Source organism: Ruminiclostridium herbifermentans (assembly GCF_005473905.2).
GTDB classification, from domain to species: Bacteria; Bacillota; Clostridia; order Acetivibrionales; family DSM-1351; genus Ruminiclostridium; species Ruminiclostridium herbifermentans.
The window spans coordinates 1830858-1946200 of sequence record NZ_CP061336.1 but is presented as its reverse complement, the minus strand read 5'-3'; the positions used below and the strand labels follow the sequence as shown (position 1 = coordinate 1946200).

Here is a 115343-nt window from a genome sequence, read left to right as displayed (position 1 = left end):
AGTTCAAATCTAAGAGCCAATCAGAATTATCAACCATAATTGCCTTATCATCTGAAAAATCAATGAATTTTGAAATTTGAGTTTTAAAGCAGTTGGAATTATGCTCGATAATTTCCTTTGTCATCATTTTTCTCATATCATTTTTACCTGTTGGGTCTCCAACCATTGCAGTTCCGCCGCCTATAAGCGCGATTGGTCTGTGACCATGCTGCTGCATATGAGCCATAACCATTAATTGCAGAAAATGCCCAACATGTAAACTATCAGCAGTAGGATCAAACCCAATATAAAAAGTAACCTTCTTTTCCCCTAATAACTTTTTAATTTCTTCTTCATGAGTTGTCTGAGCAATAAAACCTCTCTCCTGTAAAACATCAAAAACATTTTTCATTACATACCACTCCTCTTAATCTAATAATAATAAATCTGAACTCCTATTTTCGTTAACTTGATTCTCATTATTGCGTATAAAATCCAAGTTGGATTGAAATATTTTCTGCAAAAATAAAAGCCCTTTGTCCTTATATAAGGACGAAGAGCTCGTGGTACCACCTTAATTCACACCTATTATTGTCATAAAGCAAATGCTGCTAATATAATTAAAAAGATGTCTCAAAAAGCTATAACGGGCATACCCGGCAAAAGCCGCTCATAATTTGTAATTCACCATTTCTGCGTATTTCAATCTTTTCACCAACCAGATTGCTCTCTAAAAATAACTGCAGACAGCTACTAAGAATTAATCATCGCTTTAAATATTCTTTGAACAATTCTACCACAAAAAATAATGTCATTGCAACTATAATTATTTTTGTTTAACTTTATTATCCAATAAAGAATTCTTTTAATTCCTGTTGGTCAGCTAGTGATGATGCTGTAATAATGAAATCCCCATCTAATAAAACAGTATCGCCCTTAGGAATAAGTACAGATTCTCCCCTAATTACGGAAATCAATACACAGTCCTTTGGAATTGATATCTCCTTTAAGGATTTATTTACGACTGGCGATGATTCAGTAATATTTATTTCACTTAGTGCCACCTTACCACCCTTAAGTTTCATAAGAGTCTTCATTCCCATGAAATCAACCTCTTGCTCAATTAAATCCGCAATAACTGAAGTACTACTTAAAGCAATATCTACACCTAGCTTTTCAAAAATTTCTATATTCTTTGGATTATTAACCCTTGCTATTGTCCTTCTTACTCCAAAATTTCTTTTTGCAAGCTGGCAGGCAATAAGATTGTCTTCATCTTTTCCTGTAACAGCAATAAAAGTATCTGATTCATTAACTAGACCCTCAGTCAAATGCTCAATATTTGTGCCATCACCATTGACAACAGCTATCCTCAGTTCATTTGCAATTTTTTCACACAAATCTCTTTTTCTTTCAATTAAAGCTATTTTATGTTTATAATGTTGAAGAGTCTTAGCTAAATAGTAACCTACCTTTCCACCACCAACAATTACAATATTCATATTAACCTCCCACACTTACATTAGACAACAAAAAATAAATAACTATAAAAAATGCACCATGTTTGCACAACCAACACTTTCAAAAACACGCTTGCGGGTTTTTGCTGCTCGAAAATGCACCATGTTTGCACAAACTTTATTTTCGAGCTAATATCTTTTAGCATTATCTGCCATAACAATAACATCATCCTCTAAAATTTTCCCTGCTTTATTTGCAAATATAAATTCTCCCCCTCTATACACACCAAAAATCATGCCTTCCTTGACTTTTATGTGCTGAATCTTTCTTCCAATATAACTATTTTCCGGCTTAACATGTCTAAAAACAATAGACGTATTACCAATTACATGTGAACTTATATCGTTTCCTGATTCCATTGATGCTCTCATAACATTAACAGTTATATCGGTAGGGCAAATTGTTTCAAGTCCAAATTCATGAAAAATATGCTCACGAGCTGGATTGTATATTCTTGCTATTACCTTCGGAACTTTGAATATCTCCTTAGCCACCTGACAAACCATTATGTTAATATTGTCATCCTCAGTTACCGCAACAAGCACATCTGCTGTTTCAATACCTGCCATTTTTAATATATCCTGATCAATTGGAACTCCCGTTACTTTAATCCCGTCAAAATCAGGGCTAAGATTCTTAAATGATTCTGAATCATTAGAAACTATTGCCACATCATTTCCTTCTTCTGATAACATATGTGCAAATTTTGATCCAACTTTACCACACCCAATTACAACTACCTGCATAATAACCTCCAAAATAACTATTGTACCTCTTACAACTCAATTATTGAAGCAATATAATTTTCTATCTAATTGATATTTATAATCTAATACCTTCTAATTATACCACCATACTAATAAATAAGTTTTAGAATGCATTTATTCTATTAATCTTTTGAAATTATTATATAAATACTAAAATAGTGCTACTTTTTTCAAGTATTATTTTATTCATAATACTAAATAATATCAGATATATAATTTTTTCGAAAGAGGTAGATATATTGCTGGTAGTTTTTATTAGAACAATAATACTTTATACAATTGTTATTGTTGCCATGAGAATTATGGGAAAAAGGCAAATAGGTGAGTTACAGCCCTTTGAACTAGCTGTAGCAATTATGATTTCTGACCTGGCATCTGTTCCAATGCAAAACACAGGCATTCCTTTATTGCATGGAATAATACCCATTTTAACAATGCTGGCAATTCAAATTTCTATATCTTTTATAACATTGAAGAGCAAAAAAGTAAGAGACATCATATGCGGTAAGCCAAGTGTACTAATTTCTGCCGGAAAAATAAATGAAGATGTATTTCAAAAAGAATTGTATACGTTAAATGATTTGTTAGAACAGCTTAGAACTAAAGATATTTACAATATTGCTGACGTTGAGTTTGCAATATTAGAATCCAACGGACAGCTAAGTGTAGTCCCAAAAGCTTCCAAGAGAAGTGTTACACCAGAAGACTTAAATATAAACGCAAAATATGAGGCTCCTGCAACTGAATTAATAATAGATGGAGAACTGATAAAAGAAAACCTGAAGCGTTTAGATTATGATAGGTCTACGCTAGAATATGAACTTAAGAAAATGGGCATTAATTCAATTAAAGATGTACTATTTGCAAGTATTGACTGCCAAGGAAAATTATTTTGCCAAGCTAAAGAAAGAAAGTAGGTAAAATACAAATGAATAAAACAGTATATTATAATGTTAAAGTAATAATTATTATAGTTTGTTTACTGTTAAGTGTTATACTTTCAGGTGTGTTCTTGCAATACTATCTAGAATGTTCATCTATTAAACTAGATACCAGCTTAAATGACACCTACAACTCTGTAACAAAAGAAAAATGGGATAGTGCAAAAAAGCAGCTTGCCGACTTTGAAGTAAGCTGGAAAAAAACCAGATATTTCTGGGCCATGCTTTTAGATCACTACGAAATAGATAATATTGATAATTCTTTTATAAAAACAATGGAATATATTAAGAGTGAAGATTTTTCATCAGCAGTTGCTGAACTAAAGGCACTTAGGCAATATGTTCTTCATATACCAAAAAGAGAAAGGTTTTCTTTAGAAAATATTTTATAATACTTTTTGCAGACTTTGCTCTGACACCGCATTAACGTTCATCAAAGTTTGAATCATATTTAAATATATTAAATAACATTCGCATATAATTCTATGGTATGGGGAGAATTATCAATAAAAAATTGCTAAGTTAATTATATTACTCAAACATCCCACTTAAATAATTTGTTGGTGCAGCAGCATTATCAATGGCTTGTTGCCAAAATAACTTAAAAGTATAGTTGGTGCTTAAATGGTGCACTTTCTAGCCTCAAAAAGTTCAAGCACTTTTGCGGTCTATAACTCGCACCCAAAATTGACGCAGAAATAATTGCGCTAAAGAACAAGTACTTCCACCAACCGTATAACCAATTCATCCTGTCTTGGGTCAATACTCACAGCTGCTTACTTCAGCTGTGCCGGCTACAATACTTGTTCTTCACCTTTATTTCTAGCATCAATTCTACCCCTGCTTCACAGTTATATATTGCTACTTAGTACTATTTCTTGCAATAAGAAATGTGTATACAGAAAATGCTATTTTTCAGCAGCCCCTTCAGCAATAAATTTAGTGTCTGCTGACCATCTTTAATTATACATGAATACTGATTATGCTGTTTCATTAATACAAAAATTATGTTCAGTTTTAATTCCTTTTCATACAATTAATTATCTGCACTATCATTGTTTAATACATTGTATGACAGTTTTATCTAAACTATTTAAATCCTCTTATAATCAAAAAGCAAATGAAAAAAGCATAAAATATACCGCCCGACATCAATGGAATCCAATTTAAATACTTCAGTTTTTTTATCCAAATATAGGTTACCAATGCAGAGGCTATTGCTAAAAAAGCACTAAGTAAAGTTATTGTGTCCAAAATCCAATTAGTAGTGAGAATACCTATAGCAACTGGGATGCAGCTCTGAAAAACCATAGCACCAGTAATATTTCCCAAAGCAAGAGTGTCTTTACCCTTACTAATCCAAATAATACTATTGAATTTTTCAGGAAGTTCTGTTGCTATTGGAGTAATTATTATTGATAATACTAGTGTAGATATGTCCAATGCCTTTGCAACTATCTCAATATTGCTTATGAACAGTTCTGCACCAAATATTATTGCACCTAATGCAAATAAGGTCTGTATAATAATCATCATTGTACTGGTTCTAGTATTAAAAACCTTAGAAATTACTAATTCTTCAATTTCTTCATTACTAGCTTCATCATTATTAACAGTTTTTACTACATAACTTATGTAACTGGCTACTAAAATAATTGATATAATACTCTTTACAAAACCTAATGTAATTACTGATGCTAAAATTGCACTTGTATATACAATTATGAAAAATGAAATATCCCTGCTCAATACATTTAGATTTACATTTAACTCATATTTTGTTTTTCGTCTTTTTGAAAATATTATTGTGCTAAGACCTGTTAATAAGAATGCCAGAGTAGCTAGCATAAAAGGAGCACCTGCAATTGCTCCAATTCCTATACTAACTGAATTCATATCACTATTAGAAAAAAGCAAGGCTATTGTAGGAATCAATGTCTCAGGCAGGCATGTTCCCACTGCTGAAAAAATACTTCCAACAACGCCATCCCCCAGCTTTAGTTGTTTGCCTAGCCATTCTATTCCATTTGTAAATAACTCACAGCCAAGAAGTATAATACCCAAACTCAATATCAGTGTTATAACATTTTGCAGCATTTACAAAATCTCTTTTCATATATTTTAAAGAATACTTTGAGCAGTGTAACTTAGATATAAAATAGCTAATTTGATGTCTTGTGTTAGTTTTAAGCCAAAAACCAATATTAATACTGGGTTGAACTTAATTGGCGCCATATTTTGCCTCTTCTTATAAATTAGCACAATACAACAATTCCTATATAATCTTAACTGCCAACAAAAATCTTTATCTTTAATAATAATATGATGCAAAAAGAGAATTTAGTTACGAAATTAATTTTTTCAAATAATTAATTTATAAAAAAATACATTTTAAAATTGTCAATTATCTATAAATATAATTTCTTGACCAACATCAAGTATGTAACTACATTTCTAACCTTGTAATCTATTAACCTAATATCTATTATTTGTCTTTTCATTTATGTAAATATCAAGTGCTTTAATACCTCTATTAGCAAGTTTTACAAATAAAATGAATCCATAAATCCCAACGCCTATTAATCCCAGAAGTAATATAATATTGAATAAACCAAATAAACAAATGCCATACTTTCTACCGCCTTCTAAATCATAATTAATTGTACTCATTTCAGTATACAGCATATTACGCTTTACAACAAATATATAATTTACAATCACATATAAATTTAAAAAACTCAGTTAAACTGTAATAAATCAACTAGTTATGCTAGTTTATTTTATACTAGTTTCAGGTAAATTACTTATTGCTAATAATGGTACACCAGTACAGCTTAGATAAATGGGATAATGGATACAGATTTTGTTTGATTATAATATAAATAAAAAAACTGCCTTAAGCAGTTTTTTATTGGTGGTCGTTACTGGGCTCGAACCAGTGACCCCTACCATGTCAAGGTAGTACTCTGACCAACTGAGCTAAACGACCTTTTGTTTTATAAGCAATATTTAATTCATACTTATAATTTGTAGACAAAATATCTAACTCTAACCAACTGTGCTAAACAGCCATTACATTATTTCATTAAAAGCAACTCACTTTTTAATAATATACAGGAAACCTATATATTGTCAATACCGTTCAAAACTATTGATATAATTATATTTGCGAAAATTTATTATTCTTTCGTTCTTCCTTATACTCCAAGTCCATGTAAAGTTGAACTATTAGTCTTTGTAAAATCAAACTTACAATAGTGCTGAAAAAAGAAGCTAAGCAAGCAGTTCCGAAAGAAGTTCCTGAGAATATCAATATCATTGGTAACTCAAAAACTAGAAAAAATCCAGCAAATACACTCAGTATCTGAGGCTTCTTACCTTTAGTTATCTCAGAACACGCTGTAATGGCATCTGGAACAGTTAATTTAATATCAAGAATATAACAATATCCAAAAACAAATATTATGTATGCAATTATACCTGGTATAAAGAAAAACATTGTTCCTATAGCTACCATTAAACCAAATATTATATTATAGGCAATAAGACGACCAATATGTTTAAATGCTCCTTTAAGGCTATCAATTGCTTTTAATGTCCTTCCTTTGATTTCACATATATATGAATACATGTACACAGAAAGAAGTAAATTTGAAATCAATTTTACTAATAATAATGTTATTAATATAGCAACAAATATATAAATAGCCTGCTCAGAAGGATATAATTCTTCTATGTCTGCATTAACCAAACCTGTAGTCAAAAATGAAGATAACAATTCTATATCATCCAAGGATATCAAATCCAAAAGCTTATACTGTATAAAGTTGCCAGCAATTTGAAAAATAAGAATCATTAAAAATATAGCCTTTACTAGACCCTCATTTTTCAATTTATAAAACTTAATACACTCTGGAAGATATTCAAAAAAATTTTTAATTTTTGAAGTATCGTTCATTATATAGAACCTCCCTCATATATGCCCACTAATTATACCAAATATTAGTTGTATATTCTTGCCATATATTGCCACATAAAATTATATATTAGCCATTATCTCCAAAGAGGCTAAACTCCATCAACATTTTAAAAAACTATTGGTCAAAATTCCATTTAAATTATATTTGGCAACATGCAACTGTAATTATATTAGTTTAAAACCATTTATTACGTTTAAAAACCATCAGTAAACCAATTATAGTCATTGGTACAAATATCATTCCAAAAACTATCCAGAATGCAAAGTTTATTTTTGCTAATGGAATTCCTTCAACATTCATTGAAAATAATCCGCTTACTAATGTCATTGGAAAAACTATAACCTGTAGAGTTGTAAATGTTCGCATTAAGTTATTCATTCTATGTGAAGTTAATGACTCATAGGTTGCATCAATGGCTTCCACTACTTCTTTATAGTTTTCTAGCATATCCCAAATCTTTTCAGCTTTATCTGTAATATCGTCAAAATACATTTCCATATCTTCAGGAAGATATCTCCTAATTGCCTTTTCCAATATCAATATAACAGGTCTAAGAGGCTTAAGTATTCTTCTGTAGTTAATTATTTGCATTTTTGCTATTGATATTTCTTCAAGCATAACTCTTTTTTGCTCTCTGAATATCTTTTTGTTTAAACCATCTAGCATATTACCTATCTTGTCCAGCATTGGAAAACAATAATCAAAAAGTCTCTTTATTATCTCATATAACAATAGCGCAGAGCCCTCAGCCATAAAATTCTCTCTTGCCTCTTGCTTTAAATTACACATATTTGAGAATGCAACTAAAGGCTTTAACTCTCCTTCATGCAATGTTATTAAATAATTGTGACCTAGAAAAATATCTATCTCTTCAGAGTCAAGTCTCATAGTATCCTTACGATATCTTGGAAAGTGCATTACTATAAAACAATAATCATCATATTCATCAACCTTTGAACGCTGATGCTCTGTTAAGCAATCCTCTAATGGCAACTCATGGAACTCATATTTTTTTTCAAGCATATCAATTTCTTTTTTAGTAGGTTTAGTAATGTCAATCCATGTAAGTCCATTGAAAGTAATTTGCTTTATTTCTGTTACAGCTTTTTCTATTTGCGGCGTTTGCTTTTTATCTTGAAAAAAAGATAGCGATAACATTAAAAGTCCTCCATTCATTGGGAGGACATACTTCTAGCCTTGTAGCAGTATTGAAGCCAAGCTGCACATAGCCCTCCCATAAATTATATAATTATGATAATAACTACTATGATACGGGTCCGCGCCCACTTGAATTCACCACCTTAATTATTAATTAATATTAGCACTAGCTTAGTATACTACTTATCATGTCTGAAATACAAGATATTTATTACTGAAATTTTCCTATGTATATTTTTATGCCTCGTTATATTAAAAACCCACCATTAGGACTAATTACCTGTCCAGTTATAAAATTTGCTTTTTCATGAGCTAAAAAGGCAATTGTCTCTGCAACATCAATGCATTTCCCTATTGTTCCAAGAGGTGTTTGATCTTTTAATTCCTCAATTGAATCCATATCTAAATCTGAATTCATATCAGTATCAATAACACCAGGCGCTACACAATTTACTTGTATACCAGAGGGGCCAAGTTCCTTAGCTAATGCCTTTGTTAGTCCAATAACAGCTGCTTTTGTTGCAGAATATAGAACTTCACAGGATGCTCCTGTTATTCCCCATATAGATGAGATATTTATTATTTTGCCTGATTTATTTCTTATCATAGCAGGCAACACACCTTGGCAGCATAAAAACATACCTTTAACATTTATATCAAACATATTATCCCATTCTTGTGTTGAGATATCTGTAAAAAGTCTCTGTTTTGCAATACCTGCATTATTAACTAATATATCAATATCTCCAAATTGCTTATTTACTGAATTTATCATGCTATCAACCTGCTCTTTGCAGCTCACATCGGCTTGTACAGCCATTACACTACATTTTTTCTCAAGCAATTCATTCATCAAACTAATTGCTGCTTCTTTGCTCTTATTATAGTTTATAACTACATTATAACCACTTTGGGCAAATAATTTCGCAGTTTCATAGCCAATTCCTTTTGATGCTCCAGTAATCAATACTGTTTTACACATTAAAATTTTCCTCCAAGTACTACATTAAATCGAGACAAGCATTTATATTCTCATACTTCGCAGCAGAACATATCTATTAAAACCTAGTAATACCAAGTATGTCATCGATATCAAATGAAAAATCAAACCAATTTACAATAGGAATTTTTATAAAATAAATAAGTTATATTAAAAGAATCCACTGGTAAACTTAAACATGTTCCAACTTTTTGATCTAAATCTAGTTTATTAACATTTATGTGTGAAGCTAGAATTATTCAAATTATTTTGATAGTTCTTCTCAAACTATTTATTATAGCAAGTTATAGTTTTAAAGAACTCCTGCTTATCAGAGTCGTCTTTAAACATACCAAAATAATCCGCGATTTCAATTGCAAAATCCACAAACGAAATTCCCTTAGAAGTAATTACATTTTTGTCCCGAACTACCCTTGTGTTAACAAAATTTTCTCTAGGAAAAGGATCATCTTCATTTCCAAAAGCTTCTCTTCTTGCTTGAGTCCATTCCACAATTGAAGTGGTATACTTAACATTTTTTAGTATACCTGCCTTTGCAAAATATCTAGGACCTGCACAAATAGCAGCAAGCAGCTTTCCACTATTATAGAAATCATTTATAAGGGTAAGAATTTCTTCTTTTACAACTGGATTCCATCCTCCTGGAATAATAAATCCAGCATAATCATCCGAAACAGCCTCTGCCACAGTAATATCAGGCATAAAAACCATTCCGCCCTTACTTTTTACAGGTCTTTTGTCATATGCACAAGTTACGATTTTCTTTGACAGTTCATGTCCAAGCAAATGAGTGGCATAAACCACTTCAAAATCTGCCATATCATCATACATAAATACTAAAATTTTATCCATTATAACCTCCTGAATAACTTAAAGTAGAAACAATTTAATAAAACTATATGTTGCTTGCTTTTATATCAATATTCAAATCTAATATCTCACTACTCAAAACAAATGTTTATGCAAATTCTTTCAAGTTACAAGTTATACGTTACAAGACAGCCAAAATCAACTAATTATTTTTTAATTAGTTCACCATCATAAAACATCTGTTATATTAACTAAAAAACAACTAATTATTTATTAATCAAAACACTATACAAAGCACTATGTCATATTCACTGAATATGTATAAAATACACAAGTAGCTTTTTAAACTAAAAAGAATTATATTTAATCAACTATCTTTTATGACTAGTTTGTTCTTCTAGCATGTTCAAATAAGCAATGGCTTCACTTTGAGAATGACCACACATTTCTTCCGATGGCATTAAAGCTGCACAGACTTTTGGCCTTTCAGTCTTACCAAATAGCTTACATCTATTTTGATCAGTAAGCTGAATACATCTCACTCCAGCAGGCTTACCATTTGGCATTCCGGGAATAGCTGATGATATTGAAGGTGAAATACAACAGGCACCACAGTTATCTCTACAGTCCATTCTTTTCCTCCCGCGTTGAGAAATATTACTACCAGCTTTTAAAAGGATTTTCTACAAGATTTGAATTGAAATATCTTATGTCAAATGTTATCTCATTTCCCACCCAATCTGGTTTTGCAAATGTCTGATGCTCGTTTTCTAACTCTATCTCAGCAGTAACAAGACCTTCATTTACACCTAAAAATTCATCAACAACCCACTTACAACCTTCATATGTCAAGAAGTATCTAAACTTTTCAATAATAGGTTGAATGCATAAATTATCAAGCATTCTTTCAGCATCCTGCATAGGAATTTTGTACTCATACTCTTCTCTGCTGCAAGACTTAGTCTTCCCTTTTACTGTCAAAAAACCTTGTCCATTAAAGCTCCTAACCCTAACTGTTCTTTCATAATCAACACTTAAATATCCTTGTTTAAATAAAGTTTTAGTGCCTGAACTTTTGTATTTATCATTTATAACAAGAAATTTTTTCTCTATTTCTGTAGCCATATATTGTCTCCTATAATTACTAATATAATTATATCTCATAAAGTTATATATATACAATAACCTAACTAATAAAGCAAGTTGGTAAGCAGAAAACTCAAACTTTTTAACAAGGAGGCAAATTCAATTCATGTTACAGTTTGCATTTCTGCTAACCCTGTTGTTTAGACTAATCCCTAATCCTACCGCTCAGTACATTTTATTACTGCAACACACCCAGTTTGCCTCACGTACTCGTACAGAAAAAGCCCGGTTATATAACCGAGCTCTTTCTTATCCTAATAATTTTTTAACTATTTGATTTACTAGTTTACCATCAGCTTTACCTTTAGTCTCAGGCAAAACCACCTGCATAACTTTTCCGATATCTTTTGCAGAAAGAGCACCAGTCGAAGAAATAGCGTTCTTTACAATAACTTCAATCTCTTCTTCACTCAACTGCTTCGGTAAATACTTTTTCAATACTTCAATTTCAGCTTTTAGATTATCTATAAGATCCTGTCTACCACTTTTTTCAAAGTCAGGTAAAGTTTCAACTCTCTTTTTAACCTCTTTAGCAATAATCTCAATTATAGCATCATCGTCTAGGGTAACCTTCGTGTCTTTTTCAACCTGAAGCACTGCCGACCTCGCCACTTGAATAGCTGTTTTTGAAGCTGTATTGCCATCCTTCATGGCTTCTTTTAAATCCTGAACTAACAAAGCTTTTAATGACATAACAAATATCTCCTGTAAACTACCATTGTCACAGTTTTATTTGAATTTTCTTTTTCTTGCAGCTTCAGATTTCTTTTTTCTCTTAACACTAGGCTTTTCGTAATGCTCTCTCTTTCTAACCTCAGCTAAAACACCTGACTTAGCACAAGATCTTTTAAACCTTTTAAGAGCACTATCTAAAGACTCATTCTCTTTAACTCTTACTTCAGACACAAAATTTCCCTCCCTCCGATAATAGCAATTGTGCCGGGAAAATAGCCGTAGTATGTTAACAACATACTATAGGGAATTATGCTAATTACAGCACACAGTATATTATATATTAATTTTCAAAATTGTGTCAACCATTATTTATAAAACACTTAAATAATAGTTAATCTAAAGTATTTTAGTGCTTAATTCTCTGCCGCCAATAATATGATAATGAAGATGCAAAACTGTCTGACCAGCATTTGGACCACAGTTATTAATAAGTCTATAGCCACTTTCAGCTACGCCAAGCTTTTTTGCTATTTCATTTACAGCTAAATGGATATCCTTCATAATATCAACATTCTCAGCGGTTAATTCATTATGAGAAGCAATATGCTGTTTTGGTACAATCAAAACATGTACTGGTGCTTCAGGTTCAATATCTAAAAATGCATAAACCTTGTCAGTTTCATAAACAGGTGTTGAAGGTACTTCCCTGTTTACTATTTTGCAAAATAAACAATCACTCATTACTTTTCCTCCTTAATTTATTTATATAAAAATAAAAAATTCAAAGTTTAAAATTCCAATAACTATGTACCAAATTGCTCCGATAAAGCCTACTAATTTAATTATGTATATTATAACCAAAAACACTGTTAAATTATAATCAAATTAATAATACCATCAATTAATTTTCTTTTCAATTTTATTTAGCATAACCTTTAATATTTTAACCTTTTGATGCTGTACTTATGGCAACCTGATTAATTATTGATGAACAATAATTACAAGAATCACAAACTTTTTTACATTTAAATTTCTTTAATGCCCAATATAGCCACAAAGATTGGCATTATTACTAATAATGACACTATTTAAATAAGTCTGATTGGCATTCTCCTATCTATTTATTTTCATTTCAAAAACAAATATTTTTCTTATGTTTTAATATATTTTACATATAATAACTATTTGATATTTTTAATCAATCATTATTACCTTTATATATAATATATTGATTTATTTTACAAATCAATAACTAACCATATGTATTATTTTTTTCATTACTGATGAAAGGACTATATATACACTATAAGCCAGATACTGTTATTCTAAGTCATTAAAACAATTTCTTCTAGGTAATTTTGTATAAATTGCATAATTATACATACATATATATAAAATATAATTGATTCATCATGCAAATTTATGTATAATTATACACATATATGTATCAAATATAATTGATTCATTAAGTAAATTTATGTATAATCTACATACAAATATTGTTTATAATAACAATATAACAAATTAATAAGGTTAATTTTATAGCCTATGGAGGTTAATTATGAATATTATAGAAGGTGGAGTTACTGCTCCTAAAGGTTTCAAAGCAACTGGTGTTGCTTGTGGCATTAAGAAAAACAATAAAAAAGATTTGGCAATTGTTTGCTCAGATGATACAGCAGTTGCCTCTGGTGTATTCACTACAAATGTTGTAAAAGGACATTCCCTTCAGGTTTCGATGGAACATATAAAAAACGGTTTTGCAAGAGCTATAGTAATTAACAGCGGCAATGCCAATGCCTGTGTAGGAGAAAGCGGCTATAATGATGCCAAGGATATGACTAAATTAGCTGCTGAACTGCTAAATTGTGAACCCGAAGATATTCTTGTAAATTCAACCGGAGTTATTGGTACAAAATTAAATATGCCAAATATTCGCTCAGGAATAAGATCTGCTGTCAATTCACTTAGTGCTGATGGAGGCTCCGATGCTGAAGAAGCAATTATGACAACAGATTTAGTACCAAAAGAAATTGCAGTTGAAATAGAACTTCAGGGTGAAAAGGTTCGTATTGGCGGTATGGCAAAAGGCTCTGGAATGATACATCCCAACATGGCTACAATGATTGGTATTATTACTACTGATGCTAATATTTCAAGAAGTCTGCTTGATAAGGCCCTTAAACATTGCGTAAGATCAACATTTAACAGAATATCTGTGGATGGTGACACCAGTGTCTGTGATTCAGTTTTTGTTTTGGCAAATGGATATGCCGATAATGATGCTATTGTAAAAGAGGATTATGAATATTCAGTGTTTGTAGATGCACTAATGTATGTTTGTACTTATTTGGCAAAATTAATAGCAAAGGATGGCGAAGGTGCTACTAAGCTTATTGAAGTTATAGTTGATGGAGCATTAGACGAAGATGATGCATATAAAGCAGTATCTGCAGTTGCTAAGTCCCCACTTGTAAAAACTGCAATATTCGGAGAAGATGCAAACTGGGGCAGAATTATTACTGCTGTAGGTTATTCTGGAGCCACCTTTGACCCAAATCTTACTGATATTCATTTAGGAAATCTTTTGGTTTGCAGAAATGGTTGTGCAGTTAATTTTGATGAAAATGCAGCTAAGGAAATATTAAAGAAAAAAGAAATCTTAATTAGAATTAATTTGAAAAGGGGCAATGTTTCTGATAGAATTTGGACCTGTGACTTTACTTATGATTATGTAAAAATTAACGGAAGCTACAGAAGTTAATTATGCTTTAAATTACAGACACAGTTCTATATTAATCAAAGACGAAAGACCAATCTTTATATTATTATTTACTGAAGTAAACCAATCGGCTTAGAGATGTATTTATAGCTGATTGGTTTATTTTATAATTATACAAAATTTCATATTACTATTTTTTACTTAAATATCCCAGTTAAAATAAGCTTGTAATAACTCCTTGAATTTTGACGCTATTTATAGATTATATAATTCAACATTCCCAGTTGAAAAGTCGTGGTGTTAAACTTATCATTGGAAAGTTGGATTATATATTAATTGACAAAATTCTTTTTTATCTGCCAATTTCATGAATATAAAAAAATAAATTGCCGATTTTTTCTTATGCTGATATAATAAAGTTTAAGGGTATGTTTTATCTATAGTTACTACTTAGGGGGTTTGCTTATGGCTACACAATTAGTTCTATTTAAAGTTAACAACGAAGTATTTGCCATTAATATTAATAGTGTAAATATTATTGAGAAAATTACTGATATTTACAAGGTGCCTGATACTCCGGTATATATTGAAGGACTAATTAATCTTAGAGGCAAGGTTCATACGGTTTTTAACGTGAGGAAAAAATTTGGTTATCCTCCAATTGAGTTTGATGAAAGTACTCGTATTATTATATTGAATCACCAATCGGTGGTTGGATTATTAGTTGATGAAGTATGTGAAATAATTAGTTATGAAGATTCAGATATAAAACCAGCACCAGAGCTTATTGCTGGTTTATCAGGTAAATTCTTTAGCGGAGTCGCTGAGAAAGATGGCAAAATTGTGCTTATTTTGGATTTAGAAAAGTTACTTGAAAAATAATATTATTTTGTGCTACTGAAAACTTATAAGTCTGCAAAATTTTAAGCTTCACACTCCTTTTATATAGCAGACAAAACAGTTCAGTAGCACTTTTTGTATTATAATTCAATCTTCGCACAAAAAGAAGTTTACTGGTGCAGTATATTTATTAATATATCATAATGTACTTAAACCGACATCGTATGGTTTTTCTGCAAAAAACTAAATAGCTTGCCGTTTTATACATCAGCCTGTCAATGGCAGTGAATAAACTGTAAATGTATCAAACTTTTATTTGCCTTTAAGGGACTGTTTAAACTATGTCTTAATGAAATGAATATCACTTGTTTCAATTGCAAAAAATTATTCTATAAGCAAGCTTATCATACAACTAATTTATTAATTATTTCCAATTATTATACTTTTTAAAGCTTCATTAGTATCTGTAATTTTGTAAACCCATTTAGTCAATTACTTATCACCTATTATTATGAAAATCTAACCTTCCGACAACATTAATCAGAAAAATAATACTATAAATTACTTATATTGTACTCATATATAAATTTTATCTATGCAAAAATTTTATTATGTTAATAATAACCCTATGAATATTGATACTATTAACACTAAGTTAACATAGAATTAAACCCACATTAAAACTGTACTGATATTATTGATTTAATTGGATAACAGAAATATTTTTGTGACATACTATTATTAAGTAATAGCGAAAGATTTAAACTCATCTTTGGAAATATCAAAGCCTTAAGAGATATTTTACAGTAAACAAGTATCTGACTTTATTAAACCATTGTTTACAGAGAATTAGCATTTATATTTATATAGTACTTAATATAATTAATGGTCTTTTTACTAACATAAAAAAGTTATGTTTTTGATGATTTGAATGTCTATAAGGAATATGATATATTTAAAACATATTGATGACCATACCACAAATTTTGTTGCATTGGTCATTTATAATAGAGTGAATGTGCGAATGATGAGCGGAAAATATTCGTTTAAGAGTTTTCCAGCTTCATACAATCTAGTGTCCGCCATCTAATATAATATATAGTGGCCGACAAAGACTATAATAGGTCACACAAGCATTTAGCACTAACTAAGGATTATAATCATTTTGATTTGGGGGAAATAATGTCTAAACATACTATCTTTGTTGTTGAAGATGAAATGCATATACAGCAGTTGATTAAATACAATCTTGAGTCAAACGGATTCAAGGTTAGTGTTTTTGATAACGGTGAAGATTTATTATCTAATTGCTTTGATAACACTCCAGACTTATTTATTCTGGATATTATGCTGCCAGGTATTGATGGTTTAGAGGTTTGCAAACGATTAAGACAAAATAATTCAACAAATGCTGTTCCAATAATTATGTTAACAGCTAAAAGTGAAGAATTTGATAAAGTATTAGGTTTAGAATTAGGCGCTGATGACTATATTACAAAACCCTTTAGTGTTAGAGAGTTATTAGCTAGAATAAAAGCTTTATTTAGAAGGGTAAATACTTCTAATGAGCAAAAGGTTGATACTATTATTTCCCATGCAGATATTACAATTAATTGTACAAGAAGAGAAGTTTACAAGGGAGACAAAATTATAGAAATGCCCCTAAAGGAATTTGAACTTTTAAAAATACTAATGAAAAATAAAGGTAAAGTTTTGTCTAGAGAGTATCTTCTTGATAAGGTATGGGGATTTGATTACTATGGGGAAACTAGAACTGTTGATGTACATATTCGCTATTTGAGACAAAAGATTGAAGAAAATGACGAAAATCCAACGCTTATTGAAACAGTTAGGGGCATAGGATATAGATTTAATGATAAGCAAAGTCCATAATGAAGTTAGTTATTATGGACTGAAAAAATAATTTTATCACAATAGTTACTATATATCAGTTACTTAGTTGATTTAACTCAATTTTTTATATAAATTTTATTAAATGTTCATTCTTATAATTGGAGTGTTGCTGAAACAACTGACTGAATCAGCAGTAGCTAATAGTCCATAAAAAATAAATTAATACAATTATTACTGACCCAATGTTCATTAATAAATTTGACTAACAAAATATATAATTGTAAATTGATGAATAATAATCGGAAGTTTAGGTTTGATACTAACCTCCATCAGCAGTTATATAATCACTTTGTAGGTTGTTGCTTAAAAAGAACTTGCATACTAAAAATATAAAGGGGGTTCATGGTTCATACAAGTAATTTATTATGACATTTCTATAACTTGATATGGACGTATTAATGAAGAATAAAATTGTAAAATACACAATTTTACTTGTAATAATAGCAATTACTATAGCAGGTATTTTTACCACTGCATTATCCAGATATTTTTATATATATGAAGTCAAAAACAATTGTGAAAACATAGCTATTTTATTAGCCTATCAAATAGAACAAAAATTAAATACAACCTCGGAAATCGAGTATAATAAGCTAGCTAATGATTATGCAAAGCTGCTATGCGAAAAAGATTCCAATACATCAAACTTTTCTCTTGCTACAAGAATAACTATAATAGACCATAATGGTAAAGTATTAGGTGATTCTGATTCAAGTGCTTTGGATATGGAAAATCATATGACTAGAAAAGAAATAAAAGACGCGCTTGAAGATAAATTAGGATTCGATGAGCGATTAAGCGAAACACTAAATCTTGACTATATATATGTTGCTTATTTTATTGAGAGCAAGAATATATTTGTAAGAGTTGCTGTTCCTGTCAATCAAATAAATTCAATAAATAACTCATTTTACCTATATACCATTATAGGTGTATTAGTAGGATTATTGCTTACATTGTTTATTTCTCTCAAGGTATCAAATATTCTTATATCTCCCTTAAATAAGCTTATAAATGTTACAAGAGAAATTGCCAGTGGTTACTACAAAAAAAGAGTGGAAATCTACTCTAATGATGAAATTGAAGAATTAGCATATATTTTTAATGAAATGGCAGATAAGCTTGACAATACACTATGTGGAATATTAGATAAAAATATAAGAATAGACACAATAATTAATAGTATGCGAGATGGAATAATTGCAATTGATACAAATTATAAAATATTGATTATTAATACTAGTGCTTGTGATATTTTTGGGGTTAGTTATGGTCCTGGAATTATTGGGAAAAACCTATTTGACATTACAAAAAATGCTAAAATCAATTCATTCTTAGAGGACACTATTCAAAATAATGTGGCTCTCACTGATGAAATTACTATATTTTCACCTAGAATGGTTAGTAATTTTATTTATAAAGTTTATACTAATCCAATAAAAAGCGCGGAGATTAATCATAAAAATGCTGGTGGTGTAATTACCCTGCATAATGTAACCTCTGTAAAAAAACTAGAACAAATTCGTACAGAGTTTGTTTCTAATGTTACCCATGAACTAAAAACTCCATTAACATCAATCAGAGGTTTTGTTGAAACCCTTAAAGATGGAGCAATCGATGATACTGCAGTTGCTTCAAAGTTTTTAGACATAATTGATATTGAGGCCGAGCGGCTTTACCACTTGATAAATGACATACTTCAATTATCTGAAATTGAAAGTATGAGAAATGACGAACAAGTTTCACAGAATAGGTTAAAGCTTATTGTTGATGAAGTTATACAATTATTAGAACCTTCAATATTAAAAAAGAAGATAAAGCTTCATGTCAATGTTAATCCCAACATAGTTATCTTAGTTAATAAGTACAGAATCAAACAGATGCTAATAAACTTAATTGATAATGCTATTAAGTACAATCATGAAAATGGCTCTATCTTTATAAATGCAAATAAATTGCATGGTACTACTACAATTTCAGTTAGAGATACTGGAATTGGTATTCCATCTATACATCAACCCAGAATATTTGAAAGGTTTTACAGGGTGGATAAAGGCCGTTCAAGAAATATGGGTGGAACTGGCTTAGGGCTTTCAATTGTAAAGCACATTGTTCACCTATATAACGGTGATATCAGCATTATTAGTGAACCTGACAAAGGTACAGAATTTATTGTAAAACTTCCCTTGTAATATATAAAAGCCAGAGGATTTGCCCTCTGGCTTTTATATTGAAGTTTTGTCAAACATATACATTGTATATTTTGTGCTTATATATCATGATTCCTATAAAATTAACCCATTACCACTTCAACATTGTGTACCTTTCCATCATCAAGAACAGGAATAATGTTACCTTCAATTTCTTTTCCGTCAAGAACAAGCTTTTTAACGCCCTTGCAAACATGGTTTGGATTAGTTACAGAAATTTCAAATGTAGCATTTCTAAACTTTCTACTTACTTTATAGCTATCCCAATCACTTGGAATACAAGGATCTATCATAAGTCCATTATAATCTGGCTTGATACCTAATATGTATTGTGATATAACAACGAAATTCCAAGCAGCAGTACCAGTGAGCCATGAGTTCTTTGCTTCACCTGGCTTAGCAGCATCCTTACCTGCTATCATTTGTGAGTAAACGTAAGGCTCTGTCTTATGGATATCACTTATATCTTCAATATAAGCAGGAGCTATTTTCTTATAATATTCAAAAGCTCTGTCTCCTCTTCCAATAACAGTTTCAGCAGCCATAATCCATGGATTATTATGACAGAAAATACCTGCATTTTCTTTATATCCTGCTGGATATGTTGATATTTCACCCATATTTATATAGTATTTAGTGAATGCAGGATTATTTAGTACTAAACCATATGGAGTATCTAGATATTTCTTTGCTGAGTCAAGAGCCTTTTCTACATAGCCTTCTTCAACACCTATTCCTGCCATTGAGCAGAAGCCTTGTGACTCAATAAATATCTTTCCTTCTTCATTTTCGTGACTTCCTATCTTTTGTCCAAAATCATCATATGCACGAATAAACCATTCGCCATCCCAACCATATTTGAGAACAGCTTCTTTCATCTTTTCAACTTCTTCTTGAGCTTTTTTAGCTTCATCAACGTTTCCTTTTAATTCACACAACTTAACATACTCTGGACCATATAACACAAACATACCAGCTATAAATACAGACTCTGCAACCTTTCCATCCTTACTGGTTGTTGTCTGGAAGGACTCACCTGGAGCGGTTGAGAAGCAATTTAAGTTGAGACAGTCATTCCAGTCAGCTCTACCAATTAAAGGTAAGCCATGAGGTCCTAAATTATTTACAACATGATAGAATGAACGCTTTAAGTGCTCAAGTAATGTTGCCTTATTATTTTCATCATTGTCAAAAGGAACCATCTCATCTAGTATGCCCATATCGCCAGTTTCTTTAATATAAGCAACTACACCTGCAATTAACCATAATGGATCATCATTAAAGTTTCCGCCAATTTCATCATTTCCTTTTTTAGTCAATGGCTGATATTGGTGATATGCTCCACCTGTCTCAAACTGTGTTGCAGCAATATCAAGTATTCTTTCTCTTGCTCTATCAGGAATCTGATGAACAAAGCCTAAGAGGTCCTGATTTGAATCTCTGAAGCCCATTCCTCTACCTATACCTGTTTCAAAATAAGAAGCACTTCGTGACATATTGAAAGTAACCATACATTGATACTGGTTCCATACATTAACCATTCTGCAAAGTTTTTCATCTTTATGTTCAAGCTTATATTGAGTTAAGAGATTATTCCAAGATTCCTTCAGTTCATCAAAAGCAGCCTGTACTGCAGCAGGATTACCTTTTTCCTCAATCATTGCATATGCTTTCTTTTTGTTAATTATACCCTTGCTTTCCCACTTATCATCTTCGTCATTTTCTACATATCCAAGTATGAAATCGTATTCCTTTTCCTCGCCTGGCTTTAAGTCAATAGTAATGCAATGAGATGCCATTGGTCCCCATCCATGAGCAATAGAATTTGTAGGCTCTCCGCTTATTGGTACTTGAGGATCATTAAATCCATTATAAAGACCAACAAAAGTATCTCTATCTGTATCAAATCCTGTAATATCAGCATTTACTGAATAGAAAGCAAAGTGATTTCTTCTCTCTTTATATTCAGTTTTATGATAAATTACTGACTTTTCAACTTCAACCTCACCAGTGCTTAAATTTCTTTGATAGTTTGTTTGGTCATCCTGAGCATTCCATAAGCAGAACTCAATGCATGAGAATAACTTCAAGCTCTTATCTTCACCTGTAGTATTCTTAATTCTCACTCTATGAATTTCACCATTAAAATTCAAAGGAACAAAGAATAATACTTCTGCGCTTATACCATTCTTGCTTCCAGTTATTTTAGTATAACCCATACCATGTCTGCACTCATAGCTATCTAACTCTGCTTTAACTGGTGACCAGCCTGGTGACCATAAAGTCCCATTATCATTAATATAGAAGTATCTTCCTCCCATATCTATTGGAACATTGTTATACCTATATCTTGTTATTCTGCGTAAACGCGCGTCCTTATAAAAACAATAGCCTCCAGCAGTGTTTGAAATCAATGAGAAAAACTCCTGAGTACCTAAATAATTTATCCAAGGATAAGGCGTTTTGGGAGTAGTGATAACATATTCTTTGTTTTGATCATCAAAAAATCCGTATTTCATGTTTTTATCTCCTCTTTATTATTTTATTAATTTATAATGTCAACAAAGAATTTAACTTCTTTGTACATGTCTCTCTAATAACCATTTTAGTATTATAACTATAGCTTCTAAAACCTTTTCTAGTCTTACTAATATTATGTATAAGTTCCTCAACTGTTTTTTCAACAATACTATAAATAGGTGTTTCTATTGTTGTTAGTGCTGGCTTAATTAACGATGCAAGAGTTATATTATCGAAACCTATTATTGATATATCTTCTGGTACTCTTATATTATTATATTTGAATAACTCAATTGCCTCAATTGCCATATCATCATTAGATGAAAATATTGCTGATGGTAACTTTCCTTTGTTAATTAACGCTTGTACCGCACTATTTGTTTTAGACTTAATAAAGTCTCCCTGCAAAATAAATTCTTCTCTAATTTCTAAATTGTGCTTTTTCATTGTATCAACAAAAGCCTTATATCTCTGCCTGCCTGAAAATGTAGATAATCTTCCTGATAATAAGCCTATTTCTTTATGTCCCAATGAAATAAGATATTCAACAGCTTCTACAGCTCCTTCATAATCTTTAGAACCTACTACAATTAAGTTTTCGTATTCTGATTCATTCTTTTTAATTTCTTCAGCATCATAATCTATTAATGCTATTGGACAACCCTTTTTTGATACATTTATGAGGGCTGCTGCCTCTTTTTCAGTACCTAATACTATACCGCCATCAATTCTCTTTTGTAAAAATATCTCATTAACACGTCTATAATCATTTTCACAGTAAATAATGTTTATTAAAACATAATAACCTCTTGAATTTGCACAATCAACTACTGCATTAGTAAATTGATTAAAATAATCATTTTTGTATAGCCTATTTGGATTTTCAGCATCAGCTATACTCACTATAAACAAACCTATGGTATCACTTTTTTTACCTGCCAAAACTCTTGCGCAAGTATTAGGTTGATAGTTATACTTTTCTATTACCTCTAATACCTTTTTCTTTGTCTCATCTGGTACATTGGGATAATTATTTATCACTCTTGAAACAGTACTTCTTGAAACACCTGCTATTTTAGCTATCTCTTCACTTTTCATTTTTATATTACCCTTTTGGCCTCCATGAGATATTAGCAGAAAACTTTACTAAACCTTTATATTTATTTAAAATGGGGCTAACGCTATACTAGCGCTAGCCCCTTTTTCATTCAGCTACCATCTAGTCAACTAATGACTTGATAAAAAGCTGTTCAATTTAAATTTATATTATTTCTTTGCTACGAATTCGTCAACTTGCTTCTGCATTTCAGCAAGAGCTGCATCTAAACCAGCTGCTTTTAGTTTTTCAGTAAACTTAGGAACAACTGTTGCAGGATCAACTTTACCAGTTTCTAGACCAGGCATGAACTGCTTCTTAACAGCTGTTAAAGCAGCGATCTGAGTCTTAACGTTCTCAGTATTAAATGTGAAACCAAGAATTGGTGATGGAGCTGAACTTGCATTGTACTCTCTGAACTTATTCCACTTATCAGGATCTTCTGTTGAGAATAAGTATGTGTTGAACTGGTTAGCAAATAACCATTGTAAGCTGTTGTTGTAGTTGTCTTTACCAGCTTGAGTTTGTTCAATAGTTGTTTCGTTAAGTTTAGTATAGTGAACTCCTTCTATACCGTAGTTAACTAAGTTACAGAGGTAAGGATCTGTGTTCATTAACTCTAAGAACATAAGAGCTCTTTCTGGGTTTGGTGATGTCTTTGAAATAGCCTGCATTGAACCAGTCATTTCACGAGTAGTAGCTCTTGGTGGAGTGATATCAATTTGCTTCCAGTTTACACCGTCAGAAATTGATTGCTCAGCATCTTTACCTGGTTTTAATGAAGCAGTAGTAGCAAATACTTTACCTGCTTTTCTAGCTGGAGCATAGTCTGTGATAGTATCAGCATCTTTTCTGATATATCCAGCTTTGTACCATTTGTTAAGAGTTGTGAATAATGACATAGCTTCAGGTGTAGCGAAGTCATTAACAACTGTTGTGTCTCTTCCGTCACCATATAATGCACCTGGAACGTTATCATCAACTAACTTTTCAAAGTCAAGGATTCTGTAAGCTGATTCACCAGTAAGAGTCTGGAATGCTTCAACTCCATTTGCTCCTTCTTTTTCTTTGATTATTGCTAGAGCTGGCTCTAAATCTTCAAACTTCTTAATTGTTGATAAATCAATACCATACTTGTCTGCCATATCCTTGTTAACTAAGAAACCCCAGTTATGAGCCATTTCTTTGTTAGTAGGAATAGCATATAATTTACCATCGATTGAAGCACCCTTTATAACGTTTTCACCGAGTAACTTCTTTGTTTCTGGAGCATATTGATCCATAAGTGGAGTAAGATCTACAAATGCGCCTTTAGGAGCATTCTGCTGATAGTTACAAGCCCAGTTTGCTGTAAATGTGATATCAAACTTTTCACCTGATTGAATCTTTGCACTCATCTTGTTCTCGAAGTCATCACCCCAAGTAAAGATGTTTAGTTTTAGAGTAGCGTTAATTTTTGGTTGTAAGTACTTATTAACTTCTTCTAAAACTTTGTCCATGTCATTTGGTTGACCATTACCTACAACATACCATTGCAATTCTACTGGATCAAGTGCTGCTGATGACTCAGCTGCTACAGATGATTCAGCTGCTGCATTAGTTGAATTTGATGGTTCTGTTGTTTCTTTGTCCCCACATCCAGCTACCATTGAGATAGCCATACAAGTAACCAAAGCTAAACCTATTAGTTTCTTTGCCTTTTGCATTGTGAACCTCCTTAAAATTATAAATATATTTATTGCTATCCATACTTTCGTATGGTATTAGCCTTTAACAGCACCTACAGTTAAACCTTTTACAAAATATTTCTGGAAGAACGGATATGCCACTATAATAGGACCTATTGCCAAAGTACACATTGCCATACGGGCTGTCTCAGATGGCAGATTTGCAAGTGCCTGAGAACCTTGTGGTAAGTTTGCAGCCTGTGATAAGTACTGTATAGCAGCAAGAGTCTTATATAATAGATATTGCAAATTGAACAATTTAGAATCATCTATAAACATAAGTGGTAAATACCAGTCATTCCAATATGTTAAACATTGGAACAAACCTACTGTTGCAAGTCCTGCTTTTGCCAAAGGTAAAACAATTTGTACAAATGTTCTAAATTCTCCTGCACCATCAATCTTTGCTGATTCAATAAGTGAATCAGGAACATTTGTCTGGTAGAATGTTCTCATAATCATTACATACCATGCATTTGCAAGAGGTGGTATAATTAATGCAAATATTGTATTGTTCATATGTAATACATTAACGTATACCATATACCATGGTACCAAACCACCATTAAATATCATTGTAAAAAATACTATAAAAGCAAACTTATTTCTGTGTCTAAAGTCTTTTCTTGATATTACATATGAGAACATAGAAATTATTGCTAAACTTAACAATGTACCAACTACTGTTACAAAAATTGATATTCCATATGCTCTAAATATTGCTTCTCCTGTTTTTACTACCCATTTATAAGCTTCTAAACTGAAAACTCTTGGTATAAAATTATATCCATGTATAGTAATAGTCTTTTCATCTGTAAAGGATATACCAATTATCAGAATAAGCGGAACTATACAACATAATGAATATATTACAAATATCAAATGAAGTACCCCATTCCAAAAGGGTTTAATTTCATTTAACTTATTAACTGTACCATATTGTACATCATCTTTATGCTTCATGAATCTTCCCCCCTTAGAATAAAGCTTGATCTGGATCTATCTTTCTAACTACCAAGTTAGAAACCATTACTAGTACAAATCCACATACAGACTGATATAAACCTGATGCTGATGCCATTCCCACATCGTTCAAATTACGCAACGCATTGTATACGTATGTATCGATAGTCTGTGTTGTATCATATAACGCACCTGTATTTCTTGGTACTTGGAAGAACAATCCGAAATCTGAATAGAAAACCTTTCCTACTGCTAAAAGAGTAAGAATTATCATTAATGTCTTTAATAACGGAATAGTTATAGCTTTAATTTGCTGGAATTTTGATGCTCCATCAACAATAGCTGCTTCATAAAACTCTTGATCTATACCAGCTATTGCAGCTATATATATAACTGTGTTGTATCCAGTCAATTTCCATATATTAACGATAGTTAATATAAACGGCCATTTTCCAGGTTCTGCATACCATCCAATTTCCTCCATACCCAACATAGGAAGCAATGATTTGTTTACATAACCTTTCTCTTCACCTAATAAACCAAAAACGATATAACTTACTACTATCCAAGACATGAAGTATGGTAACAACATGCTTGCTTGATAGAACTTTGATAAGAACTTGTTCTTAATCTCGTTAAGAAGAATTGCAAAAAGTACAGATATTACTAAACCAAGAAAAATAAATACAAAATTATATCCTAAAGTATTTCTTGTAATAGTAAATGCATCTGGTGTTGCTGTAAAAAATTCAAAATTTTTAAAGCCTACCCAATCACTAAGGATAAAGTTCTCAAAAAAGTTATTCCCGTGATACTGGTAGTTTTTAAATGCAATTAACACGCCCGCCATCGGTAAATAGTTATTAAAAAATAAAACAACCAACAGAGGGAGCATCATTATGTATAGTACTTTGTTCTTTACTATATCTCTCAAAAAGCCAGTCTTTTTGGCTTTTAAGGGAACAGCTACATCTTTTGTTCCAGTTTGAGTTACTCCCATAGCTACTATGCCACCCTTCATTATATGTAATATGTGATACCAAAAACAGGCGTTCATAATGAATACAACGACTATGCCCGCTTTGCTATATATATATATTAATAAATTGAAGACAATCACAAAATAGACCAACTTGCTTTAATGTGCAATATCTTGTCAACAACACTGCACAAATTTGAACAACAAAATATTACACTCTCATTACATTTAGTTCACAATTACTTTGCATAAGCTTTAAAAATCCTTTTCAGCTAATAAACAAAGTCTCTTTATACTCTGAAGGAGTCATGCCTGAATATTTTTTAAATATTTTTGAAAAGTAATGAGGATCAGGAATACCAACTAACTCAGCAACCTCATATGTCTTGTATTTAACATCCTTTAATAATTCTTTTGCTTTTTCGATACGGACATCGTTAAGATAATCTACAAAACTTATACCAAGTTCTTTCTTGAACATTCTGCTAATATAGAATGTACTAACGTATATGTTCTCAGCAACTTCATTAAGGGTAACCTGTTCATTATAATGCTCATGTATATAATCAATGGCTTTTCTTAGAATTAACTTTAAACTCTTATTATTAAAGCTATTTACCCTTGATGCTATTCTCATTGATACTTCTTCAAGCAAAGAATTCAATTCGTCAACACTATCACATTTATCAATTAACTTTAACAAGCTTGCTATATCTCTTCCCTCTTCATGCTTTTTATCAGCATCAATAGCTAAAACAGATATTCTGATATTATTAATTGATGAAAGTGTACTATAGTAAAAATTCTTTAAATAGCTAATATTTATATTATTACTATTTACATACTTAGATATATTTTGTGTTGTAACCTTTACTAACTCACTATTTCCAGACTTTATATTTTCAAGCAATTGCTTTTGATAATTTTCCAAAGCAGAGTAATCATCATATCTAAAGAAAGAATTTAAATCACTATATTGAATTATAGAATTATTTCCAATATAAGTCTTATATTCAAGGGAACCCATGCACTCTTTTAGTTTGTCGGTTAACTCCAAAGCAGAAGTTCCATTTGAACTAACAGCAATAGTAACTGTAAATCCAAAGCCATTATTTATGACCTCTTGAAGATCGCCACACTTTTCACTTACTTCAGAAATATCTATGGTAGATTTATCAAATTTTTGAATAATAAATGCCACTCTGCTGGTGTTAAGCATTATGCTGGTCACTTCATACTTCTCAGCAAATACTTCCTCAAAGGAATTTACTATTCCAATTTGACATAATTGCTTGTCATATTGAGAACTTGTTGTTTTTTCATCAAAATCATTTTCCATTAAAACAAGTACAAAATTACTTATATTGATGTTAAAAAGTTCCATCTTTTCTTTTATCTCATCTTCATTTGTAATAATGCCATAAATAACATCATATAATAATTTTTCCCTTAGAACAGGAATACTCTGCTCATATAAACGCTTGAACTTGTCCACTTCTAAATGTTTAAGCTTTTGCTCGTTAAACTCCTTAACTGCCTTAGTTAGAACATTGGTAAGTTCTTCTATTTTGGTAGGCTTCAATAAGAAATCAAACGCTCCACACTTTATAGCTTCATGTACATAGTCGAAATCTCGAAAACCTGTTAAAATAATTATTTTAGCATTTGGAACTAATATTTTAACTTGCTTTATCATACTTATTCCATCTAGCCCAGGCATACGAATGTCAGTGATAATAATGTCAGGTCGATGCAACTTTATGAGTTCAAGTCCTTCAACTCCATCACATGCATCGGCACACACCTCACATTCAAGATGTCTCCAATTAATTATATTTTTAATTCCTTTTCTTATAATCGACTCATCATCAATTATTAGAACCTTGTACATAATAGCCCTCCTTGGTATTGTGAATTTGAACAGGTAAGGTTACAGATACTTTTGTATAAATATTAACTTTACTTTCAATTTTCAAGCCATATTTTTCTCCATAAAATAGTTTAATTCTTCTGTTAACATTTTCAATACCTATACTTTTATCCTTTTTATTACTTAGAGAATTAAAGTATGTATTATTATCCATACTTAGTCCATTATTCAATTTAATCAGTTCTTCTGATGGAATTCCATTTCCATTATCTATTACCTCTATAATAATCATATCATTTACGATATCTGCAACAAGTGATATAATTCCTTTGCCTCTATTATTCTCTACACCATGATAAACTGCATTCTCAATTAACGGCTGAATAAGCAATCTTGGAATCTTCAAATATAAAACCTGTGGATTAACTTCTTTATTCAATGTAATTTTATCTTCGAATCTTCTTTTTAATAGCGAAATATATTTATCTATATAAATAAACTCTTCTTCAATAGTTATAAGTCTGTCATCTCTTCCAATACTAATATCTAATAGCGTTGATAAATCAGATACTGTTTCACTTATTTCAGGAATATTATTTAATTGAGCCATCCAATTTATTGATTCTAATGTATTAAACAAAAAATGAGGATTAATTTGAGACTGTAATGCTTTAATTTCAGCCTCTTTACGTGTAATTTGTTCTCTATAAATCCAATTGACTAAATGATCCATCTCCTTTGTCATAGTATTAAAGGTTTTCTGCAAGAAGCCAAGTTCATCATTTCTGTCAATTTCTATATAGCTGCTAGAAATCTTATGAATATTCATTCCCTTCATAGCTGTTACCAATTGATTTATAGGTTTAATCATATCAAATGATACAAAGAAGCTTACAAAGGTTAATAGCAAAATAGCTGCCAAACAAATTAAAATCATATTTGTTCTAAGTCCCTCAACATCCGCATGTAATTGTTTTAAGGGAATATATGTTACTATTGTCCATCTTAACTCACCTAATGTTCTTGATGCAACAAAAATTTTTGCCTTATTATCAACTCCATTAAATGTATCTTGAATTGTTTTTCTATATTTATTAAAAGTTGCTTTGTCTCTGCAATAAATAATGCTATTATCAGGAGATAGTATTGTTAAGTTTTTCATTAACTCTGATTCTGAGCCCCCCAAAGTGCCCTTGAAAGACTGCTTGTCTATCTGAACCACCAATAGACCTATTTCCTGATAGTTATCCCTATTATAAATCATTTTTATCAAATATGCATTATCATTAGAATCAAAATACCATACAGATCCACCTCCAGCAGCTCTTGCGTATTTTTGCATATCAGTATAGTTTTGTAATACTACTGACTTAATATCAGATTCTACACTGTTTCTGTCATATTCAATAATCTTTACAGTCTTTGTTACAATACACAATGCTAAAATATTATTTTGATTAGGAACTATTTTTTGAAACGCATTAATAATATCTGCCCTAACTTCATAATTTTGCAGCCTATTTATACTGCTGTCATCATTAAGTAATGCTGAATATATTCCTTCATCATTACCTATATTCTGAGTTAACATATTTAAGTTATTTATTGTATCTTGAAGTCTAAGTTCTATAATGCTTAATAATTCATTTGAATATGTTTTAGACTTTTCAACTATAATATTCTCAGATGTTTTAAAGCTAAAATACCCAATAAAAATTAATGGGATAAGTATTTGAATATATAGTATTAGAAAAATTTTCTTTTTGATGGATATATTTCTGTAAAATCTAATAAGCCTCATTATTTGCCAGTATATACCAGATGTCACTTTGTTTATCATATCTACCTCAGTTTTTTTAATTAGAGATTTTATCTACAACTTGATCCCATATTTCCTCAGCAGTTTTTTCTCCTAGTAGAAATTTTGGAAACTGCTTTATTACTATATCTTCCCATGCCGATCTTTCGATAATATGATCAGGGATAGGTGTTTTATTCTTAGAAAGAATTCTTTTATAAACTCCTGTACTCTGTTCTGCTAATAAACTATTAGCTGATTGAAAATCCATTTCCATATTTAAATAAGTTAGCATTCCAGCAGTATTATAAAAATATGAAGCTGATTCTTTTGACGTTAAATATTTTAAAAACACAATAGCATCATCTCTTTTGATGAATGAATTCCAAGCATTTTTACTAATAAAGAATGTACCTCCGCCTAAGCCTGTAGGCATCTTTGAATCCTCATCAGTCATTGATGGAAATGGAATCATTTTTACGCTTGTATCATCCTTTTCGAAGTATGGTATGAACCATGAACCTTGAACTATCATGGCTGCCTTCTTTGTAAAAAACAGATCATTTCTTTCGTCACTATAAATCATCATTGAATCTTCTGAAAATGCACCTATGTCATATAATTCCTTCATGTATTTCATTGCATCGATATAGCAATTATTAATTTTACCATCGACTAGGTACTCTTCAACGCCTTGAGAACCACCTAAACTTGCTATTATATTTTGATAAATATATGAACCTTCTGCAGTAGAATTATATGCTATGGGTATAATTCCATTTTTCTTGAATATAGCTACTGCGTCCTTTAATTCTTTATAATTTGCAGGTTCCTTTACACCGTATTCATCAAATAAGTCTTTATTAATGAAAAGTCCTTCAAATACAAGTTCATATGGAATTCCATATATACGATTGTTATAGGTTGTTGCCATAAAGCTTGCTTGATCGAAAGAGTCCATCCATGTCCTGTCTTGCTTTAAGGTGTCGGTAATATCTGCAATTTTATCAGCTTTAATTAGATATTTTATATCAGAACCCGGCCATAAACCAAAAACATCCGGTTCGCTTCCAGATGCAAATTTTGTCTTAAGCGTAGGCAAATAATCATCTCCAAATATGGATTGATTTGAAATTTTAATATTTGGATTTTCTTCTTCAAATTTGGCAATAATTTCCTTCAACACTCCTGCCTTACTATCAGCACCTCCCCAAGTAGTCATTAAATTTATGGTATGAGTCTTGGGCGGTTTATTACTTTTTTGAACATCATCATAACTCTGCGAATTATTACTAGAACATGAAACAATCATAATATTTAGTAAGGTAATCGAAATCATTGTCAATATCTTTTTTGAACACCCCATAACTAACTCCAATCGATACTAACTAATTTAGGTTTGAAAACTAAATAATAATCAATTATTAAAGATAATGCTATAGCAGATTTAAAGAGTTGGACATATGCTGCGATTTCAAATATAGTTAATTATATGCATTCTTAACATCCTCAAGCAGATAACATTATATAACATAACATCGAAAAATGCCAAGAAAACACACTTTTTAAAAAGACAAGCTATAATAATTTTATTTATTATAGCTTTATAAATCTTATTATATAATATTATTTAAATAATTGATAGTTTAATTTCTTGGTTCTCATCTAAATCTATTCCAACTAAAGATCCTTCTTTCACATTTCCCTTTAAATATTCCTCTGATAGAACATCTTCTATATAGGTTTGAATTGCACGTCTTAATGGTCTTGCACCAAATTTTACGTCATAACCCTTTTGAAGAATAAACTCTTTTACACTATCAGAAACATTTACCTTTATATTCTTCTCTTTTGCTTCCTGTAAAACTTCATCCAGCATCAAGTCAATAATCTTTCTAAGTTCTTCTTTATTAAGTTCAGTAAATACTATTACTTCATCAATTCTATTAAGGAACTCTGGTCTAAAGGTCTCCTTAATTACATCCTTAACTCTGCTTTCCAAAGCAGAATATGAATTATTTGAAAATCCTATACCATTTGATTTCAGATTAGTACCAGCATTTGATGTCATAATAATTACTGTATTTTCAAAGCTAACAGTCCTTCCATGACTATCTGTTAATCTTCCATCTTCAAGTATCTGCAACAACATATTAAATACGTCTGGGTGTGCTTTCTCTATTTCATCCATTAAAATAACTGAATATGGCTTTCTTCTAACTTTTTCAGTTAATTGTCCTGCATCATCATAGCCAACATATCCTGGAGGTGAGCCTATCAATTTGGAAACAGTATGCTTTTCCATGTATTCAGACATATCTAACCTAATCAATGACTCTTCGCTTGCAAATAATTCTATTGCCAAAGCTCTGACTAACTCTGTTTTACCAACACCTGTAGGCCCTACAAATATAAATGAAGCTGGTTTTTTCTTCTTCTTAAAGCCTGACCTACTTCTACGTATAGCTTTAGCTACACCTTCCACTGCTTTGTTTTGTCCTATAACACGTTTGTGTATTCTATCTTCAAGACTCATCAGCTTTTGTGATTCTTCTTCACTTAGTCGTTGAATTGGAATTTTTGTCCACGCCTCTATTACACTGGCAATATCTTCTGTTGTTAAGGAAACATCATTATTTGTATCTTCTATTTCCTTTATCATTTCTATAAGTTTACATTCATGAACTTTTAAATCAGCAGCCTTTTGGTAATCCTCAATGGAATCAGCAGATATAGCATTATCCTTAGCTTCTTGAACCTTTACCAACTCATCCTTATATTTCTGTAATTCAGCTAGCTTTACATTTCTTAAATTAGCTCTTGAACCTGCTTCATCTATTACGTCAATAGCTTTATCAGGCAAAAATCTATCAGTTATATATCTTTCTGAATAATTAACCGCTGCTCTTACAACCTCTTCGCTTATCTTTACTCGATGATATTCTTCATAATAGTGCTTGATACCCATAAGGATTTCTACTGATTCTTCCATTGACGGTTCATCAACAATAATTGGTTGGAATCTTCTTTCTAATGCCGAATCCTTTTCTATATTTTTTCTATATTCAGTCAATGTAGTAGCACCAATTACCTGAATTTCACCTCTGGATAAAGCTGGTTTGAGTATATTAGCAGCATTCATTGCCCCCTCAGCTTCTCCTGCACCCATTATATTATGAAGTTCATCTATAACGAGAATGATGTTACCAAATGACTTAGCCTCATCAATAATTCCTTTCATTCTGCTTTCAAACTGCCCTCTGAACTGAGTACCAGCAACCACACTTGTCATGTCAAGCAAATATACCTCAGCATCATACAATTTGACTGGTACTTCCTTTAGTGCTATTCTCATAGCTAAGCCCTCAGCTATAGCTGTTTTTCCAACACCCGGTTCACCAATAAGTACTGGATTATTCTTTGTTCTTCTATTTAATATTTGTACAACTCTATCAATTTCTTTGTTTCTTCCTACAACCTTATCAATTGCACCATTTCTGGCCTTATCAATAAGGTTAGTCCCATACATATCTAGGTACTTTTTCTTTTTATTGCCTTTCTTATCTTGTACCTTTGTTTTTGATGAATTCTTATTATCTTTGTCGTCTCCACCATTTGTATCCTGACTATTTGTCGATGCTTCACTATCAATATTACTATTTGAAATATTGTTTACCTTAGGAAATGCTTTATTTAACATTCCGAAAAAAGGATTAGACTCATTCAGGTTTCCAACTTCATCTTGTAATGCTTCAATTATCTCATTTCCATCTATGCCTTCGAGCATATCACCAACCTGTTTACTTATATTATCCAATTCTTCTTCAGTCATTCCTGTCTGTGAAAGCAACTGATCTATTGGTTGAAGGTTTTGCTTTCTGGCGCAGCTTACACAAAGACCTTCTTGAATTTGTTTACCATCAACAAGCTTTGTTACAAATACCACTGCAATATTTTTATTACAGATTGAACACTTTATCATATATTAACCTCCTACGCCCCATTTAGGCACATAAATATTCTGAAACTAATAGTGGAAAGCCTCTGTGCAGATAAGTTTGCAGCATTATATATAACTTAATTAGCCCCATATAACTAAAAAATTCACTTCGTTAATGCAAACTTTTCACAAAAGCAAAACCACTAGTGGTCTATGAAACTCGAAAAAATAAGTATATTAGCACAAAATTATTATTCGAGTTTATAAACCTTCTACGCCTAATTTAGGCAGAAAATAATTTTTTGTTAAAAGACATTTAAGCAACTTGTTCTCTATATAAAATAAAGCTTTTTGGATAAGTACCCTCTACTTATAGCAAAAATATTCAAGCTTATACAACAAACTTTTTGAGAATTAACATAAAAAATATATCTTTAACAATATATTATATTATTTCCAACAATGACAAAAACTAAAATATTACTATACATTATAAATATTATTGATTTTTTATTAGTATAACACAAGAAAAATATTAGGTCTAACAGATTTATATCAATTTTTACTGTTAAGCACCTATTTTAGTGATTTAAGGCAAATAAAATAAAAAAAACTGGGCTATAGTCTATATAGCTAAGCTATACAAATGTAATCCAGCTTTTTATTATAACGCCTAGATTTAAATGAAATTCTTCGAAAGAAATTCTTCCTTAAAATTCTTTGATAAAAATTACTCGATAAAAATTCTCCGATTATGGAATAATTTATTTAATCAACAGGCGTTTCAACGAGGCTGGGTGAAATTCTCACGCATGAAAACCAAGCGATACTCGCCACTTATAGTAATTAAGAACATTTTCTTGCCTCGATATAATTAATTTCTTATTAATATACATTCCATATAAAACACCATATAAAACAACAAATAACCATAAAACACCAACTATTTTTATATAATATTTTAAAAAAACATTTTAAAAATTGTGGTAATAAATGCACCAAGAAGTGCTGTCACCGGAATTGTAAATATCCATGCAAAGACAATATTTCTTGCCAATGCCCATCTAACAGCTGATAACCTCTTCGATGCACCAACACCCATTATAGATGTCGAAATAACTTGAGTAGTACTAACAGGAGCTCCAATTGCAGACATTGTCTGAATAACAAGTGCCGCACCAGTTTCTGCTGCAAAGCCTCCAATAGGTTGAAGTCTTATCATATTTACACCCATTGTTTTTATTATTTTCCACCCACCAACAGAAGTTCCCAACGCCATAGCAAAAGCACATGCAAAAACTACCCACATAGGAACTCCGCTTCCAGGAGCCACATATCTAGCACCAACTAAAGCTAATGTAATAATACCCATCGATATTTGAGCATCATTCTTACCGTGAGAGAAAGCCATAAAAGCAGCTGATACAATTTGGAATTTAGAAAACCATCTATTTACAAATCTCTGTGAAAAGCGACGGAGTAATTTGTACAATAGTGTCATAAACAGGTATCCCATAACAAAACCAATAACTGGGGATGAAAATAGTGGTATTATGACTTTATTTAGTACACCATCCCATCTTACAATACTAAGACCACCGGAATATGCAATTGACGAACCAATAAGAGCCCCAATAAGTGCATGTGAGGAACTACTTGGAATGGCAATATACCAAGTTACTAAGTCCCAAGTAATTGCAGCAATTAAGGTAGCTATTACTACATACTCCACTGTAATCATTTCACTATCAACCAAGCCCTCTGAAATTGTCTCTGCTACCTTACTGCTCATAAGTGCACCAAGTAAATTTAATGAAGCCGACATAAAAATAGCTTGTCTTGGTGATAATACTCTTGTAGAAACAGATGTGGCAATAGAATTCGCTGTATCGTGAAATCCATTTATTAGTCCAAATGAAAGGGCTAATAGAATTACAACTATTAAAGAAACACTAAGCATGCTTCATAACAACTCCTTCTATTATATTTGCTACATCTTCACATGCATCAATGGTATTTTCAAAGAAATCAATGATTTCTTTCCATTTTATTACTTCGACAGCGTCCTTCTCAGTTAAGAACAAGTTTGTCATAGCATCTCTAAATGCAGTATCTGCTTCATCTTCAATATTATTTACTTCAATTATTTTTTGTTGTAGACTCTTGCTCTTCTTCATGTTCTTCATTTCTAAAATTACATTTTTTAGTTCTTTTGTTGCATTAACTATTAATTTTGAAAGAACAACAGCCTCAGGTCTGACTTTCTGTACATTGTACATGCCAAATCTCTGGGCTGCTGCTTCAATATCATCTGTAATATTATCTAGCTCCCTTGCAATTAAGTAAATATCTTCTCTGTCAATTGGAGTTATAAATGCTTTATTTAGTTCGTTTAATATCTTGTGTACAATAGTATCGCAAGCATGTTCTGCATCTTCAATGCTCTTAATTTTTTCATTTACATTAACATAATTGTTAGTTAAGTCATCTAGAAGACCAGCTGCCTTGCAAATAATCTCACTTGTTTCAATAAAATAGTCAAAAAAACGCTCTTCCTTAGATGTTGGTCTAAACATTAACAATACCTTCTTTCTATAATATAAAACAAAAAATTTACTTACTCATAATAAATCAATGATATTTTTTTTACAACAAAGTTAACATAGAATTAACAATTAAATATCAACATAATTTCAGTTTAGCTACAAATAATTACTTGTATTTATTAAATTCTCCCATGCCTGCAATTTTTAAGCCACAATTCTTAAGTCAAAACTAAATAAAAAACATGAATATATTTTATATCAAAGATAGATAAATATATTCATGTTTATATTAAACTCTTTAAAATATTAAATTTCATCTACACTAAAATTTTAAATAACATAGTAATAAAAGCACCAAGAAGTGCAGTAACTGGGATAGTGAATATCCATGCATAAACAATATTTCTGCAAAGTGTCCATCTAACAGCCGAAAGCCTTTTAGATGCTCCAACACCCATTATAGAAGTTGAAATAACCTGAGTAGTACTAACAGGTGCACCAATTGCAGACATTGTTTCAATAACTATAGCAGCTCCAGTTTCTGCTGCAAAACCACCAATTGGCTGAAGTCTTATCATATTAACACCCATTGTTTTTATAATCTTCCAACCGCCAAGAGAAGTTCCTAATGCCATGGCAAGGGCACAAGACATCATAACCCAAAATGGGACACCACTCTCTGGGTCAACCATATTTGCCCCAACTAAAGCAAGCGTTATTATACCCATTGACTTTTGAGCATCATTTTTACCATGAGAGTATGCCATAAATGCTGCTGAAAATATTTGCAGTTTAGAAAAATATCTATTTACAAATCTTTGAGAATAAGAACTAAGAATTTTAAATAAAAACTTCATAAATAGAAAGCCCATAGCAAATCCAAGTACTGGAGACGAAAATAGCGGAATTATTACTTTTTGGAATACACCATCCCATTTTACTATACTAAGTCCACCCGCATATGCAATTGATGAACCGATAAGGGCTCCAATAAGGGCATGTGAGGAACTGCTTGGAATGGCAATATACCAAGTTATCAAATCCCAAATAATAGCGGCAACTAACGTAGCAATAATAACATATTGAACCTTAATCATTGAGTTATCAACTAACCCGTTTGTTATAGTATACGCTACTTTACTGCTCATTAGTGCTCCTAATAAATTCAGTGAGGCAGACATAAAAATAGCTTGTCTTGGTGATAATACTCTTGTAGAAACTGATGTGGCAATAGAATTAGCAGTATCATGGAAGCCATTTATGAAGTCAAATGCCAGCGCTAATACAATGACACATATCAAAGATACGCTAAGCATGCTTCATAACAACCCCTTCTATAATATTTGCCACATCTTCACAGGCATCAATTGTATTTTCGAAAAAGTCAATTATTTCTTTCCACTTTATTACTTCAATTGCATTTTTCTCGGTTAAGAACAAGTTTGTCATAGCATCTCTAAAAGCAGTATCTGCTTCGTCTTCAATATTATTAACTTCAATAATCTTCTTATCTAGATTCTTGCTCTTCTTCATGTTTTTCATTTCTAATATTACATTTTTTAGTTCATTTGTTGCATTAACTATCAATTTAGAAAGAACAATAGCCTCAGGTCTAACTTCTTGTACATTATACATGCTAAATCTCTGGGCTGCTGCTTGAATATCGTCAGTAATGTTATCTAACTCTCTTGCTATTAAGTAAATATCTTCTCTGTCAATAGGTGTAATAAACGATTTGTTTAGTTCATTGAAAATTTTGTGTACCACTTTATCGCAAGCGTGCTCTGCGTCTTCAATTCTTTTGATTTTCTCATTAACATCTACATAGTTGTTTGTTAGATCGTCTAGTAGGTTAGCTGCTTTGCAGATAATCTCACTTGTTTCAATAAAATAATCAAAAAAACGCTCTTCTTTAGATGTTGGTCTAAACATTAACAATACCTTCTTTCTATAATATTGGACAATTACTTAACCATGATAATGTATTGTTAGTTCTATTACAACATACTTTACACATAATTAAATTTACTTAACACAAAATTAACAGAGCTTATTATAACAAGAAAAAGCATACATAAATCAATCACTGTCTAATAGCTTTCTCAGATATTGACCAGTATAGGATTCTTCTACCTGCGCTACTTGTTCTGGAGTACCTTCAGCTACAATAGTTCCACCTTTATCTCCTCCCTCAGGTCCTAAATCAATAATATAATCAGCTGTTTTTATTACATCCAAATTGTGCTCAATTATAACCATTGAATTACCAGCATCCACAAGTCTTTGCAAAATGTCAATTAATCTATGCACATCCGCAATGTGTAAACCTGTAGTAGGTTCGTCAAGAATGTATAAAGTTTTTCCTGTGCTTCTCTTAGAAAGTTCAGTTGCAAGCTTAACTCTCTGTGCCTCACCGCCTGATAGGGTATTTGAAGGCTGTCCTACTTTTACATATCCAAGTCCAACATCAAACAATGTCTGCAGTTTGTTTTGTATTCTAGGTATATTTTTAAAGAACTCTAATGCGTCTTCTATAGTCATATCTAAGACATCTGAAATACTTTTGCCTTTGTATTTTACCTCCAATGTTTCCCTATTGTAGCGTTTTCCCTTACAAACCTCACAAGGTACATATATATCCGGCAGGAAATGCATTTCTATTTTTATAATACCATCACCACTACAAGCCTCGCATCTGCCGCCCTTAACATTAAAACTAAATCTTCCTGCCTTATATCCTCTCATTTTTGCTTCAGTGGTTGAAGCATAAACCTCCCTAATCAGGTCATAAACTCCTGTATAGGTAGCAGGGTTAGATCTAGGAGTTTTACCAATAGGAGATTGATCAATATTGATCACCTTATCTAAATAATTTACTCCATTTATAGTATCATGATCAGCAGGTCTCGTCTTTGCTCTATTTAGCTGACTTGCCAAACTTTTATGCAGAATTTCATTGATAAGAGTACTTTTACCAGATCCAGAAACTCCAGTAATTGCAGTCATAACCCCTAACGGAATCTTTGCACTAATGTTTTTAAGATTATTTGCTCTTGCCCCTAAAATTTCCAACCATTTGCCATTTGGCTTTCTTCTCTCATTCGGAACAACTATTTTCTTTCTTCCACTTAGGTACTGGCCTGTAATAGAAGCTTCATTTTTAATAATTTGCTCAGTTGGACCTTCCGCAACAATATGTCCTCCATGAACTCCCGCACCAGGTCCCATATCAATAATATGGTCCGCAGCATGCATTGTTTCTTCATCATGTTCCACAACTATTAAGGTGTTTCCTAAATCTCTTAATCTTGTAAGAGTTCTTAACAACTTGTCATTATCTCTCTGATGTAAACCAATACTGGGCTCATCTAAAATATATAAAACACCCATCAAGCCAGAACCTATTTGAGTAGCAAGTCTAATTCTCTGAGCCTCACCACCTGAAAGAGTTCCAGCAGTCCTTGATAATGAAAGATAACTTAAACCAACATCCACAAGAAAGCCTATTCTAGCGTTAATCTCTTTCAAAATCTGATTTGCAATCATTAAGTGTCTATCACTCAAATTAATATTGACAAAAAATTCTCTTAAATCTTCAATGGACATAATAGATAATTCATGGATATTCTTGTCACATACTGTAACCGCGAGGCTTTCTTGCTTTAGCCTTGCCCCATTGCAGTCAGGACAAGGATTATTGCTCATAAATTGCTCATAATACTGCTTCATGCCTTCGGAATTTGATTCCTTATATCGCCTTTCCATTGTATTTATTACACCTTCAAAAGCCGCCATGTAAGAGCCGCTGCCATACTCACGTTCATAATCAACCTTTATTTTTTCACCCTTTGTACCGTATAAAATAATGTCTATGATTTCGGCAGGCAGCTTATGGAATGGAACATCCAATTTAAATTTATAATGCTTTGCAAGAGCATTAAACATCATCCTGGTATATGCGTCTTCACTTTCCACATTCCAACCTGCAACTACAATGGCTCCTTCAACAAGTGATAAGGATCTATCTGGAATTACTAAGTCTGGATCAATTTTAAGTAAATTACCAAGTCCTGTACATGTAGGACATGCTCCAAATGGATTGTTGAAGGAAAACATCCTTGGTGTAAGTTCTTCTATACTAATTCCGCAATCACTGCAGGCAAAATTCTGGCTTAGAAGTATTTCTTCTTTTCCAACAACATCTATAATTACTACTCCACCGCTTAATTGTAAAACAGTTTCAAGAGAATCAACCAGTCTCTTTTGAATATCCTTTCGAATAATAAGTCTGTCAACAACAATCTCTATATTGTGTTTTTTATTTTTGTCCAAAACTATATCATCATTAATATCTATTACCTGACCATCAACTCTTAATCTAACAAAACCACCTTTTTTTGCGTCCTCAATTAATTTATGAAATTCCCCTTTTCTGCCTCTTACAACAGGCGCAAGCAGCTGTATTCTGGTATTTTCGTCAAAAGCCATTATTTGGTCAACCATTTGATCCACAGTCTGCTGAGCAATTTCCTTACCGCATTTTGGACAATGGGGTACACCTATTCTAGCATACAGCAATCTGAGGTAATCATGTATTTCTGTAACTGTTCCTACTGTTGAACGGGGATTTCTGCTAGTGGTTTTTTGGTCAATAGCTATTGCAGGCGATAATCCATCTATATAATCTATGTCTGGCTTCTCCATTTGCCCTAAAAATTGTCTGGCATATGATGATAAAGATTCAACATATCGTCTCTGACCTTCTGCATAAATTGTATCAAATGCTAATGAGGATTTCCCCGAACCACTTAATCCGGTAATTACAACAAATTTGTCTCTAGGTATCTCAACATCAATATTTTTGAGATTATGCTCACGAGCACCCTTAATAAAAATATTATCTCTAATCATTTGCTCACCTTTCTATTCAACCCAGCTTCATCATTAAATTATTAACAGTCACGGGTTTGCTGAATTTTGAAACTATTTCAATAATAAATTTTGACTGATCAAATTAATAAAAAATATTATGAAGATTGAGTTCATTATCCGTATTATTAAAATTTATATTATAAATTTGCATTTTTACTAGCCACGCCATAATACCTAAGTTCAGAATAAAATTTTTCGATTATTTTTCGATTATAGAAAAATTTTATTTCATCAGCGGTATTTCATCGTGTTTGGTTGTACGTATTCTCATAAGCTGACAACCTAATCAGCTCCTTCAACTATAGAAGTTGGAGAATAATCAATTCGCTTACCACGATATATTATATCAAATAAAAATACCAATGCAAACATTTGTTCGTTTGATTTTTAGAATTTTTATTGATATTTATTTAGTTAATTGATATAATAGCCATTGGAAGTTGGTATATTCAAAACTTATTTATTTTTGGAAATTTTTTTAATATGTGGCCTTTTGATTAATAATAGCCTTAAAAAACATGAAATATAACTAACTTTCATCAATTATTACAACTAAATAAAATTCGGGGAGCTGAAAATAATTCGGCTGAGATAAGTATGTTTTACTTAAAACCCATATACCTGATCTGGATAATGCCAGCGTAGGAATGAATAATGAATAATATGTCATACTGCATTTTCATACTGGTATGACTTTTTTTATGCTTTTATGTATACTATGCTTCTTACTTTTTTATTTAGTAAGCTTTAGAAGTATAACTAAGCTAATTCATTAAATATTTTTTAACACTAAAAGTCTTATTTCAGTCTATTTATTTTTATATTTTAAGTTATCTGTATTAAAGGAGGAGTTATTATGAAAAAAATGTCTACTAAAATGTTGGTAGAAGCAGGAGTGTTGATTGCTCTTGCAATGATTTTGAGTTATGTAAAGATTTATGAGTTTCAAAACGGTGGGTCTGTGACTTTAGGAAGCATGATTCCCATTATTATTTTCGCTATCAGATGGGGCAGCAAGCATGGCGTTCTGGTAGGTTTAGTTTATGGATTTCTTCAGTTTGCACTAGGAACAAAGTTTTCCTATCATCCTGTTGGTATTTTCCTTGATTATATCTTTGCATTTGGTATGCTTGGATTCGCAGGTCTATTTAGGAAGAACATTTTTACAATGATAGCCAGCGTTTTTATAGCTATGATTGGAAGATTTACTTTTCATTTTATCTCGGGAGTTTTTTTATGGTACATGTACGCTCCTGAAGGAATGAATATATACCTCTATTCACTTATCTATAATGGAAGCTACATGCTGCCTGAATTTTTCATTTCTTCTGTACTGGTTGTTGCCCTTTATAAACCTTTAAAGAGATTTATAGAACAGAATAATGTGGCAACAGTTAAAATTTAATTTAAACTAGTTATTACATTTGCTTTCGAATGTACTTAAACAAAAACATAAGAAATGCGGAAAAGGTGCCATAGCAACATTTCCGCATTTCTTATATCCATTCTTAGGTTGCGTCCCAATCGGGATACACATCAATATGATTTATATATTATTTAAATAAGTTCCTCAATTTTAAACTTCAAAGGTTGATTAACTTTTAATACTATTAGGCATACTTGTTTAAATGTGGTGAAAGCTATAACTGCTTTATTATATTTCTACAAAATTATGCAAATTAAGCCGCCGCTGCCCTCATTAATTATTTTCTGCAGTGTCTCCTGCAGCTTCATTTGAGCATCCTCAGGCATCCTAAATAGTTTGTTCTGCAAGCCCTCCTGCACTAATTCATGTAGAGATTTTCCAAATATATTTGATTCCCAAAGCTTAGTAGTATCATTTTCAAATTCTTTTAACAAATATGAAACCAACTCTTCAGATTGCTTTTCAGTTCCTACCATTGGCGCTATCTCAGTCTCTATATCCGCACGAATCATGTGAATTGAAGGTGCACTTGCATGAAGCTTAACCCCATATCTATTGCCTTGCTTGATTATTTCAGGTTCTTCTAGAGTAAGTTCATCCATTTGAGGAGAAACCATTCCATAGCCCTTTACTTTTACTTCATGGAGAGCATACTCTACTCTGTCATACTCTTTTTTGATTCTTGCCAAATCTTTAATCAAGCTTATTAATTTGTGCTCACCCTCAATTTCCATTCCTGATTCTTCACTTAAAATTCTATATAATAAACCATCAACGGTTGATAAATCAATTAATACAGTACCCTCACCTAAACTAACTTTGTCAATAGTGGCCCTTTTACAAAAATCATAATTTTCAAAGGAACTCACAGCAGATTTTATTTCTCTAATTCTGCTTGTAGAACTGAAAGTATTTCTTATTGATTCAATTATTTCACTTTTTAGCCAATGAGAATCATCAAGAGCTTCAACCCATCTTGGTATATTTATGCCTATTTCTGATATTGGGAACTCCTGCAATATTTTCTCCATTATAATATCAACATCATCAATTCTCATTTGCAGACAGTCCATTGCTATTACTGCTACTCCATACTTTTGTTCTAACTCATCACGTAATTTCAGTGTTTCTTCACTTCTTGGACTGGTTGAGTTAATTATTATTACGAATGGCTTGTCAATTGACTTTAATTCACTAATTACTCTCTTTTCTGCTTCAACATAATCTTCTCTTTCGATATCTGCAATGCTTCCATCTGTTGTAATTACAATACCGATTGTTGAATGTTCATTAATTACTTTTTTCGTTCCAATTTCTGCTGCTTCCTCAAACGGAATTTGATAGTCATACCATGGCGTAGATACCATTCTTGGAGCATTATTTTCCAAGTGACCCATAGCACCCTTCACCATATATCCCACACAATCAATCATCCTTACTTTCATTTGTACATTTTGATCAATAGATATTTCAACTGCCTCATTGGGGATGAATTTAGGTTCAGTAGTCATTATAGTTCTTCCAGATGCGCTCTGTGGAAGTTCGTCTATAGCCCTTTCCTTTTGATATGTGTTCTCTATGTTAGGAATAACCAACAAATCCATAAATCTTTTTATAAAAGTTGATTTCCCAGTTCTAACAGGTCCCACAATACCTATATAAATATCCCCTTGAGTTCTTTCAGCTATCTGCTGGTATATATTGAATTTTTCCACCCTAGAACCCTCCCCTATATTGCTACATGCCCTATTGGGACTATGCATATTTGTCTTGTTCAATATTAAATATATGTACGAAATAAGTTAATATTACAAAAAAATAAAAAACTCAAAATTTTTATCATGAGTTTTTTATTTAATAATAATCATTAATAATCATTCAATTTTATTAAAATCACATTTATTAAAATCACAATTTAAATCTAATGCTATTCAGCTATTAATAATATACAGCAAATTCCTTAAAAAGCTTATAAACTATATATTATGATAATCTTATAGCTAGATTTCTTTTTAGATTGAATAATATCGCAATAATAGCTTTTTAAATTAAAGCTATTATACTATTGCATTTCATTCTTTTTGTCCCTTGTCATCAAATCTCCAACTGCTTTTCTAGGATCCTTTCCTTTATATAAAACATCATAAGCCTCATTAGTTATTGGCATAGATACTCCTAGTCTTTTTGCTAATTCATATGCTGGCTTTGTAGTTGCTACTCCTTCAACCACCATATTTACTTCTTCTAACGCCTGTTGAACGCTCTTGCCCTGTCCTATTAATATTCCAGCCCTTCTATTTCTGCTATGCATACTTGTACAAGTAACAATTAAATCTCCAACTCCAGTAAGTCCTGAAAACGTATCAGCTTTTCCTCCCATTGCAACTCCTAGTCTAGAGATTTCAGTTATCCCCCTCGTCATCAGAGCAGCCTTAGTGTTATCTCCATAGCCTAATCCGTCAGATATTCCAGCACATAAAGCAATAATATTTTTTAATGCTCCTCCTAGTTCTACACCAATAACATCCGTATTAGTGTATACCCTGAAATTTGGTGTCATAAATAAATCCTGCAAATATTGTGCCACTTCATTTTTTTCTGATGCTGCTACTACTGTTGTAGGAACATCTCGTGCTATTTCCTCAGCATGACTTGGCCCTGATAAAACAGCAATATTATTATGAGGCAACTCCTCATGCATTATTTCAGAAAGCAACTTACATGTATCATCCTCAATACCTTTAGAACATGTTACTACAATAGTATCTTTTGAAATTATACTTGATAGTGCCTTACAGTTTTGTCTTGTTGTTTGTGAAGGAACAGCCAATACTACAACATCACAGTTTTTAGCAGCAATGTAAATATCCGTAGTAAATTCAACACTATCTGGAATTTTAACTCCTGGCAATCTGGTAAGATGTTCTCTGTTCTCTTTAAGCATGTTGATTTCATCGCTCATAGGCGACCACACTTTAACATTATTACCATTTTTAGATAATAATACTGCCATAGCTATACCCATACTACCTGCACCAATAACTGCAACATTTTTATTCATATTTACCTCCTGTATTATCTTTCAATGTCCTTTTTCTTAGCGCCAATTTTTGATTCAGTACCATTTATAAGTCTTTTAATGTTTGCACTATGTCTGCATATTGCCAGCAAAGATAAAATAGCAGCAAATACTGAAAATACTAATCCATTCCCCTTAATATATGCTGCTATAGGAAATACTACACATACAGTAATAGAACTTAACGAAACATACCTTGTAATTATAACAACAACTAAAAATATACCAAAAAGTATAAGCCCTAGCTGCCAGTCCATCATCATAACAACTGCGAAGGATGTTAGAATTCCTTTGCCGCCTTTAAATCCAAAGTATAGGGGCCAATTGTGTCCAATAATTGCAGCTATACCACCTGCCATACCTCCAATGCCAACTACAGTTGATAATTGGCTTCCAAAAACACCATCCATTGCTGCAGAATTCAAAATAATATTACCAATTATATATGATAATACTCCTTTTAATATATCACCTAACACCACAAGAACTGCAGCGACTTTGCCTAATGTTCTTAAGGTATTCGTCATTCCTGCGTTTCCGCTTCCATGCTTACGAATATCAATCCCATAACATTTTCCTACAATTATTGAAGTATTTATACTACCTAAAAGATACCCAATAATCAAAACTAAAATGCATCTAATAATAAAAAGCCCCATACTAACCTCCATTCTAACTACTAACTATAAAAGCTCGACAATGCACCATGTTCGCACAAACTATACTGTCGAGTTTATTCTTTGTCCCTCTGCCTATGAATAAACCGAATAGGAGTACCTTCAAAACCAAAATTCTTTCTTAACTGATTTTCAATATATCTCTCATATGAATAATGAAACAGCTGCGTCTCATTGACAAATATAACGAAAGTCGGCGGCTTTATTCCAGTCTGAGTCATATAATAAATTTTCAATTTCTTTCCCTTATCAGAAGGAGGCTGTACCATCGCAACTGCTTCATTTACTAAGTCATTCAACATTCCTGTTGAAATTCTGAATGAAGCCTGTTCTGCCACATATTTGATAAGTTCATAAATCTTATTAACTCTCTGTCCTGTCTTAGCTGAAATAAATAGTACCGGAGCATATGTCATAAAACCAAGACTTTCATAAACTTTTCTCCTATATTCCTCTAATGTTCCAGTTTCCTTTGCAACTAAATCCCATTTATTTATTACTATAATTGCGGCTTTTCCCTGATCATGCGCATAGCCTGCAATTTTTGTGTCCTGCTCAGTAACTCCATCCACAGCGTCAATCATTATTAAACATACATCCGCACGCTCAATGGCAGTCCATGATCTAATCGCACTATATTTTTCTATATTTTCATTTATCTTACTTCTCCTTCTAATACCAGCAGTATCAATAAATGTATACTTTTGACCCTCTATCTCTATATGAGTATCAATTGCATCTCTAGTAGTACCTGGGATATTGCTGACTATAACACGGTTTTCTCCAAGTATTGCATTAATAAGGGATGACTTTCCTGCATTTGGTTTACCAACAACAGCAACCTTAATGACATCCTCATCCTCATCATCATCAATATCCTCTGGAAAATGCTCAAAAACAGCGTCCAACAAATCTCCCATGCCTAAGCCATGCACTGAAGATATAACAATCATATCACCAATAGCTAAATTATAAAATTCATATACCTCTGGCGGAGGATCTCCAACTTTATCTACCTTGTTTACTGTAAGGATAACAGGCTTATTTGATTTTCTCAGCATTGTTGCCACTTCTTTATCTGTGGCTGTCATACCATCTTTTGCATCCACCATAAAAATTATAACATCAGCAGTCTCTATTGCAATCTCAGCTTGACGTTTCATTTGCTGCATTATTATGTCCTCTGAATATGGCTCTATACCACCTGTATCAATTAGAGTAAACTTTTTATTTCTCCATTCAATCTCGGTATATATCCTATCTCTTGTAACACCTGGGGTATCCTCTACAATAGAAATTCTTCTGCCTGCTAAATAATTAAAAAATGTTGATTTCCCAACATTTGGCCTTCCAACCACTGCCACAATAGGCTTACTCAAAGCTTACACCTCCGAATTTATTAAGAACAACTACTAAAATGCTGATATTTTCCGTTCTCTAATTTAGATTAATTACATAGCTTTCCCTCTTAAATACAAGTACTAAAATAAACAATATTTTGCTGCTATAATAATTGCATTAAATTAGCAGCGAAATTAATTTTGAATCTAAAATTAGAATTCACCTATGATTGCACTCACAAAATCAGCCCCATCATTTTCAACAATGCGGATTTTAACATGCAATTCAGCTTCTATTTGTTCAACAGTATAATCATCTAATAGTACGTGTTCTCCTGCTCTTAACATGCTCCTGCTTATTAATAATTCCTGCCCCAGCTGCTTGTCCTTCAGTTGCTCAACAATATCCCTGCCGGTCAGCAATCCACAGACATTAACATGTTCACCAAAAAAATTATTTTCTATATCATAGACATTTACATCTATTCCTTCAAAAACCTTTAATATATCACTAACCAATTTTAATATATTTTTATAAACAAGTCTACCTGTAGCAATACTTATATGTCTTTTTGACTGAATTTTAATTTCCCTTGTATCACAGTCCTGTAAAGTATCCTTGCAACTAGACTTCCCATTTTTCCACATTTGAGCTAATTTTAAAGTATCTTTACTTTTTAATGCCTCAGTTACTTCATTTATAAATAGTGCTAGCATTCCAACTCCATTTTCTATTTGCGGAAAGCCTTCATAGGATTTATAATTTGGAATGTCCATTTCAGCATTAATATAAAATTCATCAGATAGATATATAACTCGTGAGCCCTTCTCTTGCAGAAACTCATTTTGCCATCTATGTACTTGATTAATAACATTAATGCTGCTTTCTTTGTCAAATGGAATTAGATTGTATAAATTATCTCTATATTTAGTTATTCCAACTGGAACAACTGAAACACTGTTTACTGCAGGATATAGCTGTGCTAAATCTCCTATTGTCCTGTCTAACTCTTGCTTGTCATTAATATCTCTGCATAATACTATCTGGCAGTTAACCTCAATACCACTATCAGTGAGCATCTTAATTTTTTCTAAAACATCGCCAGCAAACCTATTTCCCAGCATAAACTTTCGGAGTTCAGGATTTGTGGTATGAACAGATACATTTATAGGAGACATTCTATAATTAATAATTCTCTGTAGTTCGTCTCTTTTTATATTGGTTAATGTAACATAATTACCTGTAAGAAAGGATAGCCTAGAATCATCATCCTTAAAATACACCGTCTCACGCATACCTTTTGGCAGTTGATCAATAAAACAAAAAATACATTTATTTGTACAGCTTTTAGCTCCGTCAATAAGCGAATCCTCAAATTCAATGCCTAAATCTTCACTCTCATCCTTTTCAACCTCTACTTCCCAAATCTCTCCATTAGGTTTCTCTATCTCAAGTAATAATTCTTCTGAGGCTTGAAAATACCTATAATCAAATATATCCTTAATTTTCTGCTTATTAATGGATAAAAGGAAGTCTCCTTCTTCAATACCGGCTTCTTCAGCTATACTGTTCTTTTGAACAAAATATATTTTATTTTTATTATTGCTCATATAATAACACCATCCTATAATCAAGAAAATTCGCTTTCTCATATCTTCAGTTCAAAGCAATTTTCTTTGTTCACAAAGTGTATAAGCGACCCCTTTAGGAACACACTAGTTCCCTTGCTCGAATCACTTTGTGTTTACTCCGTATCCATCTTAAAATATCCACAAAAATAGTAATTTATCATTCTGAGAATTATTTAGTGTACAATCACGCTCATTATTTTAAATGATATTGAAACACTTAAAATATAATTTCCTACTAAAATATAAGTTCTTAAATTGAAAAAGTTTAGTTCCATACAGCTTTTATAGCGCAAGCTGTAAGCCCATCATTTCATTTATATTATTTCTCAATTTATATTACTCCAACGCCATTAAATAAAGCCATTTAATATAGATTATTGCCATTATCTCATAAACATATAAATTAATATATACTTAAAACCCATATGTAGATTGTCATAGGCCTAATTGGAACGCAAAAATCAAAAAGCAGCAAGAATAATCCTGCTGCTTTAATGACAATATTATTATTTAGCTTCTACTTTAACTACCTGCTTGCCATCATAATAACCACATTCAACACATACCCTGTGAGGCAGCTTATAAGTATGACACTGTGGGCAGCTTACTAAAGTTGGAGACGCCAGTTTCCACTGGGATCTTCTTTTACCTGTCCTAGCTTTGGAAAATCTATTCCTTGGGTTTGCCATCAATAACACCTCCCTACTATATTGCAACCATCTAAGTAGAAACCTATTTGAAAAAGTCTTTAAGAATTTCCATTCTTGAATCTACTATTTCGCTTTCATCACAATTACAATTTTTAAAATTTAAATTAGCACCACAATTCTTGCATAAGCCTTTACAGTCTTCGCTGCAAATAATTTTAGTAGGCAAGGCAAGTATTATGTTGTCAATAAGTGGTTTTTCAATGTCTACAACATTACCTTCATATATATATGCATCGACTTCATCAGGATCAAAAACCTCACCGAAGACTTCATTTACCTCTATGTCCATGGCTGTTTCAACAGGTTTCAGACATCTAATGCAATCTGCAACAAACTCAAAATGAAGTTTACCACTCAACTTTAACAGACCGCCAAAATTAACAATGCGACCTGTAAAATCAAAAGAAGGCTTAAATTCTACTGAATTATCAAACTCATGCAATCCAGGTAAATCGCCGGAATAATTGACATCTATACCTGCACCTTCAGTTTTAACAATATCAGATACATTTACTCTCATTAGTAACCTCTTAAAAACCGACAATTGATATTATACTAACTAATACAACATTTGTCAATAATTCAATTTCGGATAATTTTTTATTACTTTTCCATATCTTAATTATGTGAATTCCCCACAGAAAAAGTCTGCTGGTGCTCATATTTATTAATAACTTGTTGCTAAAACAACACGAAATTATAGTTATTTTAACATTCTAAGCACTTCTCTTGCAATAGCAAGTTCTTCATTAGTCGGAATAACTAGTGTTCTAACCTTTGCATCTTCAGCGCTAATGTCAATTTCCTGACCTCTTATTTTGTTTTTCTCTTCGTCAATTTTAATTCCAAAGAAGTCCAAATCATTAGCTATTCTTTCTCTGATGTTAAAATCATTTTCTCCTACTCCTGCTGTAAATACAATTGCATCAACACCATTCATTATAGCGATGTAAGCTCCAATGTATTTTTTACAATCATAACAGAAAATATCCAAAGCAAGCTTTGCTCTTTTATTACCTTCCTTTGAAGCAACTTGTACATCTCTAAAGTCACTGCTTACTCCTGATACTCCAAGAACACCTGACTTCTTGTTTAACAAGTTGCTAACTCCTTTTATAGTAAGGTCTTCCTTCTCCATAAGGAAAGTAACAACTTCAGGGTCAATTGTACCACTTCTTGTACCCATTGCAACACCCTGCAAAGGAGTAAATCCCATAGATGTATCAACAGATTTTCCTTTGTTTACAGCACATATACTTGAGCCATTACCAAGATGGCAAGTAATTATCTTTAATTCATTAAGAGGCTTTCCTAATAATTCAGCTGCTCTTTCTGCAACAAATTTATGTGATGTTCCGTGGAAACCATATCTTCTTATTTTGTATTTTTCATACATCTCATAAGGTAAAGCATAAATGTATGCTTCTTCTGGCATTGAACTGTGGAAGGTTGTATCAAAAACTGCTACCATTGGTACATTTGGCATAATTGCTTGACAAGCTTCAATACCAATAATATTTGGTGGATTGTGAAGTGGAGCTATGTCAATACACTCTCTAATAGCCTCCATAACGGTTTCATCAATTACCGCTGAACTGTTAAATTTCTCACCGCCATGAACTACACGATGTCCTACTGCTGAAATTTCAGACATGTTTTTAATAACGCCAATTTTTTCATCAACAAGTGCACTAATAACGGCCTCAATTGCATCCTTGTGGTTCTTTAACACCTTTTTAATTTCAACAGCATCTTCTGAACCTCGTGTTTGCTTAATAAAAGAGTTGTCAATACCTATTCTATCACATAAGCCCTTCGCTAAAACTGTTTCATTTGTCATATCAATTAACTGATACTTTAATGAGGAACTTCCTGCATTAATAACTAATATCTTCATTTACAACACATCTCCCTTTACATATTATAATTCGCTGACTTTACTTATTTTTCAATGCAAAATTCAATTTTAAAAATCATCCTACAATTTGAATAATAATCTTACTCAACCATCAAATGTATATTTCAAATGATAAATTTGAACTTATACCATATTTAACCTTAAATATTAAGCGATTCAATAAGCATTTAATTATTCAGTTATAACCTACTTTAAGAATACCTAAAGCATATTTTATTTTTTTCATTATGCAAAAAACTCATTAAACCTTTACATATAAAGTAAAAATACCAAATACAGATATGCTTACTTTAACTAATATCAGCTATCTATAGCAACTACGCATTTTGAGCCTGTACACAAGTTATTGCAACAACACCAACTATATCTTCAGCACTACAGCCTCTTGAAAGGTCATTTACTGGCTTTGCAACTCCTTGAATAATAGGGCCATATGCCTCTGCTTTTGCTAGTCTTTGAGTAAGCTTATATGAAATATTACCACAATTAAGATCGGGGAATATAAGTACATTAGCTTTTCCAGCAATATCACTTCCAGGAGCCTTTGACTTTCCAATTTCAGGAACTATCGCTGCGTCAGCTTGAAGTTCTCCATCAAGCTTAAGGTCAGGAGCCTTTTCTTTTGCAAGCTTTGTAGCTTCTATAACCTTTTCAGTTAATTCACTCTTTGCACTGCCATATGTTGAATATGAAAGCATTGCAACAACTGGTTCAGCCTGTACAAGAGCCTTAAAGGATTTTGCAGAGGTTATTGCAATTTCTGAAAGTTCTTCTGCATTTGGATTTTCTACAAGTCCGCTGTCTCCATATACAAACACACCATTTTCTCCGTATTCACAATCAGGCACAACCATAACAAAAAACGCAGAAACCAATTTTGATCCTGGTGCTGTCTTTAATATCTGTAGTGCTGGTCTCAATGTATTTGCAGTAGAATTGATAGCACCAGCAACCATTCCATCTGCATCGCCAACTTTTACCATCATAATTCCAAAATATAATGGATTTTCTAATAATATTGCTCTAGCCTGTTCAATTGTCATGCCTTTTGCTTTTCTCAACTCATATAAAGTATTTACATACTCGTCCATTTTTTCGAAATTAGTCTGGTCAACAATTTTAGCCTTTGATATATCAAGTCCTGCGCCAAGCTTCTGTATTTCCTCTTCTTTTCCCACTAAAATAATATTAGCAATACCCTGTTCTTGAATCATTGCTGCAGCCTTTAATGTTCTAATGTCATTACTTTCTGGAAGTACAATAGTTTTGATATCCTGCTTTGCTCTGCTGATGATTTGTTCTAAGAAATTCATAATTAAATAACCCCTTTCTTTATTTAAGGCAATATCAATAGATTTTATTAATTATTAAAAATTTTGCATATTGCTTTTTGATACATTTTTATTATTGGTTTATTTATTTTATTATTATAACCTGGTCATATAACCTGAAACCAAGCAAACTCCACCTTTTATTATATACAAGTTGTTCATTGTATACAAGATAAAAATAAACAATTTAATTCATAAAATCTTAATTTTAAAAATGTTTTGCAGATTTATGCCGTATATAAAGCTATTATCGCAGCATAATTTAAAATTAATATAAAACAAAATTAATTTCCAAAATTTAGTATATAAACCTGTCCAAAATTCAATTCACAAACCTTCTAAATTGTTATAAACTATATTGGTATAGTATAAAAATTAATTCTGCAGAAGCACTGCAGACCATATTCGAAAGGATTAGGTAAATTATTTATGAAAAATAGGCTTCTTTTATACTTAACTTCATTTTTTTGCGGAATGTCTGTTATGGCTGTAGAACTAAGTGTTTCAAAGCTCCTGGCACCATATTTCGGAACTTCTCAGATAATTTGGACAGTTATTATTGGTCTAATAATGATCTCTATGAGTATTGGAAATGTTTTGGGGGGCAGATCTGCAGATAAACATAACAGCATGAATAGATTGTATGTAATTATATGGGCCGCTGCCTTATGGATTGCAGTAATACCCTTTATTGGCAAATACGTCATTGTTGGTATAATGGGCTTACTTGCTCTATTCTTCCCGACAAATTTACTTATTACAGGTTCAGTCATATCCTGTTTGGTTTTATTTTCAATACCTTTAATTGGCTTAGGCATGGTTTCACCTTATTTGGTAAAGATAGGTGTCACCGATACCAATACCGATACTACAGGTAAGACTGTAGGGAAAATATATGCTATGAATACAATAGGAAGTATTATCGGAACTTTTATACCTACCTTTGTAACCATTCCATTTGTTGGTACAAGCAAAACTTTCTTAATTTTTGCAATGGTCTTAAATTTAATCTGCCTTACCTATTTTATATTAATAAAATCAAAGGTTTTTAGAGTTTCAATCAGTGCAGTAATAATTTTTGCCCTTATATTATTGCCTATATCAAATTCATATGCTTTTTGGACAGATTGTGTTGTTGAGGACGAATCTGTATACAATTATTTACAGGTAACTGAAGACGAAAATGCTGTTTATCTTTCAACTAACGTAGCTTTTGGTGTTCAATCTGTTTATAAAAAAGACAATAAGCTATCTGGTTTTTACTATGATTATGCATTAATGGCCCCCCAGTTCATCAAGGATTTTGATGCTAATAAAAAATTAGATTTACTAATTTTAGGCAATGGAACAGGTACATATGCTAAACAGTCAAAAAAATATTATCCAAATACAAGTACAGATGCCGTTGAAATTGATTCTAAAATCATTGAATTATCTAAGAAATATTTTAATTTGAAAGATGATGAAGCCAATATTTATGAAACAGACGGACGAACTTTTCTTTCTGATAAGAAATGCGGAATGTACGATGTTATTATGGTTGATGCGTACCATGACATTACTGTTCCCTTCCATATGGCAACACAAGAATTTTTCACGGAAGTATCCAAGCACCTAAAGCCAGGCGGTGTAATTATTTTGAACATTAATATGAAGTCAAAAGGCGATAACCCTATAAACCAATATCTTACTCAAACTGTAAAGAGTGTTATGAACAAGGTTTACACCTGCGATTTGACCAACAGCACTAATGTTTTGCTATTTGCGTCAAATGATAATAATATGCTAAGTAATTTTGAAGATAATATAAACAAATTTGAATCCGACAACCCTTTATCAAATGTAGCTTCATATGTATATGACAAGCTTCAGGAGGTCACAAAAACAGAGTTAATTTTTACTGATGATGTGGCCCCAGTTGACATATTAGGCCAGAGCCTTTTAAATGATATTGTTAAGGATGAACTTCAAAATTTTAAGGATATGGTTGACTTTGAAAATAAGGGGTTTGATGGGATATTTGAGTTGCTGAAGTAACGCTTATAACTTAAGTAGGATTAAATGTAAGTATAATTATATTTAAGTTTTTATGGTACAATATGGATAAACTAACTCAACCTTCGCATGTAAACTTCCATTGGTGTGATAGAATTATTTGGGTTGTTGTTAAAATAATTGCTATTTATAAATTTCATGTAATTATTTTGAACCCCAACTTTCCATTGATAATACTACCACACCTAATATTACTAGCCTTTAAGCAGTATACTCAAATGTGAAATTTGAGTTACAAAATAATTATTATTATTAAAGAGGTGCAACATGGAAAAAGCTGAGGCAATACGAAAATTATCTGATATTTTATGGCAAATTGAAACAATTTATAATTTAAGTACTAAATCATCTGAATTTATTAAATGGAAGACATCAACTCAAACAGCTTTAAAATATATTTTTGGTGACAATTCTTCACACATTGAAGACTTTATTAAAATTAGATATTTACCAAGTATTGCTACGATAAATACAGATTATACTAAGTATTATAACCAAGGTTTAGATAAAGCAAAAGCAATATTAGAATCTTTTCTTGATGAGATTAAAGAATATTGGAAAGAAGATTCTCTTGATAATCAATCAAAAATAAAAGATAGTAATTTTGTAAATGAGAACTCTATTTTTTTAGCTTATAGCTATAGACCTGAAGATGATGAGTTTGTTGCTGGTTTTAAATCTTTTTTGGAACATAACGGGTATAATGTTGTAGATGGTAAAGCTGACAGACTTGGTTCTATTTCTAAAGCCATTCTTGATAAAATTTCAAAAGCAAAATATGCTGTTATAATAATGACTAAACGAGATAAAAAGGAAAATGGAAAATATACTACAGCTGCTTGGTTGCTAGAAGAAAAGGGTGCTGCATTGGCTTTGGGTAAAAATGTTGCAATGTTTGTTGAAGAAGGTATAGATGAAAATGATATTGGTGGATTGCAAGGTGATTCTCAAAGATTCCACTTTACCAGAAATAATTTCATGTCTAAAGCAATGGAGTTTATAAAGTGTATATAATAGTTAATTATTTAGTAGTAGTTAATTTTATTTGTTATAAATAATTATGATTACATAAAAGATAATAATAGCATATATAGCCTTGACAGTCATTTGAAATAAATAATATAATATGATAAAACAAATGGATATTTATTAGCAATGACGATAATAAGTACATCTTTAAGTTCATTAGTCATATTTGACAAGCAGAGAGCCGACGATGGTGTGAGGTCGGCATGAGCACTGATGGAAACAGGTATCTGAGCTTCAAGCTGAAGAAACAGATTTGTTCAATATCAAGAATAGTATTTTAGTAAAATACTTACTTTTCAGTGTTCATGCACTGCCAATATTGTTCTAATCTGAAGTAAGCTTGACGGGAACTCCCGTTATAGAGAAACAAAGAGGGCTTTGCCAAGCAAGGTGGTACCGCGGAAGATTAACCTTTCGTCCTGCATATGGACGGAGGGTTTTATATTTTTTTAACTTTTTATTGATTGAAGGGAGATTATTTAACATGCATATTACGAGAACCAGATATGCGCCTAGTCCTACAGGATATATGCATATTGGAAATTTGCGAACTGCATTATATGAATATTTAATTGCAAAAAAGGATAACGGAAAATTTATTTTGAGAATTGAAGACACTGACCAAGAGCGTTATGTTGAAGGCGCTGTTGACGTTATTTACAAAACTCTAAAGCTAGCTGGAATTGAGCACGATGAAGGACCTGACGTTGGAGGAGATTATGGTCCATATATTCAGAGTGAAAGAAAAGGCATGTACCTTGACTATGCAAAAAAGCTGGTTGAACTAGGTGGTGCTTACTACTGCTTCTGTACTAAAGAGAGATTAGCGCAATTAAAAGAGGAACAGGATTCAGCAGGTCATGGCCACAGATATGATCGCCATTGTCTAAAGCTATCTAAAGAAGAAATAGAACAAAAATTAGCCAATAACGAGCCATATGTTATTAGACAAAAAATGCCCGATACTGGTTCCACAAGCTTTGAAGATGCTGTTTATGGCACTATTACCGTAGAAAATAGTGAACTTGACGACCAAATTTTAATTAAAACAGATGGTCTGCCCACATACAATTTCGCAAATGTTATTGATGACCACCAAATGGCTATAACTCATGTAGTAAGAGGAAATGAATACCTTTCCTCTACCCCTAAATACAATCTTTTGTATCAGGCATTTGGTTGGGATATACCAACATATGTTCACGTTCCATTAATCCTCAAGGCATCAGGTCAAAAGCTGAGTAAAAGAGCCGGTGACCCTTCCTTTGAAGATTTAGTTTCAATGGGTTATCTGGTTGAAGCTATAGTAAACTACGTTGTTCTGCTTGGCTGGAGTCCAAGTACAAATCAAGAAATATTCTCTCTAAAAGAGTTAGAAGAGGTTTTTGATATATCAGGTATTAGTAAGGCTCCTGCAATTTTTGATATAAATAAGCTGACTTGGATGAATGGCGAATACATTAGAAAAATGCCTGTTGAAGAGTTTGACAAGCTTGCAAAGCCATTCTATGAAAAGACATTAGTAAATAAAAATATTGATACATTAAAGATAAGTAAATTGTTGCAGGTAAGAACAGAGGTATTGACTACAATTCCTGAAACTATTGATTTTATTAATGAACTGCCCGATTATGATATCAATATGTATGTTCATAAAAAGAGTAAAACCACATTGGAAAACTCACTTGAGAGCTTAAACTCTGCATATCCTATATTGGAAGCAATTAGTGATTGGAATGAAGAAACTATACACACAGCTTTATTTTCCCATATTGAAGCATTAGGAATTAAAAACAGCTTGATGCTTTGGCCTATTAGAACTGCTATATCTGGTAAAGCTGTAACACCAGGAGGAGCTATTGAAATAGCTGATATTTTAGGAAAAGAAGAAACTCTGAAACGAATTAAAATAGGTATTGAAAAACTTAAAAGTGCTATAGGATAGGAGTGTATAATAATGTCTGAAGAAACTAAAAATGATATTTCTAATGAAGAATATGTTTCATCTAATTTTATTTATGATTTAATTGATGAGGATTTAGCAGCGGGAAGAGTTCCAAATAATGAAATTCATACAAGATTTCCACCTGAACCAAATGGATATCTTCATATTGGTCATGCCAAAGCAATATGCATTGATTTTGGTACTGCCTTAAAATATGGCGGAAAATGCAATCTTCGTTTTGATGATACAAATCCAAGCAAGGAAGATGTTGAGTATGTTGAATCAATACAGGAAGATGTAAAATGGCTAGGCTTTAATTGGGATAACCTCTTTTATGCTTCTGATTACTTTGAAACCATGTACGAATGTGCAGTAAAGCTGATAAAAAAAGGATTAGCATTTGTATGTGATTTAACTGCTGAAGAAATGAGAGAATATAGAGGAACTTTGACCTCCCCTGGTAAAAATAGCCCTTACAGAGACAGATCTATTGAAGAAAACCTTGACTTATTCGAGAGAATGAGAAAGGGTGAATTTGCTGATGGTTCAAAGGTATTAAGAGCAAAAATAGATATGTCTTCTCCTAATATCAACATGAGAGACCCCGTTATATATAGAATTGCAAGAGCACATCATCATAGAACTGGTGATAAATGGTGCATTTATCCAATGTATGATTATGCACATCCAATAGAAGATATAATTGAAGGTATTACCCACTCACTATGTTCATTGGAGTTTGAGGATCATAGACCTCTATATGACTGGGTAAAAGAAAATGTTGATTTGCCTGCAAAACCAAGGCAGATAGAGTTTGCACGCTTAAACCTTGCTTATACTCAAATGAGTAAACGTAAGCTGTTACAGTTGGTTAACGAAAATTATGTAAGCGGTTGGGATGATCCAAGAATGCCTACTATTTCTGGTTTAAGAAGACGTGGCTACACTCCAGCTTCAATAAGAACCTTCTGTGAAAAAATTGGTGTTGCAAAAAATAATAGCATGGTTGATTATGCTTTACTTGAACACTGCATAAGAGAAGATTTGAATGCAAACGCTCCAAGAGTTATGGCAGTATTAAATCCTCTTAAGGTTGTTATAGAAAACTACCCTGAAGGTCAGGTTGAGTGGTTTGATGTTGAAAACAATCCTGAGTGTCCTGAAATGGGAACAAGAAAAGTTCCTTTCTCAAGAGAAATTTACATTGAACAGGAAGACTTTATGGAAAATCCACCAAAAAAATTCTTCCGTTTAGCACCAGGAACAGAAGTACGTTTAAAAAATACTTATTTCATTAAATGTGAACGTGTGATTAAAGATGAAGCAACAGGAAAAATCCTTGAACTTAGATGCTCCTATGACCCTGCTTCAAAGGGTGGAAACTCACCTGACGGCAGAAAGGTAAAGGGTACTTTGCATTGGGTATCAGTAGAACATGCTGTAAAAGCAGAGGTACGCTTGTACGATCACTTGTTTACAAAAATTGACCCAGAGGATGTTGAAGAAGGACATGATTTTAGATCCAATATAAATCCTAACTCACTAGAGATACTTGAAAACTGTATGGTAGAGCCAAGCTTGATTAATTCAAAGCCAGGTGATCGATTCCAGTTCCTAAGAATGGGTTATTTTTGTGCAGATATAACCTCAAGTGAGAACAAACTCATATTCAATCGTACAGTTGGATTAAAAGATACTTGGGCAAAGGTTGCTGTTAAAGGCTAATAAATTGGAAAATCTACTTTCGAAAGTTATTACTATTATTAAGCTGATATTTTAGTTTTTGAACTAAATATTATTTATTGTTTGCAACCGCCGCATGCAGATAACTCAATAACATTGCTCAAACTTATATAAAAGTGCTAGAATTATTATTATGAAAATTGAGTTAATATTTTAAGTGAAAAGGATTTGATTCTATGAAATATATTGTAATTTTGGGAGATGGTATGGCTGATTATCCTATACCAGAATTGGATAATAAGACCCCTCTTCAATATGCAAAGAAGCCAAACATAGATATGCTTGCTAAAAAAGGAACTGTAGGTCTTGTAAAAACTATTCCTGATGGAATAGCCCCAGGAAGCGATGCTGCAAATCTTTCTGTTATGGGTTACAATCCAAAGGTCTATTATACAGGGCGTTCACCGTTAGAGGCTGTAAGCATGGGTATTGAGTTATCTCCAACAGATATAGCTCTCAGATGTAATCTGGTTTATCTTTCTGAAGCCGAAGAAGAATATTCAGATAAAACTATGATTGATTATAGCTCTGATGAAATTTCTACTGCTGAGGCAAAAATCTTGATTGAAGCAGTGAATAACGCATTAAAAAGCGAAAGCATTACTTTTTATCCAGGAATAAGCTACAGGCATTGTATGGTTTGGAGCAATGGTAAAACAGATCTGGGGTGTACTCCTCCCCATGATATTTTGGAGAAAAAAATTGCACAATATCTACCAAAAGAGGAATCTGGCCTTTTACTAGATATGATGATTAAAAGCTATAATATTCTGAAAGATCATCCGGTAAACCTTGCCAGAAAGGAACGAGGACTCAGGCCTGCTAACTCCATATGGCTTTGGGGTGAAGGTAAAAAGCCAGCTTTAGCTTCTTTTCCCGAGAAATATAATAAAACTGGTGCAATGATATCAGCTGTTGACCTTTTAAAGGGTATAGGGCTTTGTGCAGGCCTTGAATCTATTGATGTTGAGGGTGCTACCGGTAATGTTCATACTAATTTTATTGGCAAAGCAAATGCTGCAATTGAAGCAATTGACAGCGGAAAGGACTTTGTTTATGTACATGTTGAAGCCCCTGACGAAAGTGGTCACAGATATGAGATAGATAATAAGGTTAAATCCATTGAATTAATAGATTCTCAAGTGGTTGGTCCAATTTTAGAGGCAATGAAGAAATATGATGAATATAAGATAATGGTGCTGCCTGATCATCCTACACCACTAAGCTTGCGTACACATACGGCTGAACCAATCCCATTCATCATATATGATAGCACTAATGAGATTGATTCTGCAGCTTCTAGCTATGATGAGTTTGAGGCAAAAAAGTCAAACATATTTATAGATGAAGGTTACAAGCTAATGGATTTGTTTATTAAAGGTTTTTTGGATTAAATCGAATATCAGAAAAATAAACTTTTAACATTTTCAGAATATACATAATTTAGTCCACTCTTGATTGTATACTTACTAACCGTTAATACTCCTGCTTTTCTAGTAGGAGGAGTATTAGCGGTTTTATTTTGGGATTTTACTTTGTTTTTGGGGATTTATTTGGGGATTTATTTTGGTGCTTTGTTTATTTAGGTATTATTTTGAGGATTATATTGAAGGTTATTTTTAGGTTATCTTTTTTTTATTTTTTAGGTTTTACTTTGGCTTTTTGGTGGGTATTTCGCGGGTTATTTTGGAGGTTTTTTGAAGTTATCTTTTTTGTTATTTTTTAGTTTTTATTTTGATGTTTTTGAGGTTTTTACTTTCGTTTTATTTTGGGGTTTATTTGTGGGTTATTGGGAACTTATTTTTTGTGGATTTACTTTGGGGGCTTTTACTTTGACTTTTTGGGGATTTATTTAATTTACTTTAGTTTATTTTGTAGGCTATTTTTTTGAGGTTTTTCTGTATTTATTTTGAGGTTTATTTTGGGGTTCATTTTGAGTATTACTTTGGATATTGTTTTAGGTATTTTTTTTGGTATTTTTCGAGTTTTTCGTATTGTAATTCGGTTCTATGTCAATGGCTCTGAGTGAAATTTAAGTCCTCAGTAGCTTTGCCTTTCACATAGAGTATAAGTCTGGAGTTATTTCTTTTATCCCATGTGTCCAGCCATTTCTCATTTCCATAGATTGTATTCCCTTTTTTTACAACCAAATCAAAGCTTATAAAGGTTTTGTTATCCGTTTCCAATGGAATTATCCATTCAAAGGTATAAGTATCCCCATCAGCTTTTGTTAGTATAACTGTGTCTGTCCGCTCTTTTCCTTCTTTTATATATTTTATATTGAATTTTGCATAATCAGGCTGTCCTGCAATATCAATTTTACCCTTAATCTTGTATCCTGCCTTGATATAAGTTCTATCAAAGTTAACAAGATTATAGTAGTTTATTGGCATTTTTATAGTTCCAATATCTGTATTATTACGTCTGGGATACCTATCAATCACTCCATCATGGTTATCATCTATCCCATTATTTGTATCAAAATAATATTCTCTCCACCCTATGTCCAACATCATTGTAATAAAGAAATTTCCTGCTTTTATTTTTTCAACTGTATAGGGTCCAAATTTTGTATAGCCTTCATTATTACTCATATTTCCTGCATAGTCTTCATCTCTTATATAAAGATACCATATTCCCTCCTGGGTTTGCGCTGCAACAAATTTTTTAGAATGCACTCCTTCACTTGGAATGTTTATGGTTTGCACAGGATCAGTGCTTTGTGGCTTCACTGAATTTTTTGACCATACATAGGAAATAGTTTTTAGTCCTCGATTATATAATGTATTCAAGGTATTATCCGCACATATTACGGTAATTTCAGCCCCTCTTTCATCTTTGAATATTCCATCGCCTTGGTTAACGGAAACAGTTGGGCTAATTGTATCAATTACAGTTATTGTTTTGCTATAAGGTTTTGAAACTTTTCCGTAGTTGTCTGTTACGGTAAGCGTTATAGTATATTGACCAAAACCTGTAGCTGCAAACTTCTTATAAAACTTATTGTTAGCTGTGTCTAATCTGTCAAAAGATAATTCTTCAGTTACTCCAGTGCTTAATTTCTTTATAGTCCAATTTCTTGTTCTTATAAATCCTCCATAATTAGGGCTATAGGACTGGTCTGTAATTGTCAATTCATTCTGTATCGGCAACGGATTTGGAACAGCAACAAATAAGGCTGATGGGTCGGCTAAACTGCCATCAATACTAACTACTTTTGGCAGACTCCAATCACCTATCCCATTTGGACCATCACTATCCTGTACCCTATACCAAATAATCACTTGCGTACCCACTGGAAATCTCCTTGTTTCAGGTACTTTACCATCGTGCCATATTGTTGTTCCGTCTGAATCTATTTCAGCCCAACGCCATATTTGATTGATTATGCCTTTATTTGCCTTGTCCATATGATCTAAATCAAATGAAAGCTGATTGTCAGTTAGATTTTTAATACTAAAGTCTCCTGGGTAATTCTCAATTTGATAAGTAAATTCCGCTCTAGGTAATCTGTGAGCATATATTGTTGTAGTTGATGGTTCTGATGTTTTTCTGTAATTATCAAAAAGTGGATTAGGCAGCAGCTTCACTAAGGTAACATTGTCTGCTAACAAGAATGAACTATACTCATTTAAAATAGAGTTTGAGATATCGTAAGTTGTAATCTGACTATTTAAAATATCCCCCGCCTCTAATTTCAGATTGTTATACTTCTCTTCTATAATTTCTTCTGTTTTTGATTCTTGATTTGTGACCTCTTTATCTTGGATATTTTCAAATTCTGATTCCGCAGCTAGAGTTACTTGGCTTTTAAAAATATGTATTCTTAGCCTTGTTGTACTAAAGCCTGTTGTAAATGAAACAGAACCTGTTTGTGGAATAGAAGAGTTTCTAATTTCATTTGACGCATGATATTTTAATATATTGAAATTGTCATCCATTTCATATATGACAAATTTGCCGCAGCAATTATAGGCAGCGATTAACCCGCTTAATTTATAACTTGAATTAGGTACTACTGCTATATCTTGATAGTAACATGCTGAATTATTATTTTGTATAGTATTTGCTTGTGCTTTGCTTGCAGCCATGCCCGAAGCAGATATTAATAGTGTATTATTTTCGAAATTTGATTCTAAAGCTATCTCTGTGCTTGATTCCACGCTTGATTCAAAATTTAAATTTGATGTTAACTTTTTGCTTGATTCTATGTCTGATTCAAAATTTGAATTCAATGCTAAATCTTTGCTTGATTCAAAATATAAATTCGATACTAACTCTTTGCCTGATTCCATGCTTGATTCAAAATTTAAATTTGATGTTAACTTTTTGCTTGATTCTATGTCTGATTCAAAATTTGAATTCGATGCTAAATCTTTGCCTAATTCCATGCTTGATTCAAAATATAAATTGGATGCTAACTCTTTGCCTGATTCTACGCTTGATTTAAAATTTAAATCCCATGTTGACTCTGTAACCAAATCTGATACTAATTCAGCATTGGATTGGCCATTTATTTCAGTTAATTCTTTTTTCTTTGTATATATCTCAAAGGAGTTCTTACCCGAAATACTATAAGGCTGTGCCTCTCCCGTTCCAAAGTTAGTTATGCTTAAATTCTCTGCCCAAGCAGTCCAACACACTGGACTACCTGACGCATCTAGCATTTCACCATCACCATTTTGTAGTAAATTTTCAGAATCAGCTATTTGTTTTGGTATGTCCTTAGCATACATTGATATTTGATATGTTCCTGGTTTTATAAACCTTTCCATTGGTGCTGATAACTCAATTCCGCTTAAAGAAGATTTTTCTGCTTGATTAGTAATAGCTTTTCCTGCAATACTGGTATTGTCATGGTCAAATTTGAACACTATATAGGCAGAATCATTTTCATTGTCTACTACATTAGGCTTATATTCCAGCCGTTCTCCACCATTGCTAGAAATCCCAACAATAGACAATCTATTTGCATTTAACACGTTAGTTATTGGACAGGTTAATTTTATGTATGCTATGCTTACTGGAATTGTAAAGTTATTATTTGTTGCAACTTTTACGGGAGAACCGACAATAGATAAATCTTGATTATAAAAATATAAGTTTACATAATTTATTCCAGAATTATTTTCACTTACTGAATAGGTAGCACCACCATTGACTTCTATGTATTCTTTTGTTCTTATGGCAGATGGTTCAATGCATTGGACACCCGTTTTATTATCCAAGCCTCCCGCCTCAAACTCTAATGGTAATTCATTTTCTGTAACAACAACATAACTCCCATTTTCAATTTTATTATTTAGCTTCTGTTCTTCTCTTAATATAATATACTCTGCTAATTCATTAATTGCAGATTCAAGTTCCTTATTATCTATAAAGGTTCCGTTGTTATTATTTTCTTTTATTAACATAAGTGCATCTTCTTTGGTTGCTTTATCGCCAATTTTTATCAGGCTGATATTTTTATCCAGCAAGTTTAATAGTGAATTTGCTTTACCTTCACTATATATATTCTCGGAATATTCTCTGTTACTAAAGTCTACATAATACTTTTCAGTTCCCTGCCTCCATGTCATGCTAGAAATATTTTCACTTATAAAAGATTTACGTTTGATGTTCTCTGAATAAATAGTTAGGTCCTTTAACTCTTGTAAATTACTTATTCCATCCTGCATGAGATGATAGGAAAAATGTCCTCCATAATATGCTGATACAGTAAAGAAACCATCTACTTTGAAATCAAAACATTTAGCATTGCTGCTGAATTCAATTTCAATATTACCACCAGAAGAATTATCCAAAGCATTAGGATTATTTTTTGCTCTGCCAAGTTCAGAACAAGTGATATTATGTGTTCTAATTAGCTGTGTTTTTTCATAGTCCGAATAAAAGCTTATATATAATAACCTTTCATTTGCGCAATTTATCTTATCATTTACTGCCTCATTATCAAGTATAAAGCTTTCTATTCGAATTTTATCAGGTTTAATTATATAATCTATTTTCCCTTTTATACCACCACTTATGTTGCTATAGTCTGCACCAAACGGGCCAATTTTATTTTGTGGGTAATAAATTTTTCCAGTGTCAAAATTAATTTCCTTCAATTTTGATTGTTTAGAGTAAATATTTTTATCATAGGAGTCAATAATATTTAGACTGTAATCAATTCCTTTTTGAGCTAACTTGGGTTTTAGAATCTCATTAATTTTGCTTTTTAGAATAGAATTGCTGTACCCTGATGTGCCATCATTAGCAAAGTTTATATCAATTGCAGTTCTTTTGAATAAGTCCAGTGCTGCATATGGAGGAAGGTTTTGTCCTTCTATATCAATGTATGCAAATGAAGAAAATTGAGAAATAATTAAAAATATTACTGTAAGAATGCCAATTTCAATGGATAACTTCGTTCTTCGTGCTATGTTTTTTTTGTATAGTTGATTGTATAATTGATTATGAAATTTATTTATGTAAAGCTGTATTCTGGAAAATTGATTTACGAAAAACTCTTTCATGTAAGTTTGTTTTGCTTTATTCAGTTTTATCACCATCCTGTTGCTATAGTTCTTCGAATATCAGAAGGAATTAACAACTCTTTAATTGTTTCATCCTCTGGAATGTACTCTTCAGCAATTAATTCAATTCTATATTTCCCCACATCATACCACCAAAGCTCTATAATGGTATCATTTTCATTATCTACTATTAAACGTATTTTTTCTTCTGGTAAAAAAGGACTGGTTATATCATCTGCAAAAATATGTTGATCGGCTTCATCAGAAAAATCGCTGTTTCCTTTGGCATCAATATTGTTATCACTATTGTATCTGCAGTACCAATATCTTTTCCCAATAATATCTCCATCTGGTGAATAGGACTTATCCTGTATTTCTATTTTTCCAAATTTGCTTTTGGTGCTGTCAATTGGATTATCATATTCACGCAAATTAACTTTTGGTGCTTCTAGAATTACAATGGGAGGTTCATCCTTATTTACTGTTATTGTTCCCTTTATGGTATCATTTGCTGGATAACTATTGGTAATTGATAAGGTTACTCTATACACACCAGAATTTCTTGCTTGAAAATAAAACTCATCTTGTCCATTTAATAATGCTTGGTCCGAATTTGAAGAAATTTTGATAACTGTTCCATCTCTAAGCTTCACTCCAAAATCCCATGTTGCACCAGTGCCAATAACAGGTTCTATATACCACTTAGTTTTGCTCCAAATTATTGGATAGCGGTCAGGAGTATCACTCATCCTTGCACTTATTGTTATTTTCCTATTTTCTTTTATTTTTCCTGATAAATTAATGTTTGCAACTGGTGTAGGCGGCATAACCTCTATTTCATGGGTGGTGCTGTCTGTTAAACCATTACTGTCTGTTACAGTCAATGTTATTGTGTATTTACCAGGATTAGCAAAGGAAATATTGCCACTTACCTTATCTAAGCCTGTAGACCAGCTATATGATTTAATTACTGCATCTGCCTGCCTACAATATGAGCGAACACCGGAAACTGTGAATTCATTACCTGCTTTAACTTTTTCAGGTGCGTCAATTATTGCCTTTGGTCTTTTTAATTCTTGATACCAAAAGTAGACATATGCATTTGGATTTGAATCAGATAATGTAACTATTTGAGAAATGACATTGGACTGCATTACTGCTATTGAAGGTATTGCTTGAATTGAACCTGTATATGTTGAATAGGAGCCTTTTATAGAATAGTTGTTTAAAGCTGGACTGGAAATTTCTTTTGGCATGTCATAGGGAATATTAGGTAAAGTGCTGGAGGATAGAATTGAATTTGTATTATAATCAATGCATTTAATATATATATTGCCTGAATTAGGCTTAGGTGCTATTACATGAACTGTATGTATTTTTGACTCTGCAAGTACTGAATCTTTATCTGATGCAAGTTCAGTATTCCTGCCTTTAATTTGAAAGGTATAGTCTTTTACTTGATCCAATGTTATTTTAGTTTCAAATTCCATTGGTATATTTATATCTTCATTTGGATTCTTCTGCTCAGTACCATAAAACTTACCATCAACAAAGGCTCCTATATGGTGACAGCCAGTACCAATTCCCTTTATAGTAACTGTAGTGCCCTGTATCACTGTTGAATTATCTTCTGGAAGGTTAAGAACTACATCAGGTGGAGGCAACGGCTCAGCAGCTAGTGTTAAACTCAAATCAAAATATTCACTTTTTGTATTTTCCTTAAATGTTTCAGAAAACTCTGTAAAGTTGCCATGCTTAATGCCTTTTGAATCAATATATTCTATATCATCTTTGCAATCTGCAAATACATTTGGAGGTGAATTAATTCCATTTGAATATGTTCCCATTGGAGTAGGCTTTCCGTCTATGTATTTATATTTTAGTATCTTTGCATTTGCATGAACAGTACAGCCTGCTTTAATTATTTTATCGTACAACCGTTTATTACTGACAAGGTCACGTATTGATTTCCCTCCCGCTATACCTGTAAATTCCCTTGTCCAGCCAGTAGTTAGCGGAAAGGTATAAGTTCTTGTGCCGCCGCTTGTGTTTACGCTGGATAGCGGCACATATACCGAAACAGGGGTTGATGATACTTCTTCATTGCTGAAAGTGAAATTCCAGCCGATGCAAAAGGCTTGAAGAGGGGAATTGGAGGGGATGGAGTCGACGGTCATGGAAAGGGCTTGGTGTTTTGCATTGTCAGTGTCTATTCGTAATTTCTTTTCATCAAAACCAGCATTTACAGGAATGTAAATACTCATATAAGCTGTTATAATACAAATATATAAGAATAGTCTCACAAATAATTTTCTATTCATTTTTTATATCCACACTACACATTTTGGTACAAGTGCCCATTAAACAGCATGGATTTAAACCTCCTTATTTATTGTAATTGAACTTAATCTTTTATTTGAGATATTCTAACTTTAGATATTGCGTGCATTGCAGTTGTCTTTAGTCCTATTTTTTCTGGATAAAATGATACTTGATAATCTTGTTCATACCAAACACCAACTTGCATTATTTTACCAGTACCACTTACGATTTCCGAACTAAGAACATTTGTACTTGTAGGTTTTAAATACCTAAACTTTATCGTTCCTCTTAATCCTAATGATCCACTATCAGTACATACTATAAGACCCTTACTAGTATAAAATTTACCTTCTGCTATGAACTTATTATTTTTTATATAGTCTAAGTTATCTTGTAAAGAGTTCTTTATTGTATTTGTCTCTAATATATCTTTTAAGTCTACTTTAAGTTTATCAATCTTTGTATAATCTGCATTATACCATGAGAGCAGAAACTTACTCCCCACCCGTACAATCTCATCAGCAAACTCTTCCTCTGTCATACCATAATCTTTACCCCATCCACTTAAATATCCTGACTGGTCAATTAAATACTTATTACTCTCATAAACCGAACCCTTATACAAACCTTGAGTATTATTCAGCAGTTCAGGTGAGATATGCTTGACACTCTCTTTCCATGCAGCATATCTTTCTGCTTCTTCCTTTTCCTCTCTCGCTTTTTGCTCCTTTTGATCCAATTCAGCTATTTTTGCTGCTTTATAGCTTTCAGCATCAGCAATATAGTCTACTAAGTTAACTATTACTGCTGCCACTTCAGAACGCTTTATATTATTTAATGGATAAAAATATCTCTGTCCATTTACAACAGAACCAAGCATTAAATACTCTTCAAAAGCCCTGTTTGAATATCCAATTTCTGATTTAACATCTGAATATGGAGATGTGTTTTCAGTACTTTCCTCAAGATTAATTGACCTACACAGCATTTCTACAGCTTCCTGTCTTGTAATAGCTTTATTAGGATAAAACTCAGTATTCTTGTCTATAAAATTAGCCTCTACAGCTGCTGAAAGCCACTTGCTTGACCAGTGATTTTGAGTGTCTTTATATGTATATCCTTCTATCTGCGTTAAGCCTATTGCTTTGCATAGAAATGTTACAAACTCAGCTCTTGTGACTGAGTTATTTGGTCCATATTTATTGTTGCCTATTCCAGCTGTTATTTTTAAGCTTACCAGCCTGTTTACATATTCATAATACCAAGCGTTACTAGCCACATCAGAAAAAGCTGCTGCTTCCGATATTGATGAAATATTAGCAAATGAAACTATTGCCATTGCTAATAAAATAAATAATGCTCTTTTTAAATTCCTCACTTTGATGCCCTCCCTAAACTAGCAATTAATTATAATTTCTAAATAGTCTTAACAATCACATAGATTGGCGTTAATATTATTTAGTTTGATTAGCCCTGTAATGTGCAGAGAAAATTTTGGTCTTTTAACATTAACTTAAATCTCCGCATAATTCTTACTTATATTCATATAAGCTAACTACTTAAGCTTTAATAATACATCTCAAAAAATATATTTCTCTTTTCTTAATAATGATTTCTATAGCTTCTAATGAAATTCAGTTTCTCATCCTCAAAAATCAACTATTTTCAGCTTAAACCTCTTTTAGTTTAAGAGGAAATTAAACTTACTTTTATAATAGCTTAAAACTTTATTCACCCAAAAAAGAAGGCAATAATGGTAACTGATTTTAGTTAAAATCTTTATTTAACTAAAAATAAAAGCTAATTTAATTGCATTTCCCATGGTGGTGGTATTGTAGGCATTGTATCTGGAGTTTTCGCTGTATATTCGATATTAACTGTTCTTGTCTTACCATCCCATGTAACCTTCGCACCAAAATTTTCATAAATAAACCTTAGTGGTATATATGCCCTTCCCCCGTAAATTTCTGGTTTGCATTCCATCTTAACTTCCAAGCCATTGACCAAGGCACAGTCTTGTCCAATTTTTAAATAAATATTTGTGTTCCTATTTTCTGTTTGCCGTTTAACAATTATTGACTTTGTTGTCGCGTACCATTCTACCGTAGTTCCCATCTCCCTTTCTAAATCTATAGCCTTTATAAGTATTCTGCCATTTACTATCATTGTGTTGGTCTCTAAAAGCTGCATATTGCCCTCAATTTTAATATTAATATTTTCTTGAGAGGCAGCAAATGATGGAATACCATTTAATAAAATAGAAAAGCTTAAAATAATGCAAAATAAACTTCTTAGCATTGCTGATAAGTACTCCTTTTACTTGTTTAAAATTTCTTCTGAAACTGTCTATTATAAAGTGAAATGTTTTATAAGAATAATTAATTGAAATTATCGAATCTATGTTGTTAGATTCCTATATAGAATTTTGTAAAATAAGAAACATAACATAAATATGACAGGTTTTTTAACACAAAAATATTATACCATCCATTTTTGTAAATTTAAAGTATTTTTTATTATTTTATGAAATTATTTTATTCTCATTTGATAATGCTATCATACCTGTTATTATTAAGCTTTAAGCAGTAAATTCTACTGCTAGGTTTAGATAATAAATAATATTTGTACCAATAACTAGTATTCGTATTCATATATGTATTTACTTAAATATGAAGTGACACTTCGATTACATGCTATCAATATGTTTTTGCAATTTATCAAAATATTCTCCAACATGCACCCCATCAACCAATGCATGATTAACCTGTACAGAGAATGGCAATAAAACACGGTTATTCTCCGAAAAATACTTACCCCAAGAAATCCTCGGTACTGAATCGTTTTTGTTAAGTGAAAAAGTATGTGATATATGTGTAAACGAAATCCACGGAATGCAAGTGATATATACAAAGTCATCCCTTCCCGCAGTTTCATTTAGTGGGAAATAATCTCTTTGGCATTGGGATTTTTCTTTTGCATATTTAACAAATTCGAAAATATCATCCTTCATATCTACTGTTACTAATTTAAACAAATCATCATCTTTTCCATTCAATTCAGTAAACGAAGGATTCAATTTGTCATGCATAACCACTTTACCATCTCTTATTCTATAACGGAAATTGACTATTTCATTTGCAACATAAGTGGATGCATGAATCATAGCATAGTAAAATGAAATCTGCTTATCCCTAACAAAATTAAGAAAATTGGTTATATCAATATTAGCACAAATATTGTATTGAGCATAATCTGACCTATAAAAAAAGTCAAAGTGCTCTTTTCTTTTCCAGTTGTCAATATCTATATACTTCAAATTCTTTTCACTCCATTTATTTTGATTGATTCTAACTATAAGTCATATACAAAATGTCTACTCTTCTCTTCTTTCTCCCAAATACAGGCCTTTTTTACTTAATTGCTCTATCATTTCATATATATCTATTCCATTTACTTTAATTGTCATACGACTCCCAGGTGATTCTTCTGAGAAATTATTCCAAATAGTTTTCACTCTATGTACCTGTGGAATATTATACTTTTTTAAAACATCAATATATTTTTCTGTTTCATTTGTAAAAATGGTAAAGATTTTGTATGGACCAACATATACTTCGTCAGTACAAATATGTGAACCAAATCCAAAACTAATGACTCCATCATTAACCAATAATTTATTATATTGATTATACAACGCAAAAAATGCTGTTGATTCTAGCCCATCAAGATAGAAAACATCAATATGCATAGGATCAGTGTCTGACTTTCTTAATTGCTTTTCTATATTTTGGTTTGTACCATGTTCAAGCATTAAAAAACCAGGAGTTCTAACTCTAGCACACAACTCCCTAAATACACTGTCTATATTCTCAGCACTTACATTTATGGTTATTCTGAATATATTTTCATACTCTTCTATAGCATATTCTTCGTTTATCCCATCTAAATTTGAGACATGAACACCTTCTACTAGATTAAAGCCATCTTTTAAAAATTCTCCTTTACTTGTTTGAAATATTTTGAATTCCTGTGGTACATTTATACATCTTTCACGTTTACTCATTTTATACATTATACAATAATTATAAAGCAGAAATAATCTTTATTTTAAAGGTATTCAGCTTTCATACAAAATTTAGAATCCCCTGACTGCTAAAATTAAACAAATCACCACTACGAACTGGTTATTTACTTCGACTAAATCAACCTTCCACGTGTTCAGCAGCATATCCAGCTAGCAGTCTCAAATTCCTTAATATAATTTACTCATGCTAATTGTCTCAGTTCAAAACTAATAGCTGGTCCTATATAACTGAATAACATTTATAACTGGAACCTCATAGGGATGAACTTTCTTAATGGCTTCCACTGTAACATCAATTTTTTCACGCAGGCAAGTAACTTCTACTTTTAACTCTGTTTCTGAACATAGTTCATTTGCCTCACCTATATATGGGCTGCTCCCTGAAAGAGGCCTCCAATAGCTATTAACCTTGCTGTAGGATAAACAGCTGTCATAGTTTCCAATGTGCCCTGCATCCACACTTTGTAAGGCTTTTTGCAGCTGGGGAAAGTGGCTTTCTGGTATAAATATTTCAATTTTGCAGTATATAAATTCATTCATAGCAATTTCTCCTCAAAAAATATGTTAACTAAAACTCAAAGAATATAAATTTTATTCATCTAAGCTGGTCTAGTCTTTGTTGCTGCTTCTATTGCTTTTTCATGCAACCAGTTTCTAAAATATATATCTGATAATACAATCCAACTCTGCGCATTTTTAGGCTTAAGACTTTTTATTTTATCCGTTTTTTTATTTACTTTTTTCAAAATATACTGTTTTATATTTTTGCTCATAAAAATCACCTTTATTTTTACTTCACTAAAATTTAAAAGCTTATATAATAGTCTTAATTTCCACTCCCACTTTCAAAGCAACTCTACGATTAAAATTAGCTTCCCACACTCCAACCTCTATCTCTCCGCTATTCCCTCAATTTGCTTCTAATTATAGCATCATTTAACTTATTTATATAGCTTCTCCAAAATAAAAATAACTGTAGAATAAAATACAAAATGCATAAAATTCTACAGTCATCTTTTAATATATTTCTTTTTCCAGACACATCATTGTTCCAGTCATACTGCTAGTTAGCAGCCTCTCCTGAACACATCCCGCAATTAATTATTGTGGTTTTCAATGATAAAAACCACCTTTATATATCATTATAATTACACATCACCAAAGTATATACGATTTCACAAAATACGCTGTACAGACGCTTGGTTCCATGTAGTTATGGGAATGTCTGAATTTTTGAAGACGGCGAAGGATATCCTTTCTCATTTAGAATATTGGCAATTGCAGCATAGCCGTAGTCTTATTATCAATCTGACATTTTACATTTCTATCTACTAATAGATTTCATTTTATTTCTTTATGGTCCTGGATCTGGACCAACAAAAACAATTTCATCTCCAATCATATAAAAATTATAAATCCGATCATTTTTATAATTGGAATCATTAAGAATAGCTTCCCTTTTTTGTATGGTATTTTCATATCCCTGATATGAGAATATCGTACTTAGTCCACCTTTGTACTCTTCATATTTTTCTTCAGAATTTATGAAATACCCTTTCCCAGAGTCTGAACCTGGACCGTCCCATTTTGGATTGACCGCCATTTTGTCGATAGTAAAAATAAAATATGTTTCTTCTCCAATATCTTCTACACGTATTCCCTTCAATCTTCCAGGGAATATGTCAACCTTACCGTTTTCAGTGAAAATTTTGTGGAGAAGCAAGTCTGCAGTATAGTTGTTTAACAACGGTGAGATACTGGATTCTTTAAGGACTTTCTCAAGATATTCATTCCTAGATTTCAAAGAATAATTCTCAGAAACTAGTTGTTCATTTTCATTCTTTAGTTTATTATTTTCTATCAGCAATTCAGAGTGATTTGTAGTTGTAGTAATGTTAGAGGTACTCACTGGAGCAGCGTTGTCTCCAGAACTAGAACAAGAAACTATAATAAATGGAACAGATAGACTGACTACCAATGATATAAGCTTTATTCTCTTCATAATTTTACACTTACCTCCTATCTTCTAAGTTTTATATTAATCTTAAATATTACTAATTCCAACCGTATCGTCTAGCATGAACATATCCATAAAGATTTGCTTCTTCAACAAAAAATCCTGCAGCAACTGTTTTGTCAGCATGATCGCTGCCTCCGCCTCGATATCTATAGGTTGTAGTAGCTTCATATATATTATAGTATAATTCTCCAGCAATATTGACGCTACTATAAAATATAAAAACATGATCACCCGAACTATTATAGATATACATACACCGAGGGGCATATGATGTGGAACTTACCATCCTGTTGCTTTTACATGTTTTTGTGTCTTGTGCTTAAATATTGTTTTTCATTTACTTTAAATTCTGAATTTGTTTGCATTTACGTCACTCTTTGAAATCTAGTATATTTTATAAGTAAATATAAATAAAACAACATGTTCTATTTAGATCGTAACGAATATGTTCTGAATATGAGAAATTTTACTTATCACTAATCCTCTGTGCTAAATTATTTCACTTACAATATTACAAATTACTGATAACATTACTAAACATAAATATGTACTCTCATAAAAGAAGCACTACTGCTAATAATAATTATATTCTTTACAGTTAAAATAATCCATATATAATCAGGTACATATAATTTATATATTAACCAATCAAAAAGTGCCTCGAAATATATTGAGACACCTTTCAATGCAAAAATTTAATTAAATTGTAATTTTTCTTCATCAACAATATTTATATTCTTTATTCCTAACCATAAAAGCGCTATCACCCAGTTTCGCTTCAACATAGGAAGTCTTTTTAATATAATGGCTTGAGTGCAATATCTATTTTTTATATTCCTCAAATACTGTTTTTACCGCTATTTGAGTTTAAATAAATTTTTATAATTTCTATGAAGCCTTCCCCCTACAAATCCCTCCAATTATTAAAATTATATTCAATTACAATTAAACCATTACCTCCATTATCATTTACAGCTGTTCCTAGTGATTCAATGTTGTCGTTGCTGTCATAAACTATAATTCTATTAACCATTAAATCAATAATGCTTTTGTTTATTCCTTGATTTCTAATTTTTTTTATAAAATTATCAATAACCTGCATCTTATCAAGCTGGTTATTTTGCTCTGCTCTAAGCCTTTCCAGTTCTTGATTAAGCATATTGATTCTAGATTCTATCACTGGGTTCATTCTTGCAAAAAGCTGCTCGGATATTTTTCCTTCAAGCCTATCGCTATATAGTATGTCTTGCTGTTTTTGCTTAACTACAATTTGCTGCTCAACCTTTTGCAGCTTTTCCTTAATTTGCTGCTCCTGCTCATTAAAATCATCACAATTCAAGCAAAAGCTATCAATAAGAGTTCTGTTTGTAAGCATATCCAGCAATTCCTTATTAATCACATCTACTATTGTCTGTTCAGAAACATAATGACTAGAGCAACTCTTACACCCATTTTTAGCATAAGAACTGCATATATAGCCAGTTGGTCTGTCTTTGCGCACTCTAACATACATTGCTTTACCGCATTTACCACAGAATATTAAATTACTCAAAAAATGTGATGTATTTCTGTTATAGCCCTGATTTGAACGCTTTTTCGCCCTTATTCTCTGAACCTCTTCAAAATCAACATTATTAACTATTGGCTCATGGGTGTTGGTTGTAATTATCCATTTTTCAAAAGGCAGACGTCTGGTTTTTTTATTTTTGAAGCTTATCTTTTCACTTACCCCCTGTACCGTATCTCCAATATATACACGATTGCACAAAATACGCTGTACTGCCACTTGGTTCCATGGAGTTATGGGAATGTCTGAATTTTTTGAGGAAGGGGAAGGATACCCTTTCTCATTCAAAATATTGGCAATTGCAGCATATCCATAGCCCTTTTTGTATAGACTGAATATTTCTTTAACAACAGGGGCTGTTCTATTATCAACTACAAGCTTGTTTTTCTCATTTATTGACTTAACATAACCATATGGAGCATTACCTATGTACTCACCCTGCTCTATTTTAAATCTGAGATTTGCCCTTATTTTTTTAGAAATATCTCGCACGTAGCGTTCATTAAACCACGTGTCAATTCCCACAGTTTCATTATCTCTAATGCTGTCATATCTTCCATCTGATGTTATCACACGAACTCCATATTCCTCTAAAAAGTCCAGAAATAAAAGGGTTTTTGCATTGTTTCTTCCCAATCTTGATAAATCCTTCAAAACAATGAGATTAATATTACAAGCTAATACGTCCTTTTTAAGTTCATCAAGCGCTGGTCTTTCAAAGCCTGCACCAGAAACATTATCATCCACATATGTTTTATAAATAGTCCCAAGTTTATTTCTTGCAATAAAATCTATTAGCAGTCTTTTTTGGGTTTCAATTGTTTCTAAATTTTCATCATTTTCGTCCCTGCTCTGTCTCACATATATACCAATATGATAATTAATCTCAGGTTTATTAAACCCTAACATAGTAACTGCTACCTCCTTATTTATTCCGATAAATATAGCTGTTAAAGAATAAAGTATTTAATTTTAGGTCGCTTTTTCAGTTAAATCAGAAAATTATTTTCCAAGCCGGTAACCGCTCGCTTCCTTTTAGTTAGTAAATAGCAGCTACAAGCATTGGACAAATTTCTAGCTAATCTTCAAAACTTATCAACTCAACTTTTTCAAAAGAATTATAGGTTTTGAAGGCCTTATCAAATGAGAAGTCGAATATTTTAATATAGGGTTAGTTTACTTTGTATAAAACCATTGATAACTTGAGCATGGATATGCTTTTTCATTAGGAAAGTTGAAATGGATATAATATATAAGTTTATTAAATTTTAAGTGTTATTATCTGGTAAAGTAAATCTTTTACGTTTATTTTTCCTTTATAAATGTTATAAATTTTGATGGGTTTAAGCTTTGCCATTAGTCAGGCCTCTCTTCATTGCTCAATATAAATATTGAGAATTATAAGTCCTATTTAATTATATTCATAAAGATTAGATATTAAAATTTGTCCATTGAATTAAAGTTTGATATGTACTCTGAATAGTCAATGTGCCTTGCATATTCCTTTGTTTAATCAGCATTGCCGTTTTCTAAAGTTTTTGATTTATGTTATAACCTTCCTTTACAGAGTCAGACAAAAAGCAACCATTGATTGTGTACTTTGGCATTGATTCTATAAATAAAAAAACACTACCATTTAAACTTTTTAAACTTTGGTAGAGTTTTTTTATTTATAGAAAAATCTAATAAAAAAATTCTATAAACTCAAATAGAAAAAATCCAAATTATATCAGATTAGAACTAAATATATTAACTTATTCGTTTACATGTCCAATGTCTTTAAATACTTTAAACTTATTAGCAGCTATAAATATTACCATTGATAATACAGTAAAAATAAATATTGTAAATGCTATGCCTGAAACATAATTAGGCCATCGCAAAGAACCAATAAACATTCCTAAACTCCCAAGAATGGTGAAGCCAAAGTTCATTACTGCTGATGAAGCACCAACGTTTTGATTTTGTACGTTTAACAGCAAGTCCGCAGTATATGGTCTAATATATGTTGTCGTCACAGCAAATGGGATATAGCTTAATAAGAATAATACAGGGCTAATTTGTCCGATTGTTAATAAAAGAATCCCCACTAATGTTGTAATACTAAAGCAAATCCATAAAACTTTTTTGAATGGTTTTTTACCAAAGCGACCATAAAGTAACGGGCCAACCACTGTAAAGGCAGACGTTATAGCAAAATAAACACTAAACATTGTTTCAGATGTATGAAATCCATTCACATATACATATGAAGCAACAGCTAAATACGCCATGTAAGGAGCTGTTAAGAATCCTCCTACTAACAATATATTTGTAAAAACAGAGTTTTTGACAACCTTTGATAACCCCAATATTGAATGAATTATGCTTTCTTTAACACGTTGCTCTGCAGGCAATGTTTCATCTAACAGCAGCACAATTAAAAGCGTTATTGCGTTCAATACGGCTAAAGCAATGAACGTCATGCGCCAATCTGAAACTTTTAAAATAAGCGCACCTAAAATTGGTGCTGCCATTGGAGCAATAAAAGCCAATGCTTGAGTAATAGAAAGCACTTTTCCTATTTCTGAGCCTTCAAAACTGTCTTTAATTAGCGCTGTTCCGATCGCTAACATTCCACCCGCACTGAATGCTTGGATGGCACGTACGATAATTAAAAATATAATTGTCGGTGAAAATGCACAAGTAGTACTACAAATAAGTGTTAAAATGGTACTCCATACTAGAATAGGTTTTCGACCATATTTATCACTTATAGGACCTAAAACTAATGTGCCAAAAGCCATAAAAATAAAGAAAATGGTCATTGTCCAGCTAGTAATGGAAGTTGTCGTATTAAAATACGTCACTAACTCTGGCAATGCTGGCATATACAAATCCGTTGAAAGAGGCGGAATCATTGATAATAAAGTAATCAATAAAATTAGCCCACCTTTTTTTAATTTACGCTGTTTCATTTTCTACCCCTAATAACATTATTTTAAGTAATTACATAGCTAGCTTAAAGATATTTAAAAGCATTTTCTATCATTCGCTTCCTCCATATTTTAACAAAACATATAGCAAACTATGTATTTTATCAATGATTATATGATAATACACCCTTTAAACACAAGTAAATAATTACTAAAATATACAGCCGTTGTGTGAGAATGTATTAGAAAAGAACGCTAGCTGAGAAGGCTAATCAAATTAGCGTAAGTTTCATAGGTAATAGTCAATAGTATGGGAACTTGCAAATATTGCCGTATAATGGATAAATATGTTATACTTACTTTATATAAGAATATTAGTTAATAAGAACTGTAGTCGTAAAAACGTAATAAACTGCATAACTTTTTCACTTCTTAATCAATTCTTTAACTTGGCAGTATAAGCGTATAAACCAAAAGAATGAGGAAGTTAAACAAGCAAGAAATTTGAAATATCTTTCTTCGTATAGAAAATAATGAATACAACACTCTTTCGAAAAAATAAAAACTACAAAAAACAAGTGTTATCTTATTTAAGGAGGAATCATAGCAATGAAGATAAAACATCTCGTGGTAGTGCTTGAGACTCTAAAGTGTACAATGTAAATTACCAACTATACTTTTGGATTATTTCTGCAATAAACCATTTATTAATTTGAACACCTATAAAATTGAGGTATATGAAAATTGATTTAATAACAAGGAGGTTTGCTTTTTTATGAACATAATGAAAAAATTATCTATGGGTTTAGTAATTGGAATGCTATTTATGGCTTTTGCAGGTTCTTCGTCAGTAAACGCTGCATCAACTTTGGTGGTGGCTAAGGATGGGAGCGGAAGCTATAAAACTGTTCAAGCAGCCATTAATGCAGCTAAAAGCGGTGATACTATCATTATTAAAGATGGTACATATTCAGAGCAAATCACAGTAAAAACGGCAAACATAACCATGGTGGGACAAAGCCGTGCAAACACAATAATTACTGCCGGAAAGAATCAGGAAGCAACAGGAGACCCTGCTACAGCTGCAACAGCAAATATCAGTGCATCTGGTTTCCGCGCTGAAAATATAACTTTTGTGAATAGCTTTGATAGAGCATCCACAGCATCAAATCAGGATCAAGCACAGGCATTATATGCAAATGGTGAGCAGCAGGTATATATAAACTGTGCTTTCAAAGGTCATCAGGATACAATGTATAACAAAAGCGGAAGACAATATTTTAAAAATTGTTATATTGCTGGTGATGTAGATTTTATATATGGTGGAGCAACAGTTATACTTGACAGCTGTGAGATTTATTCCATTTCAAGAAACAGTTCGTCAAATAATGGTTATATTTGTGCTCCTTCTACTCCCAGCGGCAAGTTAGGTTACTTGTTTTACAAATGTAATCTCACCAGTAATTGTCCTCCCAAGACTGTAAAATTAGGAAGGGCATGGAACAACGCCCCACAGGTTCTTTTTAGGGAATGTTACATGGGAGCTCATATAAGCGATGACGCATGGGGAACTATTAACGGTCTGGATCCCGCAAAATGCGATATGTTTGAATACAAGAATACAGGTCCGGGTGCAAACCCCAATAGAAGGCAATTAGCTCCCTCACAGGAATCAAACTATACGGTTGCAAAATATCTTGGCGGGTGGAATCCAGATATAACGGAAACTCCTATAACGAAAAGTGCTTTTAATAAATTAGAGGTAGAGAACTATGACTCTACTAATTCTTCAACAATTGTAACAATAGGCACTGCTAACAATGGAAAAGGTCTGGGCAGTATTTCTGCCGGTGACTATCTGGTATTTAAAAATATAGACTTTAAAAGCGAAGCAGCATCATTTAAGTCTCTTGTTGCAACTACAGGTACCCCAAATATTGAATTAAGATTAAATAGTCCAACCGGCACCCTGATAGGTACATTAAAAGTAGCTTCAACAGGTGGCTGGAATGAATATAAGGAGCAAGCTTGCAGCATTAATACAGTTACAGGAGTAAATGATTTATACCTTGTGTTTACTGGTGCTGTAAATATTGACTGGTTTACATTTTCTACAGAAAAAATTACACCTTCAGCGGGAACACTAGGTGATTTAAATGGTGATGAAAAAGTGGATGCCATAGACTTTGCACTGTTAAAAAGTCATATGCTCGGCATAACTACACTTACAGGAACTAATTATACAAACGCTGATGTGAACATAGACGGAGAAGTTAATGCTATTGACTATGCTATTATGAAACAATATTTATTAAATATTATTTCTTCATTTAATTAATTGTACAACTACTCGTAATACACATAGATAGTTTGTGGAAAAGGACTACCCTAGATGTTCAGCATTCGGAGTGCTGAACATTTAAGGTAGTTCTTATTTCACAGAAGTAACATATTAAGACACTTCTAAATTTAAATCATTTACATGTTTAATAAACCATTCTTCAAAATCATCTTCCCGCCCTCCAGACTCCGTATATGCTGTGTACATATTATTAAAAGTTGCCTCAATATAGGGATGCTGCTGCCCCACACGCATCATAAGAATGTAAAAAGCCATAAAATACAACTCCAGTGCATTGGTGTAATTTCCTTGAGCGTGATAAACTCCTGCTATATTGTTATAGGTGCTGGCTGTAGATGGATGTTCCTTTCCCAACACCTTTTCACGGATATCCAATGCCTTTTGGTACAATTCAAGTGCCTTGCCATATTCTCCTTGAGCTTGATAAACTACTGCTATATTGTTATAGGTGGTGGCTGTATCTGGATGTCCCATTCCCAACACCTTTTCACGGATAGCTAAAGCCTTTTTGTACCATCCAAGTGCCTTGCCATATTCTCCTTGAGCTCTATAAACTACTGCTATATTGTTATAGGTGGTGGCTGTATCTGGATGTTCCTTTCCCAATACCTTTTCACATATATACAAAGCCTTTTGGTACCATTCAATTGCCTTGCCATATTCTCCTTGAGCCTCATAAACTCCTGCTATATTGTTATAGGTGCTGGCTGTAGATGGATGTTCCTTTCCCAACACCTTTTCACGGATATCCAATGCCTTTTGGTACAATTCAAGTGCCTTGCCATATTCTCCTTGAGCTTGATAAACTACTGCTATATTGTTATAGGTGGTGGCTGTATCTGGATGTCCCATTCCCAACACCTTTTCACGGATAGCTAAAGCCTTTTTGTACCATCCAAGTGCCTTGCCATATTCTCCTTGAGCTCTATAAACTACTGCTATATTGTTATAGGTGGTGGCTGTATCTGGATGTTCCTTTCCCAATACCTTTTCACATATATACAAAGCCTTTTGGTACCATTCAATTGCCTTGCCATATTCTCCTTGAGCCTCATAAACTCCTGCTATATTGTTATAGGTGGTGGCTGTATCTGGATGTTCCTTTCCCAATACCTTTTCACATATATACAAAGCCTTTTGGTACCATTCAAGTGCCTTACAATATTCTCCTTGAACGTCATAAATTCCTGCTATATTGTTATAGGTGGTGGCTGCATATGGATGTTCCTTTCCCAACATATTTTCACGGATATCCAATGCCTTTTGGTACAATTCAAGTGCCTTGCCATATTCTCCTTGAGCTCTATAAACTCCTGCTATATTGTTATAGGTGGTGGCTGTAGATGGATGTTCCTTTCCCAATACCTTTTCACATATATACAAAGCCTTTTGGTACCATTCAATTGCCTTGCCATATTCTCCTTGAGCCTCATAAACTCCTGCTATATTGTTATAGGTGGTGGCTGTATCTGGATGTTCCTTTCCCAACACCTTTTCAAAGATAGCCAAATCCTTATTGTACCATTCAAGTGCTTTGCTATATTCTCCTTGGTGATGGTATATATATCCTATCTTACCTGCAAAAAGTCCAAAGATAATATTACTGTTATTATATAATCTTGCATAAATTTCTTCTGCAAACGGCAAAAATGCTGTAACTTTTGTAAATACTTCTGTTTCTGCAAACGTAAGACTATTTATACATGCATTTATAAGTTTCAAGTGATTTTCTGTTTTTGGCTGCTGCATCGTTAATATTGTTTCTGCAATTATCGGATGCATTGAATACAACTTACCACTTCTTTGAAGCCATCCCTTTTGGTACAGGATATTGAAAATTTCATCGTCTTCAGTTAAAGCAGCATCATCATTCAGCCACTGGTTGCAGATATCTGCTGAAAGAGGTAATGGCGGGAATACTGAAAATCCTTCAAGTACATTAACTTCTGACTCTGATAATCCAGCTAGATTGAACAGCTTTTCATATTCCTTTTGTATTGTTGTTTTTTGGCCATCAGAAATATAAGAAAGATTAAAATGGCTTTCCTCCAATTTCCCGCATAAGTCATGAATAGACCAGGCTTTATTATTTGCCATATGCGCTAGTAATTCTACTGTTTTTGTATGTCTTGCCGCCAGTTTGCCAAGTATGTATTCAAGTTCCTCTAAATCCTCTTGCGGTACATTTCCATATATCTGCTCAAACATTTCAATACACTGCTCAAGTTCCATTTCATCAATTTTGTAGGTTTTAAAGCGGTCAATTACTGTTTTCCTAGAAGTAAGTATAATTGCACTAGTAATTTCATAGAGTTTTTTAAGGCTTTCGTCTGTATCAGGTGTATTTGTAACATTGTCAATAAAAATTAGCACTCTTTTTTCTGCTGAAATATCTCTTAAGATTTTCCATGCAGTTTCTATATCCTTTTCCATTTTACCTGTTTTATAAAAATTGATGTTATTATAAAGAGTGACATCCATTGACGTTGTGTAATCAAAATATCCTATATGGTCTATATCAATTGGTTCATGTCTTTTATGGCAATCAACATATTCACGGAAAATATAACGGCATAGATGGGTCTTCCCTATACCTCCCATTCCACTTACCAATATAAGCTTCTGCTTTGTGCGTATGAATTCCTTTAAATTCCTAATTTCATCTTCACGCCCTACAAAGTATTCTGTCGGTGTTGTGTCAGCATTTACTGTTAAGATAAAATTAGGCTCGAAAAGATTTATTTCACGCTTTACTTCTATTATATCGTCTTTAATCTGCACAAGCTCTTTGCTATGCTGTTGAAGCTTTATATCATGCTGTTGAAGTTCTATTTCATGCTTTGAAATTTGTGTTCTGTATTGCTGAAGATCACATATAATTTTTTCAATACTTGTAATTTGAACTAATTCTCGTAGCTCCGAATGTTTCAAAATTTCAGCAAGAAATGAATTGTAGAAAGTATCAGCAATACTGAGACTATCTTCTTTGCTAAAATACTTCTCTCCCCATATTTTTTCATCTTCTATTACCATTTCTATTTTATTTTTTATTGCATCAAGCGTGATCATATCATTATTAAGATCAGATAATTCAAGTTTCAACCTATCACTAATTGAACTAACCAATTCTCTATGATTACCTACGGAAAGGCACTTATTCGTTTCTTTAACAGTGCTGAGTATAGCCTTGTTCAGCTGTTCTTTCCGTGCCTGGTCTATGTTGCTGTCCAGTACACCTTTATCATCCAGAATTTTATAAATATACTCTAGTAAAATAGCAGCCAACTCAATTGCTGGATAGCTTGAAATAACTCCTGCAATGGTTAACGTCACTTTAGTTAATTCAGTTATAGTTTCTGTGATTTTTTTCTTTTCCATGGTAATTACCTCGCTGGAACTGTGATTATTTTAACTACAAGAATTATCGTATTATGTATATGTAAGAAAATAATAAACTCACTTTAATTCAAAAAATATATAATATAGCACTTTTATGGTAATATATACCTTTAAGTATGTCAAATAAAAAAATCTTAATTTTCAAATACAAAAAACAATGAACCTTATTTATTTTTTTGTCTCTTATATAGGTAAGGAGTTCCAAACTTTAAAAGGAGATATTAAATGGAACATACAGAAATTATAATGAAATGTCAGCAAAACGATACTCACGCATTTGCTGAGTTATATAAATTATATGGTCAAAAGGCTTTCCGAACTGCTTTCTTCATTGCTGGAAATAAGCAAATAGCAGAAGACATTGTTCAAGAAGCTTTTACACAATGCTTTTGCAAATTAATAGCTTAAAAAATCCAGACCTTTTTAATAGTTGGTTTTACAGTATTCTAGTAAGAATTAGGCTGGAGAATAGCTGGTAAAAGCAAAAATATAATGCTAAATGAAAATCCTATCAAGTATTCATATTACATTAACGATTTGGTTAATAATCAAAACAAAAAGTTGATGAGACTAAAAATGAGACAAACTGTAGGTCTTATATAAATATAATTTATTAAAATGGAAGGATATTATATAAAACAACAACTAGCAGAAGATAATATCAAATGGAACATGCAAAAATTATTATGAAATGTCAACAAATCAATATTGAAACATTACTGAGTTTATATAAATTATGTGGCTAGAAGGTTTTCGTACTCCTTTCTTCATTGCTGTAAATAAAAACCACTAATGATATTATATCTCTAGTGGCATTTCTTAAAACTATATGAGCCATATAACTAATAAATAACTCTTTTTTCTGTAACCAACAAATCCAGTGGTACATCATATTCTTCATAAGGTATTTTGTCCAAAACCTGAAAGTCATAGCATATACCTATTTTACAGCATTCCTGTGACACATTACTCAAAAATCTATCATAATAGCCTGCGCCGTATCCCATTCTGTTTTTGTTAACGTCAAATGCGCTGCCCGGTACAATAACAACATCCAGCAATGCAGGCGTTATTATATTGCAATCCAGCAGAGGAGGCTCTAATATTCCATACTTACCAGCCTCTTTAAGTTCATCAAAGCTATTTATTTTCACAGCATACATTCCCCTAGCTTCTTTTGTACTATTCACAACGCTGGGTACACTTACCTGCTTACCCTCAGATAGCCACATTTTTATTAATTCATGGGTATTAACTTCATTGCCAAAGCTTACAAAGCACATAATACTTTTGGCACTTTTTATAATTTCTAGTTGCTTTAATCTATCAGCAACAGCCTCAGACATTTCAATGACTTCATGCTTCTGAAGCCTTTTTCGAATAGCAATGTAATTCTTTCTTACTTCATCCTTCAGAATAATAAAACCTCCATTATTCAGTTGCTACCTCCGCCTCCTATTTGCTCTAACTCGTCCTGCGAAAGATTGTTCTGCCTTAGGATGCAGCGGATTAGCTTTTTGTTTATGTCCTCTATAACTAATTCCCCCCGTCCACTGTCACTCGGATATCGAATAATTTAAGGAAGTGGTAAGGGTTTTCCACTAATAAACCTTGTGTAGTTCAAAAGTTAAATTAATAATATAAGTCTGGCCCAAAAGATATAGCAAGCAAAAACCAAAAAATAGCTGAAATTATAAATGAAATAACAGAAACTGTAATCAAAGCTCCACCATATGACCTTCTATCTGCATCCCTATCATTTGCAATAAAAACCAAACCAAAAATTATACCAACAATTTGCCCAATACCCGGAATTAATACAACTAGGGCTGTTAGCATAACCTTTGTCCAATTGCTTAAACTAGTAACATTTAGTGGGTTGTTGTAGTTTAATAACATTTGTCTTTCTAAAGCACTTATCTGATTATTATAAGCTTGATTTCCCATTGCATTATATGCTTGTGGATTGGCTTCATATCTTCTTCCCATGCCACCATTTAAATAAGTTTCTTTATTAGCAGCGTTATTTGCTCTATAGACAGCTTCTTTGTTTAATATATTGTTGCTATTATAATAAGCCTCATTATTTGAAGCCCTATTATTTAAAACTTCATTATTTAAAACTTCATTATTTAAAACTTCATTATTTGAAACTTCATTATTTGAAACTTCATTATTTGAAACTTCATTATTTAAAGCTTCATTATTTGAAACTCTATTATTTAAAACTTCATAATTATTTAAAGCTTCATTATTTATAGCTTTATTATTTGCTGTATTATGAGAATTTATTGGAGCCTCTTCACTTGTTCTATTTCCATTTAGTTGTGCTTCTGTATTTTCAGAATTACTAAATCCAGCTTCAAGAGTAGAGTTTGCAGAAAATACCTCCGACTCAACAGAATTTATATTATTGTCCTGTGCTAAGCTTTCCTCTTGAATGTTGTTTTGTTCGTCCATGCCTTAACCTCCATTAGCCTCAAATAGACTAAATAATATAATTAAAAGTACCTCCTAATACGCACTTATTTTTATCTGCTCATAATGTTATTTTTATTAATTTACTTAAATCTTATATGCGCTAAATAAACAGTTTTTAAGTTGTTTAAAAAACTTTGTGCCACCAAATAAAAATCAGGAGTAAAACTCTCAAGAGATATTATACCATAACAGTATTAAATATGAATACAACTATTCAAATTACTATCATCATGATAGTTTATATTTTAAAGCTAATGCCAAGTAAATATTCAGCATTTGAAAATACAATAAACAGGCTCCTGCCTTCATTTAATTAAATAGGCAAATAGTATAACTCTAAAAGCCCTTTTATAACATCATCATAGTTTTCTTCTGTTATTCTATGCAAATATCCATTTTCCATATGTATATACATAGTAACATTGTATTTGTCATAATTATCCATTAATGCACTTATCATATCAATAGACTCTAAAGGATTCCAAAATTCATTTGTCCAGCTATTAACCTGCTCATCATTTTTATATTCCTTTTGATAATAACTAGATAAAAATCTTTGTATTTCTCCTTGCAAATTTGACCATAAACTTATACTAACAGACATTAATTTATCCCCCTGGTTTTATTGTTAAAGCTAATTACTTGTTTTGCCATATTCTTTGGTTCGTAGTATCTTCTGTGTCAGACCTTTATATATTAATATATGAGAAAAGACATTTTACTCCAAACTTAACAGCAAAATATACCTATTTTGCATTCAAATCAATGATAATTCTATCACTAATATATTTTTATGCGGGATGCTTTAAATATTTAGTTAATAGAAAAAACATTGTACTATATAAACTGTAACTCATCATAGTATTTAACAAAATTTTGAGTTTTTGCATAATGAAGTTATATTCATCTACTTTAGCATAAAAACTCTATAATAATAATTAGACAAACTCTGAATAATTCCTTTATGTAATTAATGCCATAGAGATAGCTGATTTTGTGTCATTGGAAGCATTCGCTAAACAAAGGTTAAATTTACCTAATAGAAGGGATTAACAAAAAATCATCCACATAGGATTCCACATTCCCGAAATTTATGCTGAAATTGCGGTGAAGAACAAGCACTTCTGCCCACCGTTTAACCAAGGAATTTTGTCTTGATTAATACTCACAGCTGCTTTCTTCCGCTGTGCTGGCTGAAATACTTGCTCTTCACCTACTATTTCTGACTAATCTTATAACTAAGCTTCAAATTATATTATTTTGATGCTTACTATTCTTAATAAAAAATTTGTATACATAAAATATCTTTCAGCAATCACATATACAAAAATTTATTTCATATTATTTTTATTTAAAATAGTTACTTCATTTTAATTTGCTAATAATTTTTTTGATAGTCTATCAACCTCAGACTTTATTTTTTCTTCATCAATGCTTCTGAAAATTCTATTCTGCATAATTATATTTCCATCAATAATAACAGTATCAACGTCTGATGCTTGTGCTGAATAAATAACGGCTGATATTTCATTATTTTTAGGATAGAAATGTGGTTTATCAGTATCAATTAATATTATGTCACCTTTCATTCCCTCTTTAATCAAACCTGAATCTTCAAAGCCAAGTGCTTTGGCACCATTACATGTACCCATTTTTAGCACGTCCTTTGCATTCATCAACTGTGGATTCATTGCAACACCTTTATGTATCAATGCAGCAAGATTCATTTCCTCAAACATATTAAGATTGTTGTTGCTGGCAGCACCATCAGTTCCTAAACACACATTTATTCCCATTTCAAGCATTTTAGGAACTCTTGCAATACCGCTTCCAAGCTTTAGATTGCTTGTAGGATTATGACATACACTTACTCCCATGGCTTTCATTATCTCTAAATCATTGTCAGTCAAATGAACACAATGGGCAGCTAAAACTGGAACATCAAGTACACCTGTTTTTTTGCATATTTCCACAGATGTCATACCATAATCTCTTTGGCTAGATTCAACCTCAGTAGCAGCCTCTAAAAGATGTATATGAATACCTGTATTCAATTGCTTTGCAAGCGCAGCAGCATTTGTTAAAGTTCTTTCATTAAACATGTATGTTGAATGTATTTCAACAAATACTTTTATCCTGCCATCTGCGGTATTATGATATTTATTATAATAATCTATTGTCCCTTGGCTCTTGTCCAGTCTCTTTAGTTCTCCACCTTCAAAAAACTGTACAGGACTCTTACATAAGTTGGCCTTGATACCCGCCTCAGTAACCGCACGTGCAACTTCATCCATAAACATATACATGTCTGCAAACGCAATTATTCCAGACTTAAGCATTTCTGCAATACCCAACATAGTACCCCAATAAACATATTCTTCATTAAGCTTTGCCTCAACAGGGAATATATTATCAAATAACCATGTATCCAAAGCCATATCATCTGCATAATTTCTCATTAATGTCATTGCACTATGACTATGACCATTAACAAGACCTGGCATAGCTAACTTACCTCTTCCGTCCATTTCCTTCTTTGATACAACTTCATTAGGCAAGCTATCCGAAACCAAGCAAATCTTACCATCTTTTATTCCTATATAACCATTTTTAATCACCCTGTCTGAATCATCCAGGGTGATTATATCAATGTTCTTTATCAATAAATCAAATTTGGTCATTCTATCCTCCGCAAACTGTAACTGCCCTATTAGGTCAAAGCTGCAATTAGTTATACTGTCCAGCTGTTCAAATACTTCTTCTGCTCTTTTGACAACTTATCAATCTTTACGCCCCATGACTTTAACTTCATTTCAGCAACAGCTGCATCTATCTCAGCAGGAACATCAATTACTTTATTTCCTAACTTATTAAAGTTACGAAGCATATATTGTGCGCTAAGAGCCTGTAATGCAAAACTCATATCCATAATCTCAGCAGGATGTCCATCACCAGCAGCAAGATTTACCAATCTGCCTTCTGCTAATATGTTTATCCATTTTCCATTTTCCAATTTATAACCCATAATGTTGTGTCTCTGCTCCTGCTTTTCAACAGCAATAGCCTCAAGCTGTTTTACAGATACCTCAACATCAAAATGACCTGCATTACAACAAATAGCTCCATCCTTCATATTCTTGAAATGCTCTGCTGTAATAACATCGCTGCAGCCAGTTACTGTAATAAATAAATCTCCAATCTTAGCTGCCTCAGACATTTTCATTACCTTAAAGCCGTCCATAATTGCTTCTGCAGCCTTTATAGAATCTATTTCTGTAACAATAACATTTGCACCAAAGCCTTTAGCTCTCATTGCAATACCTTTACCGCACCATCCATATCCTGCAACAACAACATTTTTTCCTGCTACAATCAAATTTGTAGTTCTGTTTATTCCATCCCAAACAGACTGTCCTGTTCCGTATCTATTGTCAAATAAATATTTGCATTGAGCGTTATTTACTGCTATCATAGGGAATCTAAGAGCGCCTTCCTTTTCCATAGCCTTTAATCTCAGTACTCCAGTAGTTGTTTCTTCACATCCACCCATTATGTGAGGCAGTAACTCTTTTCTAGTGGTATGAAGCAAATTAACCAAATCTCCGCCATCATCAATGATTATATTAGGTTTATATCCAAGAGCTAAGTTCAAATGTTCTTCATACTCTTCCTTTGTAGAATTGTACCAAGCATAAACATCCAGTCCATCAGCTACTAAGCCTGCCGCAACATCATCTTGTGTAGAAAGAGGATTACTACCTGTTACTGAGACCTCTCCACCGCCAATTGCAAATAGTTTTGCCAAATAAGCAGTCTTTGCCTCTAAATGTACAGAAACCACCACTCTTACTCCTCTAAATGGCTTTGTCTGTTTAAATTCTTCTTCTAAGCCTCTTAGAAGAGGCATATTTTTTCTAACCCATTCAATTTTCTGTCTGCCCTTGTCTGCTAAGGATATATCTCTAATAACACTCTTCATTTAACAATCCTCCATAAGATGTATTTTTAAAACATTCTATTAAATAACTTTTGATAAATATTCTCATTATCTAGCACTTACAAAAAGTACTTTTAAGCAAATATACAATTAGAATTATAATCTACATTAAAAACGGTTTCAACATATTATTTGACCATCTTGCTTATTGTTTGCAGTTCAAATCCTCTATTTCTAAGCCCACTTACAATTTGCTCTATATTGCCCATATCATATTGATTAAAGTGAAGCAATATAATAGAGCCTCCTTTACAATTATTTACCACATGCTGTTCAATTCTATCAGATATTTCACTTACAGTTTTTTTATTTTTTAACGGATTAATTACACTGCTGATGGTTTCTAAGTTCCACCCTATTACTTTATAACCATTTTTCTGAGCAATTGCCAATACTCTATCACTCTTTGCTCCTCCACCTCCAGGAAGCCTCAAAAATGGGAATTCTTTTTTCATTTTGATAAGATAATCTTCACCAAATACTTTTTTTGCGCTTGCTTCCCATCCCAATATTTCTGCTTGAATAGCTTCACTTGACATATCAGTTAATATTTGATGAGACTGAGTATGATTACAAATTTGATGTCCTTCATTTATGGCTCTTTTCCAAACCTCAGGATAAGCATCAAGTACCTTGCCTATTATAAAAAAAGTAGATTTTACATTATTCTTTTTTAAAACATCCAATACCTTTTCTACATATTCTTTGTTATAGCCATCATCAAAGGTAATTGCAGCATACGTAGTTTTTTCTACCATATTTATCGCTTTTCTTATTTTAATATTGTTAGTCTCAGTCAAATTTTCATGCATATCAATTTTAATCTTGTTTGATTCTGAAGTATCATTTTTAAGATCTTCGCTTGAATTTTGATTCTCATATTCTGTATTTTTCTCAATTATGTTATGTAAATATGAGTTCAATTTTTGATTTATTTCTTCTTGCTCTAGTTTACTATACTGATTAAGCTGAATTTGAGAGGATTTATTTTTATTAATACTATAAGATATGCAAAATCCTACAAATATAACAGTAAATACACATGTAAAAATGGTTATCCACATTAAAATAAATTGCTTTTTTTCTTTTTTAGTATTTAATTTCCTGTATCTTTGAAATATATTTAGTTTCTTTAACAGTTTATTCATTAATTTTGTTCATGCTTTTATATAGATAATAACTTAAATACCCACATGAACCCCAATGCCTCCTTTAAGGTATATTTATTTTTAACTTAATCTAATATATATTTAATCTAGTAATTATACTAAACTTAACTATTGAAGCTGAAAATAATAGACAAAATGCTAGCTTTAGCACACTATGGCCCCATGAATGAAATACGGAAGAATCCCAAAACATTGTGAATGTTAAATTACTAGTTCAAGCAAACAAATATTTCTTCCAATCATTTTAACAGCAAACCATAAATAATCATTACCCATTGATATAGTCTTTATGTAAACGTTGATTGCATTATAAACATTAGACTTTTTAGAAAAAAAAGGCTGTCAATTAACATAAATAGACTGAATAATATTGTACCATTTAAAATATAACAAGTACATATTTTCGTCCCATATGCTATTAAGACAGCAATTTTTGAGTATTTATATATTATTAATCTAATTATATAGTTTATATAGTCTTTGCTTTTACTTTTGCTTTCGTCTTTGCTTTTGTAGTCTTTTCGGCAGTACTACCTTCCTTTTTTTTAGCAGTTTCTTTTTTTACGGGTTTCTTTGATATACTGAACACATAATTATTACCAGAATTATTATCCCAGTTTTCTGCTGTATCCTTAAAACAAATGCCAAATTCCTTATAATTCAAAATCTCAATATCTGCAGTAAAAACACCATTTTCATAATTCATTGGTATCAAAGAGGGATTCTCCCATTTATCGCCAAAACCAACATGCAAGAAAACACCACTAGCGCCTGATTGTACAAGCAAACCCGTATAAGTAACTTTTATAATGTCCCCACTGTACAATGTCTTTTTTGATAAAAGCACACCATTTTCATCATATGATTTTTTTGCCATTGTCTCACTCCCTAAGTAAAATATGTTTTAATGATTCGCATTTAAGTCAATAAACTAACGTTTTAAATCTTTTGGCTTAGAAATAAGATATAGTCGAAATCTCATCTTATTATCTTCTATGGTAAAACCAAAGAAATATTAATTTATTGACTAATTTAAATAATATTACAAACTCATTTGTATATTATACACAATTTTTCAACATGTGTCAATTTTCCCTTTTATTTCCCAAATATTTCTCTTTTATGATTTGTAATACTTTAAAATTTTTGATTATAAAAAGAATCATTACACTTATGATACTTATATCAAATAACAGTTATATTTCATACATAGGAAGTATAATTTTTTCCAATGTTGGATTTATTCCTAATGCTTTCTTAAGATTTTTATATTCTTCAAGAGCATTTTTATTTGAATCGCCAATCTTCTCAGCTCTAATCATAAGATTTTTTGGTGTTTCAAGTGGTGAAACATATTCAACTATAGAAGTCTTATAACCTACTGCTTCTAATAGTATTAACCTAATCCCATCAGTTAATACATCAGCAAGTCTGGCTTTCAAGGCACCATATTTTGTAATACTTTTCAGCATATCAAATGAGTATTGATTTAATATTTCCTTCTGACAGCAAGGAACCATTACTATTGCTTTGGCATTATTTTTTACAGCAAGTGCAATAGCTTCATCCGTTGCAGTATCACACGCATGAAGGCTAATAGCTAAATGAATATCCTTATTAGCAGTGTAGTTTCTGATATCTGTAACCTTAAACTCCATATTTCTATAGTCAAGCTGTTCTGCAATTTTCTTTGAAGCATCAATTACTGTCTTTGAAATATCCAAGCCAATAAAATGACAATTCTTCTTTAAAACTTCTTTTATATAGTAATTTAAAACAAATGATAAATATGATTTACCGCAGCCACAATCAACCACATTTATAGTCTCGTATTTCGAACAAAGAGACTTCAGCATATCATCTACAAGTTCAATATAATGGTCTATTTGATTATATTTTCTAATCATGTCGTTCTTTATTTTGCCGTTCTCACTTAGTATTCCTATAGCTTTTAGGAGATCATCTGCTGCTCCCACTTTTATATAATAATCTCTATTAGATATTTGAGAGGTTTCCTTGTGCTCATTACAGATTTCTGCTATTTCTGTATCTTTAGTTTTCATTTTAACATTTTTATTATCTGCATCTATGAAAATTGTACTGCCCCGTTCTTCATAAACTAAATTAACAGCATCATACTCCTGAGCAACCTTTGATATTCTGGCTCCCAACCAAGAAATCTCTATTTTATCATTTCTTCCATTATACTGAAATAAAAGCTTGTTATCCTGTAATGTAATTGTTCCTTCATAAATCTTGGTACCTGATTTAAATTTCAGCGTTATTTTCTTAAAAAAATTTTCATTTTCAGTTATTCTCTGTTCTAACCCTAATAAAAATAATTCCAATTTTTGTATACTCTGTTTATTCATTTTAATCTCATTTCCGCTGCAAGTCAAAAAAACAATATTTATGGGCAATAAAACCAACTATAGTCCCACTAATTATATTTTTGTCTGCATGCAATTTTATTTTTATATAACTTATTTTCCGCACATAATCTGTTTGTACGGAAGAATTATAAATTTCAAGTTTAAATTTTGTACAATCTTTGTACAATGATGTATTTCTACAAACATAAAGCAATAAGCTTACTTAAGTACTTTTTCACAGCATTTAGCATACTTAAGCATACATACCACTTAACTTTATTACGACTATGCTTGGAACCAAACCTAATAAATTAAAAATGCATCAATAACACTTCAGTTTTTTTTACGGCTACGCTTGGAGCCCAACCTAACAATTTAAAAATGCATCTATAGCACTTCAGTTTTTTTTACGGCTACGCTTGGAACCAAACCTAATAAATTAAAAATGCATCTATAGCACTTCAGTTTTTTTACGGCTACGCTTGGAACCAAACCTAATAAATTAAAAATGCATCAATAGCACTTTAATTTTTTTGTACAGAAGCCTTCAAAAGTGCAATATCCTCCTCGCAAAGTTCTTTACATTCACCAAGCGCAAGTGTTTCATCAAGTTCTAACCTTCCCATGGTAAGTCTTTTTAAATAAATGACCTTCTTATTAACAGCTTCAAACATTCTTTTCACTTGATGAAATTTGCCTTCTACAATAGATAGCTTAATTTCTGATATTTCACCAGATTTAATTATCTCAAGCTGTGCAGGAAGTGTTTTATATCCATCATCTAATATTACTCCCTTTTCAAAAGCTTCTATATCACTGTCATCAACTCTGCCTAAAACATGGGCATAATACTTCTTTGTAACATGTTTTTTGGGTGATAGAATTTCATGTGCCAGCTGTCCGTCATTTGTCATTAAAACAAGTCCTTCAGTATCAATATCCAGTCTTCCTGCTGGAAACAAATCAAAACACTTGTATTCCTCAGGCAAAATATCAAAAACAGTCTTTTGTCTAGTATCTGTAGTTGCTGATATTACTCCCTTTGGCTTATTCATCATCAAATAAATATATTTTCTGTAATTAAGTCTTTCGCCATTCATTTCTATTACATTTACATTGGGATCAACGTATGTTGCACTATCTTTGGCAATAATGCCATCTATCGTGACTAAACCAGTTTTTACAGCGCTTTTTATTTCTTTTCTTGAACCAAATCCAAAATTAGAAAGCACCTTGTCCAGTCTTTGCCTGTCTGACAAACCTAAAACCTCCCTCGTTTATTTATCCATGTATCGTTCAGCTTACCCAACTTAGCATAGATAAAGTCGAACATCTCCTATAACTTTCTATATAGAATAAACTTCTTCAGCATAAACTGCTTTAGCATAAAGCTGCTTATGACATCTTTCTCCATCCTTTTGGATATAGGTTCTTTAGCATGTCTCCTGTTTGCTTTGCCCAGCCTAATATATAACCTTCTACACAAACACCTGTAAATCCTTTTTCTCCAGATACCATAAGTGTTTCTCCCTTTAGATAACTATTTACCTCTCTTGAATCTGTTGAAAAATCTATCTTATTCTTAATTTCGTTACTATTTAATGAAATAGCAAATGAATGAGATGGCACAAATCCCTTTTGTCCAATTTCACCTAAATACCAACCAAACTTTGCAACCTTTAGGCCAGATAATTCTGGGCAATTTTCTGGCAGATAATAAATATTATTTCCCTTTTTAAAAGCATAGCCCTCTAATTTCAAACTTGTGTTATTTATAATGAAATCTGCAAGCTGTGGGTCAAATTTTTTCAAGTCATCAAAATCATGAATAGCATTAGCTTTTTCCCATTTTCTTGCATTATACATTGTAGCAGATAGACTATTGTGCTCACAAATTTTGTCCTTCTTTCTTAGTAAGGCTGCAAAATGTCCTTCACCATCTAATTTGTGCGGCCAAAGTCTTGCTGTCTTGCTAAAGTCATAATCACCATTTGACCACTCAGTACGTCCGCCTTCTATTCCACCCACTTTAGGTATTTCAACCAGTTCATACTCACCCTCATGCTCATTCATAAATCTCTCTATCATTAATTCGTCTTCTTCTGGTGAAAAAGTACAAGTAGAATATAAAATGCTTCCACCCGGCTTTAACATTCTGTCAACCTGCTGAAGAATATCCCATTGCATAGAGCAGCATTTCTCACATTTATATTTTTCCCAGCTTCTAACAGCATCTTCATCCTTACGGAACATTCCTTCTCCTGAGCAGGGTGCATCAACTAGTATTTTATCAAAATATCCTTCAAAATTATTAGCAATTCTTTCAGGTGTTTCATTTAAAACCACTGCATTTTTTATACCACATAGTTCTATATTTTTAACCAATGCTTTAACCCTATCAGCATTAATATCGTTTGCCACCAATAACCCTTGCCCCTTCATTTGAGCAGCCATTTGAACAGTTTTTCCACCAGGGGCCGCACATAGGTCTAAAACCTTGTCTCCTGGCTTTACACCTATTACTGCACCAGGAAGCATTGCACTTGGCTCTTGAATATAATAAAGTCCTGCATAATAATAAGGATGTCTGCCTGGATTATCTCCTTCTTGATAATAAAACCCATCTGTTGTCCATGGAACAGGTTTCAAATGAAAAGGTGATATTTTCAAGAACTCCTCAACTGATATTTTTAATGTATTAACACGCAAACCATAAAATCTAGGCTTGCTATATGATTCAAGGTAGCTGTTGAATTCATCACCCAACAGCTCCTGCATTTTTTTCACAAATTCTTCTGGTAATCTCATAAAAGAAAAATAACCTCCACACCCAATAAGGCACATAAATATTAAAATCATTCAAAAATATTAAAATCGTTCAATACAGAAACTCTGATTTGTGCTATGTTACGCTAATCCTTCTTATAACAGCAACTACTAACACAAACCACAATCCATAAAATAACTCCTGTATTGAAAAAATATACAGGAGTTATTATAACATAAAAGTTGGGATATTTAAGTTATAAATATAAATACTTTTAGTAATTTAGCACTATATAACTAATAATTATTTAGCAATTAACATATCTATCACAGATATAATAACTGAACTTTATAAATGTAGGTTTTACTCATTAAAGTAATTACCATGCATTTTTCTAAACACAATTTCCTTATCTAAATTGGGTGGAGTTGGTTTAAACTTTTTATTTTTATCTTGTCCCCAAATGCCCATATATTGATACTCCCTTAATGCTTTCACATCAATTTCTCCAACAAGTATTGTTGGGTTTAGCCCTCCTTTAACTTGAACGATATTTGATATAGAACTACTTGTAGGTTGTGTTATACGACTATCACCGTATTCAGAAGTATTGGCTTGAGCACAATAGCAATGTAAATCTCTACTTAATGATTCAACAATATTTCCAAAATATTTAGTATCTTTATTCCATTCCACGCCTACAACTAAATCAGCATAAGATTGGAATATGCTTCTTTCTTTTATTGATGTTAACTCAAAACAGCAATATGGCACAAACCATAAATCACTGCAAACAAACAATGTATACTCATTTCCCTCCATTGCCTCAAATCCGTAATCTTCAATAATACCTTTTTCACTTGGTGAAAAGTGAACTTTCTGATGAAAGTATGGAATTGTATATGAAAAGTCATCTGTTTTTAGAGGTAGTAATGTAACCATTAAATTATACACTTTACTCTTTTTAGACGTATTAATCTTTATATGATCTAAACCACAAACAATAATCATGTTATGAGCAACAACTTTTTGTTGTATCTGTGGTAAATATTCAATTGGTACATATGACTCTGGCATTATAAGCATGTCAGCTTCGTGCTTTATTGCTTCATTTACAATATATGCAATCTCATTGTATCTTTTTGATTTATCATACTTTTTATCTAGTAACACATTTTCAAACTCATTCTTATCAATTTGAACATTTGCAACTGCGATTCTAAATTTAGATTTTTTATTATCTGAACAAATTTTAATTGCAGAAATATTTCTATCATTGTCACTTTTATTTTTTCTTTTATTTTTTCTTTTATTTTTTCTCTTATTTTTTTTAAATATTTCTATATTAACTATGTATTTATTAAGTGCTAAGCAACTTTCATCCCAAAAGTTTTTACCGTATTCTTTAATCATACTATCTGATATTGATTCATTAGATTCTATTTCATCCTCACCTTTTTTTATACTCTTAAGGATATCTGTAAAAGCAATTTCAAAAGGCTTTACAATAAACGGACTATACTTATATGAACCAATGTTATTATCACCTTTTGCTTTTAAATATTCATCAATAGAATACATTTTAGCTTCATTTTCATCATCATTAGGTTTATATACTGTCATACATTCTTCAATAGTAATTGGTATAAGATATTTATTAACCATACGTGAATGAACATACAACCTTCGTTTGTTTTGGAAATTATCAAATGTTAACAAATTAATTATTTCATTATTAGTAGTACTATTACCCAATTCTTGTAGTATATCTTCTAAAATAGCTTTTATTTTTTTTCCCCAAACTATAGATGTTGCTCTAGCTAAACATGCCACCAAAAATAAAAATAAGCTATCCTTAACACTCCATATATCTTGATTCTTTAGACTAGCATATTCTTTTATTTTATACGTTGTTTCATCCATATTTTTTGAACTAAAACTATCAATAATCTTATAAACAAACTCTTTTAACCTATCAAACTGGTTATTAACAATATAATAATTAAAAACACTTTCCCATAAAGTATAATTATTTAATATTGTTTGATTATCAAATATTTTATCCAATTCCTCCATAAACTTAATGTTTCCAGAACCATCAACAAATTTGCAAATCGACAAATGTTTTGCAATTGTTTTTGACAATTCATATTTGCCTATTTGCGCTTTACTAATACCACGAATTTTATTTACAGAATCATCTCTCTCCAGCTTAAATATATTTGAATAATCCTTTTCTAAACTTCCTGCTTCAATAGGTAAAAAATTAAATTCACTTGTATTATTAGCAATATCTTTTCTGATTTTATCAAGTATTCCCATTGACCCTGCTTTATCAAAATAAAAAAACCTAAACTTTTCTTGCTGTACTTCAAGCTTTTTGTAATTAGTCAAATAATACTTATTATTTTCCATTGCAATAATTTTTTTATTATGTAAGGTTTCTATAGTTTTTTCTATAATGCCACTTATTCCATTCTTATCTAAACCTTCTAAAAGTTCAGATTTTTTGTCTACTTGTGAAACAATTATAATATCATCTACATAACGCCCATAATACATAGGGTTTAAGTTAGTAATTACATTTTGATCAAAATCATTTAAGTAATAATTAGCAATAATATTTGACGGCAAAAATCCTATTGGTAAAAAAGCATATTTTGCTTCTAAATTAAAAAAGCAACTATATCTATAAAATACTCTAAATACAAATTCATTTAATCTTTGTTCGCACTTACTTCCATCTTCAGTAAATCTTTCTGTTAATTTTTTATATGATTTAAAATCTAGTTCAACACTATAATAATATTTTGATAAGTCTAACATTGTAATAATTATATTTTTATTATGTTCTTTGAGACAATCTTCTGCCATTTTTAATCCTTCATCTCTCCAACTTTCATATTGCTGAAAATACGGTTTCATTAAATTGGGAGAAGATGTTGTCCTACATTCCTTTTCCTTCTTTAAATTTTCATATAATCTATTTCCATAGCATGTTTCTATTAATTCATTATCAATTTTATATCCTATAGTTAAAATCCACAAAACACCTAAAATATGGCCTTCTACACTCATATCAATATAATTATTATATTTTTCTATAAAGACCGTACCTACAGGTTTGTTTGTAATAAATATGGGCTCATCGTTTCTTTTTTCCTCACCAGTAGTTACTAACTTTGGAAAAGTTAATACTTTTATTGAACTCAAGATTTCATCAATAAAATCTTCCCATACTTTATTTGAACCATTTAGTTTTTTGCCTATGGCCTCTAGTCTACTATCTAAACCTTTTCCTTCAAATGATACAATGCGATTTCTTAAAAAAGGTACTGTTTTGTCTAAATAAACAGTTCCCTTTAGTTTTCTATATGCTCTTTTGACTTCCTCTATGTAATTTATGGCCACCATCTCCTTATCAGTATTCAAGTTTTATTAATTCATTCTACACAAAAAAAATTAACTTAATTTACACTATCTATTATTTTACAATATGTTTTAATTAATCCAATATTAAGCATTACTATTATATAAATTTAATAATAATTTGTAAATTAATATAAATTTTACTAGTACATATTTATATTAATTTTTCTCCAAATATTTTTATAAATATTTTCCTTATTGACATGCCCACTTACCCATGTTATAATAGCTTTTGTCCTAAGAATTGGCTCATTGGTCAAGTGGCCTAAGACTCCGCCCTCTCACGGCGGCAACAGGGGTTCGAATCCCCTATGAGTCACCAAAAACAACTTTGCAAAAGCAAAGTTGTTTTTTTATTAGGCTATATAAAAAATATCGAAACATACTTATATATTTAAGGATCTCGCCAGATATTGCCTATAACTTACTTCGGAGTGAATATTATGGAATAGTCTTTTCGTATCTATATTCTTTTAACTTTTCACCTATAGTTATCTCCTTAATTGTTCCATCATGTTTAAAGCCAATCTTTACATAGAACTTTCTTGCACTTATATTTTTTTCAAGAACCCATAAGATTACTTGATTATAATTTCTTCTTTAATTCGTTTATGCCCCAATTTATTAATTCAGAACCTATTCCCATATTTCACCACAATTGTCCGTTTTATCTGTATTTCTGCATCTTCCTAAACATATAAATCCAACATATTCATTATTCCTAAATATAATAGCATCTTCTTCCAATCCGTTTGAAAGTGCATATTCAAAATATTTTTGCCTCTTCTCAACTGTGATATTTTACAGTATTTCATCTGGTACTATACCTTTATTTGCAACCTTCCAAGACTTTAAATGTATTTCTCCCAATATTTTAGCATCACTTACATTAGAATAGCGAACTCTAAACATCATATCCCACCATTCATCAACATCACACTAATTGTGTAACAAATATCACACGTTCTGCATTATATCATGACTTTTTCATTCTATTGATGTCAAAATGTATATCAAATTTAATGTCACTCTACCCGAACAAAATGCAATAACTTTCCTTTAAAGTCGCCAAACATATCTGTCATCAGCACTCCTCCATGCATTAATGCACTGCCAGAAATCACTTTACCCGTTTCCTCATTTCGGTATAAGCAGTTTTCCTCTAACCCCTTCAGGCAAACTCTCCTGCTATGGTAGTTAGGTCTGTTAAGTACTTGAACATAAATTACTAACGCTTCATTTTTATCCTTTGAGACATATTCAACACAGCTATAATCCTGGTTTTCAAATATATTACTGATACGATATAAATCGCCTGTACGTATTAAATCATTATATTTATGGTATAACTCTACCTGCTTGGGAATCAAATTTCTATCCTGCTGAGATATTTTTGTAACGTCCAGTTCATAGCCAAAGGTTCCAGACAATGCAACATAGCCTCTAGTCTCAAAGGGCGTTGTTCTTCCAACAGTATGGTTTGGACAATCACTGACATGAGCTCCCATTGTAGAAACTGGATAAACTAGAGAAGTGCCATGCTGTATTTTTAAGCGTTCAATTGCATCTGCATCATCAGAGCACCAAATTTGAGGGCTGTAGTATAGCATTCCAGGGTCAAATCTTCCTCCACCCCCCGAGCAATTTTCTAATAAAATATTAGGAAAATCATTAACCAAGCGCTCCATAACCTCATAAACGCCCAACACATATCTATGCCACAATTCCCTTTGGCACTCAGGCTCTAAAATACTATTGCCAACTTCGCTCAGCTGTCGGTTCATATCCCATTTAACGTATTCAATATTGGCACTTGATAAAATCCTTTTAAGACAATCGTATACATAATCCCGAATTTCTTGTCTTGAAAAATCTAATACATACTGATTTCTAGATAAAGTTCCTACTCTGCCTTCAATGTGAATACACCAATCAGGATGAGCACGATATAAATCTGAGTCAGGTGATATCATTTCAGGTTCAAACCAAATACCAAACATTAATCCAAGCTTATTTACTTCATCAACCAGATATTTAAGACCACCCTTAATTTTATTTTCATTTACTATCCAATCGCCTAAGGAGCTGTTATCATCATTCCTATGTCCAAACCAGCCATCGTCCATTACCAGCATTTCTATACCAAGACTAGCTGCTTCTTTAGCAATCTCTATTAGCTTGTCAGTGTCAAAATCAAAATATGTTGCCTCCCAGTTATTTATTAAAATAGGACGCTTTTTATTCTTATATTTACCTCTTATCAAATGATTTCTATATAAGTCGTGGAAAGTTCGAGACATTTTGCCAAGTCCCTGATCAGAGTGAACAATAACCACTTCAGGAGCCGTAAAAATTTGCTTTGGATCTAACTTCCATGCAAAATCATAGGGATTAATCCCCATAACAACACGAGTAGTGTCAAACTGACAGCCCTCGGCCTGTGCAAAAAAGTTTCCCGAATAAACAAAACTAAAGCCAAAAACCTCGCCATAATCCTCGTTGGCTGACTTATCCATCACAGCAATAAATGGATTATGCTGATGACTTGACTTTCCTCTAGTTGAAGAAACACCTTGTGTGCCATAGCTGATTGCTTTTCTGGATATATGACACTCCCTTCCCCATGAGCCATTTAGCGTAAGCATATCCATTTCAATAGTATCGAAGTCTACACAGGCTGAAAGAACTCTTCTAAGAATAATACTCTCATTCCCGCAGTTTCTAATGCGTACACTTCTAGTAATTACATCTAGCTGCTCAAAAACTGTATATAAAAGAACAATTTCTAGATTTAACAATTTATCCTTACAAGTAATTTCTAGTGTAGAGCAGTCCTGTTCATCCCCAAAGGTTGCAGGCAGCCCTTCCAGCTTTGGCTTTCCTTGATAAATAGTATGTGATATGTATGAAAGACTGCATGTGGTCATACCATTTTGTGTTTCAACCTGCAAACATGGCTCTCTATAATCCCCCAGTCCACTAGTAGGATACTCCATAGGAAAGCTATCCATGAACGCAGCCCTGTCACGATTATTCTTGCTAGGCACATATGGAGGTTCTTCCAAACGCATGAGATAATTTATATCCTCATCAGCTATTTTATGTCCAAAATAAACATGCCCTAAAAACTGAGCATCATCTACAATTGCAATAACGTAGCTTGTATCCTTTGATATTAGGTTAAAGGATTTCGATTTTTCATTATAATAAATGCCCATAATTTGTACCTCGTAAAATAAATTTTACCTACATATAACTGAATTTATAAGAATTCTAACTATCGCTATTATACTATTTAATGGAATATAAAAACAGATTGGAATTACAATTCTAGTAAGCAATATACAAAAAACACAGAGAACCAATTAACTAGTTACTCTGTGTTTAATAATTATATATTATTTAATTTTTATTTCATGTTGTAAAACTCTTGCGCCAAAATACAGCTTATAATCACTACTAAAGGTACTTAAATAACTGTGTATTTTTTTATCCTTTTTGATGCAACTCATTATAGTTATTACTAGCGTTTCTAATATGAGCAATAGTTAGCTGTTCTGCAGTATCTGCATCCTTTCTGCATATGGCTTCAAATATAGCCTTATGCTCCTCAAAGGCTTTATCAGGTCTTCCCGGTGTATGGAAGGAATTATTTCTAGCACTTTGTATATAGTTATGAAAGGTGCTCAGCATATGCATTAGAGGATTACTTTTACATGCTCTGAAAATAATATCATGGAATTTAGAGTCAAATTTAATTAACTGCTCAACATCATTTTTCATGGTGTAGAACTCTTCAAATTCAAGTGCCTCTTTTAATTCCTTAATTTCCTCTTCAGTAATCTTTTCAGCAGCCCATCTAGCAGCAAGTCCTTCAATCCTCATTCTGATTGTAAATATGTCTTCAACATCTTGTTCAGTTATTCCCTTCACCACTGCACCCTTATTGGGGATAGCCTGAACCAAGCCTTCTAACTCAAGCTGTCTTATTGCTTCTCTAATAGGTGTTCTGCTAACTCCAAGTTCTTCTGATAAACGCAGTTCAATAAGACTGTCTCCCGGTTTATATACTCCCGTCAATATTTGACTGCGAAGCTGGTTAAAGACCTTACCCCTTAAAGAATTCATTAAGTTTTGACTATCATCAAATTCAAGCTTAGCCATACTAACCTCCACGTCAAATTTACAGGAATTTCACATAACGACTTCTTTGAGATGCACAATATATTTATTGAGATACATCTGCTTTACTGCAAAAACCACTTGTAGTTTTGGGGCTCGAAAAATAACTGTGTTCGCACAGACTTAATTTCCGAGCCGATAACCTTCACGTCAATTATTGATATGCACACTGTTTGCACAAATGCTTAATTGCAAAAACTACATCGTAGTTTTTGCGGTCTGAGAAATAATATTCATAGAATATTATTTCTCAGCTTGTTCGCGAGTATAATTTAGCAATCCTCCAGCAAGTATCATCTGAACCTGTCTGTCTGATAATGTTACCTTTACATTAAACTGAGTATTCTTTGTCAAATTCTTTACAACAATAGTATCTGCTTTCTTAACTTGCTCTATTGCATTCTCTATTGCTAATTCATCATTCATGTCAATTGCATCATAATCTGCTTCATTTTCAAAAGTCATAGGAATAATACCTGAATTAATTAGGTTTGCCATGTGAATTCTAGCAAAAGACTTAGCAATAACTCCCTTTACGCCTAACTGTAATGGAGCTAATGCAGCATGCTCTCTACTTGAACCCTGTCCATAGTTTGAACCACCAATTATAAATCCACCGCCATTAGCCTTTGCTCTTGCTGGGAATTCTGGGTCACATGGTGTTAAGCAAAATTCAGCAAGGTAAGGCACATTTGATCTGAATGGTAATAGCTTTGCATTTGATGGCATAATATGGTCAGTAGTTATATTGTCTTCAACCTTAATTAAAGCTTTTCCTGTTACCTTTTCAGTTAACGCTTTGTTTAGTGGGAAAGGCTTAATATTTGGTCCTCTTACAACTTCAACATCACTTCCTTCTGGAGCTGGTGCTATTACCAAATTGTCATTTACTAAGAATTCTTTTGGCATTTCAATTTTTGGAGCTTCACCTAATTCTCTAGGATCAGTCAGCACTCCTGTAAGTGCACTAGCTGCAGCAACCTCAGGGCTTACTAAGTACACTTTTGCAGAAGTAGTTCCACTTCTTCCTTCAAAGTTTCTATTGAATGTTCTTAATGAAACTGCATCAGTGCATGGAGCCTGTCCCATACCAATACATGGTCCGCATGCTGATTCTAGTATTCTTGCACCTGCTGCTACCATGTCAGCCAAAGCACCGTTTTGTGCAAGCATTGTCAACACCTGCTTTGAACCTGGAGCAATAACTAAGCTAACATTTGGATTAACTGTCTTTCCTTTTAATATTGCCGCAACCTTCATCATATCCATGTATGATGAGTTTGTACAGCTTCCTATAGCAACCTGATCAACCTTAATTTTTCCGATAGTTGAAATTTTCTCAACATTGTCAGGACTGTGTGGCTTTGCAGCCATTGGCTCAATTGTTGCTAAATCTATAACAATATGTTCATCATATTCTGCGTCTGCATCTGGTAATAGTTCAATCCAATCCTGTTCTCTGCCTTGAGCTTTTAAGAATTCAAGTGTAACCTCGTCACTTGGGAATATTGATGTTGTAGCACCCAATTCAGCTCCCATATTTGTAATAGTTGCTCTTTCTGGAACTGTAAGACTCTTTATACCTTCTCCAGCATATTCAATTACCTTACCAACTCCACCTTTAACAGTCAGTACTCTTAAAACTTCCAATATTATATCTTTTGCTGTTGACCAAGGATTTAACTTTCCTTTTAATTCTACCTTACATACCTTTGGCATTGAAAGATAGTATGGACCGCCGCCCATTGCTACAGCAACATCAAGTCCGCCTGCTCCAATTGCTAACATTCCAATACCACCACCTGTTGGAGTGTGGCTGTCAGAACCTAGTAAAGTCATACCTGGTACTCCAAAACGCTCTAACTGTACCTGATGGCATATTCCATTTCCAGGCTTTGAAAAATATATACCATGCTTAGAAGTAACTGTTTGAATGTATTTGTGGTCATCTGCATTTTCAAAACCAGCCTGCAAAGTATTATGGTCAATATATGCAACTGATTTTTTAGTTTTTACTCTTGGTATTCCTATTGCTTCAAATTGCAGGTATGCCATAGTACCTGTTGAATCCTGTGTAAGTGTTTGATCTATTTTAATAGATATTTCACTGCCTGCAACCATTTCCCCACTTACTAAATGCTCTTTAATTATTTTTTGTGCTAAATTTAAGCCCATTTTCAAACCTCCTATTTGTTTTTTTCATTTTAATGCTCAAATTTAATTACTCAAACTCTGCATTTGAATAATTTATATTCACCTTAAAAATTCAATATAGCTGACACAAAAAATGAAGCTATAGTCATAAAAATATCAGTAATAATACCTTTTAAAGGCTTTAATGAACATATTTTATTATGAACAATTCTGTTCATTCATAGCTTATTTATTGCCAGACATTGAATTTTCAGGTGCATAACTTATATGCAAAGCTTGTGTTTTTATCAATTTTGTTAATAACTACTTGTTTCTTTATGCCTAAAATCAAAATAAAAATTAAAAAATTCATAAAAAAATTATCAGCGGCATTTCATTCAGGCAGAAAATTACCTCTCCACCTGATAATCAAAGCAATATCCGCCACCAATAGAAGTGGAGGATATTTTCTCGTTATATATAATAACATTTTTATCTAAAAAGACATAGTATTATTTTTAATTGTATTATTTTTTATTTGTATTACTTTTTATTTGGAATCAAACTAGGCTCAATTTCTTGAATTCCCTTTAGCATTTCTTTATCGCTAATTGAGGTAATTCTGCCATTTTGATACTCTTTGTCGATCCATTCCTTAACTTTTGCAACTCTTGGATCCTTTTTATCAATCATGTCTGCTCCTGTTAAGCGGAAGTTGTTATTAATCCATAGAGCTATACCTGCTAAACCAGAGGTTTGTGTTATAGCAACCCCAATTGGTCTATTTAGAAGTTTTGTTGTATTAAAAATATTATAAATCTCCTCATCCTTTAGCATACCATCAGCATGAATTCCTGCTTGTGTAACATTAAAGTGCTTACCCACAAAAGGTGTTCTTGGAGGAATTTCATAATCTAATTCTTTCTCATAATATTCAGCAATTTCTGTTATTATAGTAGTATCCATGCCATCTGATGTACCTCTAAGTGAGCAATACTCAAATACCATAGCCTCAAGAGGAGTATTTCCAGTACGTTCACCAATTCCAAGTAGTGAGCAGTTAACAGAGGAACAACCGTACAGCCATGCAGCTGATGAATTGTCAACTGCTTTATAGAAGTCATTATGTCCATGCCACTCTAGCAGTTCACTTGGAAATCCTGCGTGGTGTCTTAAACCATAAATTATTCCTGGTACGCTTCTTGGAAGAGCCACACCAGGATATGTAACGCCATAACCCATTGTGTCACAGGCTCTCAATTTAATTGGAACTCCGCTTTCATCCATTAATTTCTTAAGTTCAATTGCAAATGGAACAACAAATCCATAAAAATCTGCCCTAGTAATATCTTCAAAGTGGCATCTTGGCTTGATTCCAACATCCAACGCTTCTTTAATAACACTCAAATAATCTTCCATTGCCTGCTTTCTAGTCTTTTTTAGCTTATTAAATATATGATAATCAGAACAACTGACTAAGAATCCTGTTTCCTTCATTCCCATTTCTTTGGCAAGCTGGAAATCACTCTTTGACGCTCTTATCCAACTAGTTACCTCTGGAAATTGATAGCCTCTTTCCATGCACTTATAAACAGCTTCTTTATCCTTGTCGCTATACAGAAAGAACTCAGTCTGGCGAATGATGCCTTTTGGGCCTCCTAATCTATGCAGATAATCATAAAGCTTAACAATCTGTTCTACTGTATAAGGAGCTCTAGACTGCTGACCATCTCTAAAGGTAGTGTCAGTAATCCAGATCTCATCTGGTGGATTCATAGGAACTCTGCGATGATTAAAAGCACATTTTGGTACTTCATCATAATTAAAAATTTCTCTATAAAGATTAGGCTCTGATACGTCCTGCAGTGAATATTTGTACTGAGTCTGCTCTAATGTGTTTGATTTTTTATTAAATTCAATCATTCTAATTCCCCCCGCAAAATAAAAATATTTTAATTTTAAATAAGCTTATGATGAACACTGCATGATTTCATTAGATTTCCGTCAAACATGTTTTTTTGTATGTTTGTATAATTGTATACAATTTTAATTAATATGTCAATCCACAAATTTCAAGAAATTACCTAAAAATATTTCAAAGATTATATAGATTAGATAAAAAAGTGCTGCAGAAGCATTGATAATTGTAAATTATTAATCTAATATCATATCATAACTAATAATTACTATATTTCCTGCTCAAAGTTTTGCTGAGAAAAAAAGGTTTTTAATTATTAATGTAGAATAATATACAAATATACTTTTTAACTTACAGTTTATGCATAATTATGGAGGGAATATTATGAAAAAAAATAGTTCAGGCAGTTCTAAAAATTTATTTCTAATACTTATCAATATCATTTTATGTACAATATTTGCTATTGTAGCAGCTGTGATATTTAAAAACATAACTTTCGCAATTTTTACATTTTTGTGTTGTATAATAACTGGAGTTATTTTAGCTATCAATTCTGGAATCAATTTCCGTCGCAGTATCAAAAAGTTCTCTTTAGAAATTGATGGTTTAAAATCTGGCGACTTATCAAATTTTATAGAACCAAAAAAATACGGTATTCTTGGTGGTATTGCAACTGTAATTAATGTTGTTACTAGCGAAATACGTACACTTATTGAAGGCTTTTTTAATTTATCTCTTTCCATTACCCAAGCCTCAAGAAGTGTTGTTTCAACTACACAAAATGCTAGTAATGCAATTACAGAAATATCAAAAACAATAGATGAAATTGCAAAGGGTGCTTCCTCACAGGCTGAAGAAGCTCAACTAGGAGTACAGGTTGTTGACAAACTGTCAGAGCAAATTAATTTTGTATATGAAAGCTATAACGGTATCACTACTGAAACAAACAAAATCAGTGAGTTAAATTCCATAGGACTTAAAGCTGTTACAACATTAAGAGAAAAATCCAAAGAAACCTATGAAACTGCAGAAAAAATATTTTCTGTTATCGAAAATCTTACAAACGCAACAAAAAATATCGGATTATTTGTTGAATCTATTGAAAATATTGCTGAGCAAACCAATTTATTAGCACTTAATGCTGCTATAGAAGCTGCAAGAGCTGGTGAAGCTGGAAAGGGCTTTGCAGTTGTTGCTGATGAGGTACGAAAACTAGCAGATGAAAGTAGAAAATCAACTGAAGAAATTAACAATATGATGCAAAGCATAGCTGAAGAATCTGCTTTAGCTATTTCCTCCATGGAAATAATGAAAAAAGTGTCTCAAGATCAAAACTTAGCTGTTGATAAAACTAATAGTTCCTTTAATGATATTGCAAATGCTATTGACTTTATAGTTGAAAAGATAAGCGATGTTAATACTGCAGTAATTAAAATGCAAAATGACAAAGGTGATGTAATTAGTGCTATCGAGAATATTTCCTCCGTTTCTCAGCAAACTGCTGCATCAAGCGAAGAAGTTGCAGCTACCACTGAAAATCAGTTAAAAATTCTTGACGAAATGAAACAATCAGCTCAAAGTTTAGATCAATTAGTTAATCAGTTAAATGCAAACTTAAAAAAATATAAGCTAAAATAGTCATTAAATTCTTGCAATAAAGGACACATCAATTGTTACAGATGATGTGTCCTTTTCTTATAACAGGAAATGGGTTTTCTCTTAATATTTCATTAAAGCTTCCATTTCATGTTTCTATTTCATGTTTCTATTTCATCATTGTTTTTTCTATCCATATCTGTTGATTTAGAACGAACAGAATTTCTTTTTCTTAGTGCTTCGCTTAGTATATACTCAATCTGGCCATTTACAGAACGGAATTCGTCATCAGCCCACTTTGAGATTTCCTCCCACATTCTAGGACTCAACCTAAGCAATATCGACTTTTTTTCTGGCATACTAACCTCCACGCAAACTTAGACATAACATATATTGTAGCTATCGTGGAGGTACGCAAAACATGTATTAGTTCTTTAAACCTTCTGACTGCTAACCTCCACGCATACTTAGACATAACATATATTGTAGCTATCGTGGAGGTACGCAAAACATGTATTAGTTCTTTAAACCTTCTGACTGCTAACCTCCACGTCAACTCTAAGCATAAAATAAATAATAACTGCTCGTGTATACTCGCAACTCAATCCCAAAAGGCACATGTTTGTTGTACAAATACTACTCTCTGCAAAAACCACTTCGTGGTTTTTGAGGCTCGAAAAGGCACCATGTTTGCACAAACTTTATTTTCGAGCTGCTAACCCTCCACACCAACCATAGACATAAAATAAATAACAACATCTCGTGTATACTCGCAACTCAATCCCAAAAGGCACATGTTTGTTGTACAAATACTACTCTTTGCAAAAACCACATAGTGGCTTTTGGGGCTCGAAAAGGCACCATGTTTGCACAAACTTTATTTTCGAGCTGCTAACCCTCCACGTCAACTCTAAGCATAAAATAAATAACAACATCTCGTGTATATTCGCAACTCAATCCCAAAAGCACATGTTTGTTGTACACAAATGCCACTCTCTGCAAAAACCACTTCGTGGTTTTTGAGGCTCGAAAAGGCACCATGTTTGCACAAACTTTATTTTCGAGCTGCTAACCCTCCACGCCAACCATAGACACCAAAAGGCACATATTTATTTTACAAATTCAACACTCTGCAAAAAACACTTCGTGGTTTTTGAGGCTTGAAAAAGCACTATGTTCGTACAAACTTCTTTTTCAAGCTTTTAGTTGTGTAAAGTTCCAGTATTAATTATAGGTTGAGTGCTTCTTTCTCCACATAACACAACTAGTAAATTGCTAACCATAGCAGCCTTTCTTTCTTCATCAAGTTCTACGATTGATTCTTCGTTTAGTTTGTTTAATGCCATTTGTACCATACCAACTGCACCTTCAACAATCTTTTGCCTAGCTGCTATTATCGCTGCTGCCTGTTGTCTTTGAAGCATTGCCGCTGCAATTTCAGGAGCATACGCTAAATGTGAAATTCTTGCCTCTTCAACTATAACTCCTGCTTTACCAAGTCTCTGCTGTAATTCATTTTTTAAAGCTTCTGACACTTCATCAGAACTGCCTCTTAATGATAATGTCTGAGAATTCTCGTCATCAACATCATAAGGATACATGCCTGCTAAGTGCCTTAAAGCTGATTCACTCTGTACATTGACATAATCAACATAGTTATCTACATCAAAGCATGCCTCAGCAGTATTTTCAACCCTCCAAACAATTACAGCAGCAATCTCTATTGGATTACCCATCTCATCATTAACCTTTATCTTTTCGCCATTAACATTTCTAGATCTAAGAGATATCTTTTTCTTTGTATAAAAAGGATTTGCCCAATGCCACCCTGCTTCCTTTTCTGTTCCTACATATTTTCCAAATAAAATTAACACCATTGCTTCATTAGGTTGAATAGTAAAAAATCCAGGTAATATAAAGATAAATATAAAAAACATCAAACTACCTACTATTAAAAATAGTCCGCTATCAGAGTATAAACCTAATACAAAAACACCGACACTTAGAATTAAAATTGCAAATGAGATAAGTAGCATTAACCCACCTGACATGGTTTTTCTTACTATTTCCTTCATAGACAATCCCTCCAATATAAATTTATATACATTTGATATAATTATGATATCATTTTCATATTAATATTGTCAATATTTACATCTACCTCCGGCAGTACCTTATCCTTACTAATTCATGTATTTGTTTTGCTGAAAAACCCTTTATATATCTACCAGCCTGCAGACTTTTTATTAGTAAACTTCGTTATCAATTAAACTTATGCAACCAACTGTTTCACAAGTATGACAAATTGTATCCACAGCTACAAAATATTATTATTTTATATATTATAATAAACTCATAAGTTAACCAATAATTAAGCTTGAGAAATTCAAAAAAATCATAATTTAATTTTAATCACAATTACTAAAGAACTTTCACCGTATAGCAATAAATAAAATCAACAATGTTATTTAAAATATCTATTTGAACTTATGTTCATCAAGGAGGTAAATATGAAAAGAAAAATAATCAATATAAATGAAGAGAAATGTAATGGCTGCGGTCTATGTATAAATGCATGCCATGAGGGAGCACTTATACTTGAGAATGGTAAAGCGAAACTAATATCAGATAGTTATTGTGATGGTCTTGGTGATTGCCTGCCACAATGTCCCACAAATGCTATTACAATTGAGGAACGTGAGGCAGAAGCATATGATGAGGAACTAGTTAAAGAAAACTTGAAAAAGAAAGCCAATTCTCAAAATCAAGCCTCTGCACATCCTTCAATACACAGTGGTTGTCCTGGCTCAAGAGCAATGTCCATCAAAAAAAGTACAGATAGCATTACACAAGAACAGGCACAAGTTCAGCCTCTCACCTCTGAACTGCAGCAATGGCCTTGCCAAATAAAGCTAGTGCCTGTTAATGCACCTTACTTTGACAACTGTGACCTGCTAATTGCAGCAGATTGCACAGCATATGCCTATGCAAATATTCATAAGGATTTTATGAAAAACAGAATAACTTTGATAGGTTGCCCCAAGCTTGACGATGGTGATTACTCCCAAAAACTTGCTGCGATACTTTCAAATAACAATATAAATAGCGTTAAAATTTTAAGAATGGAAGTCCCATGCTGCGGTGGTATTGTAAATGCAGTGAAAACTGCTCTTATTCAATCAGGTAAAATGAT

The 115343-nt window shown here is 32.2% G+C and carries 84 protein-coding genes, 2 tRNA genes, 1 riboswitch and 1 other annotated feature (2 of these 88 cut by a window edge); of the genes, 18 read left to right on the top strand and 68 right to left on the bottom strand.

The genetic code is table 11. The features are described 5' to 3' along the window. The 3 genes from tyrS to EHE19_RS08100 form a co-directional block, all read right to left on the bottom strand. Positions 1-391, bottom strand: partial view of a tyrosine--tRNA ligase gene (gene tyrS, locus EHE19_RS08110; RefSeq protein ID WP_137696416.1) — the 5' portion only. 839 nt of this gene lie to the left of the window's left edge; only the first 391 of its 1230 coding nucleotides appear in the window; it begins with the start codon at positions 389-391; its stop codon lies beyond the left edge, outside the window. 433 nt (positions 392-824) lie between these two features. Then, positions 825-1481, bottom strand: a complete 657-nt coding sequence (locus tag EHE19_RS08105; RefSeq protein ID WP_137696417.1) for an NAD-binding protein — start codon at positions 1479-1481, stop codon at positions 825-827. 147 nt (positions 1482-1628) lie between these two features. Beyond that, complete coding sequence (locus tag EHE19_RS08100) at positions 1629-2246, bottom strand: potassium channel family protein (protein ID WP_137696418.1); 618 nt, start codon at positions 2244-2246, stop codon at positions 1629-1631. 260 nt (positions 2247-2506) lie between these two features. On the opposite strand from EHE19_RS08100, the gene EHE19_RS08095 reads away from it, so the two are divergent. Continuing rightward, positions 2507-3184 carry a DUF421 domain-containing protein gene (locus EHE19_RS08095; RefSeq protein ID WP_137696419.1) on the top strand — a complete coding sequence of 226 codons (678 nt, stop codon included), beginning with the start codon at positions 2507-2509 and terminating at the stop codon, positions 3182-3184. Between the two features lie 11 nt (positions 3185-3195). Continuing rightward, the gene (locus tag EHE19_RS08090) at positions 3196-3600 is read left to right on the top strand and encodes a DUF4363 family protein (protein WP_137696420.1); all 405 of its coding nucleotides are present in this window, start codon (positions 3196-3198) and stop codon (positions 3598-3600) included. Positions 3601-4297: 697 nt separating this feature from the next. On the opposite strand, the gene EHE19_RS08085 is transcribed toward EHE19_RS08090, so the two are convergent. The 12 genes from EHE19_RS08085 to EHE19_RS08030 form a co-directional block, all read right to left on the bottom strand. Then, positions 4298-5305: a sodium:calcium antiporter gene (locus EHE19_RS08085; RefSeq protein WP_137696421.1), complete on the bottom strand. Its 1008-nt coding sequence runs from the start codon at positions 5303-5305 to the stop codon at positions 4298-4300. 378 nt (positions 5306-5683) lie between these two features. Continuing rightward, positions 5684-5878 carry a hypothetical protein gene (locus tag EHE19_RS08080; RefSeq protein ID WP_137696422.1) on the bottom strand — a complete coding sequence of 65 codons (195 nt, stop codon included), beginning with the start codon at positions 5876-5878 and terminating at the stop codon, positions 5684-5686. A gap of 242 nt (positions 5879-6120) precedes the next feature. Beyond that, positions 6121-6197, bottom strand: a tRNA-Val gene (locus tag EHE19_RS08075). A 171-nt stretch (positions 6198-6368) separates the two neighbouring features. Continuing rightward, positions 6369-7166, bottom strand: a complete 798-nt coding sequence (locus EHE19_RS08070; protein ID WP_137696423.1) for a hypothetical protein — start codon at positions 7164-7166, stop codon at positions 6369-6371. A 196-nt stretch (positions 7167-7362) separates the two neighbouring features. Beyond that, on the bottom strand, positions 7363-8346 hold the full coding sequence (locus tag EHE19_RS08065) for a magnesium transporter CorA family protein (protein WP_137696424.1): 984 nt from the start codon (positions 8344-8346) through the stop codon (positions 7363-7365). Between the two features lie 247 nt (positions 8347-8593). Then, a complete protein-coding gene (ymfI, locus tag EHE19_RS08060; protein ID WP_425314301.1) occupies positions 8594-9328 on the bottom strand; it encodes an elongation factor P 5-aminopentanone reductase in 735 nt (244 codons plus the stop codon). 285 nt (positions 9329-9613) lie between these two features. After that, complete coding sequence (locus EHE19_RS08055) at positions 9614-10198, bottom strand: DJ-1/PfpI family protein (RefSeq protein WP_137696426.1); 585 nt, start codon at positions 10196-10198, stop codon at positions 9614-9616. Positions 10199-10527: 329 nt separating this feature from the next. Continuing rightward, positions 10528-10788, bottom strand: a complete 261-nt coding sequence (locus EHE19_RS08050) for a YkgJ family cysteine cluster protein (protein ID WP_137696427.1) — start codon at positions 10786-10788, stop codon at positions 10528-10530. A gap of 28 nt (positions 10789-10816) precedes the next feature. Beyond that, positions 10817-11281: a CYTH domain-containing protein gene (locus EHE19_RS08045; RefSeq protein WP_137696428.1), complete on the bottom strand. Its 465-nt coding sequence runs from the start codon at positions 11279-11281 to the stop codon at positions 10817-10819. A 270-nt stretch (positions 11282-11551) separates the two neighbouring features. Then, positions 11552-11995: a GatB/YqeY domain-containing protein gene (locus EHE19_RS08040; protein WP_137696429.1), complete on the bottom strand. Its 444-nt coding sequence runs from the start codon at positions 11993-11995 to the stop codon at positions 11552-11554. 36 nt (positions 11996-12031) lie between these two features. Beyond that, positions 12032-12208, bottom strand: a complete 177-nt coding sequence (rpsU, locus tag EHE19_RS08035) for a 30S ribosomal protein S21 (RefSeq protein ID WP_004622093.1) — start codon at positions 12206-12208, stop codon at positions 12032-12034. Between the two features lie 165 nt (positions 12209-12373). Continuing rightward, positions 12374-12718 carry a histidine triad nucleotide-binding protein gene (locus EHE19_RS08030; protein WP_137696430.1) on the bottom strand — a complete coding sequence of 115 codons (345 nt, stop codon included), beginning with the start codon at positions 12716-12718 and terminating at the stop codon, positions 12374-12376. 820 nt (positions 12719-13538) lie between these two features. Between EHE19_RS08030 and argJ the strand changes: the two genes are divergently transcribed. The 4 genes from argJ to pnpS all read left to right on the top strand — a co-directional run bounded on the left by argJ (position 13539) and on the right by pnpS (position 19645). Beyond that, positions 13539-14741, top strand: coding sequence for a bifunctional glutamate N-acetyltransferase/amino-acid acetyltransferase ArgJ (gene argJ, locus EHE19_RS08025; RefSeq protein WP_137696431.1), 1203 nt, complete (start codon positions 13539-13541; stop codon positions 14739-14741). Positions 14742-15164: 423 nt separating this feature from the next. Next, entirely contained in the window at positions 15165-15581 is a 417-nt protein-coding gene (locus EHE19_RS08020) for a chemotaxis protein CheW (protein ID WP_137696432.1), read from the top strand. 1140 nt (positions 15582-16721) lie between these two features. Further along, the gene (locus EHE19_RS08015) at positions 16722-17432 is read left to right on the top strand and encodes a response regulator (RefSeq protein ID WP_137696433.1); all 711 of its coding nucleotides are present in this window, start codon (positions 16722-16724) and stop codon (positions 17430-17432) included. A gap of 419 nt (positions 17433-17851) precedes the next feature. Then, complete coding sequence (gene pnpS / locus EHE19_RS08010) at positions 17852-19645, top strand: two-component system histidine kinase PnpS (RefSeq protein WP_137696434.1); 1794 nt, start codon at positions 17852-17854, stop codon at positions 19643-19645. A 101-nt stretch (positions 19646-19746) separates the two neighbouring features. On the opposite strand, the gene EHE19_RS08005 is transcribed toward pnpS, so the two are convergent. The 14 genes from EHE19_RS08005 to uvrA form a co-directional block, all read right to left on the bottom strand. Then, positions 19747-22182 carry a glycoside hydrolase family 94 protein gene (locus tag EHE19_RS08005; protein WP_137696435.1) on the bottom strand — a complete coding sequence of 812 codons (2436 nt, stop codon included), beginning with the start codon at positions 22180-22182 and terminating at the stop codon, positions 19747-19749. Positions 22183-22213: 31 nt separating this feature from the next. Continuing rightward, entirely contained in the window at positions 22214-23281 is a 1068-nt protein-coding gene (locus EHE19_RS08000; RefSeq protein WP_137696436.1) for a LacI family DNA-binding transcriptional regulator, read from the bottom strand. A gap of 168 nt (positions 23282-23449) precedes the next feature. Next, on the bottom strand, positions 23450-24985 hold the full coding sequence (locus tag EHE19_RS07995; RefSeq protein ID WP_137696437.1) for an ABC transporter substrate-binding protein: 1536 nt from the start codon (positions 24983-24985) through the stop codon (positions 23450-23452). A gap of 57 nt (positions 24986-25042) precedes the next feature. Next, on the bottom strand, positions 25043-25969 hold the full coding sequence (locus EHE19_RS07990; protein ID WP_137696438.1) for a carbohydrate ABC transporter permease: 927 nt from the start codon (positions 25967-25969) through the stop codon (positions 25043-25045). A gap of 13 nt (positions 25970-25982) precedes the next feature. After that, a complete protein-coding gene (locus EHE19_RS07985) occupies positions 25983-26969 on the bottom strand; it encodes an ABC transporter permease (protein ID WP_137696439.1) in 987 nt (328 codons plus the stop codon). 247 nt (positions 26970-27216) lie between these two features. Then, a complete protein-coding gene (locus tag EHE19_RS07980) occupies positions 27217-28839 on the bottom strand; it encodes a response regulator (RefSeq protein WP_137696440.1) in 1623 nt (540 codons plus the stop codon). Further along, positions 28817-30658, bottom strand: coding sequence for a sensor histidine kinase (locus EHE19_RS07975; protein WP_137696441.1), 1842 nt, complete (start codon positions 30656-30658; stop codon positions 28817-28819). The genes EHE19_RS07980 and EHE19_RS07975 overlap by 23 nt, the downstream gene beginning before the upstream one ends. A 16-nt stretch (positions 30659-30674) precedes the next feature. Then, positions 30675-31982, bottom strand: a complete 1308-nt coding sequence (locus EHE19_RS07970) for an ABC transporter substrate-binding protein (protein WP_137696442.1) — start codon at positions 31980-31982, stop codon at positions 30675-30677. Positions 31983-32246: 264 nt separating this feature from the next. Next, a complete protein-coding gene (locus EHE19_RS07965) occupies positions 32247-34598 on the bottom strand; it encodes an ATP-dependent Clp protease ATP-binding subunit (RefSeq protein WP_137696443.1) in 2352 nt (783 codons plus the stop codon). Between the two features lie 919 nt (positions 34599-35517). After that, on the bottom strand, positions 35518-36516 hold the full coding sequence (locus EHE19_RS07960) for an inorganic phosphate transporter (protein ID WP_137696444.1): 999 nt from the start codon (positions 36514-36516) through the stop codon (positions 35518-35520). Beyond that, entirely contained in the window at positions 36509-37132 is a 624-nt protein-coding gene (locus EHE19_RS07955) for a DUF47 domain-containing protein (protein ID WP_137696445.1), read from the bottom strand. Before EHE19_RS07955 ends, EHE19_RS07960 begins: the two co-directional genes overlap by 8 nt. Before the next feature lie 287 nt (positions 37133-37419). Next, positions 37420-38418 (bottom strand): inorganic phosphate transporter, encoded by a 999-nt coding sequence (locus EHE19_RS07950; RefSeq protein ID WP_137696446.1) that lies wholly within the window; start codon positions 38416-38418, stop codon positions 37420-37422. Then, positions 38411-39034, bottom strand: a complete 624-nt coding sequence (locus EHE19_RS07945) for a DUF47 domain-containing protein (protein ID WP_137696447.1) — start codon at positions 39032-39034, stop codon at positions 38411-38413. Before EHE19_RS07945 ends, EHE19_RS07950 begins: the two co-directional genes overlap by 8 nt. A 147-nt stretch (positions 39035-39181) precedes the next feature. Continuing rightward, a complete protein-coding gene (gene uvrA, locus EHE19_RS07940; protein ID WP_137696448.1) occupies positions 39182-42013 on the bottom strand; it encodes an excinuclease ABC subunit UvrA in 2832 nt (943 codons plus the stop codon). Positions 42014-42590: 577 nt separating this feature from the next. Then, positions 42591-42699, top strand: a riboswitch (TPP riboswitch). Positions 42700-42890: 191 nt separating this feature from the next. On the opposite strand from uvrA, the gene thiT reads away from it, so the two are divergent. Beyond that, on the top strand, positions 42891-43439 hold the full coding sequence (gene thiT, locus EHE19_RS07935; protein ID WP_137696449.1) for an energy-coupled thiamine transporter ThiT: 549 nt from the start codon (positions 42891-42893) through the stop codon (positions 43437-43439). Positions 43440-43696: 257 nt separating this feature from the next. Here the strand turns inward: thiT and spoIVA are convergent, their stop codons facing one another. The 9 genes from spoIVA to pta form a co-directional block, all read right to left on the bottom strand. Continuing rightward, a complete protein-coding gene (gene spoIVA / locus EHE19_RS07930; protein ID WP_137696450.1) occupies positions 43697-45175 on the bottom strand; it encodes a stage IV sporulation protein A in 1479 nt (492 codons plus the stop codon). Between the two features lie 347 nt (positions 45176-45522). Further along, positions 45523-46521 carry an NAD(P)H-dependent glycerol-3-phosphate dehydrogenase gene (locus EHE19_RS07925; RefSeq protein WP_137696451.1) on the bottom strand — a complete coding sequence of 333 codons (999 nt, stop codon included), beginning with the start codon at positions 46519-46521 and terminating at the stop codon, positions 45523-45525. 14 nt (positions 46522-46535) lie between these two features. Beyond that, positions 46536-47198 (bottom strand): glycerol-3-phosphate 1-O-acyltransferase PlsY, encoded by a 663-nt coding sequence (gene plsY, locus EHE19_RS07920; protein WP_137696452.1) that lies wholly within the window; start codon positions 47196-47198, stop codon positions 46536-46538. A gap of 74 nt (positions 47199-47272) precedes the next feature. Next, on the bottom strand, positions 47273-48595 hold the full coding sequence (gene der, locus EHE19_RS07915) for a ribosome biogenesis GTPase Der (RefSeq protein WP_137696453.1): 1323 nt from the start codon (positions 48593-48595) through the stop codon (positions 47273-47275). Between the two features lie 174 nt (positions 48596-48769). After that, positions 48770-50167, bottom strand: a complete 1398-nt coding sequence (locus EHE19_RS07910; protein WP_137696454.1) for a DUF512 domain-containing protein — start codon at positions 50165-50167, stop codon at positions 48770-48772. Positions 50168-50694: 527 nt separating this feature from the next. Next, on the bottom strand, positions 50695-50877 hold the full coding sequence (gene rpmF / locus EHE19_RS07905; protein ID WP_137696455.1) for a 50S ribosomal protein L32: 183 nt from the start codon (positions 50875-50877) through the stop codon (positions 50695-50697). Between the two features lie 43 nt (positions 50878-50920). Next, entirely contained in the window at positions 50921-51418 is a 498-nt protein-coding gene (locus EHE19_RS07900; RefSeq protein ID WP_137696456.1) for a YceD family protein, read from the bottom strand. Between the two features lie 183 nt (positions 51419-51601). Continuing rightward, positions 51602-52795, bottom strand: a complete 1194-nt coding sequence (locus tag EHE19_RS07895; protein WP_137696457.1) for an acetate/propionate family kinase — start codon at positions 52793-52795, stop codon at positions 51602-51604. Between the two features lie 338 nt (positions 52796-53133). After that, a complete protein-coding gene (gene pta / locus EHE19_RS07890; protein WP_137696458.1) occupies positions 53134-54129 on the bottom strand; it encodes a phosphate acetyltransferase in 996 nt (331 codons plus the stop codon). A 447-nt stretch (positions 54130-54576) separates the two neighbouring features. Between pta and EHE19_RS07885 the strand changes: the two genes are divergently transcribed. From EHE19_RS07885 to EHE19_RS07865, 5 genes are all read left to right on the top strand, one after another. Further along, complete coding sequence (locus EHE19_RS07885) at positions 54577-56184, top strand: spermidine synthase (protein WP_137696459.1); 1608 nt, start codon at positions 54577-54579, stop codon at positions 56182-56184. A 285-nt stretch (positions 56185-56469) separates the two neighbouring features. Then, the gene (locus EHE19_RS07880) at positions 56470-57216 is read left to right on the top strand and encodes a toll/interleukin-1 receptor domain-containing protein (protein ID WP_137696460.1); all 747 of its coding nucleotides are present in this window, start codon (positions 56470-56472) and stop codon (positions 57214-57216) included. A 132-nt stretch (positions 57217-57348) separates the two neighbouring features. Then, positions 57349-57656: a binding site (T-box leader), on the top strand. 59 nt (positions 57657-57715) lie between these two features. After that, positions 57716-59176, top strand: a complete 1461-nt coding sequence (gene gltX / locus EHE19_RS07875) for a glutamate--tRNA ligase (protein WP_137696461.1) — start codon at positions 57716-57718, stop codon at positions 59174-59176. A gap of 12 nt (positions 59177-59188) precedes the next feature. Then, positions 59189-60901 (top strand): glutamine--tRNA ligase/YqeY domain fusion protein, encoded by a 1713-nt coding sequence (locus tag EHE19_RS07870; protein ID WP_171003498.1) that lies wholly within the window; start codon positions 59189-59191, stop codon positions 60899-60901. Positions 60902-61095: 194 nt separating this feature from the next. Beyond that, the gene (locus tag EHE19_RS07865) at positions 61096-62313 is read left to right on the top strand and encodes a cofactor-independent phosphoglycerate mutase (RefSeq protein ID WP_137696462.1); all 1218 of its coding nucleotides are present in this window, start codon (positions 61096-61098) and stop codon (positions 62311-62313) included. A 618-nt stretch (positions 62314-62931) separates the two neighbouring features. Here EHE19_RS07865 and EHE19_RS07860 read toward each other — a convergent pair. The 12 genes from EHE19_RS07860 to EHE19_RS07805 all read right to left on the bottom strand — a co-directional run bounded on the left by EHE19_RS07860 (position 62932) and on the right by EHE19_RS07805 (position 80387). Beyond that, positions 62932-67473, bottom strand: coding sequence for a hypothetical protein (locus EHE19_RS07860; protein WP_205314733.1), 4542 nt, complete (start codon positions 67471-67473; stop codon positions 62932-62934). After that, the gene (locus EHE19_RS07855; protein WP_137696463.1) at positions 67467-69758 is read right to left on the bottom strand and encodes a PKD domain-containing protein; all 2292 of its coding nucleotides are present in this window, start codon (positions 69756-69758) and stop codon (positions 67467-67469) included. The genes EHE19_RS07860 and EHE19_RS07855 overlap by 7 nt, the downstream gene beginning before the upstream one ends. Before the next feature lie 83 nt (positions 69759-69841). Then, on the bottom strand, positions 69842-71137 hold the full coding sequence (locus EHE19_RS07850; protein WP_137696464.1) for an S-layer homology domain-containing protein: 1296 nt from the start codon (positions 71135-71137) through the stop codon (positions 69842-69844). 422 nt (positions 71138-71559) lie between these two features. Then, positions 71560-72057, bottom strand: a complete 498-nt coding sequence (locus EHE19_RS07845; RefSeq protein WP_137696465.1) for a copper amine oxidase N-terminal domain-containing protein — start codon at positions 72055-72057, stop codon at positions 71560-71562. A gap of 388 nt (positions 72058-72445) precedes the next feature. Then, a complete protein-coding gene (locus tag EHE19_RS07840; protein ID WP_137696466.1) occupies positions 72446-73075 on the bottom strand; it encodes a chloramphenicol acetyltransferase in 630 nt (209 codons plus the stop codon). Positions 73076-73132: 57 nt separating this feature from the next. Then, positions 73133-73822 (bottom strand): hypothetical protein, encoded by a 690-nt coding sequence (locus EHE19_RS07835; RefSeq protein WP_137696467.1) that lies wholly within the window; start codon positions 73820-73822, stop codon positions 73133-73135. 228 nt (positions 73823-74050) lie between these two features. Further along, complete coding sequence (cutA, locus tag EHE19_RS07830; protein WP_137696468.1) at positions 74051-74383, bottom strand: divalent cation tolerance protein CutA; 333 nt, start codon at positions 74381-74383, stop codon at positions 74051-74053. A 59-nt stretch (positions 74384-74442) separates the two neighbouring features. Further along, the gene (locus EHE19_RS07825) at positions 74443-74616 is read right to left on the bottom strand and encodes a hypothetical protein (RefSeq protein WP_171003499.1); all 174 of its coding nucleotides are present in this window, start codon (positions 74614-74616) and stop codon (positions 74443-74445) included. A 581-nt stretch (positions 74617-75197) separates the two neighbouring features. Beyond that, the gene (locus EHE19_RS07820; protein WP_137696469.1) at positions 75198-75845 is read right to left on the bottom strand and encodes a hypothetical protein; all 648 of its coding nucleotides are present in this window, start codon (positions 75843-75845) and stop codon (positions 75198-75200) included. A 52-nt stretch (positions 75846-75897) separates the two neighbouring features. Further along, positions 75898-76116 (bottom strand): hypothetical protein, encoded by a 219-nt coding sequence (locus EHE19_RS07815; RefSeq protein WP_137696470.1) that lies wholly within the window; start codon positions 76114-76116, stop codon positions 75898-75900. Positions 76117-76767: 651 nt separating this feature from the next. Then, the gene (locus tag EHE19_RS07810; RefSeq protein ID WP_137696471.1) at positions 76768-78339 is read right to left on the bottom strand and encodes a recombinase family protein; all 1572 of its coding nucleotides are present in this window, start codon (positions 78337-78339) and stop codon (positions 76768-76770) included. Between the two features lie 845 nt (positions 78340-79184). After that, a complete protein-coding gene (locus EHE19_RS07805; RefSeq protein ID WP_137696472.1) occupies positions 79185-80387 on the bottom strand; it encodes an MFS transporter in 1203 nt (400 codons plus the stop codon). A 733-nt stretch (positions 80388-81120) separates the two neighbouring features. Between EHE19_RS07805 and EHE19_RS19730 the strand changes: the two genes are divergently transcribed. Beyond that, positions 81121-82683 carry a pectinesterase family protein gene (locus tag EHE19_RS19730; RefSeq protein ID WP_137696473.1) on the top strand — a complete coding sequence of 521 codons (1563 nt, stop codon included), beginning with the start codon at positions 81121-81123 and terminating at the stop codon, positions 82681-82683. A gap of 114 nt (positions 82684-82797) precedes the next feature. Here EHE19_RS19730 and EHE19_RS07795 read toward each other — a convergent pair whose 3' ends face one another. Further along, positions 82798-86085, bottom strand: coding sequence for a tetratricopeptide repeat protein (locus EHE19_RS07795; RefSeq protein ID WP_137696474.1), 3288 nt, complete (start codon positions 86083-86085; stop codon positions 82798-82800). Between the two features lie 246 nt (positions 86086-86331). On the opposite strand from EHE19_RS07795, the gene EHE19_RS07790 reads away from it, so the two are divergent. Continuing rightward, positions 86332-86514 (top strand): RNA polymerase sigma factor, encoded by a 183-nt coding sequence (locus EHE19_RS07790; protein WP_137696475.1) that lies wholly within the window; start codon positions 86332-86334, stop codon positions 86512-86514. Between the two features lie 434 nt (positions 86515-86948). On the opposite strand, the gene EHE19_RS07785 is transcribed toward EHE19_RS07790, so the two are convergent. The 11 genes from EHE19_RS07785 to EHE19_RS07735 all read right to left on the bottom strand — a co-directional run bounded on the left by EHE19_RS07785 (position 86949) and on the right by EHE19_RS07735 (position 102324). Continuing rightward, positions 86949-87521, bottom strand: a complete 573-nt coding sequence (locus EHE19_RS07785) for a 5-formyltetrahydrofolate cyclo-ligase (protein WP_280513974.1) — start codon at positions 87519-87521, stop codon at positions 86949-86951. Positions 87522-87738: 217 nt separating this feature from the next. Next, positions 87739-88566: an MFS transporter gene (locus EHE19_RS07780; RefSeq protein WP_137696477.1), complete on the bottom strand. Its 828-nt coding sequence runs from the start codon at positions 88564-88566 to the stop codon at positions 87739-87741. A gap of 334 nt (positions 88567-88900) precedes the next feature. Further along, the gene (locus EHE19_RS07775; protein WP_137696478.1) at positions 88901-89191 is read right to left on the bottom strand and encodes a hypothetical protein; all 291 of its coding nucleotides are present in this window, start codon (positions 89189-89191) and stop codon (positions 88901-88903) included. Between the two features lie 766 nt (positions 89192-89957). Continuing rightward, entirely contained in the window at positions 89958-91268 is a 1311-nt protein-coding gene (locus tag EHE19_RS07770) for an amidohydrolase (RefSeq protein WP_137696479.1), read from the bottom strand. A 50-nt stretch (positions 91269-91318) separates the two neighbouring features. Further along, entirely contained in the window at positions 91319-92566 is a 1248-nt protein-coding gene (locus tag EHE19_RS07765; RefSeq protein WP_137696480.1) for an adenosylhomocysteinase, read from the bottom strand. Positions 92567-92712: 146 nt separating this feature from the next. Next, the gene (locus EHE19_RS07760) at positions 92713-93732 is read right to left on the bottom strand and encodes a polysaccharide deacetylase family protein (RefSeq protein WP_137696481.1); all 1020 of its coding nucleotides are present in this window, start codon (positions 93730-93732) and stop codon (positions 92713-92715) included. A 490-nt stretch (positions 93733-94222) separates the two neighbouring features. Beyond that, positions 94223-94630: a carbohydrate-binding protein gene (locus EHE19_RS07755; RefSeq protein WP_137696482.1), complete on the bottom strand. Its 408-nt coding sequence runs from the start codon at positions 94628-94630 to the stop codon at positions 94223-94225. A 319-nt stretch (positions 94631-94949) separates the two neighbouring features. Beyond that, complete coding sequence (locus EHE19_RS07750; protein ID WP_137696483.1) at positions 94950-96125, bottom strand: class I SAM-dependent methyltransferase; 1176 nt, start codon at positions 96123-96125, stop codon at positions 94950-94952. A gap of 524 nt (positions 96126-96649) precedes the next feature. Continuing rightward, on the bottom strand, positions 96650-97384 hold the full coding sequence (locus EHE19_RS07745) for a pseudouridine synthase (protein WP_137696484.1): 735 nt from the start codon (positions 97382-97384) through the stop codon (positions 96650-96652). Between the two features lie 136 nt (positions 97385-97520). Further along, the gene (locus EHE19_RS07740) at positions 97521-98933 is read right to left on the bottom strand and encodes an RsmF rRNA methyltransferase first C-terminal domain-containing protein (protein WP_137696485.1); all 1413 of its coding nucleotides are present in this window, start codon (positions 98931-98933) and stop codon (positions 97521-97523) included. A gap of 322 nt (positions 98934-99255) precedes the next feature. Continuing rightward, entirely contained in the window at positions 99256-102324 is a 3069-nt protein-coding gene (locus tag EHE19_RS07735) for a reverse transcriptase domain-containing protein (RefSeq protein ID WP_137696486.1), read from the bottom strand. 243 nt (positions 102325-102567) lie between these two features. On the opposite strand from EHE19_RS07735, the gene EHE19_RS07730 reads away from it, so the two are divergent. Next, a tRNA-Glu gene (locus tag EHE19_RS07730) sits at positions 102568-102643 on the top strand. A gap of 703 nt (positions 102644-103346) precedes the next feature. Here the strand turns inward: EHE19_RS07730 and EHE19_RS07720 are convergent. Beyond that, entirely contained in the window at positions 103347-105539 is a 2193-nt protein-coding gene (locus EHE19_RS07720) for an alpha-galactosidase (protein WP_137696487.1), read from the bottom strand. Positions 105540-105699: 160 nt separating this feature from the next. On the opposite strand from EHE19_RS07720, the gene EHE19_RS20135 reads away from it, so the two are divergent. Then, positions 105700-105774: a group II intron reverse transcriptase/maturase gene (locus EHE19_RS20135; protein ID WP_137696669.1), complete on the top strand. Its 75-nt coding sequence runs from the start codon at positions 105700-105702 to the stop codon at positions 105772-105774. Between the two features lie 36 nt (positions 105775-105810). Here the strand turns inward: EHE19_RS20135 and EHE19_RS07710 are convergent, their stop codons facing one another. The 3 genes from EHE19_RS07710 to EHE19_RS07700 form a co-directional block, all read right to left on the bottom strand. Next, the gene (locus tag EHE19_RS07710; protein WP_137696488.1) at positions 105811-106485 is read right to left on the bottom strand and encodes a GntR family transcriptional regulator; all 675 of its coding nucleotides are present in this window, start codon (positions 106483-106485) and stop codon (positions 105811-105813) included. Between the two features lie 261 nt (positions 106486-106746). Next, positions 106747-108678, bottom strand: a complete 1932-nt coding sequence (locus EHE19_RS07705) for an aconitate hydratase (RefSeq protein WP_137696489.1) — start codon at positions 108676-108678, stop codon at positions 106747-106749. Positions 108679-109179: 501 nt separating this feature from the next. Then, on the bottom strand, positions 109180-110559 hold the full coding sequence (locus EHE19_RS07700) for a beta/alpha barrel domain-containing protein (RefSeq protein ID WP_137696490.1): 1380 nt from the start codon (positions 110557-110559) through the stop codon (positions 109180-109182). Positions 110560-110938: 379 nt separating this feature from the next. Here EHE19_RS07700 and EHE19_RS07695 point away from each other — a divergent pair, with 379 nt between their 5' ends. Next, entirely contained in the window at positions 110939-112192 is a 1254-nt protein-coding gene (locus tag EHE19_RS07695) for a methyl-accepting chemotaxis protein (RefSeq protein ID WP_137696491.1), read from the top strand. Between the two features lie 119 nt (positions 112193-112311). Here EHE19_RS07695 and EHE19_RS07690 read toward each other — a convergent pair whose 3' ends face one another. Both EHE19_RS07690 and EHE19_RS07685 read right to left on the bottom strand, forming a co-directional pair. After that, positions 112312-112509, bottom strand: coding sequence for a type II toxin-antitoxin system antitoxin (locus tag EHE19_RS07690; protein WP_137696492.1), 198 nt, complete (start codon positions 112507-112509; stop codon positions 112312-112314). 843 nt (positions 112510-113352) lie between these two features. Continuing rightward, entirely contained in the window at positions 113353-114225 is an 873-nt protein-coding gene (locus tag EHE19_RS07685; protein ID WP_137696493.1) for an SPFH domain-containing protein, read from the bottom strand. A 435-nt stretch (positions 114226-114660) separates the two neighbouring features. Here EHE19_RS07685 and EHE19_RS07680 point away from each other — a divergent pair, with 435 nt between their 5' ends. Continuing rightward, on the top strand, positions 114661-115343 hold the 5' portion of the coding sequence (locus tag EHE19_RS07680) for an ATP-binding protein (RefSeq protein ID WP_137696494.1). The gene runs 52 nt beyond the window's last position; only the first 683 of its 735 coding nucleotides appear in the window; the start codon lies at positions 114661-114663; the stop codon falls past the right edge of the window.

Coding starts and splice junctions, on each gene's coding strand:
- EHE19_RS08105 (WP_137696417.1), bottom strand. CDS start 1,481: ATGAATATTGTAATTGTTGGTGGTGGAAAGGTAGGTTACTATTTAGCT.
- EHE19_RS08100 (WP_137696418.1), bottom strand. CDS start 2,246: ATGCAGGTAGTTGTAATTGGGTGTGGTAAAGTTGGATCAAAATTTGCA.
- EHE19_RS08090 (WP_137696420.1), top strand. CDS start 3,196: ATGAATAAAACAGTATATTATAATGTTAAAGTAATAATTATTATAGTT.
- EHE19_RS08085 (WP_137696421.1), bottom strand. CDS start 5,305: ATGCTGCAAAATGTTATAACACTGATATTGAGTTTGGGTATTATACTT.
- EHE19_RS08080 (WP_137696422.1), bottom strand. CDS start 5,878: ATGAGTACAATTAATTATGATTTAGAAGGCGGTAGAAAGTATGGCATT.
- EHE19_RS08070 (WP_137696423.1), bottom strand. CDS start 7,166: ATGAACGATACTTCAAAAATTAAAAATTTTTTTGAATATCTTCCAGAG.
- EHE19_RS08065 (WP_137696424.1), bottom strand. CDS start 8,346: ATGTTATCGCTATCTTTTTTTCAAGATAAAAAGCAAACGCCGCAAATA.
- ymfI (WP_425314301.1), bottom strand. CDS start 9,328: ATGTGTAAAACAGTATTGATTACTGGAGCATCAAAAGGAATTGGCTAT.
- EHE19_RS08055 (WP_137696426.1), bottom strand. CDS start 10,198: ATGGATAAAATTTTAGTATTTATGTATGATGATATGGCAGATTTTGAA.
- EHE19_RS08050 (WP_137696427.1), bottom strand. CDS start 10,788: ATGGACTGTAGAGATAACTGTGGTGCCTGTTGTATTTCACCTTCAATA.
- EHE19_RS08045 (WP_137696428.1), bottom strand. CDS start 11,281: ATGGCTACAGAAATAGAGAAAAAATTTCTTGTTATAAATGATAAATAC.
- EHE19_RS08040 (WP_137696429.1), bottom strand. CDS start 11,995: ATGTCATTAAAAGCTTTGTTAGTTCAGGATTTAAAAGAAGCCATGAAG.
- EHE19_RS08030 (WP_137696430.1), bottom strand. CDS start 12,718: ATGAGTGATTGTTTATTTTGCAAAATAGTAAACAGGGAAGTACCTTCA.
- argJ (WP_137696431.1), top strand. CDS start 13,539: ATGAATATTATAGAAGGTGGAGTTACTGCTCCTAAAGGTTTCAAAGCA.
- EHE19_RS08020 (WP_137696432.1), top strand. CDS start 15,165: ATGGCTACACAATTAGTTCTATTTAAAGTTAACAACGAAGTATTTGCC.
- EHE19_RS08015 (WP_137696433.1), top strand. CDS start 16,722: ATGTCTAAACATACTATCTTTGTTGTTGAAGATGAAATGCATATACAG.
- pnpS (WP_137696434.1), top strand. CDS start 17,852: ATGAAGAATAAAATTGTAAAATACACAATTTTACTTGTAATAATAGCA.
- EHE19_RS08005 (WP_137696435.1), bottom strand. CDS start 22,182: ATGAAATACGGATTTTTTGATGATCAAAACAAAGAATATGTTATCACT.
- EHE19_RS08000 (WP_137696436.1), bottom strand. CDS start 23,281: ATGAAAAGTGAAGAGATAGCTAAAATAGCAGGTGTTTCAAGAAGTACT.
- EHE19_RS07995 (WP_137696437.1), bottom strand. CDS start 24,985: ATGCAAAAGGCAAAGAAACTAATAGGTTTAGCTTTGGTTACTTGTATG.
- EHE19_RS07990 (WP_137696438.1), bottom strand. CDS start 25,969: ATGAAGCATAAAGATGATGTACAATATGGTACAGTTAATAAGTTAAAT.
- EHE19_RS07985 (WP_137696439.1), bottom strand. CDS start 26,969: ATGGGAGTAACTCAAACTGGAACAAAAGATGTAGCTGTTCCCTTAAAA.
- EHE19_RS07980 (WP_137696440.1), bottom strand. CDS start 28,839: ATGTACAAGGTTCTAATAATTGATGATGAGTCGATTATAAGAAAAGGA.
- EHE19_RS07975 (WP_137696441.1), bottom strand. CDS start 30,658: ATGATAAACAAAGTGACATCTGGTATATACTGGCAAATAATGAGGCTT.
- EHE19_RS07970 (WP_137696442.1), bottom strand. CDS start 31,982: ATGGGGTGTTCAAAAAAGATATTGACAATGATTTCGATTACCTTACTA.
- EHE19_RS07965 (WP_137696443.1), bottom strand. CDS start 34,598: ATGATAAAGTGTTCAATCTGTAATAAAAATATTGCAGTGGTATTTGTA.
- EHE19_RS07960 (WP_137696444.1), bottom strand. CDS start 36,516: ATGCTTAGTGTTTCTTTAATAGTTGTAATTCTATTAGCCCTTTCATTT.
- EHE19_RS07955 (WP_137696445.1), bottom strand. CDS start 37,132: ATGTTTAGACCAACATCTAAGGAAGAGCGTTTTTTTGACTATTTTATT.
- EHE19_RS07950 (WP_137696446.1), bottom strand. CDS start 38,418: ATGCTTAGCGTATCTTTGATATGTGTCATTGTATTAGCGCTGGCATTT.
- EHE19_RS07945 (WP_137696447.1), bottom strand. CDS start 39,034: ATGTTTAGACCAACATCTAAAGAAGAGCGTTTTTTTGATTATTTTATT.
- uvrA (WP_137696448.1), bottom strand. CDS start 42,013: ATGATTAGAGATAATATTTTTATTAAGGGTGCTCGTGAGCATAATCTC.
- thiT (WP_137696449.1), top strand. CDS start 42,891: ATGAAAAAAATGTCTACTAAAATGTTGGTAGAAGCAGGAGTGTTGATT.
- EHE19_RS07925 (WP_137696451.1), bottom strand. CDS start 46,521: ATGAATAAAAATGTTGCAGTTATTGGTGCAGGTAGTATGGGTATAGCT.
- plsY (WP_137696452.1), bottom strand. CDS start 47,198: ATGGGGCTTTTTATTATTAGATGCATTTTAGTTTTGATTATTGGGTAT.
- EHE19_RS07910 (WP_137696454.1), bottom strand. CDS start 50,167: ATGAGCAATAATAAAAATAAAATATATTTTGTTCAAAAGAACAGTATA.
- rpmF (WP_137696455.1), bottom strand. CDS start 50,877: ATGGCAAACCCAAGGAATAGATTTTCCAAAGCTAGGACAGGTAAAAGA.
- EHE19_RS07900 (WP_137696456.1), bottom strand. CDS start 51,418: ATGAGAGTAAATGTATCTGATATTGTTAAAACTGAAGGTGCAGGTATA.
- EHE19_RS07895 (WP_137696457.1), bottom strand. CDS start 52,795: ATGAAGATATTAGTTATTAATGCAGGAAGTTCCTCATTAAAGTATCAG.
- pta (WP_137696458.1), bottom strand. CDS start 54,129: ATGAATTTCTTAGAACAAATCATCAGCAGAGCAAAGCAGGATATCAAA.
- EHE19_RS07885 (WP_137696459.1), top strand. CDS start 54,577: ATGAAAAATAGGCTTCTTTTATACTTAACTTCATTTTTTTGCGGAATG.
- EHE19_RS07880 (WP_137696460.1), top strand. CDS start 56,470: ATGGAAAAAGCTGAGGCAATACGAAAATTATCTGATATTTTATGGCAA.
- gltX (WP_137696461.1), top strand. CDS start 57,716: ATGCATATTACGAGAACCAGATATGCGCCTAGTCCTACAGGATATATG.
- EHE19_RS07870 (WP_171003498.1), top strand. CDS start 59,189: ATGTCTGAAGAAACTAAAAATGATATTTCTAATGAAGAATATGTTTCA.
- EHE19_RS07865 (WP_137696462.1), top strand. CDS start 61,096: ATGAAATATATTGTAATTTTGGGAGATGGTATGGCTGATTATCCTATA.
- EHE19_RS07860 (WP_205314733.1), bottom strand. CDS start 67,473: ATGGTGATAAAACTGAATAAAGCAAAACAAACTTACATGAAAGAGTTT.
- EHE19_RS07855 (WP_137696463.1), bottom strand. CDS start 69,758: ATGAATAGAAAATTATTTGTGAGACTATTCTTATATATTTGTATTATA.
- EHE19_RS07845 (WP_137696465.1), bottom strand. CDS start 72,057: ATGCTAAGAAGTTTATTTTGCATTATTTTAAGCTTTTCTATTTTATTA.
- EHE19_RS07835 (WP_137696467.1), bottom strand. CDS start 73,822: ATGAGTAAACGTGAAAGATGTATAAATGTACCACAGGAATTCAAAATA.
- cutA (WP_137696468.1), bottom strand. CDS start 74,383: ATGAATGAATTTATATACTGCAAAATTGAAATATTTATACCAGAAAGC.
- EHE19_RS07825 (WP_171003499.1), bottom strand. CDS start 74,616: ATGAGCAAAAATATAAAACAGTATATTTTGAAAAAAGTAAATAAAAAA.
- EHE19_RS07820 (WP_137696469.1), bottom strand. CDS start 75,845: ATGAAGAGAATAAAGCTTATATCATTGGTAGTCAGTCTATCTGTTCCA.
- EHE19_RS07815 (WP_137696470.1), bottom strand. CDS start 76,116: ATGTATATCTATAATAGTTCGGGTGATCATGTTTTTATATTTTATAGT.
- EHE19_RS07810 (WP_137696471.1), bottom strand. CDS start 78,339: ATGTTAGGGTTTAATAAACCTGAGATTAATTATCATATTGGTATATAT.
- EHE19_RS07805 (WP_137696472.1), bottom strand. CDS start 80,387: ATGAAACAGCGTAAATTAAAAAAAGGTGGGCTAATTTTATTGATTACT.
- EHE19_RS19730 (WP_137696473.1), top strand. CDS start 81,121: ATGAACATAATGAAAAAATTATCTATGGGTTTAGTAATTGGAATGCTA.
- EHE19_RS07795 (WP_137696474.1), bottom strand. CDS start 86,085: ATGGAAAAGAAAAAAATCACAGAAACTATAACTGAATTAACTAAAGTG.
- EHE19_RS07790 (WP_137696475.1), top strand. CDS start 86,332: ATGGAACATACAGAAATTATAATGAAATGTCAGCAAAACGATACTCAC.
- EHE19_RS07780 (WP_137696477.1), bottom strand. CDS start 88,566: ATGGACGAACAAAACAACATTCAAGAGGAAAGCTTAGCACAGGACAAT.
- EHE19_RS07775 (WP_137696478.1), bottom strand. CDS start 89,191: ATGTCTGTTAGTATAAGTTTATGGTCAAATTTGCAAGGAGAAATACAA.
- EHE19_RS07770 (WP_137696479.1), bottom strand. CDS start 91,268: ATGACCAAATTTGATTTATTGATAAAGAACATTGATATAATCACCCTG.
- EHE19_RS07765 (WP_137696480.1), bottom strand. CDS start 92,566: ATGAAGAGTGTTATTAGAGATATATCCTTAGCAGACAAGGGCAGACAG.
- EHE19_RS07760 (WP_137696481.1), bottom strand. CDS start 93,732: ATGAATAAACTGTTAAAGAAACTAAATATATTTCAAAGATACAGGAAA.
- EHE19_RS07755 (WP_137696482.1), bottom strand. CDS start 94,630: ATGGCAAAAAAATCATATGATGAAAATGGTGTGCTTTTATCAAAAAAG.
- EHE19_RS07750 (WP_137696483.1), bottom strand. CDS start 96,125: ATGAATAAACAGAGTATACAAAAATTGGAATTATTTTTATTAGGGTTA.
- EHE19_RS07740 (WP_137696485.1), bottom strand. CDS start 98,933: ATGAGATTACCAGAAGAATTTGTGAAAAAAATGCAGGAGCTGTTGGGT.
- EHE19_RS07720 (WP_137696487.1), bottom strand. CDS start 105,539: ATGGGCATTTATTATAATGAAAAATCGAAATCCTTTAACCTAATATCA.
- EHE19_RS07710 (WP_137696488.1), bottom strand. CDS start 106,485: ATGGCTAAGCTTGAATTTGATGATAGTCAAAACTTAATGAATTCTTTA.
- EHE19_RS07705 (WP_137696489.1), bottom strand. CDS start 108,678: ATGGGCTTAAATTTAGCACAAAAAATAATTAAAGAGCATTTAGTAAGT.
- EHE19_RS07700 (WP_137696490.1), bottom strand. CDS start 110,559: ATGATTGAATTTAATAAAAAATCAAACACATTAGAGCAGACTCAGTAC.
- EHE19_RS07695 (WP_137696491.1), top strand. CDS start 110,939: ATGAAAAAAAATAGTTCAGGCAGTTCTAAAAATTTATTTCTAATACTT.
- EHE19_RS07690 (WP_137696492.1), bottom strand. CDS start 112,509: ATGCCAGAAAAAAAGTCGATATTGCTTAGGTTGAGTCCTAGAATGTGG.
- EHE19_RS07685 (WP_137696493.1), bottom strand. CDS start 114,225: ATGAAGGAAATAGTAAGAAAAACCATGTCAGGTGGGTTAATGCTACTT.